At 72.8% G+C, this 111,747-nt stretch carries 101 protein-coding genes and 1 pseudogene (1 of these 102 only partly in view); 54 read left to right on the top strand and 48 right to left on the bottom strand.

All coding sequences use genetic code 11. The features are described from left to right. A protein-coding gene (locus ACFVZH_RS21925) for an RNA polymerase sigma factor SigF (RefSeq protein WP_384899337.1) crosses the window boundary here: on the bottom strand, positions 1 to 341 show its 5' portion. It extends 547 nt beyond the left edge of the window; the window shows 341 of its 888 coding nt (coding positions 1-341); its start codon is at positions 339 to 341; its stop codon lies beyond the left edge, outside the window. A gap of 222 nt (positions 342 to 563) precedes the next feature. On the opposite strand from ACFVZH_RS21925, the gene ACFVZH_RS21920 reads away from it, so the two are divergent. The 6 genes from ACFVZH_RS21920 to ACFVZH_RS21895 all read left to right on the top strand — a co-directional run bounded on the left by ACFVZH_RS21920 (position 564) and on the right by ACFVZH_RS21895 (position 5,705). Continuing rightward, entirely contained in the window at positions 564 to 935 is a 372-nt protein-coding gene (locus ACFVZH_RS21920) for an STAS domain-containing protein (RefSeq protein ID WP_384899335.1), read from the top strand. A 99-nt stretch (positions 936 to 1,034) separates the two neighbouring features. After that, positions 1,035 to 1,454, top strand: a complete 420-nt coding sequence (locus ACFVZH_RS21915) for an ATP-binding protein (protein ID WP_384899333.1) — start codon at positions 1,035 to 1,037, stop codon at positions 1,452 to 1,454. A 177-nt stretch (positions 1,455 to 1,631) separates the two neighbouring features. Then, the gene (locus tag ACFVZH_RS21910) at positions 1,632 to 2,324 is read left to right on the top strand and encodes a peptidase (protein ID WP_384899444.1); all 693 of its coding nucleotides are present in this window, start codon (positions 1,632 to 1,634) and stop codon (positions 2,322 to 2,324) included. After that, positions 2,324 to 3,148 carry a hypothetical protein gene (locus ACFVZH_RS21905; RefSeq protein WP_384899331.1) on the top strand — a complete coding sequence of 275 codons (825 nt, stop codon included), beginning with the start codon at positions 2,324 to 2,326 and terminating at the stop codon, positions 3,146 to 3,148. The genes ACFVZH_RS21910 and ACFVZH_RS21905 overlap by 1 nt, the downstream gene beginning before the upstream one ends. Continuing rightward, positions 3,145 to 4,221, top strand: coding sequence for a hypothetical protein (locus ACFVZH_RS21900; RefSeq protein ID WP_384899329.1), 1,077 nt, complete (start codon positions 3,145 to 3,147; stop codon positions 4,219 to 4,221). The genes ACFVZH_RS21905 and ACFVZH_RS21900 overlap by 4 nt, the downstream gene beginning before the upstream one ends. Before the next feature lie 14 nt (positions 4,222 to 4,235). After that, positions 4,236 to 5,705: a hypothetical protein gene (locus tag ACFVZH_RS21895; protein WP_384899327.1), complete on the top strand. Its 1,470-nt coding sequence runs from the start codon at positions 4,236 to 4,238 to the stop codon at positions 5,703 to 5,705. Between the two features lie 63 nt (positions 5,706 to 5,768). On the opposite strand, the gene ACFVZH_RS21890 is transcribed toward ACFVZH_RS21895, so the two are convergent. After that, positions 5,769 to 7,289, bottom strand: coding sequence for a peptide MFS transporter (locus ACFVZH_RS21890; protein WP_384899325.1), 1,521 nt, complete (start codon positions 7,287 to 7,289; stop codon positions 5,769 to 5,771). 426 nt (positions 7,290 to 7,715) lie between these two features. Between ACFVZH_RS21890 and ACFVZH_RS21885 the strand changes: the two genes are divergently transcribed. Next, the gene (locus tag ACFVZH_RS21885; protein WP_030690380.1) at positions 7,716 to 8,393 is read left to right on the top strand and encodes a response regulator transcription factor; all 678 of its coding nucleotides are present in this window, start codon (positions 7,716 to 7,718) and stop codon (positions 8,391 to 8,393) included. Between the two features lie 14 nt (positions 8,394 to 8,407). Further along, positions 8,408 to 9,679 carry an ATP-binding protein gene (locus tag ACFVZH_RS21880; protein WP_384899323.1) on the top strand — a complete coding sequence of 424 codons (1,272 nt, stop codon included), beginning with the start codon at positions 8,408 to 8,410 and terminating at the stop codon, positions 9,677 to 9,679. 18 nt (positions 9,680 to 9,697) lie between these two features. Here the strand turns inward: ACFVZH_RS21880 and ACFVZH_RS21875 are convergent, their stop codons facing one another. Continuing rightward, on the bottom strand, positions 9,698 to 10,213 hold the full coding sequence (locus ACFVZH_RS21875) for a GtrA family protein (RefSeq protein ID WP_384899322.1): 516 nt from the start codon (positions 10,211 to 10,213) through the stop codon (positions 9,698 to 9,700). 187 nt (positions 10,214 to 10,400) lie between these two features. Between ACFVZH_RS21875 and ACFVZH_RS21870 the strand changes: the two genes are divergently transcribed. The 4 genes from ACFVZH_RS21870 (at position 10,401) to ACFVZH_RS21855 (ending at position 14,302) form a co-directional block, all read left to right on the top strand. After that, on the top strand, positions 10,401 to 11,540 hold the full coding sequence (locus ACFVZH_RS21870; RefSeq protein WP_384899320.1) for a 5-(carboxyamino)imidazole ribonucleotide synthase: 1,140 nt from the start codon (positions 10,401 to 10,403) through the stop codon (positions 11,538 to 11,540). Positions 11,541 to 11,575: 35 nt separating this feature from the next. Continuing rightward, positions 11,576 to 12,073 (top strand): 5-(carboxyamino)imidazole ribonucleotide mutase, encoded by a 498-nt coding sequence (gene purE, locus ACFVZH_RS21865; RefSeq protein ID WP_384899442.1) that lies wholly within the window; start codon positions 11,576 to 11,578, stop codon positions 12,071 to 12,073. Then, complete coding sequence (locus ACFVZH_RS21860) at positions 12,070 to 13,266, top strand: dipeptidase (protein ID WP_384899319.1); 1,197 nt, start codon at positions 12,070 to 12,072, stop codon at positions 13,264 to 13,266. The genes purE and ACFVZH_RS21860 overlap by 4 nt, the downstream gene beginning before the upstream one ends. A 121-nt stretch (positions 13,267 to 13,387) precedes the next feature. Beyond that, on the top strand, positions 13,388 to 14,302 hold the full coding sequence (locus tag ACFVZH_RS21855) for a membrane dipeptidase (protein WP_384899317.1): 915 nt from the start codon (positions 13,388 to 13,390) through the stop codon (positions 14,300 to 14,302). Between the two features lie 112 nt (positions 14,303 to 14,414). On the opposite strand, the gene ACFVZH_RS21850 is transcribed toward ACFVZH_RS21855, so the two are convergent. Further along, positions 14,415 to 15,740 carry a UDP-glucose dehydrogenase family protein gene (locus tag ACFVZH_RS21850; protein ID WP_384899315.1) on the bottom strand — a complete coding sequence of 442 codons (1,326 nt, stop codon included), beginning with the start codon at positions 15,738 to 15,740 and terminating at the stop codon, positions 14,415 to 14,417. A gap of 126 nt (positions 15,741 to 15,866) precedes the next feature. On the opposite strand from ACFVZH_RS21850, the gene ACFVZH_RS21845 reads away from it, so the two are divergent. Genes ACFVZH_RS21845 through ACFVZH_RS21835 form a run of 3 tightly spaced genes read left to right on the top strand, consistent with a single transcriptional unit; the run spans position 15,867 to position 18,849 of the window. Beyond that, positions 15,867 to 17,039 (top strand): acyl-CoA dehydrogenase family protein, encoded by a 1,173-nt coding sequence (locus tag ACFVZH_RS21845; protein WP_384899313.1) that lies wholly within the window; start codon positions 15,867 to 15,869, stop codon positions 17,037 to 17,039. A gap of 28 nt (positions 17,040 to 17,067) precedes the next feature. Continuing rightward, positions 17,068 to 17,853 (top strand): electron transfer flavoprotein subunit beta/FixA family protein, encoded by a 786-nt coding sequence (locus ACFVZH_RS21840; RefSeq protein ID WP_384899311.1) that lies wholly within the window; start codon positions 17,068 to 17,070, stop codon positions 17,851 to 17,853. A gap of 39 nt (positions 17,854 to 17,892) precedes the next feature. Next, the gene (locus tag ACFVZH_RS21835; protein WP_384899309.1) at positions 17,893 to 18,849 is read left to right on the top strand and encodes an electron transfer flavoprotein subunit alpha/FixB family protein; all 957 of its coding nucleotides are present in this window, start codon (positions 17,893 to 17,895) and stop codon (positions 18,847 to 18,849) included. Between the two features lie 61 nt (positions 18,850 to 18,910). Here the strand turns inward: ACFVZH_RS21835 and ACFVZH_RS21830 are convergent, their stop codons facing one another. The 3 genes from ACFVZH_RS21830 to ACFVZH_RS21820 form a co-directional block, all read right to left on the bottom strand. Further along, positions 18,911 to 19,294, bottom strand: a complete 384-nt coding sequence (locus ACFVZH_RS21830) for a zinc ribbon domain-containing protein (protein WP_384899308.1) — start codon at positions 19,292 to 19,294, stop codon at positions 18,911 to 18,913. Positions 19,295 to 19,428: 134 nt separating this feature from the next. Then, a complete protein-coding gene (locus tag ACFVZH_RS21825) occupies positions 19,429 to 20,136 on the bottom strand; it encodes a TetR family transcriptional regulator (RefSeq protein ID WP_384899306.1) in 708 nt (235 codons plus the stop codon). Between the two features lie 88 nt (positions 20,137 to 20,224). Continuing rightward, on the bottom strand, positions 20,225 to 20,986 hold the full coding sequence (locus ACFVZH_RS21820) for an SDR family NAD(P)-dependent oxidoreductase (protein WP_384899304.1): 762 nt from the start codon (positions 20,984 to 20,986) through the stop codon (positions 20,225 to 20,227). A 281-nt stretch (positions 20,987 to 21,267) separates the two neighbouring features. Here ACFVZH_RS21820 and ACFVZH_RS21815 point away from each other — a divergent pair, with 281 nt between their 5' ends. Continuing rightward, the gene (locus ACFVZH_RS21815) at positions 21,268 to 21,879 is read left to right on the top strand and encodes a TetR/AcrR family transcriptional regulator (protein WP_384899302.1); all 612 of its coding nucleotides are present in this window, start codon (positions 21,268 to 21,270) and stop codon (positions 21,877 to 21,879) included. Between the two features lie 6 nt (positions 21,880 to 21,885). On the opposite strand, the gene cynS is transcribed toward ACFVZH_RS21815, so the two are convergent. Further along, entirely contained in the window at positions 21,886 to 22,356 is a 471-nt protein-coding gene (gene cynS, locus ACFVZH_RS21810; protein WP_384899440.1) for a cyanase, read from the bottom strand. A 72-nt stretch (positions 22,357 to 22,428) separates the two neighbouring features. Beyond that, a pseudogene (locus tag ACFVZH_RS21805) lies at positions 22,429 to 23,013 on the bottom strand (carbonic anhydrase); the annotation flags it as partial. Positions 23,014 to 23,107: 94 nt separating this feature from the next. Between ACFVZH_RS21805 and cynR the strand changes: the two are divergent. Together cynR and ACFVZH_RS21795 are read left to right on the top strand one after the other, a co-directional pair. Next, positions 23,108 to 24,016 carry a transcriptional regulator CynR gene (gene cynR, locus ACFVZH_RS21800; protein WP_384899300.1) on the top strand — a complete coding sequence of 303 codons (909 nt, stop codon included), beginning with the start codon at positions 23,108 to 23,110 and terminating at the stop codon, positions 24,014 to 24,016. Positions 24,017 to 24,167: 151 nt separating this feature from the next. Next, positions 24,168 to 24,731, top strand: a complete 564-nt coding sequence (locus ACFVZH_RS21795; protein ID WP_384899438.1) for a heme-binding protein — start codon at positions 24,168 to 24,170, stop codon at positions 24,729 to 24,731. A 131-nt stretch (positions 24,732 to 24,862) separates the two neighbouring features. Here ACFVZH_RS21795 and ACFVZH_RS21790 read toward each other — a convergent pair whose 3' ends face one another. After that, entirely contained in the window at positions 24,863 to 26,011 is a 1,149-nt protein-coding gene (locus tag ACFVZH_RS21790) for an acyl-CoA dehydrogenase family protein (RefSeq protein ID WP_384899298.1), read from the bottom strand. A 117-nt stretch (positions 26,012 to 26,128) separates the two neighbouring features. Here ACFVZH_RS21790 and ACFVZH_RS21785 point away from each other — a divergent pair, with 117 nt between their 5' ends. Together ACFVZH_RS21785 and ACFVZH_RS21780 are read left to right on the top strand one after the other, a co-directional pair. Then, positions 26,129 to 26,734, top strand: coding sequence for a TetR/AcrR family transcriptional regulator (locus ACFVZH_RS21785; protein WP_384899296.1), 606 nt, complete (start codon positions 26,129 to 26,131; stop codon positions 26,732 to 26,734). 158 nt (positions 26,735 to 26,892) lie between these two features. Then, positions 26,893 to 28,209, top strand: coding sequence for an ROK family protein (locus ACFVZH_RS21780; RefSeq protein ID WP_384899294.1), 1,317 nt, complete (start codon positions 26,893 to 26,895; stop codon positions 28,207 to 28,209). Between the two features lie 58 nt (positions 28,210 to 28,267). Here ACFVZH_RS21780 and ACFVZH_RS21775 read toward each other — a convergent pair whose 3' ends face one another. From ACFVZH_RS21775 to ACFVZH_RS21750, 6 genes are all read right to left on the bottom strand, one after another. After that, positions 28,268 to 30,481, bottom strand: a complete 2,214-nt coding sequence (locus tag ACFVZH_RS21775; RefSeq protein WP_384899292.1) for a discoidin domain-containing protein — start codon at positions 30,479 to 30,481, stop codon at positions 28,268 to 28,270. Positions 30,482 to 30,741: 260 nt separating this feature from the next. Beyond that, on the bottom strand, positions 30,742 to 31,878 hold the full coding sequence (locus ACFVZH_RS21770; protein WP_384899290.1) for an XdhC family protein: 1,137 nt from the start codon (positions 31,876 to 31,878) through the stop codon (positions 30,742 to 30,744). Positions 31,879 to 31,918: 40 nt separating this feature from the next. After that, positions 31,919 to 33,391: an NCS2 family permease gene (locus ACFVZH_RS21765; protein ID WP_384899288.1), complete on the bottom strand. Its 1,473-nt coding sequence runs from the start codon at positions 33,389 to 33,391 to the stop codon at positions 31,919 to 31,921. Between the two features lie 304 nt (positions 33,392 to 33,695). Continuing rightward, a complete protein-coding gene (locus ACFVZH_RS21760) occupies positions 33,696 to 36,083 on the bottom strand; it encodes a xanthine dehydrogenase family protein molybdopterin-binding subunit (RefSeq protein ID WP_384899287.1) in 2,388 nt (795 codons plus the stop codon). A gap of 2 nt (positions 36,084 to 36,085) precedes the next feature. After that, a complete protein-coding gene (locus ACFVZH_RS21755; RefSeq protein WP_384899285.1) occupies positions 36,086 to 36,673 on the bottom strand; it encodes a (2Fe-2S)-binding protein in 588 nt (195 codons plus the stop codon). 1 nt (position 36,674) lies between these two features. Next, positions 36,675 to 37,565, bottom strand: a complete 891-nt coding sequence (locus ACFVZH_RS21750) for an FAD binding domain-containing protein (RefSeq protein WP_384899283.1) — start codon at positions 37,563 to 37,565, stop codon at positions 36,675 to 36,677. Between the two features lie 303 nt (positions 37,566 to 37,868). Between ACFVZH_RS21750 and ACFVZH_RS21745 the strand changes: the two genes are divergently transcribed. Together ACFVZH_RS21745 and ACFVZH_RS21740 are read left to right on the top strand one after the other, a co-directional pair. Next, positions 37,869 to 39,566 carry a PucR family transcriptional regulator gene (locus tag ACFVZH_RS21745; RefSeq protein ID WP_384899282.1) on the top strand — a complete coding sequence of 566 codons (1,698 nt, stop codon included), beginning with the start codon at positions 37,869 to 37,871 and terminating at the stop codon, positions 39,564 to 39,566. A gap of 290 nt (positions 39,567 to 39,856) precedes the next feature. Continuing rightward, complete coding sequence (locus tag ACFVZH_RS21740; RefSeq protein WP_384899280.1) at positions 39,857 to 40,645, top strand: hypothetical protein; 789 nt, start codon at positions 39,857 to 39,859, stop codon at positions 40,643 to 40,645. 125 nt (positions 40,646 to 40,770) lie between these two features. Here the strand turns inward: ACFVZH_RS21740 and ACFVZH_RS21735 are convergent, their stop codons facing one another. From ACFVZH_RS21735 to ACFVZH_RS21725, 3 genes are all read right to left on the bottom strand, one after another. Continuing rightward, positions 40,771 to 42,444: a hypothetical protein gene (locus ACFVZH_RS21735; RefSeq protein ID WP_384899278.1), complete on the bottom strand. Its 1,674-nt coding sequence runs from the start codon at positions 42,442 to 42,444 to the stop codon at positions 40,771 to 40,773. A gap of 169 nt (positions 42,445 to 42,613) precedes the next feature. Continuing rightward, positions 42,614 to 42,994, bottom strand: a complete 381-nt coding sequence (locus ACFVZH_RS21730; RefSeq protein ID WP_384899276.1) for a cytochrome P450 — start codon at positions 42,992 to 42,994, stop codon at positions 42,614 to 42,616. Beyond that, positions 42,987 to 43,916 carry a GntR family transcriptional regulator gene (locus ACFVZH_RS21725; protein WP_384899275.1) on the bottom strand — a complete coding sequence of 310 codons (930 nt, stop codon included), beginning with the start codon at positions 43,914 to 43,916 and terminating at the stop codon, positions 42,987 to 42,989. The genes ACFVZH_RS21730 and ACFVZH_RS21725 overlap by 8 nt, the downstream gene beginning before the upstream one ends. A 192-nt stretch (positions 43,917 to 44,108) precedes the next feature. Between ACFVZH_RS21725 and ACFVZH_RS21720 the strand changes: the two genes are divergently transcribed. After that, positions 44,109 to 44,966, top strand: a complete 858-nt coding sequence (locus tag ACFVZH_RS21720; protein ID WP_384899273.1) for a (2Fe-2S)-binding protein — start codon at positions 44,109 to 44,111, stop codon at positions 44,964 to 44,966. Positions 44,967 to 45,170: 204 nt separating this feature from the next. Beyond that, positions 45,171 to 46,286, top strand: a complete 1,116-nt coding sequence (locus tag ACFVZH_RS21715) for a DUF2637 domain-containing protein (RefSeq protein ID WP_384899271.1) — start codon at positions 45,171 to 45,173, stop codon at positions 46,284 to 46,286. A gap of 42 nt (positions 46,287 to 46,328) precedes the next feature. Here the strand turns inward: ACFVZH_RS21715 and ACFVZH_RS21710 are convergent, their stop codons facing one another. The 4 genes from ACFVZH_RS21710 to ACFVZH_RS21695 form a co-directional block, all read right to left on the bottom strand. Then, positions 46,329 to 46,775, bottom strand: coding sequence for an ATP-binding protein (locus ACFVZH_RS21710; RefSeq protein WP_384899269.1), 447 nt, complete (start codon positions 46,773 to 46,775; stop codon positions 46,329 to 46,331). Between the two features lie 25 nt (positions 46,776 to 46,800). Beyond that, positions 46,801 to 48,543: a pyruvate dehydrogenase gene (locus ACFVZH_RS21705; RefSeq protein ID WP_384899268.1), complete on the bottom strand. Its 1,743-nt coding sequence runs from the start codon at positions 48,541 to 48,543 to the stop codon at positions 46,801 to 46,803. 27 nt (positions 48,544 to 48,570) lie between these two features. Beyond that, positions 48,571 to 50,007 carry a protein phosphatase 2C domain-containing protein gene (locus ACFVZH_RS21700; protein WP_384899266.1) on the bottom strand — a complete coding sequence of 479 codons (1,437 nt, stop codon included), beginning with the start codon at positions 50,005 to 50,007 and terminating at the stop codon, positions 48,571 to 48,573. A 123-nt stretch (positions 50,008 to 50,130) separates the two neighbouring features. Continuing rightward, the gene (locus ACFVZH_RS21695) at positions 50,131 to 53,901 is read right to left on the bottom strand and encodes a S8 family serine peptidase (protein ID WP_384899264.1); all 3,771 of its coding nucleotides are present in this window, start codon (positions 53,899 to 53,901) and stop codon (positions 50,131 to 50,133) included. 232 nt (positions 53,902 to 54,133) lie between these two features. On the opposite strand from ACFVZH_RS21695, the gene ACFVZH_RS21690 reads away from it, so the two are divergent. From ACFVZH_RS21690 to ACFVZH_RS21680, 3 genes are all read left to right on the top strand, one after another. Further along, the gene (locus tag ACFVZH_RS21690; RefSeq protein ID WP_384899262.1) at positions 54,134 to 55,117 is read left to right on the top strand and encodes a helix-turn-helix domain-containing protein; all 984 of its coding nucleotides are present in this window, start codon (positions 54,134 to 54,136) and stop codon (positions 55,115 to 55,117) included. An 88-nt stretch (positions 55,118 to 55,205) separates the two neighbouring features. Further along, entirely contained in the window at positions 55,206 to 55,640 is a 435-nt protein-coding gene (locus tag ACFVZH_RS21685; protein ID WP_384899260.1) for a hypothetical protein, read from the top strand. A gap of 78 nt (positions 55,641 to 55,718) precedes the next feature. Beyond that, a complete protein-coding gene (locus ACFVZH_RS21680) occupies positions 55,719 to 56,201 on the top strand; it encodes a DUF456 domain-containing protein (RefSeq protein ID WP_384899258.1) in 483 nt (160 codons plus the stop codon). Here the strand turns inward: ACFVZH_RS21680 and ACFVZH_RS21675 are convergent. Then, positions 56,188 to 56,952, bottom strand: coding sequence for a TetR/AcrR family transcriptional regulator (locus ACFVZH_RS21675; protein WP_384899256.1), 765 nt, complete (start codon positions 56,950 to 56,952; stop codon positions 56,188 to 56,190). The two genes, ACFVZH_RS21680 and ACFVZH_RS21675, sit on opposite strands and share 14 nt — an antisense overlap. A gap of 161 nt (positions 56,953 to 57,113) precedes the next feature. On the opposite strand from ACFVZH_RS21675, the gene ACFVZH_RS21670 reads away from it, so the two are divergent. Continuing rightward, positions 57,114 to 57,992 (top strand): carbon-nitrogen hydrolase family protein, encoded by an 879-nt coding sequence (locus tag ACFVZH_RS21670; RefSeq protein WP_384899255.1) that lies wholly within the window; start codon positions 57,114 to 57,116, stop codon positions 57,990 to 57,992. Then, entirely contained in the window at positions 57,989 to 59,401 is a 1,413-nt protein-coding gene (locus ACFVZH_RS21665; protein ID WP_384899253.1) for an APC family permease, read from the top strand. The genes ACFVZH_RS21670 and ACFVZH_RS21665 overlap by 4 nt, the downstream gene beginning before the upstream one ends. Here ACFVZH_RS21665 and ACFVZH_RS21660 read toward each other — a convergent pair. The 3 genes from ACFVZH_RS21660 to ACFVZH_RS21650 form a co-directional block, all read right to left on the bottom strand. After that, positions 59,323 to 60,741 carry a DNA-3-methyladenine glycosylase 2 family protein gene (locus ACFVZH_RS21660; protein ID WP_384899252.1) on the bottom strand — a complete coding sequence of 473 codons (1,419 nt, stop codon included), beginning with the start codon at positions 60,739 to 60,741 and terminating at the stop codon, positions 59,323 to 59,325. The two genes, ACFVZH_RS21665 and ACFVZH_RS21660, sit on opposite strands and share 79 nt — an antisense overlap. Before the next feature lie 68 nt (positions 60,742 to 60,809). After that, on the bottom strand, positions 60,810 to 61,922 hold the full coding sequence (gene rsgA, locus ACFVZH_RS21655; protein ID WP_384899250.1) for a ribosome small subunit-dependent GTPase A: 1,113 nt from the start codon (positions 61,920 to 61,922) through the stop codon (positions 60,810 to 60,812). A 240-nt stretch (positions 61,923 to 62,162) separates the two neighbouring features. Beyond that, positions 62,163 to 63,164, bottom strand: a complete 1,002-nt coding sequence (locus ACFVZH_RS21650) for a hypothetical protein (protein ID WP_384899248.1) — start codon at positions 63,162 to 63,164, stop codon at positions 62,163 to 62,165. Positions 63,165 to 63,313: 149 nt separating this feature from the next. On the opposite strand from ACFVZH_RS21650, the gene ACFVZH_RS21645 reads away from it, so the two are divergent. Continuing rightward, positions 63,314 to 63,736 carry a VOC family protein gene (locus ACFVZH_RS21645; RefSeq protein WP_384899247.1) on the top strand — a complete coding sequence of 141 codons (423 nt, stop codon included), beginning with the start codon at positions 63,314 to 63,316 and terminating at the stop codon, positions 63,734 to 63,736. On the opposite strand, the gene ACFVZH_RS21640 is transcribed toward ACFVZH_RS21645, so the two are convergent. Beyond that, positions 63,664 to 64,410, bottom strand: a complete 747-nt coding sequence (locus ACFVZH_RS21640; protein ID WP_384899245.1) for a helix-turn-helix domain-containing protein — start codon at positions 64,408 to 64,410, stop codon at positions 63,664 to 63,666. The genes ACFVZH_RS21645 and ACFVZH_RS21640 overlap by 73 nt on opposite strands. A gap of 59 nt (positions 64,411 to 64,469) precedes the next feature. After that, positions 64,470 to 65,594: a YihY/virulence factor BrkB family protein gene (locus ACFVZH_RS21635; protein ID WP_384899243.1), complete on the bottom strand. Its 1,125-nt coding sequence runs from the start codon at positions 65,592 to 65,594 to the stop codon at positions 64,470 to 64,472. A 17-nt stretch (positions 65,595 to 65,611) separates the two neighbouring features. Here ACFVZH_RS21635 and ACFVZH_RS21630 point away from each other — a divergent pair, with 17 nt between their 5' ends. From ACFVZH_RS21630 to ACFVZH_RS21565, 14 genes are all read left to right on the top strand, one after another. Then, a complete protein-coding gene (locus ACFVZH_RS21630) occupies positions 65,612 to 67,270 on the top strand; it encodes an acyl-CoA dehydrogenase family protein (RefSeq protein WP_384899241.1) in 1,659 nt (552 codons plus the stop codon). Between the two features lie 299 nt (positions 67,271 to 67,569). After that, positions 67,570 to 68,862 (top strand): GAF domain-containing protein, encoded by a 1,293-nt coding sequence (locus ACFVZH_RS21625; protein WP_384899239.1) that lies wholly within the window; start codon positions 67,570 to 67,572, stop codon positions 68,860 to 68,862. 302 nt (positions 68,863 to 69,164) lie between these two features. Beyond that, positions 69,165 to 69,734, top strand: a complete 570-nt coding sequence (locus ACFVZH_RS21620) for a GNAT family N-acetyltransferase (protein WP_384899237.1) — start codon at positions 69,165 to 69,167, stop codon at positions 69,732 to 69,734. Positions 69,735 to 69,888: 154 nt separating this feature from the next. Beyond that, complete coding sequence (locus ACFVZH_RS21615; protein WP_310591794.1) at positions 69,889 to 69,972, top strand: putative leader peptide; 84 nt, start codon at positions 69,889 to 69,891, stop codon at positions 69,970 to 69,972. A 136-nt stretch (positions 69,973 to 70,108) separates the two neighbouring features. After that, positions 70,109 to 71,806 (top strand): nitrite/sulfite reductase, encoded by a 1,698-nt coding sequence (locus ACFVZH_RS21610; RefSeq protein ID WP_384899236.1) that lies wholly within the window; start codon positions 70,109 to 70,111, stop codon positions 71,804 to 71,806. Continuing rightward, positions 71,803 to 71,982, top strand: coding sequence for a hypothetical protein (locus ACFVZH_RS21605; protein WP_366309831.1), 180 nt, complete (start codon positions 71,803 to 71,805; stop codon positions 71,980 to 71,982). The genes ACFVZH_RS21610 and ACFVZH_RS21605 overlap by 4 nt, the downstream gene beginning before the upstream one ends. After that, positions 71,979 to 72,686: a phosphoadenylyl-sulfate reductase gene (locus ACFVZH_RS21600; RefSeq protein WP_384899234.1), complete on the top strand. Its 708-nt coding sequence runs from the start codon at positions 71,979 to 71,981 to the stop codon at positions 72,684 to 72,686. The genes ACFVZH_RS21605 and ACFVZH_RS21600 overlap by 4 nt, the downstream gene beginning before the upstream one ends. Next, the gene (gene cysC, locus ACFVZH_RS21595) at positions 72,686 to 73,264 is read left to right on the top strand and encodes an adenylyl-sulfate kinase (protein WP_376481238.1); all 579 of its coding nucleotides are present in this window, start codon (positions 72,686 to 72,688) and stop codon (positions 73,262 to 73,264) included. The genes ACFVZH_RS21600 and cysC overlap by 1 nt, the downstream gene beginning before the upstream one ends. Continuing rightward, positions 73,261 to 74,196, top strand: coding sequence for a sulfate adenylyltransferase subunit CysD (gene cysD / locus ACFVZH_RS21590; protein ID WP_384899232.1), 936 nt, complete (start codon positions 73,261 to 73,263; stop codon positions 74,194 to 74,196). Before cysC ends, cysD begins: the two co-directional genes overlap by 4 nt. Beyond that, positions 74,196 to 75,536 (top strand): sulfate adenylyltransferase subunit 1, encoded by a 1,341-nt coding sequence (locus ACFVZH_RS21585; protein ID WP_384899230.1) that lies wholly within the window; start codon positions 74,196 to 74,198, stop codon positions 75,534 to 75,536. The genes cysD and ACFVZH_RS21585 overlap by 1 nt, the downstream gene beginning before the upstream one ends. A 205-nt stretch (positions 75,537 to 75,741) precedes the next feature. Continuing rightward, positions 75,742 to 76,851, top strand: coding sequence for an aliphatic sulfonate ABC transporter substrate-binding protein (locus ACFVZH_RS21580; RefSeq protein ID WP_384899228.1), 1,110 nt, complete (start codon positions 75,742 to 75,744; stop codon positions 76,849 to 76,851). 33 nt (positions 76,852 to 76,884) lie between these two features. Further along, a complete protein-coding gene (locus ACFVZH_RS21575) occupies positions 76,885 to 77,679 on the top strand; it encodes an ABC transporter ATP-binding protein (RefSeq protein WP_384899226.1) in 795 nt (264 codons plus the stop codon). Beyond that, positions 77,666 to 78,559: an ABC transporter permease gene (locus ACFVZH_RS21570; protein WP_384899224.1), complete on the top strand. Its 894-nt coding sequence runs from the start codon at positions 77,666 to 77,668 to the stop codon at positions 78,557 to 78,559. Before ACFVZH_RS21575 ends, ACFVZH_RS21570 begins: the two co-directional genes overlap by 14 nt. A gap of 8 nt (positions 78,560 to 78,567) precedes the next feature. Then, on the top strand, positions 78,568 to 79,311 hold the full coding sequence (locus ACFVZH_RS21565) for a sirohydrochlorin chelatase (RefSeq protein WP_384899222.1): 744 nt from the start codon (positions 78,568 to 78,570) through the stop codon (positions 79,309 to 79,311). A gap of 43 nt (positions 79,312 to 79,354) precedes the next feature. On the opposite strand, the gene ACFVZH_RS21560 is transcribed toward ACFVZH_RS21565, so the two are convergent. From ACFVZH_RS21560 to ACFVZH_RS21535, 6 genes are all read right to left on the bottom strand, one after another. Next, the gene (locus tag ACFVZH_RS21560) at positions 79,355 to 79,927 is read right to left on the bottom strand and encodes a TIGR03086 family metal-binding protein (protein WP_384899220.1); all 573 of its coding nucleotides are present in this window, start codon (positions 79,925 to 79,927) and stop codon (positions 79,355 to 79,357) included. Between the two features lie 64 nt (positions 79,928 to 79,991). After that, positions 79,992 to 80,618: a DsbA family protein gene (locus ACFVZH_RS21555; protein ID WP_384899218.1), complete on the bottom strand. Its 627-nt coding sequence runs from the start codon at positions 80,616 to 80,618 to the stop codon at positions 79,992 to 79,994. 74 nt (positions 80,619 to 80,692) lie between these two features. Continuing rightward, entirely contained in the window at positions 80,693 to 81,247 is a 555-nt protein-coding gene (locus ACFVZH_RS21550) for a DUF1697 domain-containing protein (RefSeq protein ID WP_384899216.1), read from the bottom strand. A gap of 140 nt (positions 81,248 to 81,387) precedes the next feature. Next, on the bottom strand, positions 81,388 to 82,680 hold the full coding sequence (locus tag ACFVZH_RS21545; RefSeq protein ID WP_384899436.1) for an ABC transporter substrate-binding protein: 1,293 nt from the start codon (positions 82,678 to 82,680) through the stop codon (positions 81,388 to 81,390). A gap of 50 nt (positions 82,681 to 82,730) precedes the next feature. After that, positions 82,731 to 83,573, bottom strand: a complete 843-nt coding sequence (locus ACFVZH_RS21540; protein WP_384899214.1) for a carbohydrate ABC transporter permease — start codon at positions 83,571 to 83,573, stop codon at positions 82,731 to 82,733. Then, positions 83,570 to 84,586, bottom strand: a complete 1,017-nt coding sequence (locus ACFVZH_RS21535) for a carbohydrate ABC transporter permease (RefSeq protein ID WP_384899212.1) — start codon at positions 84,584 to 84,586, stop codon at positions 83,570 to 83,572. Before ACFVZH_RS21535 ends, ACFVZH_RS21540 begins: the two co-directional genes overlap by 4 nt. 95 nt (positions 84,587 to 84,681) lie before the next feature. Here ACFVZH_RS21535 and ACFVZH_RS21530 point away from each other — a divergent pair, with 95 nt between their 5' ends. Together ACFVZH_RS21530 and ACFVZH_RS21525 are read left to right on the top strand one after the other, a co-directional pair. Further along, the gene (locus ACFVZH_RS21530; RefSeq protein WP_384899210.1) at positions 84,682 to 85,539 is read left to right on the top strand and encodes a phosphotransferase enzyme family protein; all 858 of its coding nucleotides are present in this window, start codon (positions 84,682 to 84,684) and stop codon (positions 85,537 to 85,539) included. A 48-nt stretch (positions 85,540 to 85,587) separates the two neighbouring features. After that, positions 85,588 to 86,418: an alpha/beta fold hydrolase gene (locus tag ACFVZH_RS21525; RefSeq protein WP_384899208.1), complete on the top strand. Its 831-nt coding sequence runs from the start codon at positions 85,588 to 85,590 to the stop codon at positions 86,416 to 86,418. Here the strand turns inward: ACFVZH_RS21525 and ACFVZH_RS21520 are convergent. The 4 genes from ACFVZH_RS21520 to ACFVZH_RS21505 all read right to left on the bottom strand — a co-directional run bounded on the left by ACFVZH_RS21520 (position 86,415) and on the right by ACFVZH_RS21505 (position 90,839). After that, on the bottom strand, positions 86,415 to 87,140 hold the full coding sequence (locus ACFVZH_RS21520; protein ID WP_384899206.1) for a 3'-5' exonuclease: 726 nt from the start codon (positions 87,138 to 87,140) through the stop codon (positions 86,415 to 86,417). The two genes, ACFVZH_RS21525 and ACFVZH_RS21520, sit on opposite strands and share 4 nt — an antisense overlap. Before the next feature lie 87 nt (positions 87,141 to 87,227). Then, positions 87,228 to 88,493, bottom strand: a complete 1,266-nt coding sequence (locus ACFVZH_RS21515; protein WP_384899204.1) for an SAV2148 family HEPN domain-containing protein — start codon at positions 88,491 to 88,493, stop codon at positions 87,228 to 87,230. Between the two features lie 110 nt (positions 88,494 to 88,603). Further along, positions 88,604 to 89,932: a copper amine oxidase gene (locus tag ACFVZH_RS21510; RefSeq protein ID WP_384899202.1), complete on the bottom strand. Its 1,329-nt coding sequence runs from the start codon at positions 89,930 to 89,932 to the stop codon at positions 88,604 to 88,606. 55 nt (positions 89,933 to 89,987) lie between these two features. Then, on the bottom strand, positions 89,988 to 90,839 hold the full coding sequence (locus tag ACFVZH_RS21505) for a Tat pathway signal sequence domain protein (RefSeq protein ID WP_384899201.1): 852 nt from the start codon (positions 90,837 to 90,839) through the stop codon (positions 89,988 to 89,990). Between the two features lie 138 nt (positions 90,840 to 90,977). Here ACFVZH_RS21505 and glgX point away from each other — a divergent pair, with 138 nt between their 5' ends. After that, positions 90,978 to 93,098, top strand: coding sequence for a glycogen debranching protein GlgX (gene glgX / locus ACFVZH_RS21500; protein WP_384899199.1), 2,121 nt, complete (start codon positions 90,978 to 90,980; stop codon positions 93,096 to 93,098). Here glgX and ACFVZH_RS21495 read toward each other — a convergent pair. Next, complete coding sequence (locus ACFVZH_RS21495; protein ID WP_384899434.1) at positions 93,067 to 94,311, bottom strand: MFS transporter; 1,245 nt, start codon at positions 94,309 to 94,311, stop codon at positions 93,067 to 93,069. The two genes, glgX and ACFVZH_RS21495, sit on opposite strands and share 32 nt — an antisense overlap. A gap of 90 nt (positions 94,312 to 94,401) precedes the next feature. Between ACFVZH_RS21495 and treY the strand changes: the two genes are divergently transcribed. Further along, complete coding sequence (treY, locus tag ACFVZH_RS21490) at positions 94,402 to 96,771, top strand: malto-oligosyltrehalose synthase (RefSeq protein WP_384899197.1); 2,370 nt, start codon at positions 94,402 to 94,404, stop codon at positions 96,769 to 96,771. 160 nt (positions 96,772 to 96,931) lie between these two features. On the opposite strand, the gene ACFVZH_RS21485 is transcribed toward treY, so the two are convergent. From ACFVZH_RS21485 to ACFVZH_RS21475, 3 genes are all read right to left on the bottom strand, one after another. Next, positions 96,932 to 97,426: a hypothetical protein gene (locus ACFVZH_RS21485; RefSeq protein ID WP_384899195.1), complete on the bottom strand. Its 495-nt coding sequence runs from the start codon at positions 97,424 to 97,426 to the stop codon at positions 96,932 to 96,934. Positions 97,427 to 97,551: 125 nt separating this feature from the next. Next, the gene (locus tag ACFVZH_RS21480) at positions 97,552 to 98,679 is read right to left on the bottom strand and encodes a cytochrome P450 (RefSeq protein ID WP_384899193.1); all 1,128 of its coding nucleotides are present in this window, start codon (positions 98,677 to 98,679) and stop codon (positions 97,552 to 97,554) included. A gap of 255 nt (positions 98,680 to 98,934) precedes the next feature. Continuing rightward, entirely contained in the window at positions 98,935 to 99,483 is a 549-nt protein-coding gene (locus tag ACFVZH_RS21475) for an FHA domain-containing protein (protein ID WP_384899191.1), read from the bottom strand. Between the two features lie 135 nt (positions 99,484 to 99,618). On the opposite strand from ACFVZH_RS21475, the gene ACFVZH_RS21470 reads away from it, so the two are divergent. Together ACFVZH_RS21470 and treZ are read left to right on the top strand one after the other, a co-directional pair. After that, positions 99,619 to 100,632 carry a GNAT family N-acetyltransferase gene (locus ACFVZH_RS21470; protein WP_384899189.1) on the top strand — a complete coding sequence of 338 codons (1,014 nt, stop codon included), beginning with the start codon at positions 99,619 to 99,621 and terminating at the stop codon, positions 100,630 to 100,632. A 61-nt stretch (positions 100,633 to 100,693) separates the two neighbouring features. After that, positions 100,694 to 102,445 carry a malto-oligosyltrehalose trehalohydrolase gene (gene treZ, locus ACFVZH_RS21465; RefSeq protein ID WP_384899187.1) on the top strand — a complete coding sequence of 584 codons (1,752 nt, stop codon included), beginning with the start codon at positions 100,694 to 100,696 and terminating at the stop codon, positions 102,443 to 102,445. Between the two features lie 432 nt (positions 102,446 to 102,877). On the opposite strand, the gene ACFVZH_RS21460 is transcribed toward treZ, so the two are convergent. The 4 genes from ACFVZH_RS21460 to ACFVZH_RS21445 all read right to left on the bottom strand — a co-directional run bounded on the left by ACFVZH_RS21460 (position 102,878) and on the right by ACFVZH_RS21445 (position 106,529). After that, entirely contained in the window at positions 102,878 to 104,020 is a 1,143-nt protein-coding gene (locus ACFVZH_RS21460) for an aminopeptidase P family protein (RefSeq protein WP_384899185.1), read from the bottom strand. A gap of 86 nt (positions 104,021 to 104,106) precedes the next feature. Beyond that, a complete protein-coding gene (locus ACFVZH_RS21455; RefSeq protein WP_384899183.1) occupies positions 104,107 to 105,066 on the bottom strand; it encodes a hypothetical protein in 960 nt (319 codons plus the stop codon). Positions 105,067 to 105,115: 49 nt separating this feature from the next. Next, positions 105,116 to 105,991, bottom strand: coding sequence for a LysR family transcriptional regulator (locus ACFVZH_RS21450; protein WP_384899181.1), 876 nt, complete (start codon positions 105,989 to 105,991; stop codon positions 105,116 to 105,118). Positions 105,992 to 106,004: 13 nt separating this feature from the next. Beyond that, a complete protein-coding gene (locus ACFVZH_RS21445) occupies positions 106,005 to 106,529 on the bottom strand; it encodes a tetratricopeptide repeat protein (RefSeq protein ID WP_384899179.1) in 525 nt (174 codons plus the stop codon). Between the two features lie 95 nt (positions 106,530 to 106,624). Here ACFVZH_RS21445 and ACFVZH_RS21440 point away from each other — a divergent pair, with 95 nt between their 5' ends. The 3 genes from ACFVZH_RS21440 to ACFVZH_RS21430 all read left to right on the top strand — a co-directional run bounded on the left by ACFVZH_RS21440 (position 106,625) and on the right by ACFVZH_RS21430 (position 109,628). After that, positions 106,625 to 107,506, top strand: a complete 882-nt coding sequence (locus ACFVZH_RS21440) for a hypothetical protein (RefSeq protein ID WP_384899178.1) — start codon at positions 106,625 to 106,627, stop codon at positions 107,504 to 107,506. Positions 107,507 to 107,617: 111 nt separating this feature from the next. Then, positions 107,618 to 108,847 carry a hypothetical protein gene (locus ACFVZH_RS21435; RefSeq protein ID WP_384899176.1) on the top strand — a complete coding sequence of 410 codons (1,230 nt, stop codon included), beginning with the start codon at positions 107,618 to 107,620 and terminating at the stop codon, positions 108,845 to 108,847. Further along, positions 108,831 to 109,628 carry an alpha-ketoglutarate-dependent dioxygenase AlkB gene (locus ACFVZH_RS21430; RefSeq protein WP_384899175.1) on the top strand — a complete coding sequence of 266 codons (798 nt, stop codon included), beginning with the start codon at positions 108,831 to 108,833 and terminating at the stop codon, positions 109,626 to 109,628. Before ACFVZH_RS21435 ends, ACFVZH_RS21430 begins: the two co-directional genes overlap by 17 nt. A gap of 106 nt (positions 109,629 to 109,734) precedes the next feature. Here the strand turns inward: ACFVZH_RS21430 and ACFVZH_RS21425 are convergent, their stop codons facing one another. Next, positions 109,735 to 110,745, bottom strand: coding sequence for a hypothetical protein (locus ACFVZH_RS21425; protein WP_384899432.1), 1,011 nt, complete (start codon positions 110,743 to 110,745; stop codon positions 109,735 to 109,737). A 116-nt stretch (positions 110,746 to 110,861) separates the two neighbouring features. Here ACFVZH_RS21425 and ACFVZH_RS21420 point away from each other — a divergent pair, with 116 nt between their 5' ends. After that, the gene (locus ACFVZH_RS21420) at positions 110,862 to 111,518 is read left to right on the top strand and encodes a TetR/AcrR family transcriptional regulator (protein WP_384899173.1); all 657 of its coding nucleotides are present in this window, start codon (positions 110,862 to 110,864) and stop codon (positions 111,516 to 111,518) included. Positions 111,519 to 111,747 lie beyond the last annotated feature (229 nt).

Raw genomic sequence — 111,747 nt, 5'->3', positions numbered from 1 at the left:
AGCTCGAAGCGGTCGATCGCCTTGATGAGGCCGATCGTGCCGACCTGGACGATGTCCTCCATCGGCTCGCTGCGGCTGCCGTAGCGGGCGGCGGCGAACCTGACCAGGGCCAGGTTGAGTTCGACGAGTGTGTTGCGGACGTACGCGTACGCGTGGGTGCCCTCTTCGAGCTCGGCGAGCCGGGCGAAGAGCTGCTTCGACAGGGCGCGCGCGTCGACCGGTCCGACCTGGTCGAGGGGCCGGTCGGCGGGCAGGTCGAGGGAGCGGGCGGTCGGGTGGCGGAGGGGGTGCGCCGCCGACGGCGCGTCGGGGGTACGCGGGGCGTCGAGCCGGGGTGACATGGGTCTCCTTCGTGGTTCTTCTGCTGCGGTTTGCGGCGCCTCCGAAGCCGGTCGTGTCGGGTGTTCTCTTCTAGCCCTACCTGCTCGACGGCGATCGTTGCAAGTACCAATAATCCGGTTCATCCGCTTATGTGGGGGCCCGTGTGTGCGCTGAGGGCCGCCCCGCTTGTAGGGTTCGACGCACGTCAGTCGGCATCCGCGAGAGCGAGAAGAGGCACGGCCATGGACCGCCAGCACATCGGCAGCGCGCAGCCCGCACGGCTGCGGGTCGAGGTCCGGACCGTGGACGGCGCCACCGAACTCCTCACGCCGGCGGGTGAGCTCGATCACCACACCGCCGAACTCCTGCGCGCCCCCCTGGACGACGCGCTCGACGCGGGCCGGTCGCGACTCGTCGTCGACTGCTCCGGCCTGGAGTTCTGCGACTCGACGGGGCTCAACGTGCTCCTCGGCGCCCGACTGAGGGCGGACGCCGCCGGCGGCGGCGTCCATCTGGTGGCGATGCGGCCCCCGGTGGCCCGGGTGTTCCACATCACGGGCGCGGAGGCCGTCTTCACCGTCCACGAGACGATCGCCACGGCGCTCCCCGGCTGAGACCCGCGCACCGCGTCACCCCGGCACCGCCCGTACGACCCGCCATCCGGTCAACCCGTCTGATCAATCTGTCTCGTCAATCGGTGAGGTGAAGCGCTGATGGACCACGATTCCGACGTCCGTACGCTCGCCCTCGGCGAGACCAGCGGCACCGTGCCGCTCGCCCGCGACTTCACGCGGACGGCGCTCCGGGAGTGGGGCTGGCTGCCCGCCGCCACCGCCGACCGCAGGGCCGCCGCCGAGGACGTCCTGCTGGTCGTCTCCGAACTCGTCACCAACGCCTGCCTGCACGCCGAGGGCCCCGAGCGGCTGCGCGTCCTGCGCCGGTCCGCCGTCCTGCGCCTCGAAGTCACCGACCGCGGCGCCGGGCAGCCCGCGCCGCGCACCCCGCACCGCTCCGGCCGGCCCGGCGGGCACGGCATGTTCATCGTGCAGCGGCTCTGCCTCGACTGGGGCATCGACCGCACCCCCGGCTCCCCCGGCAAGACGGTCTGGGCCGAACTCGCCGCACCCGCCTAGAGGTCGCCCTTCCGGGCGGCCGGGACGCCCCCGGGGGCCCGCTCCGGCCGGCTCCAGGACTTTCACCGTCTCTCTTCCTTCCTTCTTCTTCCCTCTGTGAGACCTCAGGCGTACCTTGACGCCCAATCTGAAAGACCGTCAGTTACTTTGCGGTGAGGGGTGCTCGGGGTGTCCAAGGTGCCGAACCGGAGGAGAACGGCCGCCGCGCTCACGGCGGCGGCCGCCATGACGGGCGCGGCCGTACTGGCCTCCGCCCCGGCCGCCCAGGCGGCCGTCGTCGACGTCAACTACGCGTGCGAGACGAAGATCGGCCCGAAGGGCGCCGTCTCGCCCGTCGACATCAAGGCCGTCAAGAGCGGCAGCGGATACACGATCACCATGTCGTTCGAGAAGGGCGTCTCCGACAGCCCGGTCGAACTCCCCAAGGGCGTCATGACGCCCCGGGCCGAACTCGTCCTCGGCGGCGCCGCCACCGGCACGGTCAAGGTCACCGGCACGCCGAACAAGGCCGCCATCCCGCCCGACACCCCGATCAGCATCGGCACGCTCACCGGCACCTTCACCCCGAAGAAGAACGGCAAGGTCACCTTCACCGCAGGCACGCTGATCGTGCACGCGCTCGGCATGGACGCCGCCACCTGCACCCCGAAGAACAACCCCAAGCCGTCACTCGAACTCGAGGTGACCGGGGTGTCCGGCGGCGACGACACCCCGCCGCCCGCCGACGACAGCGGCTCCGGCGGCTCCGGGGACGAACTGCCCAAGACCGGCCCGCTCGACTCCGCCATGGCCCTCGGCACCCTCGGCGGCACCGTCCTGCTGACCGGCGCCGCCGGAGTCCTCTGGCTCACGCGGCGCACGGCGCGCTGATGCGGGCGGCCCCGCGCTCCGGTCTCCTGGCCGCCGCGACCGCCCTCGTCGGCGTGGTCGCGGCGGCTCCCGCCGGAGCGCCCGGCTGGACGGCGGCGCCCGCCGCCGGACGGCCGTACGCCTATCTGGAGGGCCCCCCGGGCAGCGTCCTGCAGGACACCCTGTCGGTGACCAACCCCGGCGCGGGACCGCTCACCGTGCGCCTCACCGGGCAGGGCGCGCCCGTGGCCTTCGCCGCGCGGACCGTGACCGTGCCGGCCAGGACCCGGGCGGACGTGCCCTTCGCGGTGACCGTCACGGCCGACACCCCGCCCGGCGAACACCGCGGGACCGTACGCGCCACGGCCGCCGGACGGGAGGTCCGCGTGGACCTGCGGCTCCGGGTGAACGGCCCCCGGCTCGCCGCCCTCACCGTCGAGGACGTCCGCGTCGACACCACCACCGGCGACCTCCACTACACCCTGGTCAACCGCGGCAGCACGGTCCTCTCCCCGGCCCTCGCGGTCCGCGCCGAAGGTCTCCTCGGCACGGTCCTCGACCGGCCCGGCCACCCCCTGCCGCTCACCCTCAGGCCCGGCGAGCGGGCCGTGCGCACCGAACCCTGGCCCGACGCGCCCGCCCTCGACTCCGTCACCGTCCGGCTGACCGCCACCGCCCCCGGCGCCGCCCCCGCCACGGCCCGCGCCGAGGCGGCCTTCGCCTCGGGCCCCGCGCTCACCGCGGCGGCCGGGTCGCTGCTCGCGGCGGCCGGCGGCGGCGCGTGGGCACTACGGCGGCGCGGCCGGCCCCGTACCCAGCGAGCCCCGGCGGGAGCGACACCATGAGGACGATCCGTACGGCTGCCGCCCTCCTGGCGGCCCTCGCCCTCGCGCTGCTGCCCGCGGCCCCCGCGGCGGCGGCCCCCGGGCCCGCGGTCGAACTCTCGCGGGCAGAGGGCGGCAAGGGCGGCGAGATCACCGTCAGCGGCAGCGGCTGGAAACCGGGCGCGCTGCTCATGCTGCTGGTCTGCGGCCAGGCCGCCCCCGGCAGGGGCGTCATCGGCGGCACCAACTCCTGCGCCAACACGGAGGGCCGGGCCGCCACCGTCGACGCCAGGGGCGCGTTCAGCGCGAAACTCCCGGTCGCCGAACCGCCCAAGCCCTGCCCCTGCGTGGTGCACGTCGCCGGGGTGACCGGACAACAGGACGCCGTCGACCGCGAGTTCACGGTCGCCGGGCATCCGACCGCGCCGCTCCCGGAGGCGTCCGGCGACGGCCGGCTCGCCGTCCTCGCCGCCGTACGGCTCGACGGGTCGAGCGGCCTCCTCGTCTGGTTCGGGGCGCCGCCGCGGCGCGAGGTCGTCCTCACCGTCGGCAACCTCGGCTCCGCCCCCGTCCGTGATCCGGTCTTCGAGGTCGGCACGAGCCACGGCGTCTTCGCCCCGCAGTACGAGGAACGCCAGTGGCGCGGCACGATCGCGCCCGGCGGGAAGGCCGTCGTCCGCCTCCCGGCCGAACTCACGGCCGGCGCCCACGGCGATTACCAGGTCTCCGTGCGGTACGCGGGCAAGATCCTGGTCGAGCAGCCGTGGGGGGTCGGCCGGCCCTGGGGCGTGACGCTCTTCTGGGTCCTGCTCGCCGTCGTCGTGCCGGCGGCCCTGTTCCGGATCGGGATGGCCGTGGTGGACCGGGTCCGTCCGTCGGCCGGCGCCGCCCGGACGTCCCGGCCCGGCCGGACGTCCCGGTCCGCCCGTGCCGCCGCGGGGAGCCGCCGCGTCCGAGCCCGTACTTCCGTCCCCGCCGCCCCCGCACCGGGCGGCCCGGGAGACGGGGAACCGACCACGGTCCTCCCGTGGTTCAGCCCTGACTCCGCACCGTCAGCGCCAGAGAGCAGCCCGACGACGAAGGGACATGCGTGAGTACGCAACGGAGGATGAGCGCGGCCGGGGTCGCGCTGATGCTCGGCGGCGCGGGGATCCTGGTTTCCGCCGGCCCCGCACAGGCCGCCGAGGTCTCGTACACGACGGAGTGCATCCCGCCGTCCATCTCCGGGCTTCCGCCCGTGCAGGGCACCACGAAGGTGCTGATCACCGCACCGGCGGAGGCCAAGGTCGGCGACGAGGTCGAGATCGTCTGGAAGACGGTCCAGGCCGCGTCGAAGAACCCCGACGTGCTCGACCTCGGCAAGGACACGGTCAAGCCGACCGGCGTCCTCACCGTCGGCGGCGCGGCGTCCGGCACCGTCGCGATGGAGGGGCCGCGGCAGAACCCGCCGATCCCCAAGAACAGCCCGATGGTGCTGCCCGAGATGAAGGGCAGACTGAAGCTGGACAAGGCGGGCGACATCACCCTGACGCCCGGCAAGTACACGATCAACGTCTCCAAGCCGATCTCGACGGACACGAAGTGCGCGCCGAAGCAGGCCGTACCGGTCGGCGCGACGATCAAGGTCACGGACGGCGGCGGCTCGACGACGACCTCGGGCGGCACCACGACCTCGGGCGGGACGACGTCCGGCGGTACGACGACCTCGGGCGGGACGACGTCCGGCGGTACGACCACCACGTCGGGCGGCTCCACGTCCACCTCCGGCGGCACCACCGCCACGGGCGGCTCCACCACCTCCGGCGGTACGAGCACCACCGGCGGGGAGTCGAACAACACCGGCGGCTCCGCCGTCACCGCCGGCGGGGGCACGGGCGGCACCACGTCCACCTCCGGCGGAAGCTCCGGCGGGGGCGGCGGGCAGACCGACTTCCCCGGCAAGGAGGTGACCGTCGCCTTCGCCTGCCAGGCCCCCGGCCCGCCCTCCATCAAGTCCAAGGTGACGATCAGCGCCAAGAGGAACGGCGCCGTCTACGACCTCACGGTCAAGACCGCCAAGGGCGTCATGAACAGCCCGGCAGCGCTCCCCAAGGGCGCCCTCAAGCCGTCCATGGCGGTCAGGATCGGCGGCGCCGACAGCGGCACGGTGAAGGTCACCGGCGCGGCCAACCCGACCGACCTCGCGAAGGACGCCCCGGTCAGCCTGGAGGACATGAAGGGCACCTACCGTCCCGGCGCGACCGGGAAGTCCACGCTGAGTCCCGGCGCGCTCACCATCGCGGTCAGCCTCGGCACCGCGAAGCTGGAGATCGCCTGCCAGGTCCAGGGCACCGTGAAGACCTCCCTCGAACTGGACACCAGCAAGCAGGCCGGCGGCGCCTCGGGCGGCGACGGCGACACCGGCACCACCACGGCCTCCGGATCCGACGGCTCCGGCGGTTCCGACGGCGGGAACCTCGCCCAGACGGGCGCCGAGCACGACGGCGCCCTGCGGGCTCTCGCCCTGGTCGCCGGCACGGTCATCCTGCTCGGCGGCGCGGTGTTCACCTTCACCCCCTGGGCCCGGCTGAGGCGGTGACGAACGACGGAGGGCCCGTCGCACCGGTGCGGTGCGACGGGCCCTCCGTGCGGGCGGGTGACGTCAGTGGACGTCGCCCATGAGGCCCTGGACCTTCTTGCGGTACATGTAGATCGCGAAACCGGCCGCGACGGCCAGCGTCGCCTGCAGGGCGATGATCCCCGTCCCGTTGAGGTCGACGCCCGCGATGGAGAGCAGACCCGTGGTGCAGTCACCGGCGGTGACGGCGAGGAACCAGACACCCATCATCTGGGAGGCGTACTTCTGCGGCGCCATCTTCGTGGTGACGGAGAGGCCGACCGGGGAGAGGCACAGCTCGCCGATGGTCTGGATCATGTAGATCGTGACCAGCCACATCGGGGAGACCTTGGTGCCGTCGCCCGCCATGTTCATCGGGACGATGAAGACGAAGAACGAGGCGCCGACCAGGACGAGACCCATCGCGAACTTCACGATGGTGTTCGGCTCCTGGTTCTTGCGGGCCAGCCACAGCCACAGCCAGGCGAAGACCGGGGCCAGCGCCATGACGAACAGCGGGTTCAGCGACTGGTACCAGGTGGCGGGGAAGCCGAGGCCGAAGATGGTGTCGGCGGTCTTGTCGTCGGCGAACAGGGAGAGCGTCGAGCCGCCCTGGTCGTAGATCATCCAGAAGATGGCGGCGGCGACGAAGAACCAGATGTAGCCGGTCACCCGGGACTTCTCGCCCGAGGTCAGGTCCTTGTCGCGCTTGATGCGGGCCAGGACGGCGACCGGGATGATCAGACCGGCGAGGGTGATCGGGACCATCGCCCAGTTCAGGGTGTACATGCCGAGGGCGACGATCGCGCCGTAGAAGACGGCGACGACGACGGCGATGACGGCGGCCTTGGTGATGACGGCCTTGCGCTCCGCGGCGGACAGCGGGTTCGGGACCTCGCTGCTCTTCGGGTTCAGCGTCTTGCCGAAGGTCAGGAAGACGACGAGGCCCAGGGCCATGCCGACGGCGGCGAGGGCGAAGCCCAGGTGCCAGTTGACCTTCTCGCCGACGGTGCCGATCACCAGCGGGGCGAAGAACGCGCCCAGGTTGATGCCGATGTAGAAGAGCGTGAAGCCACCGTCACGGCGCGGGTCGTCCGCGCCCTTGTAGAGGTGGCCGACCATCGTCGAGATGTTGGCCTTCAGCAGGCCGGAGCCGACCGCGACGAGCGCGAGGCCGACGAAGAACATCGCCTGGCCGGGAAGGGCCAGCGAGACGTGACCGAGCATGATCACGGAGGCCGCGATCGCGACCGTCTTGCGGGCACCCCAGACGCGGTCGCCGAACCAGCCGCCGGGCATGGCCATGAGGTAGACCATCGAGACGTAGACGGAGTAGATCGCCGTCGCCGTCGCCGCGGTCATCGCGAGGCCGCCGCCCTGGCTGCCCACCGCGGCGTCCGTGCCGCCGGAGACCAGGTACAGGACGAGAAGGGCCCTCATGCCGTAGTAGGAGAAACGCTCCCACATCTCGGTCATGAAGAGAGTGGCCAGACCACGGGGGTGGCCGAGGAAGGTCTTCTCGTAGCCGAGGGGTTCGGCCGAGTCCTTCGTCAGGCTGGACGCCATGTCGATCCTTGCTCTGTCGGGACGCACGCCTTGTGAGCGTGATGCGCCCGGTGGGGGAGGCCGGCACCGGGCGAGTCGTGGGACTCCACCGGGATCCACGCCCCGGGAGACGCGTCTTCACGTCCCGGGACCCGGCCCACAGGTCATTCGCCGTCATCGAGGGTGGCCGTGACCACCTGACGCAGAAAGAGGACCTTGGCGCGCGAAGCTGGCCAAAGGTCCCCGAATACCGCTACTGACGTCTCGCCACCATACGACACGACAGTGCCGGATATGGAAGGACTTGAGAGATGGATCACAGGCGCGAATGCAACCACGAGACCTCATTCGAAGGTCATGAGCAAGATACCCACAAGATCCCCAGGGTTTCCCCGGGCCGGGTGGATCACGCCCCGGCCCGGTACCCGTGCGGACTACCATCACCCCATGACCCGTGTACTGCTCGCCGAGGACGACGCATCCATCTCGGAACCGCTGGCCCGCGCCCTGCGGAGAGAGGGGTACGAGGTCGAGGTCCGCGAGGACGGCCCGACCGCCCTCGACGCCGGACTCCAGGGCGGCGTCGACCTGGTCGTGCTCGACCTGGGACTGCCCGGCATGGACGGTCTCGAGGTCGCCCGCCGGCTGCGCGCCGAGGGGCACACGGTCCCGATCCTGGTCCTCACCGCGCGGGCCGACGAGGTCGACACCGTGGTCGGGCTCGACGCGGGCGCCGACGACTACGTCACCAAGCCCTTCCGGCTCGCCGAGCTCCTCGCCCGGGTCCGGGCCCTCCTCCGGCGCGGCTCCACCGAGCCCGCCGTCGCCCCCGCCACCCACGGCGTGCGGATCGACGTCGAGTCGCACCGCGCCTGGATGGGCGACGAGGAGCTCCAGCTCACGGCCAAGGAGTTCGACCTGCTCCGCGTCCTCGTCCGGGACGCCGGCCGGGTCGTCACCCGCGACCAGCTGATGCGCGAGGTCTGGGACACCACCTGGTGGTCCTCCACCAAGACCCTCGACATGCACATCTCCTGGCTCCGCAAGAAGCTCGGGGACGACGCGGCCAACCCCCGCTACATCGCCACCGTGCGCGGAGTCGGTTTCCGCTTCGAGAAGAGCTGAGCCACCCCCGAACCATGCGCCGCCGTCTGATCAACTCCACGCTCGCCGTGGTGCTCGTCGTCATCGCCGTGTTCGGCGTCTCCCTGGTCCTCGTCGAGACCCGCACCATCTCCGACAGCGCTCAGGAGAGCGTCGACTCGGAGGCGCTGCGGATCGTCTCCATCGTCGACAGCCGGCTCATCGGCGGCGAGCCGGTCAACCCGGACATCCTCGCCGAGCAGAGCGGCGCCAAGCGGTACGCGCAGATCCGCATCCCCGGGCGCGCCACGATCGAGATCGGCGACCGCCCCGACGGGGACGTCATCCGCGGCCTCGCCGAGGGGGAGCGCGGCGAGACCGTGATCGTCGAGGAGTCCCGCGCCACGGTCACCGCCGAGGTCGGCCGCACCCTCCTGATCATCGGCGCCGTCGCCCTGCTCGCCGTCGTCGCCGCCGTCCTCCTCGCCGTACGCCAGGCGAACAAGCTGGCGTCCCCGCTGACCGACCTCGCGGAGACCGCCGAACGCCTCGGCTCCGGCGACCCGCGGCCCCGCCACAAGCGGTACGGGGTCCCCGAGCTGGACCGCGTCGCGGACGTCCTCGACGCCTCCGCCGAACGCATCGCCCGGATGCTCACCGCCGAGCGCCGGCTCGCCGCCGACGCCTCCCACCAGCTCCGCACGCCCCTCACGGCCCTCTCCATGCGCCTGGAGGAGGTCGCGCTCGCCGACGACCTGGAGACGGTCAAGGAGGAGGCGACGATCGCGCTCACCCAGGTCGAGCGGCTCACCGACGTCGTCGAACGGCTGCTCACCAACGCCCGCGACCCCCGGACCGGCTCCGCCGTCGCCTTCGACCTCGACGAGGTCGTCAAGCAGCAGATCGAGGAGTGGCGGCCCGCCTACCGCAGCGCCGGGCGGGCCATCGTGCACTCCGGCAAGCAGGGGATGCGGGCCGTCGGCACCCCGGGCGCGGTCGCCCAGGTCCTCGCCGCCCTGATCGAGAACTCGCTCATGCACGGCGGCGGCACGGTCGCGCTGCGGACCCGGGTCACCGGCAACCAGTCGGTGATCGAGGTCACCGACGAGGGTCCGGGCGTCCCGGCCGACCTCGGTGCGCGGATCTTCGAGCGGGCGGTCAGCGGCCGCAGCTCCACCGGTATCGGCCTGGCCGTGGCCCGGGACCTCGCGGAGGCGGACGGCGGGCGTCTGGAGCTGCTCCAGCAGCAGCCGCCGGTCTTCGCGCTCTTCCTGAGCCGCGAGGTCAGAAGCGTCTCGGAGGAACCGCAGGACCGCCCCGTGCGGTGACGGGAGTCCTGGGGGTGGTCAGACGCGGTCGGGCTGGCGGCGCGCCGACTGCCGCGGCGCCTGCTCCAGGAACGACTCGGCGGTCTGCACCGCCTCCTTCGCCGGCAGCGCGCGGAACACCCAGGTGCGGTACGACCAGAAGCGGAACAGGGTCCCGATCCCGATCCCGAAGAACTTGAAGAAGTTGCTCGCCAGCGGACCGTCCCAGCCGAAGCCGTACGTCGCCGCGTAGAGCACGCCGTTCTCGATGACCATGCCGACCACGCTGAACAGCAGGAACAGGGACAGTTCCTTGGTGCGCCCCGACTTGTCCCGGTCGCGGTACGTGAAGTAACGGAAGCCCACGTAGTTGAAGGCGATCGCGACCACGGTGGCGATCAGGCTGGCCCGCACCACCGGGAGCTCCGTGGCGCCGCGCACCACGTTGAAGACGCCGAGGTTGACGAGGACGCCGAGACCGCCCACCACCCCGAACTTGGCGACCTCGCGGAAGAGCCCGTTGAGTCGCGTGCGCAGCGCGCCGGATTCACTCATGGTGATGGCTCTGTCCGTCCGTCCGGGTGACGTCCGGGCGACGTCAACCCAACCATGCTAACCAGCACCCCTCTCACCCGCCCGAGTACCTCGTAAACCATGGGGAAACCGGCTCGGGACCTGCGCTCCGCTTGTGCCAAACCACAGCCGGACGAGTGTTCACCGATGGTGCGGATACCCTAAGAGGGTGACGTTCCCCGTAGTAGGCATGGTCGGCGGCGGTCAGCTCGCGCGTATGACCCACGAGGCGGGCATCCCCCTCGGCATCCAGTTCAAGCTCCTCAGCGACACCCCGCAGGACTCCGCGGCCCAGGTCGTCGGCGACGTCGTCATCGGCGACTACCGCGACCTGGACACGCTGCGTGACTTCGCTCGCGGCTGTGACGTGATCACCTTCGATCACGAACACGTGCCCACCGAGCACCTGCGGGCCCTCGAAGCGGACGGCATCCCCGTCCGCCCCGGGCCCGACGCGCTGGTGCACGCCCAGGACAAGGGGGTGATGCGCGCGAAGCTCGACGAGATCGGCGCGCCCAGCCCCCGCCACCGCATCGTCGCGGACGCGGCGGACGCGGTGGCCTTCGCGGCCGAGGTCGGCGGTTTCCCGATCATCCTCAAGACCGTGCGCGGCGGCTACGACGGCAAGGGCGTCTGGTTCGTGCGCACGGAGGCGGACGCCCGCGACCCGTTCCTCGCGGGGGTCCCGGTCCTCGCCGAGGAGAAGGTCGACTTCGTCCGCGAGCTCGCGGCGAACATCGTCCGCTCCCCCCACGGCCAGGCCGTCGCCTACCCGGTCGTCGAGTCCCGTCAGGTCGACGGCGTCTGCGACACGGTGATCGCGCCCGCTCCGGACCTCGACGACACGCTCGCGGGCGAGGCGCAGGAACTGGCGCTCCGCATCGCCAAGGAGCTCGGCGTCGTCGGCCACCTCGCCGTGGAGCTGTTCCAGACCACGGACGGCCGCATCCTCGTCAACGAGCTGGCGATGCGCCCGCACAACTCCGGCCACTGGACGCAGGACGGGGCGATCACCTCGCAGTTCGCCAACCACGTCCGGGCGGTTCTCGACCTGCCCCTCGGCGATCCGCGCCCCCGCGCGCGGTGGACCGTGATGTCCAATGTCCTGGGCGGCGACTACCCGGACATGTACTCCGCGTACCTGCACTGCATGGCCAGGGACCCGCAGCTCAAGATCCACATGTATGGCAAGGACGTGAAGCCCGGCCGCAAGGTGGGGCACGTCAACACCTACGGCGACGACCTGGACGACGTGCTGGAGCGCGCCCGCCACGCCGCCGGCTACCTGCGAGGAACGATCACCGAGTGAGCAGCATCAGCACCTCCCCCGCCGTGGGCATCGCCATGGGATCCGACTCCGACTGGTCCGTCATGGAGGCCGCCGCGCAGGCCCTCGACGAGTTCGAGATCCCCTACGAGGTCAACGTCCTCTCCGCGCACCGGATGCCGCACGAGATGATCGCGTACGGCGAGGAGGCCGCCGGCCGCGGCCTCAAGGCGATCATCGCGGGCGCCGGTGGCGCCGCCCACCTGCCCGGCATGCTCGCCTCCGTCACCCCGCTGCCCGTCATCGGCGTCCCGGTGCCGCTGAAGTACCTCGACGGCATGGACTCGCTGCTCTCCATCGTGCAGATGCCGGCCGGTGTCCCGGTCGCCACGGTCTCCGTCGGCGGCGCCCGCAACGCGGGCCTGCTCGCGGCCCGCATCCTCGCCACGCACGACCCCGAACTGCTGGCCCGGATGGTCGAGTTCCAGCAGGAGCTGAAGGACCAGGCGACCGAGAAGGGCAAGCGCCTGCGGGCCAAGGTCGAGGGCGCGGAGTCGTTCGGCTTCGCCAAGTGAGCGCCGCCGAGCGCCTCGCGGAGGCCCGGGAACTCCTGGCCTCCGCGCCCGTCGTGGACGGTCACAACGACCTGCCGTGGGCGCTGCGCGAGCACGTGCGCTACGACCTGGACCGCCTGGACATCGGCGCGGACCAGACCGGCGCGCTCCACACCGACCTCCTCCGGATGCGGGCCGGCGGCGTCGGCGCCCAGTTCTGGTCCGTGTACGTGCCGTGCCGGCTGGCCGGCGACGACGCGGTCAGCGCCACCCTGGAGCAGATCGACATCGTCGACCAGCTCCTGGAGCGGTACGCCGCCGACCTGGCCCCCGCGCTGACGGCGGACGACATGGAGGCGGCCCGCGCGCAGGGCCGTATCGCCTCCCTCAAGGGCGCCGAGGGCGGCCACTCGATCAACAACTCCCTCGCCACCCTGCGCGCCCTGCACACCCTGGGCGTGCGGTACATGACGCTCACGCACAACGACAACAACGACTGGGCGGACTCGGCGACCGACGAGCCCGGCGTCGGCGGTCTCTCCGCCTTCGGCCGGCAGGTCGTCCGCGAGATGAACCGCTCCGGCATGCTCGTCGACCTCTCGCACGTCGCCGCCACCACCATGCGCGACGCGCTCGACACCTCGACCGCGCCGGTGATCTTCTCGCACTCCTCGGCCCGGGCGGTCTGCGACCACCCGCGCAACATCCCGGACGACGTCCTGGAGCGGCTGGCCGCCAACGGCGGCGTGGCGATGGCCACGTTCGTGCCCAAGTTCATCCTCCCCGCGGCCGTCGAGTGGACCGCGCGGGCGGACGACAACCTCCGGGCGCACGGCTTCGACCACCTCGACACCACGGCCGAGGCCATGAAGCTGCACCGCGCCTTCGAGGAGGCGAACCCCCGTCCGATCGCCACCGCCGCGACGGTCGCCGACCACCTCGACCACATGCGCGAGGCCGCCGGCATCGACCACATCGGCATCGGCGGCGACTACGACGGAACGGCCTTCACCCCGGCCGGTCTCGACGACGTCGCGGGCTACCCGAACCTGATCGCGGAGCTCCTGCACCGCGGCTGGTCCCGGCCGGACCTCGCCAAGCTGACCTGGTCCAACGCGGTCCGCGCCCTCCGCGACGCGGAAGCCGTCTCCCGCGACCTGAAGGGCCGCACGGCCCCGTCGAACGCCACCCTCGACGCGCTCGACACGCCGTAGCCGCCCTCACCCGGACGGCGTAGCCCGCCGAGCCCCCCGAGGGGGCCGGTGGCACGGTGGACGGTACTGCCCCGCCGCACTCGGCGGGGCGGTACTGCATCGCCGAGTTCGGAGTAAGACCATGGCGGAACTGCTAGACGACCATCCCACTCTCTCCACCGTCCCCGCGGCCGCCTGCGAGCCCGACCCACCCGGGCCACCCGACGAGACGGCACGCGCCCGGGCCATCCTGGCCGCCCAGCCCGTCACCGAGGGATACGCCGAACTCCCCGGCTCCCTCGACCCCGAGGACCTGCCGCCCGTCCGCGCCGCGGAGGCCGGGGCCCAGCTATGGTCGCTGCACGTGGAGGCCGACGAGGGCGTCATAGGGACCCTGCGCCGGATCGACGCCGTCCGGGCCGTCGTCGCCGCCTGCCCGGAGGAGCTGCGCCTCGCGTACACCACCTCCGAGATGGCCCACGCCCGCAACTGCGGCCGGGTCGCCGCGCTGCTCGGGCCGGTCGGCTGGACCGCGCTCGGCGGCTCGGCGGCCACCCTGCGGGCGTACCACGCGCTGGGCGTACGGGCCGTGAACCTCACCCGGTTCGACCGCTTCGCCCGTGAGGCCGTACGGGAGATGAACCGCATCGGCCTGGCCGTGGACCTCTCCGGAGCCGACCAGGACGCGGTCCGCCGCACCCTGGCGGTGACCCGCGCCCCGGCCCTGCTGACCCGGGCGGCCCCGGAGGGCCTGCCGGACGACGTGCTGCGCCTCCTCGGCGGGAACGGCGCCGTCTGCATGGTCACGGTGACCGACGACCCGGCCGCCGTCGCCGACGTCCTCGACCGGGTGCGGACGGAGGCGGGCGCGCGCTGCGCGGGCGTCTCGCACACCACCGACCCGGCCGTCGGCTACGTGCCGCTCTTCGCGGAGCTGCTCCGCCGGGAGTGGACCGCCCAGGAGCTGGTCGGGCTCGCGCACGCCAACGTCACCCGCGCGCTGCGGGAGACGGAGTTCCTGGCCCGGACGAACCGCATCCGCCCGGCCGCGGCCTGACCGCACGTACGCGGAAGGAGGGGGCGCACCACGTGCGCCCCCTCCTTCCGTATGCCCGTATGCCCGTATGCCCGTGGGCCCGGCCGTCCGTGTGCCCGGCCGTCCGCGGGTCTCAGGCGCGGGGGCGGCCCATCGCCCGGTACGTCCAGCCGGCCGCCCGCCAGCGCTCCGCGTCCAGCGCGTTGCGGCCGTCCAGGATCACCCGCGAGGTCGCCACCGCGCCGAGCTCCGCCGGGTCGAGCTCGCGGAACTCCCGCCACTCCGTCAGGTGCAGCACCACGTCCGCCCCGCGCACGGCCTCCAGGGCCGAGTCGGCGTATCCCAGGGTGGGGAAGACGCGGCGCGCGTTGTCCATGCCCTTGGGGTCGTAGACGGTGACCTGGCCGCCCTGGAGGTGTATCTGGCCGGCGACGTTGAGCGCGGGGGAGTCGCGGACGTCGTCCGAGTCGGGCTTGAAGGTGGCGCCGAGCACGGCCACCCGGCGGCCCAGGAAGGTGGACCCGCCGAGGGCCTCCCGCGCCATCTCCACCATCTGGCCGCGCCGCCGCATGTTGATCGAGTCGATCTCGCGGAGGAAGGTCAGCGCCTGGTCGGCGCCCAGCTCGCCGGCGCGGGCCATGAAGGCCCGGATGTCCTTGGGCAGGCAGCCGCCGCCGAAGCCGATGCCGGCGCGCAGGAACTTCGCGCCGATCCGGTCGTCGTGCCCGATGGCCTCGGCCAGCTTGGCGACGTCGGCGCCCGCGGCCTCGCACAGCTCGGCCATCGCGTTGATGAAGGAGATCTTCGTGGCGAGGAAGGAGTTCGCCGACGTCTTCACCAGCTCGGCCGTCGGGAAGTCGGTCACCACGAACGGCGAGCCCTCGGAGACCGGGACGGCGTACACCTCGCGCAGCACCTTCTCCGCCGCCTCGTCGTGGACGCCGACGACGATCCGGTCCGGGTGCAGGGTGTCCTGGACGGCGAAGCCCTCCCGCAGGAACTCCGGGTTCCAGGCCAGCTTCACGCCCTCCGGCAGTACCGCCGCGAGCCGTTCGGCCGAACCGACGGGCACGGTCGACTTCCCGACGACCAGGGCCCCTTCGCGGACGACCTCGGAGAGGGAGGCGAAGGCGGCGTCCACATAGCTCATGTCGCAGGCGTACTCGCCGTGCTTCTGCGGGGTGTTCACACAGACGAAGTGCACGTCGCCGAAGGCGCCCACCTCCTCCCAGGAGGTGGTGAAGCGCAGCCGCCCGCTCGATCCCTCGATGCCGGCCACGTGCTTCGCGAGGAGTTCCTCGAGGCCCGGCTCGTACATCGGGACGCGCCCGGCGGCCAGCATCTCGATCTTCTCGGGGACGACGTCGAGGCCGAGCACGTCGAAGCCCAGTTCCGCCATGGCCGCGGCGTGGGTGGCGCCGAGGTAGCCGGTGCCGATCACGGTGATCTTCAGGGCCATGCGGGTCTCCAGTGAACGTCGGGCGGAATGCCTGCCCGAGCATAGTCGTGCCCTGGTCCGGGGCCCCGGCACGCCCTACCATTTGGGTTACTTAACGGTAGTTAGCAAGCGTGGGAGTGAGTGAGCGTGTCAGGTTCTGCCGATTTCGACCTCTACCGGCCCTCCGAGGAGCACGAGATGCTCCGGGAGTCGGTCCGTGCTCTCGCGGAGGCGAAGATCGTTCCGTTCGCCGCGGCGGTGGACGAGGAGGGCCGCTTCCCCCAGGAGGCGCTGGACGCGCTGGTCGCCAACGACCTGCACGCCGTGCACGTCCCGGAGACCTACGGCGGCGCCGGCGCGGACGCGCTGGCCACGGTCATCGTGATCGAGGAGGTCGCCCGCGCGTGCGGCTCCTCCTCGCTGATCCCGGCCGTCAACAAGCTCGGCTCGCTCCCGGTGATCCTGTCGGGCTCCGAGGAGCTCAAGCACCGCTACCTCGGCCCGCTGGCCAAGGGCGACGCGATGTTCTCCTACGCCCTGTCCGAGCCCGACGCGGGCTCCGACGCGGCCGGGATGAAGACCCGCGCGGTGCGCGACGGGGACTTCTGGGTCCTCAACGGCGTCAAGCGGTGGATCACCAACGCCGGCGTCTCGGAGTACTACACGGTGATGGCCGTCACCGACCCCGACAAGCGCTCCAAGGGCATCAGCGCCTTCGTCGTGGAGAAGTCCGACGAGGGCGTCTCCTTCGGCGCCCCGGAGAAGAAGCTCGGCATCAAGGGCTCCCCCACCCGCGAGGTCTACCTCGACAACGTCCGCATCCCCGCCAGCCGCATGATCGGCGCCGAGGGCACCGGCTTCGCCACCGCCATGAAGACCCTCGACCACACCCGCGTCACCATCGCCGCCCAGGCCATCGGCATCGCCCAGGGCGCCCTCGACTACGCCAAGGGCTACGTCAAGGAACGCAAGCAGTTCGGCAAGCCCATCGCCGACTTCCAGGGCGTGCAGTTCATGCTCGCCGACATGGCCATGAAGCTCGAGGCCGCCCGCCAGCTCACCTACGCCGCCGCCGCCAAGTCCGAGCGCGTCTCCGCCGGCGGCGACAAGGAGGACCTCACCTTCTTCGGCGCCGCCGCCAAGTGCTTCGCCTCCGACGTCGCCATGGAGGTCACCATCGACGCCGTCCAGCTCCTCGGCGGCTACGGCTACACCCGCGACTACCCCGTCGAGCGCATGATGCGCGACGCCAAGATCACCCAGATCTACGAAGGCACCAACCAGGTCCAGCGCATCGTCATGGCCCGCAACCTCCCGTAACCACCAGCCCGTTGAAAGGAGACAGGCCGTGACCCTGAAGATCGCAGTCTGTGTGAAGTACGTCCCCGACGCGACCGGCGACCGCGGTTTCGCCGATGACCTGACGACCGACCGCGAGGCCGTCGACGGTCTGCTGTCGGAGCTGGACGAGTACGCCGTCGAGCAGGCGCTGCGCATCTCGGAGGAGGCCGACGACGCCGAGGTCACCGTCGTGACCGTGGGCCCGGACGACGCCAAGGACGCGCTGCGCAAGGCGCTCTCCATGGGCGCCGACAAGGCCGTCCACGTCAACGACGACGACATCCACGGCTCCGACGTCATCGCCACCTCCGCGATCCTGGCCAAGGCGCTGGAGAAGACCGGCTTCGACCTGGTCGTCTGCGGCATGGCCTCGACCGACGGCACGATGGGCGTGCTGCCGGCGCTGCTCGCCGAGCGGCTGAGCCTGCCGCAGGTCACCCTGCTCTCGGAGCTCTCCGTGGAGGACGGCCTGGTGAAGGGCCGCCGTGACGGCGACGCCGCCACCGAGCTCCTGGAGGCCCCGCTGCCGGCCGTCGTCTCGGTCACCGACCAGTCCGGCGAGGCCCGCTACCCCTCCTTCAAGGGGATCATGGCCGCCAAGAAGAAGCCGGTCGAGGAGCTGGACCTCGACGACCTGGACATCGACGCCGACGAGGTGGGCCTGGCCGGGGCGTGGACCCTGGTCGACTCCGCCACCGCCCGTCCGGCCCGTACCCAGGGCACGATCGTCACGGACGAGGGCGACGGCGGCAAGCAGCTCGCCGCCTTCCTCGCCACCCAGAAGTTCATCTGACCCGCCGCCGGTCACCCACCCACACAGGAGCTACGAATCATGGCTGAGATCCTGGTTCTCGTGGACCACGCCGACGGTGCGGTCCGCAAGCCGGCCCTCGAACTGCTGACCCTGGCCCGCCGCATCGGCGAGCCGTCGGCGGTCGTCCTCGGCGCCGGCGAGGCCGCCGCCGCCATCGCCGCCAAGGCCGGCGAGTACGGCGCGGCCACCGTGTACGTCGCGGATGGCGCGGAGTTCACCGAGCAGCTGGTCGTGCCGAAGGTCGACGCGCTCACCCAGCTCGCCCAGGAGAAGGGGGCGGCCGCCGTCCTGGTGACCTCCTCCGGCGAGGGCAAGGAGATCGCCGCCCGGGTCGCGCTGCGCCTCGGCTCCGGCCTGATCACCGACGCCGTGGAGCTGGAGGCCGGTGACAGCGGCCCGGTCGCCACGCAGTCGGTCTTCGCCGCGTCGTACCAGGTGAAGTCGACGGTCTCGCGCGGCGTTCCGGTCATCACCGTGAAGCCGAACTCCGCCGCCCCGGAGGCCGCCGCGGCCGCCGGTACGGTCGAGAACGTCACCGTCGCCTTCACCGGCAACGCCGCCAAGGTCGTCTCGCGCACCCCGCGCGTCTCCACCGGCCGCCCCGAGCTGACCGAGTCCGCGATCGTGGTCTCCGGCGGCCGCGGCGTCGGCGCGGCCGAGGGCTTCGCGGTCGTCGAGAAGCTGGCCGACTCGCTCGGCGCGGCCGTCGGCGCCTCCCGCGCCGCCGTGGACGCCGGCTGGTACCCGCACTCCAACCAGGTCGGCCAGACCGGCAAGCAGGTCTCGCCGCAGCTGTACGTCGCGGCGGGCATCTCCGGCGCGATCCAGCACCGGGCCGGCATGCAGACGTCGAAGACGATCGTCGCGGTCAACAAGGACCCCGAGGCCCCGATCTTCGACCTGGTCGACTACGGCGTGGTCGGCGACCTCTTCGAGGTGCTGCCGCAGCTGACGGACGAGATCGGCTCGCGCTGATCCCAGCGAGAAGGGGGCGGGTGGCACTCTGTGCCACCCGCCCCCTTCTTCGTGTCCGCGCTCAGTACCAGTTGTCGAGCGGGACCTCCTCGCAGAGCCGGACGACCGGCCGGCGCCCGGCGACGGTGCTGCCGGCGAGCTTGACCCGGACCCCGGGGCGTACCGCGTGCAGGGGTCCGTCGACACGGCAGCGGACCACGAAGCCCTCCGTCATGTGGACGGGCCAGAGGTCCGCGTCGGCGGCGGCGACCCCGCGCCGTACGGAGATCACGCCTTCGCCCTCGCTGAGTTCGGGCTCGAGCTCGGTCGACCCGCAGGTCGGACAGAGCAGGCGCTGGAACGCCGTGGTGTGGCACCAGCGGCAGCGCTGGAAGTAGAGCTCGGAGTCGGGGGCCGTTTCGTCGGCCTGGACCGTGGTCCCGCTCCTCAGTCCCGTGGTGAACACGATGCCTTCTCCTTGCACTCGGCGGCTCGACCGTGCATGGGAGCAAAGATATGGCACTGAGTGCCATGAAATAAAGACCTGAGTTCCCTCAATTCGAGATACTGAGAACCCCGTGACCGCGAGCGCCCCTCGGGTCAGCTCTCGCCGAGGCTCGACTCGACCTCGCGCACCACGCGCCACATGGGGGTGGACCGCTTGGTGATCACCACGACGATGTCCTCGGACTCCTCGGCCGGCGTCTCCGTCGCCGCGTCCGGGCTCCAGGTGGCGCGTACGAACTCCAGGGCGTGGTCGACCTCCGCCTGGGGGTCGCCCTCCCCGCCCGAGCGCAGCCAGTGCCGCAGGGCGTGGTTGTGGGCGGCGACCACGGCCGCCGCGGCCACGTTGGCGCGCAGGGTGCCGTCCCTGCGGTCGGCCCACCGGGTGCGCAGGTAGTCGCCGAGGGTCTTCTCGTACCGCCAGACGACCGAGAGCTCGTAGGTGCGCAGTCCGGCCACCTCCCGGGTGAGCCGGTAGCGCTGCACGGAGAAGGTGGGGTTCTCGGAGTACATCCGCATGACGAGCCGGGCGGCGTCGCAGACCCGGACGACCGGGTCGTCGGAGTCGGCGCTCGCCGCCAGGAACCGGGTCATGTCGGCGAGGCACTGTTCGTGGTCGGGGAAGACCACGTCCTCCTTCGACGGGAAGTACCGGAAGAAGGACCGCCGGCCGACGCCGGCGAGCGTGACGATGTCGTCGACCGTGGTCTGCTCGTAGCCCCGCTCGAGGAAGAGCTGGAAGGCCGCGGCGATGAGGGAGTCCCGCATCGCGGGCTTCGTGGAGTTCGTCGACGCTGTTCCCATGGCCCGAACCTAACACCCGGACCGATCCCCTGTGGCACTTGGTGCCGGATCAATCCGGCACCGAGTGCTCTCCAGGGGGTACGGAGGCTCAGCGGGGCGCCATGCGCAGGGCGCCGTCCATCCGGATCGTCTCGCCGTTCAGGTAGTCGTGCTCGGCGATCATCGTGACGAGCCGGGCGTACTCCTCCGGGCGGGCCAGGCGCTGCGGGAAGGTGACGCTCGCGGCGAGACCGGCCCTGACCTCCTCGCCGAAGCCGGCCATCATCGGGGTGTCGACGATGCCGGGGGCGATGGTGACGACCCGGATGCCGAACTGCGCCAGGTCACGGGCGGCGGTGACGGTCATGCCGGCGACGCCCGCCTTGGAGGCGGCGTACGCGATCTGGCCGACCTGGCCCTCGAAGGCGGCGATGGAGGCCGTGTTCACGACGAGGCCGCGCTGACCGTGCTCGTCGGGCTCGTGCCGGGCGATGGCCTCGGCGGCGAGCCGCATCACGTTGAACGTGCCGAGCAGGTTGACGTTGAGCACCGTACGGAACAGGTCGAGGTCGTGCGGTCCCTTGCGGCCCAGGATGCGGGCGGACGGGGCGATGCCGGCGCAGTTCACGGCGAGCCGGAGCTCGGCGCCGTCGGCGTCGAGCGCGGCGAGGGCCTCGCGGACCTGCCCCTCGTCGGTGACGTCGGCGGCGAGCAGCCGGACGCCCTCCGGGAGCGGCCCCGCGGCGGCCACCGCCTTGTCGAGGTCCAGGCCGTAGACGGTGGCGCCGCGGGCGGCGAGCGCGGCGGCGGTGGCGGCACCGAGACCGGAAGCGGCACCGGTGACGAGAGCGGCGGAGCCGGCGATGTCCATGGAACTCCTCGTTCGTGTCGTGCGGGTGCGACCCTGCCGCCGGGATGGCCGCCGGATCGGGCGCGTGCCCGCGGAGGACCGCGCGGTCCGCGCGATCTGCGCCGCCCACCATAGAACCGCCTGCCGCACCGCAGGAAGCGCAGGCCGCGCGCTCGCGAGGAGGGGAAGGCACCGCGGCGGGCGGGGGCACGCGCGCGCGAGGGGAGGGAGGAGGGGGCACGCGCGCGAGGGGGAGGTCACGCGTTCGCGAGGAGGTAGTCGACCGGTCGTAGACTCTCGCCATGGGGCGAACGAGCGACGCGCGGGAGCGCATCCTGACCGCCGCGGAGGCACTGCTGCTGTCGCGCGGCTACTCCGCCCTGGGCGTGGCCGAGATCTGCGCGGCGGCCGGCGTCCCGAAGGGGAGCTTCTACTACTTCTTCGCCTCGAAGGAGGAACTCGCCCTCGCCGTCGTCGACGAGCACTGGGCCGGCCGGCGTGCCGGGTGGGAGCGCGCGCTGGCCGCGGACGTCCCTCCGCTCGCGCGGCTGCGACGGCTGTACGCGTACGCCGAGGACGGCCTGCGCGCCGACCGGGAGACCTGCGGGGCGGTCACGGGCTGTCTGCTCGGCAATCTGGCGCTGGAGATGAGCACCCGGACGGAGAGCGTCCGGACGCGGCTGCGGGAGATCTTCGACGAGCAGGTCCTGCTGCTGGAGGGGGCCGTCGCGGACGCGCGCGGGCGCGGCGAGGTCAGGGTCGCCGACACCCGCGCGGCCGCCCGGGCCCTGGTCGCCCAGCTCGAAGGACAGGTCCTCTTCGCGAAGCTGTACGACGATCCGGGGCGCCTCGGCGTCCTGTGGGCGGACTCGCTGGCCCTGCTGGGCGCCGAGGCGGCTCCGGCCGCCGGGTGACCCTCGTCAGAAGGGCCTGGTCGGCAGGTACTTGCCGTCGAGGGTGATGACCGCGCGCTCGCCGCCCTCGGGGTCGGCGACCTTCTTCACGTCGAGCCTGAAGTTGATCGCGGAGATGATGCCGTCGCCGAACTCCTCGTGGACGAGGGCCTTGAGCGTGGTGCCGTAGACCTGGAGCATCTCGTAGAAGCGGTAGATCGTCGGGTCGGTGGGGACGGAGCCGTCGAGGGAGCCTCGGGTGGGGATGGCCTGGAGGAGCCGGACGGCGTCCTCGTCGAGGCCGAGGAGGTCGGCGACCGCCTTCGCGGACGCCTCCGGAAGGGCGTGCTGGCCGAGTACGGCGGCGGTGGTGTAGGCGACGGAGAGGCCGGCGGCGTCCGCGATCCGCTGCCAGGTCAGGTCCTTGACGATCTTGGCCTCGACGGCGGCGACGGCGAGTTCACGGCGGGCGGTGGGGTCGAACTGGGCGTGCACCATGAGAGGGACGTCCTTTCCTGTGGGTGGTGTGCTGCGGAGGAGGGGCGAGGCGAGGGTCAGGCCGCGAGCGGGGGGGCGCTGCGGGGCGGTGAGCTCCTCGACGGTGCCGTCGGCGATGTCGAAGACCCAGCCGTGCAGCCGTACGGCTCCCTCGGCGAGGGCGCGGGCCACCGAGGGGTGGGTGGCGAGGTTCGCGAGCTGGGCGGCGACGTTCTCCCGTACCAGGGCGGCCACGTCCCCCGGCCGGCCCGCCGCGGCCGTGCGGGCCAGGGAGGCGTCGGCGTGGCGGAGCCAGGTGGCGACGGTGGGCGCGCCGCTCAGGTCGCGGCCCTCGGCGAGCGCGGTCATCGCGCCGCAGGCGGAGTGCCCGCAGACGATGACGTCCTGGACGCCGAGGACGGTGACGGCGTACTCGACGGCCGCGGCCACCCCGTCGCCGCCCGGGGTGTGGGCGGGGACGAGGTTGCCCGCGGTGCGGACGACGAAGAGTTCCCCGGGGTCGGTCTGGGTGATCAGTTCGGGTACGACGCGGGCGTCCGAGCAGCCGATGAACAGCGTCCCGGGGCGGTGGTCGGTGGCCAGGCGGGCGAAGAGACCGGCCTTGGCAGGGAAGACCTCCCGCTGGAAGCGGGCGATTCCCTCGGCGAGATGAGGCATGTCCTCAGCCTGCACGACCAGCAGGTATAGCGTCCAAGACGCACTGTCGATGTCTGCTATAGATGCTATCTATGGTCCGCTCTACACTCGTTCCATGCAGCCGGAACTCCGCCATCTCCGCTATCTGCTCGCCGTCGCCGAGCACGCCAACTTCACGCGCGCCGCCGAAGAGCTCCGGATCGCCCAGCCGACGCTGTCCCAGCAGATCAAGCAGCTGGAGAAGGCCCTCGGGGTGCTGCTCCTGGACCGCACCGGCCGTACCGTGCGCCTCACCGACGCCGGGGAGGCGTACGCCGGGTACGCCCGGCGCGCACTCCAGGACCTGGCGGCCGGCGAACGGGCGGTCCACGACGTGCACGACCTGTCCAGGGGCCATCTACGACTCGCCGCCACCCCCACCTACACCGCCTACCTCACCGGCCCTCTCGTCGCCGCCTTCCACACCCGCCACCCGGGCATCACCGTGGAGGTACGGGAGTTGACCCAGGACCGCATCGAGGCCGAACTCCTCGCCGACCGCCTCGACCTCGGCATCGCCTTCGCGAGCGGCCACCCGCCGGGCATCGAGGCCACCGAGCTGTTCACCGAGACCCTCGGCCTGGTCGTGGGCCCCGGCCACCCCTTCGCCGGCCGGACGGAGCCCGTGCCGGCCGAGGAGCTGAACCACCATCACCTCGCCCTGCTCAGCCGGGACTTCGCCACCCGGCGGCACATCGACGCGTACGTCTCCGAGCACGGCCTCCGGCCCCGGATCGCGGTGGAGGCCAACGCGGTCGGCGCCCTCACCGAGATCGTCCGGCGCACCACCCTGGCCACCGTCCTGCCCGACGCCGTCACCCGGGACCACCCGCATCTGAGCCCCGTACCGCTCTCCCCCGCCCTGGCGACCCGCGGCGTCACCCTCCTGCGCCGCGCGGCCGACTACCGGAGCGCGGCCACGCGGGCGTTCACGGAACTGGCCACGGGCTGGGGCGAGGGCGAAGGGGGTCAACCGATCGGATGACCTCGGGGTCCGCCGTTGCGGGCGCCGGGTGCAGCCGGGACGACGACGGGCCGGGCGTGGGGGCGCCCCAAGGATGGAAGGGAAGCGGGCCACGCACTTCCGACGGCCCGCGAAGTCCACCGAGTCCACTGGAGCAGACCCCATGAAGCACGTGAAGAAGACCTCGCGCACCCGTGTCGTGACCGGTGGCGCGATCGTCGCCGCGCTCGCCCTCGGTGGTTTCGGCGCCTACTCGGCGAGCGCCACCGGCGAGAACACGACGGCCGCCCCCGCCGCGGCCGTCGCCAAGGCGGACGCGAAGAACAAGAACACGACGCGGTCGACGCACCTGACGATCGAGGCCGCGACGAAGGCCGCGCAGGCGACCCTGGACGCCGCGGAGAAGGAGAACCAGCGCGTCTCCGTCGCCGTCGTCGACCGCAACGGCAACACCATCGTCACCCTCCGCGGCGACGGCGCCGGCCCGCAGTCCTACGAGTCCGCCGTGAAGAAGGCGTACACCGCCGTCTCCTGGAACGCCCCCACCTCCGAACTCGCCAAGCGCCTCACCAACGCCCCCACGCTGAAGGACATCCCCGGCACCCTCTTCCTCGCCGGCGGCGCCCCCGTCACCGCCAAGGGCGCCCCCATCGCCGGCATCGGCGTCGCCGGCGCCCCCTCCGGCGACCTCGACGAGAAGTTCGCCCAGGCCGGCGTCGCCACCCTCGGCAAGTAACCCCCTGACACCGGCGGCACCCTCGGTCCCTGGCGCGCCCCAGGACGGCGCGTTCCGTCACTCCCCGGGGGTGGCGAGAGCCCCCTTCTCGGGTGAGAAGGGGGCTCTCGGGTGCTGCGGCGTCGTGGCTCCTACGCCTGCGCCAGCCCCCGGCTGATGACCAGGCGCTGGATCTGGTTGGTGCCCTCGAAGATCTGCATGATCTTCGCCTCGCGCATGTACCGCTCGACGGGGAAGTCGCGGGTGTAGCCGTAGCCGCCGAGGACCTGGACGGCGTCGGTGGTGACCTTCATGGCGGTGTCGGTGGCGATGAGCTTGGCCGCGCTGGCCTGGCGGCTGAAGGGTCGGCCGAGGTCGCGGCGGCGGGCCGCGTCCAGGTAGGTGGCGCGGGCCGCGTCGACGGCTGCGGCCATGTCGGCGAGGAGGAAGCCGAGGCCCTGGTGGTCGATGATCCGGCGGCCGAAGGTGGTGCGCTGGTTGGCGTAGTCGACGGCGGTGTCGAGGGCGGCCTGGGCGAGGCCGGTGGCGCAGGCGGCGATGCCGAGGCGGCCGCTGTCGAGGGCGCTGAAGGCGATCTGGAGGCCCTGGCCCTCGTCCCCGACGAGCCGGTCCGCCTCCAGGAGGGCGCCGTCCCAGTACGCGGAGGTGGTGGGTACCGCCTGGAGGCCCATCTTGCGCTCGGGAACCCCGAAGCTCAGGCCCTCGGTGGCGCCGGGGGCGAGGAAGCAGGAGATGCCGTGGCTGCCGGGCGCGGTGCGGGCGAAGAGCGCGTAGAAGCCGGCCTTGCCGCCGTGGGTGATCCACGCCTTGGTGCCGGTGACGCGGTAGCCGCTGCCGTCGTCCTGCCGCTCGGCCTTGCAGGCGAGGGCGGCGGCGTCGGAGCCGGCCTGCGGCTCGGAGAGGCTGTAGCCGCCGATGGTGCGGCCCTCCAGCATCGCGGGCAGCCAGCGTTCCTTCTGCTCGGGGGTGCCGAAGGTGTGCAGGGGGTGGCAGGCGAGGGTGTGGACGCTGGTGGCGACGGCGACGGCCGCCCAGCGTGCGGCGAGCTCCTCCAGGACCTGGAGGTAGACCTCGTAGGGCTGGCCTCCGCCGCCGTACTCCTCCGGGTACGGCAGGCCGAGGAGCCCGGTCTCGCCCAGGGTCGCGAAGAGCCCTTCGGGATAGGTCTCGGCAGCCTCGTGCTCGTCCACCCGCGGAGAGAGCTCCTTGTCGGCGATCTCCCGGGTGAGGGCGATGAGGTCCGCTGCCTCGGGGGTGGGAAGCAGGCGGTCGACATCCATGTGCGACTCCAGCGGCGCGCAAAGTGGTACTGGGGAAGGTACTGCAGTACCGATGAGAGTAGCGCAGAAGGGAACCGCCGTAACCCCCCGGGAACGCCGGCCTGGAATACTGACCTGGTGATCGAGACCTCAGCCGCCGACGCCCCGAAGCTGACGGGCCGCGGCGCGGCCCGCCGCTCCGCCCTCTTCGAGGAGCTCGTCGCCCTCCTCGTCGGCGAGGGTTTCGCCCGGCTGACGCTCGACGATCTCGCCGCGCGGCTCCGCTGCTCGAAGCGGACGCTGTACGGCCTGGCCAGCAGCAAGGAACAGCTGGTCCGGGCTGCCGTCGTGCACTTCTTCCGGCGGGCCACGGCCCGGGTCGAGGCGGTCCTCGCCGCCGCGACCGATCCGGCCGAGCGCCTCGCCGCCTATCTGCGGGCGGTCTCGGCCGAGCTGGCGCCGGTCTCTCCGCAGTTCTTCGACGACGTGGCGGCGTTCGAGCCGGCGGCGGAGGTGTACGAGCGCAACACGCGCGCGGCGGCCGGCCGGGTCCAGCAGCTGATCGAGGAGGGCGTGCGCGCGGGCGTCTTCCGCGAGGTGCACGTGACCTTCGCGGCCGACGTCATCTCCTCGGTGATGGTCCGCATCCAGCGGCGCCAGGTGGCCGCGGCCACCGGCCTCGCCGACGCCGAGGCGTACGAGCAGCTGGCCGAGCTGCTCCTGAGCGGCCTCCGCAGGGCCTGACCTCCCCGCGGCACCGGCGGTCCCCCCGGTGCCCGGGCGCACCTCGGGAAGGCGTCCCGCCCGCTTACTTCAGAGGGCGAGTTAATGCCAAAGACAAGAGGGGACGGCGAATCCGTCAGCGGTATGTTGAGCTGAGGACTACTCCACCAGGGGGCCCAGTGACCATGCGGAACGGCCGCACCGTGCGTGACCTGCGACGCGAGAACCGCACCGCAGTCCTCCAGCGCCTGTACTTCGACGGGCCGATGAGCCGTTTCGAGCTGGGCCCCGCGACCGGACTGAGTTCGGGTTCGGTCAGCAACGTGGTGGCGGAGCTCGTCTCCGAGGGTCTGGTGGAGGAGGCGGGCAGCGTCGACTCGGCCGGCGGGCGCCCCCGCATCCTGCTCAGGGTCACCCCGGGCAGCGGCTGCATGATCGGCGTGGACGTCGGCGAGACCCGGGTCCGGGTCGAGCTGTTCGATCTCACCCTCACCGAACTCGCGCGCACCGAACGCCCGCTGGCGGCCGACAGCCCCCACCCGCACGACCGGTACGAGGTCGGGGTCGTCGTGGAGCACATCCGCGAGGGCATCGCCGAGGTGCTGCGGACCGCGGACATACCCCCCGAGCGTCTCCTCGGCGTCGGGGTCGGCGTGCCGGGGATCGTGGCGCCGACCCCCGAGGACGGCGCCGTGGTGCACGGGCAGACGACCGGCTGGGACGCCGTCCCGCTGGAGCGGCTGCTGCGCGCGACCGGGGCCCTGCCCGCTTCGGTGCCGTACTGGATCGACAACGGCGCCAAGACCCTGGGCCAGGCGGAGATGTGGTTCGGCGCCGGGCGGGGCGCCCGCAGCGCCGTGGTCGTGCTCTTCGGTTCGGGCGTCGGCGCCTGTGTCGTGACGGATCCGATGGGGCCCGGCCGGGCTCTCGAATGGGGCCACCTGACGGTACGGGTCCGCGGCCGGCGGTGCCGCTGCGGCGCCCTGGGCTGCCTGGAGGCGTACGCGGGCGCCGAGGCGCTGCTCGAACGCTGGCGCGAGGCCGGCGGGCGGCCCCCGGCCGGCGCGGACGAGGAGACGGCCCTGACCTCGATGCTCGCCGCGGCCTACCCCGCCGATCCGGACAAGGAGCCCGACGCCGCGGCTCTGGGCGTCCTGGAGGAGACCGCCGAGTACCTCGGCGCCGGCTTCGCCGACCTGATCAACCTCTTCCAGCCCGAGCGCATCCTCGTCGGCGGCTGGGCCGGCCTCCAGCTCGGCGCCCGCTTCCTGGAGACGGTCAAGGGCCACGCGATGGAGTACGCCCTGGCGTACCCGGCGGCGCGGGTCGCCATCGGCATGGGGAAGCTGGGGCCGGACGCGGTCACGGTCGGTGCGGCGATCCTGCCGCTGGACGACTTCTTCTCCCGGGGCGGACGGCGCGCGGAGTCCGAGGCGGAGGCCCCCGGCGAGCAGCCGGCCTGGGCGTCGACCGTACGGGACCGGACGGCGCACTGAGAGGTGCGCCGCCCGGTCCGTCATACGGGGAGGACCGCGGGGCGGTCCGTGGTGCGGATCAGGGGTACGAGACCACGGTGGACGGCACGGTGGAGGTGCCCGAGGTCGGCGCCCCGACGTCGTTGATGACGTGCTCGTACTGCCCGTTGCCGCCGAGGGAGACCACGAGCAGGTCGTGGAACCTGACGCCGGGCTTCACCGGGGCCCGGAAGCCGTGGTCCTGACGGATCGTCGGGTCCACGTTGTAGTAGCAGTAGCTGCCGAGTCCCCAGCCCTCGTGGGTGGTGACGGAGTCGTCGACGCGGTAGGCGGCGTAGCCCTTGTGGGGCCCGTCCTGGACGGCCGCCTGGTTCGGCGCGTCGTACGCCTTCTCGTTCTGGAAGAAGATCGTGCGGCCGCGGTCGCCGAACCACTCGACGTCGTACTTGTTGAAGTGCTCGACGAACAGGCCGGTGGCCAGGACGTCGTCGCCGTACACCCGGACGCCGTAGTCGGCGCGGTTGGTCTCCCAGCCGACGCCCTCGCCGTGGTCGGCACGCCAGACCCAGGTGTGGTCGACGATCGTGTCGTCGCTGTGGACCGCCATGGCGACGGTGGCCTTGCCGGGACCGGCGCCGCCGACGCGGAGGTACACGTCCTGGACGGTCGTGGGGTTGGCGGCGTGGTCGGCGGCGGCGTTCTGCGTGCCGACCTCCAGCAGGACCGGGGAGTTGACCGGTCCGGCGTCGATCAGGAAGCCCGCGAGCCGGACGCCGTCGACGTCGGCGACCTTCATCGCGGCCACCCCGTTGTCGGGGATGATCGTGGCGAGGCCGAGGCCGAGGACGATCGTGTCGGCGCGGTCGACCTGGATCGGCTGGTCGACGTGGTAGACGCCGGGGGTGAACAGCAGGTGGAGTCCCTGGCGCAGGGCCGCGTTCATGGTGGCGGCGGTGGTGCCGGGCTTGACCACGTAGAACCGGCTCAGCGGGATCGACTGTCCCTGCGTGGTGCCCGAACCCCAGCTGGTGCCGCGGGCGTTGACGCGCTTGGCGGGGGCGAACACCTTGAACTCGCCGCCCTCCCAGTACAGGAAGGGCTTCTCGCGGGAGACGGGCGTGTTGTCGAGGGTGGTGTAGCGGGGCTCGGGGAAGCCCTGCGCCGGAGCGCCCTCGACGCCGGAGAAGACCTGGTTCCACACGCTGTTGGACCAGCCGCCGATGGCGCTGTCGCGGGTGTACCACTGCTGCTGCGAGTAGTTGCCGACCTGGCCGTCGATCTTCGAGTCGGCGATGTAGCCGCCGCTGGCCCAGCCGTAACCGTCGGGGGCGAGGTTCAGGCCGCCCTTGACGTGCATGCGGCGGAACGAGGACGCCTGTGAGACGGCCCACCGGTCGGTGCCGCTGACCGGGTTGAGGGCGAGGTTCTCGGCGGCGCGCCAGAAGTTCTGGGTGGCGTTGCCGTTGAACCAGCCCGCGTCGACGGTCACGTCGCCGTTGATGGTGGTGTCGTCGGGGCGCAGGCCGAGTCCGGCGATCTGGGTGTAGAAGCCGATCTGGGCGTTGAGGCCGTTGTAGGTGCCGGGCTTGAAGAGGAAGGCGTGCCGGCCGGTGCCGAACTGGGCCGACTCCTGCTGGGTGAAGACCTCGTCCAGCTTGGCCTGGATGCCGGGCGTGGACGGGTCGAAGACGTGCACGTTCGGGCCGAGGTCGCCGCCGCCGGGAAGGACCGGGCCGCTGTCGCCGGAGCCGTACACCTGGAACTCCCAGAGCGAGTAGCCGTATCCGGTGGCCCGGGCGGTGCCGTACACCCGGACGTAGCGGGCGGTGCCGGTGACGGGCAGGGACTCGTTGCCGCCGGGGCTGTTCGCCGTGCTGTACGCGCTCGTCCAGGTGCTGCCGTCGGTGGAGAGCTCGATGCGGTACGCCTTGCCGTACGCGGTCTCCCAGCGCAGGTCGACCCTGCTGAGCGCGGCGGGGGCGCCCAGGTCGACCTGGATCCACTGAGGGTCGGCGAACGCGCTGGACCAGCGGGTTCCGGGGTCGCCGTCGACGGCGGCGGTGGCCGGGGTGCCGCCGCTCTCCTGGCTGGAGGCGGTGGCGGGCCTGCCCTGCGAGAGGAGTACGGGGGCGGCCGCGGCGGGGGGCGCCGCGACGAGGGCGAGCAGGCCCGCGAGGAGGGCCGTGACCAGGGCGGCCGCGGTGGCCCGGCGGGTTCCGGGGCGGGGGACGGGGTGCGGCGCTGGGCCGGTCGGGGGTGGGGGTGGCGCGACGCGGGTGCCGGCTGCGGGCATGGGTCGATCTCCTCGGGGATGAGGGGGAGTTGGAGGAGGAGCGCGCTCTCCGCAGCAGATGGTTGCGGTTGTGGCGGGTGAGGGTCAAGGCATTCGACAAGACTTTTCTTTTGGCCTGCATTAAGTAGCGAGAAACAACGGGCGCCCCCGGACGACACTTCCCCCGGCTACGGCTCCGCCGACCCCGGGTACGACTCCGCCCCTCCCCCGTGACGCGCGACGGCGTCACCCGGGAAGGGGCGGGACGGGAAGGGAGGGGGTCAGGCGACGGAACCTATGCGGCCGTCGGGCTCGCGGGGGCCGTCGTGGTGGATCGGGGTGTGGGCACCGGTGAGGGAGAGGCCGCTGCCGCCGCGGCGGTTGGCGACGATCTCGGCGCCGATCGAGAGGGCGGTCTCCTCCGGCGTACGGGCACCGAGGTCGAGGCCGATCGGGGAGCGCAGCCGGGCGAGTTCGAGTTCGGTGACACCGACCTCGCGGAGCCGCTTGTTGCGGTCCTCGTGGGTGCGGCGTGAGCCCATCGCGCCGATGTACGCGACGGGAAGCTTGAGGGCGGCGTGCAGGAGGGGCACGTCGAACTTGGCGTCGTGGGTGAGGACGCACAGGACCGTGCGGCCGTCCACCGCCGTGGACGCCAGGTAGCGGTGGGGCCACTCGACGACGATCTCGTCGGCCTCGGGGAAGCGGGCCGGCGTCGCGAAGACGGGCCGCGCGTCGCAGACGGTGACGTGGTAGCCGAGGAACTTGCCGACCCGGACGAGGGCGGCGGCGAAGTCGATGGCGCCGAAGACGATCATGCGCGGGGCGGGGACCGAGGACTCGACCAGAAGGGTCAGCGGCTGCCCGCAGCGGCTGCCGTCCTCGCCGATCTCCACGGTGCCGGTGCGGCCCGCGTCGAGCATCGCGCGGGCCTCGCCCGCCGCGGTGCGGTCCAGCTCGGGGTGGCCGCCGAGCTTCCCCTCGTACGAGCCGTCGGGACGGACCAGGAGCGCCGCGCCCCTCAGTTCCTCGGGCCCGTCGACGATACGGGCCAGGGCCGCCGCCTCCCCCGTGGCGGCGGCCGCGACCGCGGCGGGGAAGACCCCGCCGCGGACCGGGGTGACGAGGATGTCGATGACGCCGCCGCAGGTCAGGCCGACCGCGAAGGCGTCCTCGTCGCTGTATCCGAACCGCTCGACGACGGTCCTGCCGTCTTCGAGGGCCTGGACGCAGAGGTCGTAGACCGCGCCCTCCACACACCCGCCGGAGACCGAGCCGATCGCCGTGCCCTCGCTGTCGACGGCGAGGGCGGCACCCGGCTGCCGGGGCGCGCTGCCGCCTACGGCCACCACGGTGGCGACGGCGAAGGCGCGTCCCTGCTCGACCCACCGGTGCAGCTCTTCGGCGATGTCCAGCATTTCGGTCTCCTTGGCTGTGTGTGGAGGACGGGGCCAGGCGTCAGCTGACGCCCAGCCAGCCCTCGATCGGGTGAAGGGCGAAGAACACGATGAATATCGCGGTCAGGCACCACATGAACGGGCCGACCTCGCGCGCCTTGCCCTGCGCCACCTTGATGACGGTGTAGGCGATGACGCCGGCCGCGACGCCCGGGGTGATGCTGTAGGTGAACGGCATCAGCACGACGGTCAGGAAGACCGGGATGGCGACGGAGCTGTCACCCCAGTTCACGTGCTTGGCGTTCATCATCATCATCGCGCCGATGACGACCAGGGCGGCGGAGCCGACCTCGCGGGGCACGATCTGGGTGATCGGCGTGAAGAAGAGGCAGGCCGCGAAGAACAGGCCGGTGATCACCGAGGAGAAGCCGGTCCGGGCGCCTTCGCCGACACCGGTGGCGGACTCCACGAAGACGGTCTGGCCGGAGGCGCCGGAGACGCCGCCGATCGCACCGCCCGCGCCGTCGATGAACAGCGCCTTGGACAGGCCGGGCATCCGGCCCTTGTCGTCGGCGAGGTTGGCCTCGGTGCCGACACCGATGATGGTGGCCATGGCGTCGAAGAAGCCGGCGAGCACCAGCGTGAAGACGATCACGCCGACCGTGATGTAGCCGACGTCGCCCCAGCCGCCGAAGTCGACGTCGCCCATGAGCGAGAAGTCGGGGCTGGAGACCGCGCTGCCCTTGAGCTCCGGGGCGCCGTTGGCCCAGGAGCCGGGGCCCTTGGCCGGGACGTCGGCGACCGCGTTGACGATCAGCGAGATGACGGTGCCGGCGACGATGCCGATGAGGATCGCGCCCGGCACCTTGCGGGCCTGGAGCGCGAAGATCGCGAGCAGGGTGACGGCGAAGATCAGTACGGGCCAGCCGACCAGCTCACCGCCGGCGCCGAGGGTGACGGGCGGACCGAACTGCGGGCCGGCGCCGACGAAGCCGGCCTTGTTGAAGCCGATCAGGGCGATGAAGAGGCCGATGCCGATGGTGATGCCGTGCTTGAGCGGCAGCGGAATGGCGTTCATGATCATCTCGCGGAGACCGGTGACCACCAGAAGGCAGATCACCACACCGTAGACGACACACATGGACATGGCCTGCGGCCATGTCATCTGGGGCACGACCTGGGTGGCGAGCACACCGGAGACGCTGAGTCCCGCAGCGAGGACGAGCGGCACCTTGCCGACAAAGCCCATCAGCAGGGTGGTCACCGCCGCCGCGAAGGCGGTCGCGGTGATGACGGCCGAGGACGCGAGGACGTGCTTCTCGACGTCCGGGCCTCCGAGGAGGATCGGGTTGAGCAGGAGAATGTACGCCATCGCCATGAAGGTGGTGACGCCGCCGCGGATCTCCGTCGCGACGGTGGATCCTCTCTCCGAGATGTGAAAGTACCGGTCGAGCCAAGAACGGCCGGCGGGGACGTTGGAGCCGGAGCCCGCATCCTCCGATGCGGTCTTGGGCTCCACAGACGACTGGGTCATGGGGCCTACTCCCAAGGTTCAAAGGGACACCCGCGTCAGATTTCGAAGGGCTTCTGATCTGGTGAAGCTGCGGGATTTGGGATGCTGCGTGGGCTGCACGACCCGGGGGACGGCCCGAGGCGAACGGAGTGAATCGGCACTGCGGTTACTTCGTTACTACGGGTACTGCGGGGGTACTTCGGGGTACTGCCGGTGGTGCGGCTCCCCCGGTGGTGCCGGTGGTACCGGCCTCGCGGGGGTTGCTCCGGGCGGTGCGAGCGGGGAAGTGTGACGTTCCTGGGAGGCACGCACCGCCCGGAGAGTCCTACAGCGTGCCGGTGAGCGCCTCGGGGCGGACCGGCGTCTTGTTGAGCTCCAGGCCCGTCGCCGCCCGGATCGCCGCGAGGACGGCCGGGGTGGACGACAGGGTCGGGGCCTCGCCGATGCCCCGCACGCCGTACGGCGCGTTGGGGTCGGCCAGTTCGAGGTAGTCGACCGGGATGGTCGGCGTGTCGAGGATCGTCGGGATCAGGTAGTCCGTGAAGGAGGGGTTGCGCACCTTCGCGGTCTTCGGGTCGACGATGATCTCCTCCATCACCGCGACGCCCAGGCCCTGGGTGGTGCCACCCTGGATCTGGCCGACCACGGAGAGCGGGTTGACCGCCTTGCCGACGTCCTGGGCACAGGCCAGTTCGATGACCTTGACCAGGCCCAGCTCGGTGTCGACCTCCACCACCGCGCGGTGGGCGGCGAAGGCGTACTGGACGTGGCCGTCGCCCTGGCCGGTGACGAGGTCGAATGCCTGGGTGGGGCGGTGCCGCCACTCCTCCTCGACCTCCACGGCCTGGTCCTCCAGGACGTCCGCGATGGTGGCGAGGGCCTCGCCGCCGTCGGTGACGACCTTGCCGCCTTCCAGGAGGAGTTCGGCGTTGGCCCACGCCGGGTGGTACGTGCCGAACTTGCGCCGGCCGATCTCCAGGACCTTCTCGCGGACGATCTCGCAGGAGTTCTTGATGGCGCCGCCGGTCATGTACGTCTGGCGGCCCGCGGAGGTCGAACCGGCCGAGCCCACCTGGGTGTCGGCGGGGTGGATGGTGACCTGCTGGACGCCGAGCTCGGTGCGGGCGATCTGCGCGTGGATGGTGACACCGCCCTGGCCGACCTCCGCCATGGCGGTGTGGACCAGCGCGACGGGCTCGCCGTTGATGACCTCGAGACGGATCTTGGCGGTCGAGTAGTCGTCGAAGCCCTCGGAGAAGCCGACGTTCTTGATGCCGACCGCGTAGCCGACGCCTCGCACGACGCCCTCGCCGTGCGAGGTGTTGGACAGGCCGCCCGGCAGCGCGCGGACGTCCGCGCCCTCGCCGGCGGTCTCCCACTGGCGCTCCGGCGGCATCGGGCGGGCCTTGACCATGCGGAGCAGCTCGGCGACCGGGGCCGGCGAGTCCACGACCTGGCCGGTCGGCATGATCGTGCCCTGCTCCATGGCGTTGAGCTGGCGCAGCTCCACCGGGTCCATGCCCAGCTTCGCCGCGAGCTTGTCCATCTGGGCCTCGTAGGCGAAGCACGCCTGGACCGCGCCGAAGCCGCGCATGGCGCCGCAGGGCGGGTTGTTGGTGTAGAGGCCGATCGCCTCGATCTCGACGTCGTCGATGACGTACGGGCCGACCGAGAGGGAGGAGGCGTTGCCGACGACCGACGCCGTGGACGAGGCGTAGGCGCCGCCGTCGAGCACGATCTTGCACTTCATGTGCGTGATCTTGCCGTCCTTGGTGGCACCGTGCTCGTAGTAGAGCTTCGCCGGGTGCCGGTGGACGTGCCCGAAGAAGGACTCGTACCGGTTGTAGACCATCTTGACGGGCTTGCCGGTGCGCAGGGCGAGCAGCGAGGCGAGGATCTGCATCGAGATGTCCTCGCGGCCGCCGAACGCTCCGCCGACGCCCGCCATGGTCATACGGATCTTCTCCTCGGGCAGGCCGAGGCAGGGGGCGATCTGCTTGAGGTCCGAGTGCAGCCACTGGGTGGCGACGTACAGGTCGACGCCGCCGTCCTCGGCCGGTACGGCGAGGCCGGACTCGGGGCCGAGGAATGCCTGGTCCTGCATGCCGAAGGTGTACTCGCCCTTGACGATGACGTCGGCCCGCTTGGCGGCCTCGTCGGCGTTGCCGCGGATGATCGGCTGGCGGTGCACGATGTTGGGGTGCGGGACGTGACCCGAGTGGTGGTCGTCGCGGCCCTCGTGGACCAGGATCGCGTCCGGGGCGGTGGCCGATGCCTCGTCCGTGACGACCGGGAGCTCCCGGTACTCGATCTTGATCTTGGCGGCGGCGCGGCGGGCGGTCTCCGGGTGGTCGGCGGCCACGAGGGCGACCGGCTCACCGTGGTGACGGACCTTGCCGTAGGCGAGGACCGGGGTGTCCTGGAACTCCATGCCGTAGTTCTTCGCGGCCGGCAGGTCCTCGTGCGTCATGACGGAGTAGACGCCGTCCATCGCGAGGGCCTCGGAGATGTCGATGGACACGATCTCGGCGTGCGCGAGGGTGGACCGCAGGACCTGGCCCCACAGCATGTCCTCGTGCCACATGTCCGAGGAGTAGGCGAACTCGCCGGTGACCTTGAGGGTGCCGTCGGGGCGGAGCGTGGACTCGCCGATGCCGCCCTTGACGTGGTTCTGGGTGACGTCGCGGGGGATGCCCGTGGTGGTGCCAGCCATGATCAGACCGCCTCTCCCTGACGGGCGGCCGCGAGGCGGACCGCGTCGAGGATCTTCTCGTAACCGGTGCAGCGGCAGAGGTTGCCGGAGAGCGCCTCGCGGATGTCCGCGTCCGTCGGGGACGGGTTGCGCTCCAGCATCTCGTCGGCCGCGACGAGCAGACCGGGGGTGCAGAAGCCGCACTGCACGGCGCCGGCGTCGATGAACGCCTGCTGGATGGGGGAGAGTTCGATGCCCTCTCCGGTCTGGGAGTCCTGACCGGGCTTGGCCTCCCACTTCTTGGCGGCGTCGATCGAGGTGCCGCACGCGCCGGTGGAGCAACTGGCGTGCTCCGCACGCTCCTTGGCGAAGTCGGCGAGGCCCTCGACCGTGACGACCTCGCGGCCCTCGACCTGGCCGGCGGCGACGAGACAGGAACAGACCGGCACACCGTCGAGGCGGACCGTGCAGGAACCGCACTCGCCCTGCTCGCAGGCGTTCTTGGAGCCGGGCAGGCCCAGGCGCTCACGCAGGACGTAGAGGAGGGACTCGCCCTCCCAGACGTCGTCGGCTTCCTGCGGACGACCGTTGACCGTGAAATTGACGCGCATGTTATGCAGCTCCCTCAAGCGAGCGGCCGGTGCCGCGGTACTGCTCCCAGGTCCAGCCCAGCTGGCGGCGGGCCATGATTCCGACGGCGTGGCGGCGGTACTTGGCGGTGCCGCGGACGTCGTCGATCGGGTTGGCGGCGCCCGAGCACAGGTCGGCGAACTGCTTCGCGATCGACGGGGTGATGATCTTGCCGTTGTCCCAGAAACCGCCCTCTTCCAGGGCCGCGTTGAGGAAGTCCTCGGCCGCCTTGGCGCGGATCGGGGTCGGTGCGGCGGAGCCGATGCCGGTGCGGACCGTGCGGGTCTCCGGGTGCAGGGCCAGGCCGAAGGCGCAGACCGCGATGACCATCGCGTTGCGGGTGCCGACCTTGGAGTACTGCTGGGGGCCGTCCGCCTTCTTGACGTGGACGGTCTTGATGAGTTCGTCGGGCTGCAGCGCGTTGCGCTTCACGCCCGTGTAGAACGCGTCGATCGGGATGAACCGGCTGCCGCGCACGGACTCGACCTCGACCTCGGCGCCCGCGGCGAGCAGGGCGGGGTGGGCGTCGCCGGCGGGCGAGGCGGTGCCGAGGTTGCCCCCGACGCCGCCGCGGTTGCGGATCTGCGGGGAGGCGACCGTGTGCGAGGCGAGCGCCAGACCCGGCAGCTCGGCCCGCAGGTTCTCCATGATCCGGGTGTACGGAACGGAGGCGCCGAGCCGGACGTTCTCCTCGCCGACCTCCCACTCGCTCAGCAGCTCGATACGGTTCAGGTCCAGGAGGTACTCGGGCCGCCGGTGGTCGAAATTGATCTCGACCATGATGTCGGTGCCACCCGCAATGGGCACGGCCGTGGGGTGCTCGGCCTTGGCGGCGAGCGCCTCCTCCCAGCTGGCGGGGCGAAGGAAGTCCATGGTGGCTCTCTTCTAGTGATTCCGGTTCGGGGGGCGAGCTAGCGGGTCCGGGAAGACGGCCGGCCCTCGTCATCGTGTTCATGTGCTGTTCACGCGGTGTGTGGCCTAGTACACAAGCCACGATCGCCCGGGTGCAGTCACCGAAAACATGAAGGAGTTGGCTGGTGCCCTTCGTCGTCTTGTAGATTCGAACGAAAGGCGGGGAACAGAAACCTCGCCGTTTCCCCCTGGAAACGGTGGCACCACCCCACCGTCGACAACGGGACACCCACCACCCACCCACGAAGGAACGGCGGCGACACGATGCGGCTGCGCGCACTGCTGGAGAACGACGCGCTCGGGCTGCGCCTGCTCGGCGGCGAGGACGAGCTGGACCGCACCGTCCGCGGCGTGATGACGACGGACCTCAAGGATCCCAGCCGGTACCTTTCCGGCGGCGAGCTGGTCCTCACCGGCCTCGCCTGGCTGCGGGAGCCCGCCGACGCCGAGCCCTTCGCCCGGATCCTGGCCTCGGCCGGGGTCGCCGCCCTGGCCGCGGGCGAGGCGGAGCTGGGCGACATCCCCGACGCCCTCGTAGCGGCGTGTTCACGCCATCGGCTGCCGCTCTTCGCGGTCAACGAGTCCGTTGCGTTCGCGACGATCACCGAGCATGTCGTTCGACAGGTCTCCGGCGAGCGGGCGGGCGACCTGGCCGCCGTCGTGGACCGGCACCGGCGCCTCATGACCTCGGGACCGGCGGGCGGCGGCCCCGAGGTCGTCCTCGACCTGCTCGGCTCCGACCTGGACCTGCGGGCCTGGGTCCTCTCCCCCACCGGCCGCCAGATCGCGGGCGCCGGCGAGCCCCTCGAAGGCGGCCTGGCCGCCACCCTGGCCGGTGAGCACCTGGCGGCGACCCGGACCGGCCGGCGCGGCCCGCACCGGCTGAACGCCGCCGGAGCGACGTACTCGCTCTTCCCGATCCGCAACACCGGCCGGGGCGCCGCCCCCGCCTCCCGGGACGTGCGCGAGACGGTCCTGTCGGACTGGCTGCTCGCCGTCGAGGCGGACGCCGGGGACTGGCCGGCCGCGCGGCTCGACCTGCTCCAGGGCGTCACGCAGCTGATCGCCGTCGAGCGGGACCGCCGCGACGCGGCCCGTACGGTACGCCGCAGGCTGGCGCAGGAGATCCTGGAGCTGGTGCAGACGGGCGCCGCGCCCGCCGAGATCGCGGCCCGCCTGCGGGTCGCCGCCCCGGTGCTGCTGCCCGGGCTCGGCACGACCCCGCACTGGCAGGTGGTCGTCGCCCGCGTGGAGTGGGAGCAGGAGGGCGGTCAGGGCTCCGCGGTGGACGGCGGGCCGGTCGCCCAGGCGCTCCTGGAGGAGATCCTCGTCGACCCGGCGACCGTGGGCGCCGAGTCCGCCGACCGGATCGCCGTCGCGCACAGCGGCGACGAGGCGATCGCGCTGGTCCCGCTGGCCGCGGGCCCGCTCCCGGACAGCGAGGACGAGGGCCCGGCGACCGCGCTCGGCCTGCACGCGGACGCCCTGCTCGCCGCCGTACGGGCCCCGCTCTCGGCGGGTCTCGCGGACGACGGGCGCCTCACGCTCGGTGTCAGCGCGGCCGTGCACTCGGCGGAGGGGCTCCGCGGGGCCCTGGAGGAGGCCCGGCACGCCCGCCGGGTCGCCGCCGCCCGTCCGGGCCGGGTGTGCGCCGCCGGCCACCACGAGCTGGCCTCGCACGTGCTGCTGCTGCCCTTCGTCCCGGACGACGTCCGCCGGGCGTTCACGGCCCGGCTGCTCGACCCGCTGCGCGACTACGACCGGCGTCACCGGGCGGAGCTCATCCCGACCCTGGAGGCGTTCCTCGACTGCGACGGTTCCTGGACGCGCTGTGCGACGCGGCTGCACCTCCACGTGAACACGCTGCGCTACCGGGTGGGCCGCATCGAGCAGCTCACCGGTCGTGATCTCTCCCGTCTGGAGGACAAGCTCGACTTCTTCCTGGCCCTGCGGATGAGCTGATTCCGCACGACTCGGATTCACCCTTTCGATGGAGTCCGAAGGAGTGACGTCCGGGCTGGTGGGGGCCCGTCGGCCGGGACCGCCGACGGGCCGCGCAGGGGCCCGATCCCGGGCCCGGCGGCGATCTGACGGCCTGTCGCCGAGGGTCCGGACGGCGGTGGTCACACCACCGGGACTCTTGTGAATTCTTTCACCTGACCCCTATGCCAGGTGCTGCCCATGTGCTGAGATGCGGGTCTACTCAACAGCTCAATGGCGCGCTCGGGGAGGGCAATGTGGCGGATACCGCCATGTCTGGTTCCGAATCAAGGGGTGGCGAACATCCGTCCCTCGCCTATGGCAAGGAGACACCTGTGGAGACCGCCATATGGCGTCTCCGCTCCCGCGGCTGCTGGACGGACGCGGCCGCGCTGCTCGTACCGCACGCGGCCGAACCCGCCGCCGCACTCGAACGGGCCGCGCTGCTCATCGAGCGCTGCCTCTACACCGAAGAGGGCTGGGCCGACGCCGAGGACGCGCTCAGGGCCGCCGAGGCGGTCGCCAGGACCGACGAGGAACGCGGGGCCGCCGCCTGCGAGCGCGGCTATCTCGCCTACGCCTCCACCCTGTTGGGGGTGCGCGACCGGGCCGACGAGGCGCGGATGGCGCTCGGCCGGGCGGCGGCGCTGATCGGCCCGGACGCCGAGGGCCGGCCGCTGCTCGACTTCCGGCGCGGGCTCATCGCGCAGAACCTCGGCGACTCCCCGCAGGCGGCCCGTGCCGCGTACAGCAGGGCGCACGCCGGGGCGACCGCGCTGGGCGACTCGCTCCTGCTGTCCTTCACCTGGCGCCATCTCGCCGGACTCGCCTTACGCGAGGGCGAGTTGGCGGAGGCGCGGCACGGCTTCACCGAGTCGCTGCGGATCCGGGAGGAGCTGGGCTACCTGGTCGGTACGGCCCCGGCGCTCACCGCCCTGGCCGATGCCGAGACCGAACCGGAGGCCGGCCGGCTGCGCGCGGAGGCCCGTCGCCTCTTCCACCTCCTCGGCGGGGTCCCGACCTGGCTGTCGGCCCAGCTGATGCCGAGGCCGGCGACCTGAAATCCCCTGCCCCGCAGCCCTGGTGACGATCCATCGGCCGCGAGGTGAACCGGGCGGCCCCGTGCCGCGGTCGGGCGCCGGATCCGACCGCGGTACGGGGCCGCCCCGTAACTCCCTTGCTTTTCCTACGACTTGGGGGCGAGACAGATCAGGCTCTCGTCGGTTCCGACGACCAGGGATCCCGCCCCCGTGACCGCGACGGCGCGGATCGGGGGGCCCGGGCGGAAGGAGAGCGTCGGGCCGCCCTCCGGCCGGTGCAGTTCGACCAGGCCGTCGGCCCAGGCCGCCGCGACGAGGGGCCCGTACGGGGTCTCCGTCGCGTGCAGGGAGACGACCGGGGACGGGCGCTCGGCGAGCGGTTCGGGGCGTGCGTCGCGGCCCGGGGTCCAGAGCCGCACCGTGCCGTCAGCGCCGCCGGAGCAGACGAACGGCGTCTCGGAGTCGACCGCTGAGACCGCCGTGACCCGTCCGCTGTGCGAGGCCGACTGGTACAGGCCGGTCAGACCGAAGGCGTGCACGGAGCCGAGCCGGTCCCCCACCACCACGGAGCCCGCGATCGCCGCGAGGGCCGTCCCCGGGTGCCGGGCCAGCGTCGCCGAGACGGCCTCGGTGAGCCGCTCCAGGTACGGGGCGCGGGGCGTCGTCCCCCGTACGGTGTGCAGCCTGCCCCGGTCGTCGAGGAGCAGCACCGTGCCGTCGGGCGCGGGCGCGAGCGCGGTGACCCGGCCGGGCACCGTGTGCGCCAGGCGTCCGCCCGGGCTCGCGTCGGCCTCGTGGAGCAGCCGTACGGTGCCGGTGCGGTCGCCGACGAGCAGCGTCCCCTCCAGCGGCCCGCCGGCCGAGCCGAGGACGGTGACCGGACCCGGCCAGGGCGGGGTGAGGTCGCCGCGGTGGCGGGCCCATCGGAGCCGCCAGGGCGTGCCCTCCGCGAGCTCGGCCAGGGCCGGGCGCAGGCGGGGGTCGGCCCCGTCGCCGAGGGCGGCGAGCAGCACCAGCGCCCGTTCCGCCGGGCGTTGCCCGCGGCACAGCGACTGTCCGGCCCGCATCCAGGCGGCGCGCAGCCCGCCGTGGTCGTCGGCGCCGCCCTCGCCGGGGAGGGCGGGGGCCTCGGGTCCGTCGAGGGTGCCGGGCACACCGGCGGGAGCGGCGCCGGTGACGTAGGCCGCGGTGACGAGGACCGGGTCGGCCACGCAGACCGCCACCGGATCGGAGAGGTCCGGCGCCGGCCGGGCCGGCGGCTCCGCGGGCACGCCGTCGCCGGGTACGGGGTCGCCCTCCAGCTCCACCAGCGCGACCCGGCGTTCGGCGCGCAGCACGCCCGGGGCCGGGGTGCCGCTCCGGGCCTCGACCACCAGGCGGACCCTGCCCACGCCCGCGAGCTCACCGATGAGCCGGGTGATCCCGGCCGGTTCGGCCGCCGCGTGGAGGTCCGTCAGGAGCAGCACGGCGCGGCCCGCGGGCCGTGCCTCGCTGATCGCGAGCGCGTCGACGAGGTCGCCGGGCGACCGCGCCACCACGCCGAGGCGGTCGGCGATCGTCCAGGCGGCACCGAGCACGCTCTGTCCCGCCAGGGGCACCAGTACCCGCGCGGTGCGGCGGCGCGGCCGCCCGGCCCTCGGGCCGTACGCGGCGAACCAGCCGAGGAGCGCCGTCTTGCCGCTGCCCGGCGGACCGGTCACGACGCAGAGCCGGGGCGCCTCGGGGTCGGTCAGCCAGCCGAGCAGCGCCGCGGCCTCGGCTTCCGTACCGGCGGCGGGCCGGCGTCCGTCCCACGCCGGGGACGGGGTCGCGGACGGCATGGGGCACCTCACGGGCGACACGGTACGGGCGGGCTGACGCCCCCGACTTTAGTCGCCCCGGCGGCCCGCGGTGCCTTGTCGATCAGGCCCGATCACGAAGATGCCCGGGGCCGCCGACGAGACCCCCGCGGTCCTGTCCCGAAAGCACCTCCGTCCGAGGAGGTGTCGGTCAGGACGGCCCCTCGGCGGAGCGCACGGCCGACGCGGTCGACGCGGTGCGCGGGCGCACCCGCATGCGCAGGTCGCGCAGCTCGAGCGTCACGGCCGCGACGAGGCGCCCCCGGTGGCCCGGCACGTGCTCCAGGCGCCAGCGGGCGGCGATGGTCGCGAGGGCGAGGGTGGCCTCGACCATGCTGAAGGAGTCGCCGATGCATGTGCGGGCGCCCGCGGCGAAGGGGAGGAAGGCGTGCCGGGGCGGCTGGGGGTGCGGGGAGGCCCGGCGATCGGGGTCGAAGGCTTCGGGATCGTGGTGAAAGGTCGGGCCGGTGGTGGAGGAGGCAGGGGCTGTAGGCGACGCTGGTGTCAGGTTGACGGCCGGCGGTCTAGCCATCCGATCCCGCGAAGTGCTCCCGTACGAGCGCCTGGACGACGGTGAGGTCCTGGGCGATGAGGGCGTCGAGGAGGGCGGTGTGTTCGGCGGCGTCGGCGACGAGGTCGCCGTGGCGCAGGACGGGCGCGCTGATGAGGGGCCACTGGGAGCGGCGGTGGAGGTCGTCGGCGACGGCGAGCAGCTGCTCGTTCCCGGCGAGGGAGAGGACGGCCCGGTGGAAGGCCCGGTCGGTCTCGGCGTAGTGGGCGCGGTCGCCGCGGGCGGCGGCGGCCGAGGTCGCCTCGGCCAGCGGCCGCAGCTCGGCCCAGCGGACGGCCGGCACGGTGCGGGCGAGCCGCAGCATCACGGGGACCTCGATGAGCGCGCGGACCTCGGCGAGCTCGGCGAGTTCGCGGGGGGTGCGCTCGGTGACGCGGAAGCCGCGGTTCGGCACGACCTCGACGGCGCCCTCGACGGCGAGCCGCTGCATGGCCTCGCGGACGGGCGTCGCCGAGACGCCGAAGCGTTCGGCGAGCGCGGGAGCGGAGTACACCTCGCCGGGCACGAGCTCGCCCCCGACGAGGGCGGTGCGCAGCGCGTCGAGGATCTGGCCGCGCACGGAGTGCCGCCGTACGACCCGGGGCGCGGGGGCCGCGGGCTCGTGGTGCGGGTCCTCGCCGTGGGTGTGCTCGCCCCGGGCGCCCGGGACGTCGCCCGTCCGCGTGACTCCCCGGGCGTACGCCGCCCCGCGGGTGTAGCGCTCGTCGCGGACGTACTCCGCCGCACGGGCGTACTCGCCGAGGTCCGCGCCGCGGGCCGGCCGATCCGTGCCGAACTCCCGGTCGGGGGCGGTTCCGCGGCCCTGTTCCGGTACCCGTGCGGAGTCGCCGAAGGGCGGGGACGGTCGGTCCGTCGCCCGCTCGCGCGCTGCGCCCTGCTCCACCCGGGTCCTCCTGGGGCCTCGTGCCGGGCCCGGCTCGCGTGGCCCGGGTCCTCTGTGCACCATAGGCGAACGGACCGGCCTCACGGGTGCCCGGGCCGCTCCGCGGGTGGGGTGGCCCGCCGGTGGTGAGAGGTGATCCCGAATCGGGTAAGGTAAGGCTAACCTGCCTACGATCGCGATTCGGTGGTCCGCATGACCGTCCCCGCCTTGTTGCCCGCTCCCCCCGCCTCGCCCGTCGCGGCCTCCTACGCGCGACTCACCGAGGCGTTCTCCGGCCTGCGGATAGAGGAACCGGCCCGGGGCGAGCGGCTGCCGCGAGGTGCGGGCTGGGTCGGCGCGGACGAGCTCGCGGCCGGAGGCCCGGCCCTCGACGCCTTCCTCGCCTGGGACAACGCGCAGGTGCTCCGCGACTACGGCGCCCAGGCCCGCCCCGACGTCGTCGCGAGCTTCGGACTGCACCGCTACGCCTGGCCGGCCTGCCTCCTCGTCACCGTGCCCTGGTTCCTGCACCGCCGGGTCCCCCGGCTGCCCGTCCGCAACGTCTCCTTCCAGCGCGCGCTCGGCCGGATGTCGGTCCGGGTGGACGAGTTCGCCTGCCTGCCCGGGGATCCGGCGGCCACCCTGCCCGGCGCCCGGGTCGTCGCCGACGAGGAGGCGCTGCGGGCCGAGGTCCGCGCCTCCCTCGCCGAGCACTTCGAGGCGGTCCTCGGCGGCTTCGGCCCCCGGATGAGGCGCGGCCGCCGCGCCCTGTGGGGCATGGCCACGGACGAGATCGTCGAGGGCCTCTGGTACATCGGCGCCCTGCTCGGCGAGGAGCGGCGGGCGATGGCCGAGCTCGACCTCCTCATGCCGGGCACCGCCAAGCCGTACGCCGGCGCCGCGGGCTTCCGCGAGCTGCCCGGCACCGAGGACGCCGACGGCGCCCCCCGCGCCACCCGCGACCGGGCCGCCTGCTGCTTCTTCTACACACTGCGCCCCGAGGACACCTGCCTCACCTGCCCGCGCACCTGCGACGCCGAGCGGGTCCGCCGGCTGACCGCGACCGCCTGAGGCGCCCAAGTGGTTACGCCACCCGCACGGGTGGCGTAAATCGAACTCGATTCCCCTTGCCTGTACGTGCGTTCGAGCAGATCGCACCTATTCGTATGCCCTGGGGCCCCGATGGCGTGCTCTTGCCCGGAAACCACTTGAGCGCCGCACGGGGTCGGCCAGTATGGGCCGCCAAACGCCCTACTGCGATGCAAGGGACACCGCATGAGACTGACCGACATATCGCTGGACTGGCTGCTTCCGGGCGGCGTGATGGTGGCCGGAGTCCTGACGGCGGTGGCGGTGCTCGCGCGCGGGAAGCGCGCCGGTGACCAGGCCGCGGCCGAGGACTCCTGGGAACGCAGCGAGGAGCGCCGCAGACGCAAGGAGGCGGTCTACGGCACCGCGTCCTACGGCCTCCTCTTCTGCTGTGCCGCGGTCGCCGCGGCGCTCTCCTTCCACGGGCTGGTCGGCTTCGGCCGACAGAACCTCAACCTCGTCGGGGGCTGGGAGTACCTCGTCCCCTTCGGGCTCGACGGCGCGGCCATGTTCTGCTCCGTCCTCGCGGTCCGCGAGGCCAGCCACGGTGACGCGGCCCTCGGTTCGCGCCTCCTGGTATGGCTGTTCGCCGGAGCGGCGGCCTGGTTCAACTGGGTCCACGCGCCACGCGGTCTGGGCCACGACGGCGCCCCGCAGTTCTTCGCGGGCATGTCCCTCTCGGCGGCGGTCCTCTTCGACCGGGCGCTGAAGCAGACGCGCCGGGCGGCGCTGCGCGAGCAGGGCCTGGTGCCCCGCCCGCTGCCGCAGATCCGGATCGTCCGGTGGCTGCGGGCTCCGCGGGAGACCTTCGCCGCCTGGTCGCTGATGCTCCTGGAGGGCGTGCGGACGCTCGACGAGGCGGTCGACGAGGTCCGGGAGGACCGGCGGGAGAAGGAGCAGAACCGGCTCCGCCGGCGCGACCAGGTCAAGCTCGACCGGGCGCGGCTCAAGGCGATCAACCGTCAGCACCGTGCCTTCGGGCGGGGCGGCGGCCGCCAGGTCGAGGTGGCGGCGCTCAACGCCGCCGCCGGTCCGGGCCCGGGTACGGGCTCCGGTTCGGGCTCCGCGACGGCCGCCGTGCAGGCCGCCGTCGCGGAGCCCGCCATAGCGGACCCCGGACAGCTGCCGCTTCGACCCCGGCCCTCCCTGCAAGCCGTGAGGGGCGCTGAGTCCCGTACGGCCGATTCCCGCTCGGTGGACTCCCGGACGGTGGACCTCACCGCCGAGGACGACACCCAGACGCTGCCCCGGCTCGACTCCCTGGAGCGCAAGCTCAAGGATCTGGAGCAGCAGTTCGGCTGAGCGCGGGTTCCGTGGAAACCGCGTGAACGGTGGGGCCGCCTCTCAGGCGGCCCCACCGTTCAGTTCGAACCACACGACCTTCCCCACGCCGTTGTCCTCGACCCCCCAGGAGTCGGCCAGGGCCTGGACGAGGACGAGTCCCCTGCCGTGCGTGCCGTCCTCGGCGGGCGGTGCGTGCGGCGTCTCCAGACCGGGCACGAAGTCCCGGACCTCCACCCTGAGCTGCTCGGGGACCACCGTCGCCGTGACGACGGCCCCGTGGTCGGTGTGGACCAGCGCGTTGGTCACCAGTTCGCTGGTGAGCAGCTCGGCCACGTCGGAGGCGCCCGGTCCGCCCCATTTCCGCAGCAGTTCACGCAAGGCATGCCGCACCTCCGGCACCGCGGTGAGATCCGCGCCTCCCACCTTCCTGAGCAGTTGAGTCGGCTGTCGCGCCTCCCCGGCCATATCCCCCACCAAGCGTCGTCGAACAGGCTCACGGGGATGCATGCCCCACCGGGGCGCCCGCATTCCCTCAGGGGCGGGGCACGTTCCGCAGGTTGGAGCGGGCCATCTGGAGCATCCGGCCCACGCCGCCGTCGAGGACGATCTTCCCGGCGGAGAGGGCGAAGCCGGTCACCATCTCGGCGCTGATCTTCGGCGGGATGGAGAGCGCGTTCGGGTCGGTGACGACGTCGACCAGGGCCGGGCCCTTGTGCCTGAAGGCGTCCTTGAGGGCGCTCGCGAGCTGCTTGGGCTTCTCGACCCGGACGCCGTACGCGCCCGCGGCGCGGGCGATGGCGGCGAAGTCGGGGTTCTTGTTCGTCGTGCCGTACGAGGGGAGTCCGGAGACCAGCATCTCCAGCTCCACCATGCCGAGCGAGGAGTTGTTGAACACGACCACCTTCACCGGCAGGTCGTACTGGACCAGGGTGAGGAAGTCGCCCATGAGCATGGAGAATCCACCGTCGCCGGAGAGCGAGACGACCTGGCGGTTCCGGTCGGTGAACTGGGCGCCGATGGCCTGCGGAAGCGCGTTCGCCATGGAGCCGTGGGTGAACGAACCGATGATCCTGCGCCGCCCGTTGGGCGAGAGGTAGCGGGCCGCCCAGACGTTGCACATGCCGGTGTCGACGGTGAACACGGCGTCGCCGTCGGCGAGTTCGTCGATGACGGAGGCGACGTACTCGGGGTGGACGGGGACGTGCTTCTCGACCTTGCGGGTGTACGCCCTGACGACGCCCTCCAGCGCGTCGGCGTGCTTCTTGAGCATCTTGTCGAGGAAGCGCCGGTCGGTCTTGGCGCGGACGCGCGGGATGACACAGCGCAGGGTCTCGCGCACGTCTCCCCAGACGGCGAGGTCGAGCCGGGAGCGGCGGCCGAGGCGCTCGGGCCGGACGTCCACCTGGACGATCTTGACGTCGTCGGGCAGGAAGGCGTTGTACGGGAAGTCGGTGCCGAGCAGGATCAGCAGGTCGCACTCGTGGGTGGCCTCGTAGGCGGCCCCGTACCCGAGCAGTCCGCTCATGCCGACGTCGTACGGATTGTCGTACTGGATCCACTCCTTGCCGCGCAGGGCGTGGCCGACGGGCGACTTGATCCGCTCGGCGAACTGCATCACCTCGGCGTGCGCCCCCGCCGTGCCGCTGCCGCAGAAGAGCGTCACGCGGTCGGACGCGTCGATCATCCGTACCAGGGCGTCGATCTCGTCGTCGCCGGGGCGGACGGTGGGCCGGGTGGTGACGAGCGCGGAGCCCGACACCTTCTCCGGGGCCGGCTGGGAGGCGATGTCGCCGGGGAGCGAGACGACGCTGACGCCGCCCCGGCCGACGGCGTGCTGGATCGCCGTGTGGAGCAGCCGGGGCATCTGCTGCGGGTTGGAGATGAGTTCGCTGTAGTGGCTGCACTCGCGGAACAGCTGGTCGGGGTGGGTCTCCTGGAAGTAGCCGAGGCCGATCTCGCCGGACGGGATGTGCGAGGCGAGGGCGAGGACCGGGGCCATGGAACGGTGGGCGTCGTACAGGCCGTTGATGAGGTGCAGGTTGCCCGGCCCGCAGGAGCCGGCGCAGGCGGCGAGTCCGCCGGTGATCTGGGCCTCGGCGCCGGCGGCGAAGGCCGCCACCTCCTCGTGCCGCACCTGGACCCAGTCGAGCTCGGGGGTGCGGCGGATGGCGTCGACGACCGGGTTCAGGCTGTCGCCGACCACTCCGTACAGACGGCGGACCCCCGCGCGCACGAGGATGTCGACGAACTGTTCCGCCACGTTCTGTTTGGCCATGGCTCCATCAACACACGGCCCGGCGCGTTACGCCTCCCAGACGGCCACCCCCGTGCGGTCGTCGGCGTAGCCGGTGACCCTCAGCTGGGTGTCGGCGAGGAAGGCGGCGAGGCCGGGCGGTTCCCCGGCCGCCCAGCGGTCCGCGAGCGCGTGCGCGAGGGCGGGTTCGCCGCGCATCGGTTCGGCGAGGCCCGGGGAGGCGAGGAGCAGCGTGTCGCCGGGGCGGGCCACGGAGGCGCGGAAGCGGAACGGCTCGGAGGGCGGCGGCACGGGATCCTCGACGAGGGGCCCGGGGGCGGTGGTGATGCCGAGGTCCATGGTGAGCCGGTCGCCCTCCTCGGTCGCCTCCGGAGCGGGCGGTGGCGGTGAGCCGAAGCCGAGGACGGGCGCGCCGACCGCGGCGGGTTCGGGGAGGAGCGGTTCGAGGTCCTGCCAGGAGCCGTCGCGGAGCCGGAAGAGACCGCCGCCGCCGATTCCGAAGAAGACCCGGGTGCGGCACTCGGGGTCGGCGGGGACGAGCAGGCAGCGGAGGGTCGCGGTGTACTCGTCGGGGGCGAGGCCCCGCTCGGCGGCGCGGGCCCTGAGCTTGCCGTAGGTGCGGTCGGTGAGCCGGTGCAGTCCGGACTTGAGGTCGCCGCGGCGGCCCGACCTGATGTCCTCGGAGAGCCGGGCGTGGCTGCGGCACACGGCCTCGGCGATCCAGTGGCAGGCGTCGGCGGCGGCCAGGTGGGCGTCCTCGGCGGCGCGGGAGCCGGCGGCCACGGCGACGAGGACGAGCGCGGCCTCGTCGTGGCCGAAGCGGGCGGTGAGCAGGGCGTCCCTGCGGGGTTCGCCCCGGTAGCGGGCGGAGTCGCCGCGCGTGGAGGCGGCCCGCAGGGTGCAGGTGCCGTAGCGGGCGCCGTCGAGGACGGTGTCGGCGACCAGTTCGGCGATCTCGCCGGGGCGGGCGACGGGCATCGCGGTGGGCTCGGCCTCGTAGGTGGGCGGTCTGCTCCCGACGAAGCCGGTGCGCGGCCGGGGCAGGTCCACGGGCACGGAGACCTCGACCGTGAGATCGGCGTCGGTGTCGGTGCGGCCGATGTCAGTGCGACCGGTGTCGATGCGGCCGGTGTCGATGCCGGTCCTGGGGTCCCCGGCGCTCTCGGTGCCGGTCCGGGGGTCCGGGCCCGCGTCGGGTTCCGGGGGCACCGGGATCCGGACGGTGGGTGCCTCGACCGGCGGGGCGGCCGGGGACGGTGGAGCCGGGAAGGTCCGGGGACCCGTCTCGGGCACCTCCCAGGGCGCTCGTCCGGGCCCGGCGGGCGTCACCGGGCCGGGCGGTGGCGCCGGGTCCGGTGGGACCGTCGTGGCGCGGGCCGCCGTGTCGAAGTGGTCGTCGAGCGTGTCACCCGTGACCGTCGGGGCCGTGTCCGGCGCCGCGTCGTCGTAGAGCTTGTCCCACCAGTTGTCCCCCTGCTGAGTCATGCCCTTATTGTCCACCGCGCACGGCGTCCGAAAACGGGACATCAGGAAAACCGTTGCTGCAAATGGGTGATCCGCCGGGCGGCCCCACCCCCCACGGGAAGGACGCCCGGCGGACCGGCGTGATCAGCGCACGTCGTAAGCGCGGACCACGGTCTGGGTGACGGAGTTGCCGTTGGCGTCCGTCAGTTCGGTCCTCAGCGTGACCTGCTTGCCGGTCACGCCCGCGTGGTTCACGGTCGCGGTCCAGCCGCCGCCCTGCTGGGAGACCCGCGCTTCGGTCCAGGTCGTTCCCCCGTCGTAGGAGTACGAGAGCCTGGCCGAGGTGAGCGCAGCGGGTGTGTAGCCCGCGTGACCCGTCGCGGTGAGGCCGATCTGCTGGCCGTCGGTCGCGGCGAGGGTCTTGAGTCCGTCCTCCGGAAGGTTGTACCGGGGGAAGAGAATCGGGATGCCCTGAGAATAGACGCTCTCGTCAAGCTTGGAGGTGAATTTCCACACCGAGTTGACGGAGGTGGAGCGCGCCCACACCTTGCTGCCGATCTTCATGGTGTTCTGTTCGAGCGTGTACGTCCCGGCTTCGGCCGGTACCTCGAAGACACCGAACGGCCATCCGCTCTCGCCGAGGACCTCACCGTCGCGGCTCAGCCTGACGTTGCCGATGTCGCCGAAGGAGCCGGGAACGGCGTAGTGGGTGCCGTCGCCCCACATGGCGTTCGCGAAGCCGATGAGGTTGCCCTGGCGCTCCGACACGAGGACGGGCCGGCCGGCCGTGTCGCGCGGGGCGGTGGGGGCGATGACGCCGTCGTACCAGTTCTCGGCGCGCTTCTCGCCGGCCTGGTAGGTGCGCGGGGTGGCGAGCATGATCTCGCCGAAGGGGAAGCTGCTGCCGACCATCGGCTCCCAGGCCGTGTCACCGGCCGAGTAGTACTCGGTACGGGTGCCGGGCGCGGGGACCGTCTCCAGCGAACCGAAGCCGATGCGGAGGCCGTTCGGGCGGCGCGCGCCCGGGAACTCCGGGAAGTCGGTGGCGATGCCCGCGGAGCCGTAGGTGGCGTCGGTGCGGCCGAGTTCGGTGTCGCGGACCCGGTAGGTCCGGTCGTCGCGGATCGCTCCGGTCTCGGGGAAGGCGAGGTTGTAGACGTACGGGCTCTTCGCGGTGGCCTTCCAGGCGAGGGTGACCTCGCCGGCCGCCAGCCTGCCTCGGAGGGCGGTCGCCTCGTCGGCCGGGACGGAGAGGACCGGCAGTCCGAGACCGGTGAAGCCTCCGCTCGGGTACCAGCGGCCGGGGGTCGAGTGGTACGCGACGACGGCGACGGCGCCGGCGGCCTTGGCGTTGCGGGCGAGGGTGCCCGCGCTGGTGGTGTCGTCCGCCAGCCGGACGAGGGCGATTCGGCCCTGGACCCCGGCGGCCGCGAGCTCCTCGGGGGTGCCGGTTCCGGCGTCGACGAGACGGGCGGAGCCGGTGCCGTCGAGGTTGTCGGAGGCGATGGAGGCGGTGAGCGGGTGCAGGGTCAGGCCGTCGGCGGTGCGCAGCGAGGTGATCTGCGGGGCGGCGGAGCGCCAGTAGCTGCCGAACTCGAAGTCGCCCTCGTCGGCCCTGCCTTCGACCGAGGCGTAGTAGCCGCGGATGGTGCGGGGGCCGGCGGCGGTGCCGGCGTGCAGCCAGAAGTCGTCCCAGGAGCGGGCGAACGCGAGGGTGGCGCCGCGGAGTTCGGACGTCTTGTCGGTCTTCACGGACAGCTTGTGGGCCTTGCGGGCGTCGAGGACGACCGTGGTGTCCTTCTTCAGCTCCAGCTGCGGGCGGCCGAGGTAGCTGAGCGAGTCGGTCAGCTTGGCGCCCTCGCCCGCGTCGGGCGTGGTGACGAAGGAGGAGAGGAAGTAGCTGCCCGGGCGCAGGCGGTAGACCTGGTCGGCGGCTCCCTCGTTGAAGCGGCGCTCGCCGCTGGCGTCGTCGGTGCCGATGACGTCGAGGGAGGAGGCGCCGGTGGCCGGGTTGCCCTGGCGGTCGACCAGCTTGACGCGGAGGGTGACCGTCTCGGGCTCGACGTAGAGCGAGAACGGGGTGGAGACGTGGACGCCGCCGGGGCCGGTGGCGAGGACGCGGCCGGTGACGTCGCCGTACTGGGCGCGCTCCAGGCGGGCGTCGGGGGCGATGTCCAGCGGGACCTGGACGGTGGCGCCGGCCGGGACGGTGACGGTGCGCGCGCCGAGGTGTGCGACGGCCGACCGGACGGCGGAGCCGTCGTTGCCGGTGACCTTCTCGACGGCGAGCTTCAGCGTGACGGGGGCGTCGGAGGTGTTGGTGTACGGGACGGAGACCGTGGTGCGGTCGCTCCTGTCCTGCGGCCAGGCGAAGGTGCCGCCCTGGACGGCGGGGGCGCCGAGGACCGTCTGGTCGATCGCGGCCTTGACGTCGAGGCGGCCGCCGCCGACCTCGCGGACGTCGCCGGGGAGGTCGCTCTCGGCGGAGGAGACGAGGGCGGCCTTGACCTGCTGGGCGGTCCAGTCGGGGTGGCGCTGCTTGACGATGGCGGCGGCGCCCGCGACGTGCGGGGTGGCCATCGACGTGCCGGACATGGACTGGTAGGCGTACACGCCGCGGCCGCCGGCCGCGGCGGCGGAGATGCCGACGCCGGGCGCGGCTATCTCGGGCTTGAGGGTGTGGTGGACGGTCGTCGGGCCGCGGCTGGAGAAGTACGCGGTGGAGTCGTCGCGGTCGGTGGCGCCGACGGTGAGCACGCTGGGCGCGCAGCCGGGCGAGGAGACCGTGTTGAGCGTCGGTCCGGAGTTGCCGGCGGCGATGACGAACAACGTGCCCTTGTTCCGGGCGAGTTCCTCGGCCGCGACGCTCATCGGGTCGGTGCAGTCGGTGGGGACGGTGCTGCCGAGGCTCATGGAGACGACGTCGGCGCCCTGGGCGACGGCCCACTCCATGCCGGCGATGATCCAGGAGGCGGCGCCGGAGCCGGAGTCGTTGAGGACCTTGCCGTTGAGGAGCTGCGCGCCGGGCGCGACGCCCTTCTTCCGGCCGCCGCTCGCCGCGCCGGAGCCGCCGACGGTGGAGATGGTGTGGGTGCCGTGGCCCTGGTGGTCGTCGGCGGTCTCGGAGTCGGTGAAGTTCTCCGAGGCGGCGATGCGGCCCTTGAGGTCGGGGTGTTCGGCGTCGGCGCCGGTGTCGAGGACGGCGACCTTGGTGCCGGTGCCGTCGTAGCCGGCGGCCCATGCCTCGGGGGCGTGGACCTGCTTGGTCGACTGCTCCAGGGTGGCCTGGACCTTGCGGTCGAGCCACAGCTTCCGGAGGCCGGAGGCGGAGCGGGCGGCGGGGGCGGAGACCTCGGCCCAGAACGTGGCGGCCTGCTTCTTCTCGGCCGTGAGGGCGACGCCGTCGACGGCCTTGAGGACCTGGCCGCGCCGGGCGCCGCGCGGGGCGGCGGGGACCGAGCGGGCGAGGTCGGAGCCGTAGACCGCGATGAGCGGGAGCGTGGTGGTGGACGCGTCGTCGTAGCCCTGGCGGACGAGCCCGGTGACGTTGAAGAGTTCCTCGTCGACGCGTCCGGCGGCGAGCGCGGCGGTGGCACCCTCGGGGTAGACGTACAGGTCCTGGCCGGAGCGGCGGGTCTGGACGAGTGGCACGGTGCCGTCCTCGCGCGGCAGGACCGTGGCCGCCGGGTCGCCCGCGGCGTCGCGGGTGACCAGGACGCGGTCGCCGGTGACCAGGGTCACCGTGGCGGCCCGGCCGGCCCCCTCCCCGGCGCGGGCCGAAGCCTCGCTGCCGACCAGCGGTCGCTTGGCGGTCGTGCTGTCCTGCGGCTCATTCGCCATGGACGGCGCGACCGCGGTGACGGCCAGGACGGCGGCGGTCGCCGCCCCCAGGGCCGTACGCGAAATCGGGCGCATCGCTCTCCCCATCTGAATCCGGAAAAAGGGCGCAAAAGGCCCTTCTCCGAAGGCTGTTGGTGCTGCGGTGGCGCCACATTGGCAGAGGTGAGGGCGGTACAGGGATGATGGGCGAGGCGGGAATGCGCCGTGGCCGTTTCCCGCCAGGTCACCAACGGAACGAATGCCTCCGGTGAACGTCCCGGGAAGATCCGGAGCGCCCACCGCAGGTACGGCGAGGGGTGGGGCATTCATGCTGGGAGCGATAGGACTCGACGAGCGCCAGGAGTCCGCGTACCGCGCGCTCGTCGCGCTGGGCGCGGCCGAGGTCACGGACCTCGCCCACCGGCTCGCACTGCCCGAGCAGGAGACCGAGCGGGCCCTGCGCCGTCTGGAGTCCCAGGGGCTCGCCGCCCAGTCCTCGGCCCGCACCGGGCGGTGGGTGGCGGCGCCGCCCGGGGTGGCGCTGGGCGCGCTGCTCACCCAGCAGCGCCACGAGCTGGAGCAGGCGGAGCTGGCGGCGGCGCTGCTCGCCGAGGAGTACCGGGCGGAGGCGGCCGCCGTCGCCGTGCACGACCTGGTGGAGGTGGTGACCGGCGCGAGCGCGGTCACCCACCGCTTCCTCCAGCTCCAGCTGGGCGCCACCGAAGAGGTCTGCGCGCTCGTCACGGGCAAGCCGATCGCGGTCACCGGCCTCGAGAACGACGCCGAGGAGCAGGCGGCCGGGCGCGGGGTGCGCTACCGGGTGGTGATCGAGCGCGAGGTGCTCACCCTCCCCTCCGGGTTGCTCGAACTCTCGGCCGCGCTCGGCCGCGAGGAGCTCATCCGGGTCGCCGACCGCGTCCCCACCAAGCTGGTGGTCGCCGACCGGTCCCTGGCGATGGTCCCGCTGACCGGGCGCGGCGCGGAGCCGGCGGCGATCGTCGTGCACGCGAGCGGGCTCCTCGAATCGCTGATGGGCCTCTTCGAGTCGGTGTGGCGCGAGGCGCTGCCGCTGCGGCTCGGGGCGGGCGCGCAGATCACCGAGGACGAGGCGCCGGGTCCGGACGTGATGGACCTGGAGATCCTCTCCTTGCTGCTGGCCGGGATGACCGACGCGAGCGTGGCCAAGCAGCTGGACCTGGGACTGCGGACCGTACAGCGCCGGGTGAAGGGGCTGATGGAGCTGAGCGGGGTGACGACCCGCCTCCAGCTCGGCTGGCACGCGTACGAGAAGGGGTGGGTGGCCCGCGGCTGACGCCGGGGCGTATGGGAAGGTGAGCGGCCGGTTCCGCATACACCCCCGGGACGCACCCCGTCCGGGATTCACCCCAGGAGCACCCCCCATGAACGGAAGGCGCCGCCGCGCCCTGCTCGCCACCGTCCACCCCCTCCTGGAGCCCGGCGAGCGGGTCGAGGTGACCTGCGTCGTGAACCTGAGCAGCGTCTCCGTGCGCCGGACGGCGGCGTTCGCGGTGGCCTCCGCGATCGCGTCCGGCGGCTCGATGGCGGTGATACCGACGCCCGTGCCGATGTACCTGACGATGACCGACCGGCGGATCCTCGTCCACCGGGCGGACCCGGTGTTCGCCAAGCCGGTGGAGCACATCCTGACCGTGGCGCGCGCGGGCCTCGTCCGCTCGGAGATCAAGGAGCGGTACGTCAACTCCTCCTTCGTCGTCTCCCCGGCCGGGGGCGGGGAGGGCCTGAGGCTCCTCTTCCCGCTGCTCGCCCGCAAGGAGCGGGACCTCGTGGCCGCCGCCCTGCCCGTCGCGCGCTGACGACCCCGGGCCCGGGTCCGTACCCCGTCCGCCCTGCGCGACCTGCGAGAATCCGCGCCGTCCCGCATCCTGGGCATCGTGGGTGTGTGGCAGCTCCTGATGATCGCGACGGTGATGCTGCTCGGTCTGTTCGGGGTCCTTGCCCCCGGCGTGCCGGGGACGTGGCTGGTGTGGGCGGCGGTGCTCTGGTGGTCGCTGCACGAGCGGACGGACCTCGCCTGGATCCTGCTCGTCTCCTCGACCGGCCTGCTGCTCCTCAGCCAGGTGGTGGTGTGGCAACTGCCGCCACGCCGGCTCCGGGGGGTCGGCATCACCCGGCGGATCGTGGCGTACGCGGGGGTGGGCGCGCTCCTCGGCTTCGTCCTGATCCCGGTCGTCGGCGCGATCCCCGGCTTCGTCGGCGGCATCTACCTCGCGGAACGGCTCCGCCTCGGCGGCCACGGCCAGGCCCGGGCGGCGACCCGCACGGTCATGCGGGCGGCCGGCACCAGCGTCCTCGTCGAGCTCTTCGCCTGTCTGCTGATCGTGGGCGCCTGGGCGGGCGCGGTCATCTGGGGCTGAGGCCCGCCGCCACCCGTTCGGCCGAGGCGAGGGCGGCTTCGACGGCCGTGTCATAGACCGCCTTCGGCGTGACGGCGCCCAGCTCCTCGGCGTGTGCCCGGGTGACCGGGTGGGCGTCCTCGGGCAGGTGGGCGTAGACCCGGACCCACGTCGTCTCGTCCTTCTCGCGCACCTCGGGGTCGAGTGAGCCCAGCGCGGCGGCGTGCGCGCAGAGCCCGAGGGTCGTGTCCACGAAGACGCGGTAGTGGAGCGCCGCCAGGGCCGGGGGCAGTCCGGAGCGCGCGAAGGCGGACAGCTGGAGCTCGACGAGGCGCTGCTCGGCCGGCCCTCCGGTGGTCCGCGCGAAGGTCAGCGACGTGATGGCCGGGCAGCGGGTCTGGACGTCCCAGGTGGACCGGGCGACCCGGCGCAGCGTGTCCTGCCACGCCTCTCCTTCCGGCACCTCCCCCACCTCGTCGACGATCGTCCGGATCGTCCGCTCGGCCACGGCGAGCAGCAGCTCGTCCTTGTCGCGGAAGAGCCGGTAGAGGACGGTCACGTCGACGTCGAGTTCCTGGCCGAGGCGGCGCATCGAGAGTCCGGCGAGGCCCTCCCGTTCGGCGAGCCGGAAGGCGGCGCCGACCGCGGCCTCCTGCCGCAGTTCCCTGCGCTCACGGCGTCCGAGCCGGGCGGTGGCGCCCTCGCCGGAGCGTGCGGTGCCCTCGTCGCCGGACCGTTCGGCGGCGGTGGCCGCCGCCGTCTTCTTCGCCATGGCTCTCCTCGCTCGGGCGGCTCCGCCGACCCTACCAACCGTCCGTTCACCATATTGCCAACACTGTTGACAACACTGTTGGCATCCGGTTCCCTCTGTCGCACCACGCCGTCCCTCCGGCCCCCGCCGTGGTGCCCCCTCCCCCAGCCGTCAGGAATCCCATGAGCCGCCCCCTGCGCCTCGCCCTCGTGCAGGCGCCCGCCGAATCCTTCGCGCAGTTCGCCGAAGGTCTCCGGCTGCGCATGAAGTCGCCCAACAGGGCGGAGCTCGTCGTCTACCCCGAGCTGCACCTCTGCTCCCAGGGAGCGGAGACGATGACCCTGGAGGAGTACTACGCGACGTACGCGGAACCCCTCGACGGTCCGCGCGGCACGGCGCTCGGAGCGCTCGCCCGCGAACTCGGCGTCTGGCTGATCCCCGGCACCGTCCTCGAACGCGACACGGACGGGAAGGTCTACAACACCGCCGTGGTCTACGGCCCGGACGGGGAGCTGGTCGCCCGCTACCGGAAGATCTTCACCTGGCGCCCCTACGAGCCCATGTGCGTCGGCCGGGAGTTCGTCGTCTTCGACATGCCCGGGACCGGCCGCATCGGCCTGTCGATCTGCTACGACGCCTGGTACCCCGAGGTCACCCGCCACCTCGCGTGGAGGGGCGCGGAGCTCGTCGTCAACCTCGTGCAGACGTCGACGTCCGGCCGCGCGCAGGAGATCCCGGTCAACACCGCGAACGCCATCGTGAACCAGATCTGGGTGGCGAGCGTCAACGGCGCGAGCCCCACCGCGCAGGGCCGGAGCCTGCTCGTCGATCCCGAGGGCCACGTCCAGGTGGCCGCCGTCGGCACCGAGGACACCACCCTGCTCGCCGTCGTCGACCTCGACCGGGTCGCGCTGGCACGGAAGCACGGCACGGGCGGCGACTCCTGGCCCTGGGACCACTTCACGGCCGACGACACCCCGCTGGAGCTGCCGCTGTACGGCGGCCGCATCGACCCGGCGACCTGGCGTCCGGCGGTCTTCGGCGCGGAGTCGGCCCGATGAGCCCGGCCCAGGAGGCGCGGAGCGCCCCGGCCGGCGCCCCGGCGGGCGCGGCGGGTGCTCCGGACGGCGCCCCGGATCGGCTCACCGGCAGCCTCTCCCTCACCTCCGTGGTGACCTTCGGGCTCGCGTACATGGCCCCGAGTCTGGTGATGGTGATCTTCGGGGTGATCGCTGCGGCGAGCGCGGGCACCGCGCCGACCGCGTTCCTGGTGGCCACCTCGGCGATGTTCCTGACCGCGCTGAGCTACGCGAAGATGGCCCGCCACATCCCCGCCGCCGGCAGCGCGTACTCGTACGCGAGGAGGCTGATCGGCTCCCCGGCCGGCTTCCTCGTCGGCTGGGCCGTCCTCCTCGACTACCTCTTCCTTCCGATGGTCGCCTGGCTCGTCCAGTCGCTGTACCTCCACGCGCAGTTCCCGGCCGTCCCGGTCTGGGCCTGGCTGCTGATCAACATCGGCCTCACCACGGCGGTCAACATCGTCGGACTCACGCTGACCGACCGCGTCAACAAGGTGCTGACCGGTCTCGCGGTCTTCCTGGTCCTGCTGTTCGTCGCGTACTGCCTCGTCCATCTCTCGGGGCACCCGCCGACGTCGTACACCGCACCGCTCTGGAACGCCGACAGCGCCCTCGGCGGGGTCTCGGCCGCGGCCGCGATCGCCGCGTACTCCTACCTCGGCTTCGACGCGGTGACCACGCTGTCCGAGGAGGCCCGGGACGCGCGGCGGACCATCCCGCGCGCCGTCGTGCTCGTCATCTCGATCGGCGGCCTGCTCTTCGCCGCCGTCGCGTACGTCATGCAACTGGTCCACCCCGGCGGGGTCTTCGACGACCCGCAGATCGTCTCGTACACGATGTCCGTCGAGGTCGGCGGCCAGACCTTCGCCGACTGGACGAACATCGCCGCGATCGCCGGCGGCTTCGCCTCGGGGCTCGCCGTCCAGCTCAGCTCCAGCCGGCTGCTCCACATCATGGGCCGCGACGGCGTCCTGCCGAAGCGCGTCTTCGGCGCGCTGAACACGAGGACCGGAACCCCCGTCCTGTGCCTGGTCCTCACGGGGGCCGTCGGCCTGGTCGGCCTGGACCTGTCCCTGGAGACGGCGACGTCGTTCATCAACTTCGGCGCGTTCCTCGGCTTCACCGCCGTCAACGCGTGCGTCGTCGTGTACTACGTGCGCCACCGGGCCGCCGGCCTCGGGTCCGGTCCCGCGACGCTGTTCGGCTACGTCGTCGTCCCGCTGCTCGGCGCGGGCGTCACCGTGTACCTGACGACACGGCTCAGCCCGGTCGCCCTGACCATCGGCTGCTGCTGGCTCGCCGCCGGGTTCGCCTACCTGCTGTGGCTCACCCGCGGCTTCCGCCGCCCGACGCCCTCGCTCGCGGCGGACGCGGCCGCGGACTTGGCCTGACCCGCCGGCCGGGCGTACAGGCGGGCGTACGAGCGCCAGGGGCGCCACTCCTCGGCGTCCGGGCCGCCGGCCGGCGGCACGTCCGGGTCGCCGAGGGCCCGGGTCCGGATCAGCGCGGCGGCCTCGGCGGTCACGCCGGGGAGCGCGAGCAGCGCGCGGGCGGCCTCCTCGCGGTCGGCGCCGGGGTCGAGGCGGAGTGCCCCCTCGCAGAGCGCGCGGGCCAGCGGTCCGGCGACCGGGTGCGCCGTCAGCGCCCCGGGAGCCGGGAAGACATGGGTGAGGGTCCCGCACGGGGTCTCCAGCGGGGTGCCGTGCGCCTCCACGAGCCGGGCCGTCTCCTCCGGGCCGAGGACGGCCCGCAGCGCGTACTCCTCGGGATCGGCGGCGCCCGGGGACCGCACGCCCGGCCGGGCGGCCACCTCGCCGGCGAGCCCGGGGGCGGCCCCGAGGCGTTCGGCGACCGCGTACGGGTCGGCGTCCAGGTCGAAGAGGCAGCGCAGCCGGTGGACGGCGGTGGTCAGGTCGCGCAGCTCGGTGAGGTGGATGCGGGCGTCGAGCCACCGCCCGGCGGAGCGCTCGTCGACGGAGACGACGCCGGTGCCGTACGGGAGGCGCAGCGTGCGGCGGAAGGTTCGCCCGCCCCGGGCCCCGACGACCTCCTCGACGCGGGGCACGGCCTCGGCGGCCAGCAGGTCGAAGACCTCCCCGGCCGCGTACGGCCCCCGGTGGGCGAGCCGCAGCGGCACCCCGGCGGCGAGCGCGGTACGGGCTCCCGCACCGGTGCCCGCCTCGGCGCGCAGCGCGGTCGGGGTGCGGGCGTAGACGGCGCGGATCGTCTCGTTGAACTGGCGGACGCTGGCGAAGCCGGCCGCGAAGGCGATCTCGGTGACCGGCAGGGACGTGGTCTGGAGCAGCAGCCGTGCGGTGTGCGCCCGCTGGGCCCGGGCCAGGGCGACGGGCCCGGCGCCGAGCTCGGCGGTGAGCTGGCGCTGCACCTGCCGGGTGCTGTAGCCGAGGCGTCCGGCGAGGCCGGGCACGCCCTCGCGGTCGACGACGCCGTCGCCGATCATCCGCATGGCGCGCCCGACGACATCGGCCCGGACGTTCCACTCGGCGGAGCCCGGCACGGCGTCCGGCCGGCAGCGGCGGCAGGCGCGGAAGCCGTGGCCCTGGGCGGCGGCGGCCGTCGGGAAGAACGAGACGTTCTTCCGCTTGGGGGTGACGGCGGGGCAGCTGGGACGGCAGTAGATCCCGGTGGTCCGGACGGCGAAGAAGAACTCTCCGTCGAACCGCGCGTCCCTGCTGCTGACCGCCTCGTAGCGGGTGTCGTCGTCCCTCATGCCTCCCAGTCTGCGGCCCCCCGCCGCCCCGGGCTCGCGGGTTTCGGACACGACGCTCCCGGGGCCGGCTACCGGCCCCCGCGCTTCAGCTCCATCGCGGCGCGCCCCTCCCGGCCGATGCGCTTCCAGTCCTTGAGCCGCTCGGCGCGCAGCCGGGCGTCGGTCTTGGCCACGATCCGCTGGTTCTCGCGGATCAGCTTGCGGTAGCTCTCCAGACGACGCACGGGCAGCGAGCCGTCCTCGATCGCCGCGGCCACCGCGCAGCCCGGCTCCGACTCGTGGGCGCAGTCGTGGAAGCGGCACTCCCCCGCGAGTTCCTCGATCTCGGCGAAGACCTGGCCGACGCCGGTCTCGGCGTCCCAGAGCCCGACGCCGCGCAGTCCGGGGGTGTCGATGAGGACGCCTCCGCCCGGCAGGACGAAGAGGTTGCGGGTGGTGGTGGTGTGGCGGCCCTTGCCGTCGATGTCGCGGGCGGCCTGGACGTTCATGACGTCCTCGCCGACCAGCGCGTTGGCCAGGGTCGACTTCCCGGCGCCGGAGACGCCGAGGAGCACGGTCGTGCCGCCCGCGACGGTCGCGGCGAGCACGTCGAGGCCCTCGCCGGTCTCCGAACTGAGCGGCAGCACCTGGACGCCGGGGGCGACCGTCTCCACGTCCTCGACGAGGTAGGAGAGCCCGACGGGGTCGGGCACGAGGTCCGCCTTGCTGAGCACGACGGTCGGCTGGGCGCCGGACTCCCAGGCCAGGGCCAGGAAGCGTTCGATCCGGCCGAGGTCGAGCTCGACGGCGAGCGACACGGTGATGACCGCGTGGTCGACGTTGGCGGCGAGGATCTGTCCCTCGGACCGCTTGGAGGAGGTGGAGCGGGCGAAGGCCGTACGGCGCGGCAGGCACGCCCGCACGTACCGGGGGTCGCTCGCCCCCGCGGGGTCGACGGCGGCCCAGTCGCCGGTGCAGACGACCCGCAGCGGGTCGTGCGGGGTCACGAACGCCGTGTCGGCGCGGATGACGCCCTCGGCGGTGGCGATGTCGCACTGACCGCGGTCGACGCGGACGACCCGTCCGGGGACGAGTCCCTGGGCGGCGTAGGGCGCGAAGGCGGTGGCCCAGCCGGAGTCCCAGCCGTGGGCGTCGAGCAGGGAGGAAGCGGAGGAGGAACCAAGGGAAAGCGAGAAAGACAAGGGGGACCCTTCACAGGGGCGGCCCCGGCGCTGCTGAGCAGAAGAGTGAGGTCAGCCGGTGGCCGCGGAGGTGGTGTGGATGAACATCCGCGTGTGGGCGAAGCCCTTCGTGACGACAGCCATCGGTCACACCTCCTGTGTCTTTTCGCGATCTTGTACGGGATTCACCGTAGCCGGTGCGGTCCGGCGCCCGCCATGGGTTTTTTCCGGCCGGTTCCCTCGGCACTTTCCGGCCGGTTCTCACATCGCGGCGAGGAGGGTCAGCAGCGCCGCCGTGAGGAGTCCGGTGAGCAGCAGGACGAGGGTGCCCGGGGGCGGGGTCCAGAGGTGCCGGGCGGGGAACGGGTCCTCGGTACGGGCGGCGGCGCGGGCCCTGGCCAGTTCGGCGGCGGGCGGATGCTGCGGCAGGTCGACCAGCCAGGGGCGGCGCGGGTCGTGCCGGACCAGGGCGGCCCGGTGGACGCGGACGTCCTGGAGGTCGAGGGGGTGCTCGACCTCGATCCGGTAGGGAGAGCCCCGCTCGGGCCGCACGGTCAGGTCGAAGACGAAGGAGGTGCCGCGCGTGGTGAGGGCGTTCAGCAGGGCGGGCGCGTGGGTCGCCGACTCGTCGGCGTCGGGGCCGCGGGCCACGCCCGGGCGGTGGCCGAGCCGCGCCGCGCCGAGCACGACGAGCAGGGCGACGGTGCCGTTCAGGCCGAGCATCATGATCCAGCGCGGCCCGTCCAGGGCCCCGTGCAGGAGCGCGGTGGCGGCGACGGTCCCGGGGACGGCCGCGAGGAGCGTGGCCGGTGCCACCAGCAGGCGCAGCAGGGCCCCGGCGGCCGGGCGCCCCCGCGGGCGCGGGGCTTCGTCCTCCACCGGTGCCCGGCGGCGCAGGGACCGCGCCGCCCCGGCGGTGACGAGGACGGCGCCGAGCACGACGAGGCCGTACGCGACGACGACCGCGTCGTCGTCCTCCCTGCCCAGGAGAAGTCCGAAGGCGGCCAGGAACGCGACGACTCCGGCGCCCGCGCGGCCCAGGAACGGGGCCGCGAACACGGCCGCGCCCACCGCCGAGGGCACGGCGAGGAAGAGCGCCCCGCCCGCGAGCTGGTTCGTGGCGCAGCCCTCGGAGTCGCAGTCCCAGCGCACCGCCGTGTACTCGGTCGCGAACACATGGAAGAGGAACCACGTCTGCCAGAACAGCAGAACGGCCGCGGCCGCCCAGGGCCACGACCTCCGTCCGTACGCGTGCGTACTCATGGGCCGACCGTAGTGCGCGGGTCCGGCCGTGCGACCGCCGGGGGCCGGGACCTCCGGTCGCCCGGCGGGGGCGCTCGCCTCCGCGGCCGCCGGGTCCCGTGTCCGTTTCGTACAAGACGGGGCGCCGCGGGCCGCCTAGCGTGCGGGGCATGGACACAGCACCCCGGATCACCCCCCGTCTCGACCTCGTCGGCCTCGTCGTCTCGGACATGGCCGCCTCGCTCGCCTTCTACCGCCGTCTCGGCCTGGACGTCCCGGCCGGGGCCGAGTCGGCCCCGCACGTGGAGGCGGAGCTGCCCGGCGGGCTGCGGATCGCCTGGGACACGGAGGACGTCGTCCGCTCGTTCGACCCGGGCTGGACCCGGCCGACGGGCGGGCACCGGATCGAGCTCGCCTTCCGGTGCGGGGCGCCGGCGGAGGTGGACGCGGTGTACGAGGAGCTGGTCGCCGCCGGGTACCGGGGGCACCTGAAGCCCTGGGACGCCGTGTGGGGCCAGCGTTACGCGGTGGTGCTCGACCCGGACGGCTGCGGGGTCTCGCTGTTCGCGGACGCGGCGGCCGCGCGCGCGTAGGCGCCGAGGGTGGTGCCGGCCAGGGCCCTGGTCTCGCGGGCGAGATGGGCCTGGTCGGCGCAGCCCGAGCGGAGCGCCGCCTCCGCGTACGGCACACCGGCCCGGACCAGGGCGAGGGCGCGCTGGAGGCGCAGCACGCGCGCGAGGGTCTTGGGGCCGTAGCCGAAGGCGTCCAGGGAGCGCCGGTGCAGCTGCCGGGCACCGAGCCCGACCGCGTCGGCGGTCTCGGCGACCGCGTGGCCGGCGGCGAGGCGGGCGACGACGGCCCGGAGGAGTGGATCGGGCGCCGGGGCCGCGGTGGCCCGGCGCAGGACGAGCGCGTCCAGGGCGGCCGCCGGGTCGGACGCCTCCGTGACGCGTTCGCCGAGCCGCCGTGCCTCGGCCGCGCCCCACAGCGCGCCGAGGTCGACCCGGCGGTCGCGGAGCTCGTGGGCCGGGACGCCGAGGAATCCGGGCGCGTCCCCGGGGGCGAAGCGGATCCCGGCGTACCGCGCGGCGGTCTCCCCCGGTACGTACGCGCGTGTGTCGGGTCCGGCGACGAGCAGGCTCCCGTCGGCCCAGATCAGGTCCATGCAGCCGTCGGGCAGGACGGGCCGGACCTCCGCCCCGGCGGACCCTGCGGTCCGGGTCCACAGGACGGCTCCGTCGAGCAGGGCGGGGCGCTCCTCGTACATCCTTCGAGGCTACGGCCGCGGCGGGGCGGCGGGCTTTCCGGGGCGGCCGCCGACGGGTGTCAGTCCTTCTCCCAGCCCGAGTGGAGGCGGGACTTCACGTCGTCCGGGGGCAGGAACTTGGACCAGCGCTCGGGGAACTCGGAGGGCATGTCGGGGTCGTCCTCGTCGACGTCCTCCGCCTCGGCGCGGACGCGGGCGACGAGCTCGGCGGCCTGGATGGCGCGGGCGCGTTCGTTGGCCTCGCGGGCGGCGGCGGTGGCGACGGAGGGCCAGACCCGGTCGATGGCGGCGTTCACGGCGGCGCCGACGAGCACGGCGAAGGCCGAGATGCCGATCCAGAGGAGGACGGCGATGGGGGCCGCGAGGGAGCCGTAGATGGTGGGGCCCTCGACCTGGCTGGTGAGGTAGATGCGCAGCAGGAAGCTGCCCAGGGTCCACATCCCGAGCGCGACGAGGGCGCCGGGGATGTCCTCGATCCACGGCGATCTGACGGGCACGGACACGTGGTAGAGCGTGGTGAGGAAGGCGACGGAGAGCAGGATGACGGCCGGCCAGTACAGGAGGGAGACGACCTCCGTGCCCCAGGGGACGAGTTCGACGACCCGGTCGGGGCCGACGACGGCGAGGGGCAGCACGACGGCGCCGATGAGCAGCGCCACGATGTAAAGGAGCAGGGCGAGGAGCCGGGTCTTGACGATGCCTCGGTGCCCGTCGAGTCCGTACATGACGGTGATGGTGTCGATGAAGACGTTCACCGCACGCGAGCCGGACCAGAGGGCGATGGCGAAGCCCAGGGAGATCAGGTCGGGCCGTTTGCCCTGGGTGATGTCGTCGAGGAGGGGTTCGGCGATCTCGTGGACGCCCCGGTCGGACAGGACCGTGCCGGCCGCGTGGAGGATGTTCTCCCGGATGCTGGCGACCGTGTCGGTGTTGGTCCAGTCGTCGGCGTAGCCGAGGACGGCGATCAGGCCGAGGAGCAGGGGTGGCAGGGACAGCAGGGTGAAGAACGCGGCCTCGGCGGCCAGGCCGAGGATCCGGTACTCGATGCACGAGTCGACGGTGTCCTTGAGGAGCAGCCAGACCATCTTCCGCTTCGAGACGTTGCGGTAGAGGACGCGCGCGCGGTGGAGCCTGCTCCAGGGCCGCCGCTCGGGCCGTTCGGGTGTTTCGCTTGCTGCCTGCACCTGCTTACCGTAGCGGCATGGCACGGAGCACCCACACAGTGACCAACCAGGCTCCGCCCCTGGTCGGATACGACGTCTTCACGAGCGATCGGGCACTGGCGGAGGCCGTCGAGCGGCACCTCGCGCCGGGGCTGCTGGCGGAGGCGCGAGAGGAGCTGACGCTGCTGGGCCGGGCCGCCGGTTCGGCGCAGGTGCGGGAGTGGGGGGAGCTGGCCGACGCGTTCCCGCCGCGGCTGCGGACCCACGACCGGTACGGGAACCGGATCGACGAGGTCGACTTCCATCCGGCCTGGCACCGGCTCCTCGGCCGGGCGGTGGGCGCCGGGCTGACGGACGCGTGGGGCCGTCCGGGTGGTCATGTACGGCGGGCCGCCGGGTTCCTGGTGACGTCGCAGGCGGAGGCGGGCCACGGCTGCCCGGTGTCGATGACGCACGCGGCGGTGCCCGCGCTGCGGGTCGAGCCGGAGCTGGCGGCGGTCTGGGAGCCGGCGGCCACGTCGCACGTGTACGAGCGGGAGCTCGCTCCGGTCGCGGAGAAGCCGGGCGTGCTGCTCGGCATGGCGATGACGGAGAAGCAGGGCGGCAGCGACGTACGGGCGAACACGACCGCGGCCGAGCCGCTGACGGCCGACGGGGAGTACGCGCTGACGGGGCACAAGTGGTTCTGCTCGGCGCCCATGTCGGACGCCTTCCTGGTCCTCGCGCAGGCTCCGGCGGGGCTGACGTGCTTCCTGGTGCCGCGGGTGCTCGCGGACGGCTCGCGCAACGCGTTCGCGATCCAGCGGCTGAAGAACAAGCTGGGCAACCGGTCGAACGCCTCCGCGGAGGTGGAGTTCGACGGGACGACCTGGGCGCGCCGGGTCGGCGAGGAGGGGCGCGGGGTCCACACGATCATGGACATGGTGGCGGCGACCCGGCTGGACTGCGTCCTCGGCTCGGCGGCGCTGATGCGGCAGGCGGTGGCACAGGCCGTGCACCACTGCACGTACCGCGAGGCGTTCGGCGGGCCGCTGGCGGACAAGCCCCTGATGCGCAACGTGCTGGCCGATCTGGCCCTGGAGTCGGAGGCGGCGACGGTCCTCGGCCTGCGCCTCGCGGCGGCCTGCGACACCGTCGGCACGGACGGCGGCAGCGCCGCCGAACAGGAGCGGGCCCTGCTCCGTATCGCCGTGCCGGTGGCGAAGTACTGGGTGACGAAGCGGTGTACGCCGGTCGTGGCGGAGGCGCTCGAATGCCTGGGCGGCAACGGGTACGTGGAGGAGTCCGGGATGCCGCGGCTGCTGCGCGAGTCGCCGCTCAACTCGGTCTGGGAGGGCTCGGGGAACGTCCAGGCGCTCGACGTGGTGCGGGCGCTGCGGACCGCGCCCGAGACGCTCGACGCCTTCCTCCGGGAGGTCGGGGCGGCCCGGGGCGCGGACCACCGGCTCGACCGGGCGATCCGGGGGCTCCTGGTGGAGCTCGCGGATCTGGAGGGCATCGAGGCGCGGGCCCGCCGGCTGGTGGAGCGGATGGCGCTGGTGCTCCAGGGCTCGCTGCTGGTGCGGTGGGCGCCGCCGGAGGTCGCGGACGCGTTCTGCGCGGCGCGGCTGGGTGGTGACGGCGGGTCGGCGTTCGGGACGCTGCCGCACACGCTGGACCTGCGGGCGCTGGTGGAGCGGGCGCGGGCGGTGGTCTGAGGCTCCGTCCGGACCTGGGGATTCCTGGGCCGGGAACGTTGAGCCGCGCGCGCCAGGGGTGGACCCGAGGGGTCGGCACGCGCGGAAAAGCGGGGGTGGTGCTGCGCCGACACGGCACCACCCGCCGCTCACACCACCTTCGCCCAGGGGGCCGGGCGGTCGCCAGAGTTGCAAAGGGTTGCAGGATTACCCGAACCGGGCCTCGCGGAAGGGCCCAGGACGGCACGATGGGCACCGACACTCCGGACATCTGCCCTGTGCAGAACCGATACAGCACCCCGGGTGGCTGGGAGAGACCGATGAAGAACACGCAGCTCGACATGCGGCGGCTGGCCTCCATGGACGCCGCCCAGGCCACCAGACTGCTGCACCGGGTACGCGAGGAGACCCTGGCGGGCCGTACTCCCCCGATCGCCCCCCGCGCCGTGATCGACGCGTCCTGGCAGCGGATGGCCCGACTCGGCCTCGACCCCGACCAGGGCACGCGCACCGTCCTCCTCCAGCGGGACGAGCTGGAGGAGCGGCGCAGGACGACGCTGCTCTCCGAGGTCATGCAGACGCTCAGCGGCGGGCTCGCCGGCATCGCCGACACCTCCCTCCAGATCATGGTGGTCACCGACGAGCACGGCCGGGTGCTGTGGCGCCAGGGGAACTCCGCGGTGCTGCGGCGGGCGAACGGCATCTGCCTGGAGGAGGGCGCGGCCTGGACCGAGCACACCACCGGCACGAACGCGGTCGGCACGGCGCTCGCCATGGGCCGGGCGGTGCAGGTGCACTCCGCCGAGCACTATGTCCAGGCGCTGCACAACTGGACCTGCGCCGCCGCGCCGGTGCACGACCCGCGCGACCAGCGGCTCCTGGGCATCCTCGACGTCAGCGGTCCGGCGTCCAGCTTCCATCCGGCGATGCTGGCGCTGGTCGGCTCGGTGGCGCAGCTCGCCGAGGCCGAGATGCGGGAGCGGCACCGGGGGTCGGTCGAGCGGCTGCGGGCGGTGGCCGCGCCGATCCTGTGCCGGGTGGGCGGCCGGGCGGTCGCGGTGGACGTCCACGGCTGGACGGCGGCGGTGACCGGGCTCGCGCCGGTGGACCGGATCGCGCTCCCCAAGTCGTTCCGGGCCGGCCGGGTGTGGCTGCCCTCGCTCGGGGTGTGCGCGGTGGAGCCGCTGCCGGGCGGCTGGCTGCTACGGGTCGAGGAGGAGACCCGGGGGGCGGAGCCGGGCGCCGAGGTGGCGAGCCGGGTGGTCCTCGACCTGAGCCGGCCGCGCCGCTGGACGGTGGCCGTCTCGGGGGTGGCGGGCAGCTGGCAGCAGGAGCTCAGCCCCCGGCACGCGGAGCTCCTCTATGTCCTGGCCCTCCACCGCGACGGGCGCACGGCGGCGGAGCTGGCGGACGACGTCTTCGGGGACCGCACGCGGACGGTGACCGTACGGGCCGAGATGTCCCGGGTACGCCGGAACCTCGCCGGGGTCCTGGCCCACCGCCCGTACCGCTTCCGCGAGGAGGTGGCGGTCGAGGTCCTCCGTCCGCAGCGCCCGGCGGACCTCCTGCCCCACTCGACGGCCCCGGCGGTCCGGGCGGGGAGGCCGGGGTAGTACGGCCCCGGACCGGGCGTCCGGGGAAGGCCGGCCCCGGACCGGGCGTCCAGGGAAGGCCGGGCCGAGCACGTCGATGGGGGCAGACCGGGCCGAGCACGTCGATGGGGGCAGACCGCGCCGGGCACGTCGGGCCGGGGTGGCCGCCCGGCCGTGTCCACCATATGGACGGCCGTCTTCCGGGAGGTTCCGGAGCCCTCGGGGTCCTCCGGGAGCCCCGGCCGGGCCTCGGGCGGGCCCCGGGCGGGCCCCCGGGGCAGATCACATTGGGAATCCGGTGCTCCACATGATGCGATGACCCTATGAGCATCTCCCTCACCACCTGGTCCCTCGAACAGACCTCCCCGTCCGACCTGCGCCCGGCGACCCCGCCGGAGGGCGAGGACGTCACCATCCGGCGGGCCGAGGTGCCGTCGGCGGAGTACAGCCGCTTCCTCTACACCGCGGTCGGCGGCGACATCCGCTGGTCCGACCGGCTGTCGCTGACGTACAAGCAGTGGCAGGAGATCGTCGAGAAGCCGGGTGCCGAGATCTGGGTGGCGTACGAGAAGGGGACGCCGGCCGGCTACGTGGAGCTGGACCCGCAGGACGACGGCGTGGTGGAGATCGTCTACTTCGGACTGATCCCGGCCTTCCGCGGCCGCCGGATCGGCGGGCACCTCCTGTCGTACGGAGTGGAGCGGGCCTGGGACCTGGCCGACCGCTGGCCGGACCGCGAGGCGACCCGGCGGGTCTGGCTGCACACCTGCTCACTGGACGGCCCGCACGCCATGGCCAACTACGAGCGGCGCGGCTTCCGGCTCTTCGACACCAAGGTCGAGGAGGCCGAGGAGGCGGAGACCCCGGGCCCGTGGCCCGGCGCGCACGCCTGAGCCACCCGGAGGAACCGCCGAAGCACAGTGAAGGGGCCCTGATCAGGGCCCCTTTCGCGTGACCCAGAACACACCATCTCGCCCACCGAGACGACTATGTCCAAATCCTGGACGATGCTGGACTGGGTCCAAAGTCCCGTGACACGCTTCCGTCATGTCTGGAACTGGAATTGCCTTGGTGAGTCGGCGGCACGTCGACCTCGGCCGCATGTCCAGCGCCATCTGTCCGGCGCGCTGAGAGAACCAGCACCGCCGCGATTTCCTTTCAGCCCGACTCTGCCCCACCCTGCTGCGCACTGACGCGCCACCCTCTGACCTGAGCGTGAGTGTGCAGGTCAGAGCCGCCCTCTCGCAGTCCCGAAGGACAAGACGCCATGGCCGCCACCCCGGAAAACCCCACTCCCGCCGCCGCCCGCCGCAAGACCGGGCGCCACCGTGGCGAGGGTCAGTGGGCCGTGGGGCACTTCACCCCCCTGAACGGCAATGAGCAGTTCAAGAAGGACGACGACGGTCTCAATGTGCGGACACGCATTGAGACGGTCTACTCGAAGCGCGGCTTCGACTCCATCGACCCCAACGACCTGCGCGGACGCATGCGCTGGTGGGGCCTCTACACCCAGCGCAAGCAGGGCCTGGACGGCACCAAGACGGGCGTGCTGGAGCCGGAGGAGCTGGACGACGAGTACTTCATGCTCCGCGTCCGCATCGACGGCGGCCGGCTGACCACCGAGCAGCTGCGGGTCATCGGCGAGATCTCCGAGGAGTTCGCCCGGGGCACGGCCGACATCACGGACCGGCAGAACGTCCAGTACCACTGGATCCGCATCGAGGACGTCCCCGAGATCTGGAACCGCCTGGAGGCGGTCGGCCTGTCCACCACCGAGGCGTGCGGCGACACCCCGCGTGTCATCCTCGGCTCCCCGGTGGCCGGCATCGCCGCCGACGAGATCATCGACGGCACGCCCGCCATCGACGAGATCCACCGGCGGATCGTCGGCAACAAGGACTTCTCCAACCTGCCCCGCAAGTTCAAGTCCGCGGTCTCCGGCTCGCCGCTGCTCGACGTGGCGCACGAGATCAACGACATCGCCTTCGTCGGCGTGCACCACCCCGAGCACGGCCCCGGCTTCGACGTCTGGGTCGGCGGCGGCCTCTCCACCAACCCCAAGCTCGGCGTCCGCCTCGGCACCTGGGTCTCCCTCGACGAGGTCCCGGACGTCTACGAGGGCGTCATCTCGATCTTCCGCGACTACGGCTACCGCCGGCTGCGCAACCGCGCCCGCCTGAAGTTCCTCGTCGCCGACTGGGGCCCGGAGAAGTTCCGCCAGGTCCTGCAGGACGAGTACCTGAAGCGCGAGCTGACGGACGGCCCCGCCCCCGAGCAGCCCGCCGGCCAGTGGCGCGACCACGTCGGTGTCCACCGCCAGAAGGACGGCCGCTTCTACGTCGGCTTCGCGCCGCGCGTCGGCCGCGTCGACGGACCCACCCTGACGAAGATCGCCGCCATCGCCGAGACGTACGGCTCCGGCCGCCTGCGCACCACCGCCGAGCAGAAGATGCTCGTCCTCGACATCGAGGAGGCGCAGGTCGAGGGCATCGTCTCCGCGCTGGAGGCGCTGGACCTGCGGGTCACCCCCTCGCCGTTCCGGCGCGGCACGATGGCCTGCACCGGCATCGAGTTCTGCAAGCTCGCGATCGTCGAGACGAAGGGCCGCGGCTCCTCGCTCATCGACGAACTGGAGCGCCGCCTGCCGGAGTTCGACGAGCCGCTGACGATCAACATCAACGGCTGCCCGAACGCCTGCGCCCGCATCCAGGTGGCGGACATCGGCCTCAAGGGCCAGCTGGTCCTGGACGACGACGGCAACCGCGTCGAGGGCTACCAGGTGCACCTGGGCGGCGCCCTCGGCCTGGAGGCCGGCTTCGGCCGCAAGGTCCGCGGCCTCAAGGTCACCGCGGCCGAGCTCCCCGACTACGTGGAGCGGGTCCTCACGCGCTTCCAGGCGGAGCGCGAGGACGGCGAGCGTTTCGCGACCTGGACGGCCCGCGCCTCCGAGGAGTCGCTGTCATGAGCGAGCGAGCCGCCCCGTTCTTCTGCCCCTACTGCGGCGACGAGGACCTGCGTCCCAACGAGCAGGGTCACGGCGCCTGGGAATGCGCCGCGTGCAGCCGGGCCTTCCAGTTGAAGTTCCTGGGGCTGCTCGCCCCGGCGACTTCGAGCGGTACCACTGGAGGGGAAGACATATGACGATCACTCAGGAAGCCACCGCGGCCGACCTCAAGGCACTCGCCGAGCAGGCCGGCCGTGATCTGGAGGACGCCCCCGCGCTGGAGATCCTCCGGTGGGCCGTGGACACCTTCGGCGACCGGTTCTGCGTCACCTCCTCCATGGAGGACGCGGTCGTCGCCCACCTGGCCTCCCGGGTCCGGCCCGGCGTCGACGTCGTCTTCCTCGACACGGGCTACCACTTCGAGGAGACCATCGGCACCCGCGACGCCGTGGACGCCGTCATGGACGTCAACGTCATCACGCTGACCCCGCGTCGGACCGTGGCCGAGCAGGACGCCGAGTACGGCCCCAGGCTGCACGACCGCAACCCCGACCTGTGCTGCGCGCTGCGCAAGGTCAAGCCGCTGGAGGAGGGCCTGACCGCGTACCGCGCGTGGGCCACCGGCCTGCGCCGCGACGAGTCCCCCACCCGGGCGAACACCCCGGTCGTCGGCTGGGACGAGAAGCGGCAGAAGGTCAAGATCTCCCCCATCGCCCGCTGGACGCAGGACGACGTCGACGCCTACGTCATGGAGCACGGTGTCCTCACCAACCCGCTCCTGATGGACGGTTACGCCTCCGTCGGCTGCGCCCCCTGCACCCGCCGCGTCGTGGAGGGCGAGGACGCCCGCGCCGGACGCTGGGCGGGCCGCGCCAAGACCGAATGCGGGATCCACGGCTGATGACCACCACCCCTCAGACCTCCCAGACCTCCCAGGAGAACCACGTGACCGGTGCCACCATCTGGCTCACCGGCCTGCCGAGCGCCGGTAAGACGACCATCGCGTACGAGCTGGCCGGCCGGCTCCGCGACGAGGGCCACCGCGTCGAGATCCTCGACGGCGACGAGATCCGCGAGTTCCTCTCGGCCGGCCTCGGCTTCACCCGCGAGGACCGGCACACCAACGTGCAGCGCATCGGCTTCGTCGCCGAGCTGCTCGCCTCGCACGGCGTGAAGGTCCTGGTCCCGGTCATCGCCCCGTACGCCGACAGCCGCGAGGCGGTCCGCAAGCGCCACCAGGCCGAGGGCACCGCCTTCGTCGAGGTGCACGTGGCCACCCCGGTGGACGTCTGCTCGGTCCGCGACGTGAAGGGCCTCTACGCCAAGCAGGCCGCGGGCGAGATCTCCGGCCTCACCGGAGTCGACGACCCGTACGAGGCGCCCGAGACCCCCGATCTGCGGATCGAGTCCCAGAACCAGACCGTGCAGGAGTCCGCGGCGCAGCTCCACGCGCTGCTCACCGAGAGGGGTCTGCTGTGACCACCGTCGTCAACGTCCACGAGGCGACCGGCAGCCCGTTCGCGCTGTCGCACCTCGACTCCCTGGAGTCCGAGGCCGTCCACATCTTCCGTGAGGTGGCGGGCGAGTTCGAGCGGCCGGTGATCCTCTTCTCCGGCGGCAAGGACTCGATCGTCATGCTGCACCTGGCGCTGAAGGCGTTCGCGCCGGCGCCGGTGCCCTTCACGCTGCTGCACGTCGACACCGGGCACAACTTCCCCGAGGTCCTCGCCTACCGCGACCGCGTGGTGGCCGAGCACGGGCTCCGCCTGCACGTCGCCTCCGTCCAGGAGTACATCGACGCGGGCAAGCTGCGCGAGCGCCCCGACGGCACCCGCAACCCGCTGCAGACCGTCCCGCTGACCGAGGCGATCCAGCAGCACCGCTTCGACGCGGTCTTCGGCGGCGGCCGCCGCGACGAGGAGAAGGCCCGCGCCAAGGAGCGGGTGTTCTCGCTGCGCGACGAGTTCTCGCAGTGGGACCCGCGCCGCCAGCGCCCCGAGCTGTGGCAGCTCTACAACGGCCGCCACGCCCCCGGCGAGCACGTGCGCGTCTTCCCCCTCTCCAACTGGACCGAGCTGGACGTCTGGCAGTACATCGCCCGCGAGGGCATCGAACTGCCGGAGATCTACTTCGCCCACGAGCGCGAGGTCTTCGCCCGCAGCGGCATGTGGCTGACGGCCGGCGAGTGGGGCGGGCCCAAGGAGACCGAGACGGTCGAGAAGCGGCTCATCCGCTACCGCACGGTCGGCGACATGTCCTGCACCGGCGCCGTCGACTCCGACGCCACCACGCTCGACGCCGTCATCGCCGAGATCGCCGCCTCCCGCCTCACCGAGCGGGGCGCGACCCGCGCCGACGACAAGATGTCCGAGGCCGCGATGGAAGACCGCAAGCGCGAAGGGTACTTCTAATGAGCACGTCCACCGAGCAGTTCGCCGACGTCTCGGCCACCACCCTGCTGCGTTTCGCCACCGCCGGTTCCGTCGACGACGGCAAGTCCACCCTGGTGGGCCGGCTCCTGCACGACTCCAAGTCGGTCCTCACCGACCAGCTGGAGGCCGTGGAGGCCGCGTCCCTCAAGCGCGGCCAGGAGGCGCCCGACCTGGCGCTGCTCACCGACGGCCTGCGGGCCGAACGCGAGCAGGGCATCACCATCGACGTGGCCTACCGCTACTTCGCCACCGCCCGCCGCCGGTTCATCCTCGCCGACACCCCCGGGCACGTGCAGTACACCCGCAACATGGTCACCGGCGCCTCCACGGCCGAACTGGCCGTCGTCCTCGTCGACGCCCGCAACGGCGTCGTCGAACAGACCCGCCGCCACGCCGCCGTCGCCGCCCTCCTGCGCGTCCCGCACGTCGTCCTCGCCGTCAACAAGATGGACCTCGTCGACTACGCCGAGCCCGTCTTCGCCGCCATCGCCGAGGAGTTCACCACCTACGCCTCCGAGCTGGGCGTCCCGGAGATCACCGCGATCCCGATCTCGGCGCTCGCCGGCGACAACGTGGTGGAGCCGTCCGCGCACATGGACTGGTACGGCGGCCCGACGGTCCTGGAGCACCTGGAGACGGTCCCGGTCAGCCACGACCTGACGGCCTGCCACGCACGCTTCCCGGTCCAGTACGTGATCCGCCCGCAGACCGCCGAACACCCCGACTACCGGGGCTACGCCGGTCAGATCGCGGCCGGCGCCTTCCGCGTCGGCGAGGAGATCACGGTCCTGCCGTCGGGGAAGACGTCCACGATCACCGGGATCGACGCGCTCGGCGAGTCGGTGGACATCGCCTGGGCCCCGCAGTCGGTCACCATCCGGCTCGCCGACGACATCGACATCTCGCGCGGCGACCTGCTCGCCCCGGTCGGTGACGCCCCGGCCACCAGCCAGGACGTCGAGGCGACGGTCTGCCACGTGGCCGACCACCCGCTCGCCGTGGGCCAGCGGGTCCTGCTCAAGCACACGACCCGCACGGTCAAGGCGATCGTCAAGGAGATCCCGTCGCGGCTGACCCTCGACGACCTGTCCCAGCACCCGAACCCCGGGCAGCTGGTCGCCAACGACATCGGCCGGGTCGTCGTCCGCACGGCCGAGCCGCTCGCGCTCGACGCGTACGCGGACTCCCGGCGCACCGGTTCGTTCCTGCTGATCGATCCGGCCGACGGCACCACACTCGCGGCGGGCATGGCGGGCGAGTCCTTCGCCACGACCAGGACCGTCACCGCGGTGAACGAGGAAGAAGGGTGGGACTTCTGACATGAACCAGGACTTCTACGCCACCTTTGCGAAGGAGGGCGGCCGGGTGGGCTCCGGCGCCCTCGGCGCGGGCCGGGGAGGTGTCGCGCGATGTGCGTGCTGACCTCGATGCACCGCGTGAGCGGTGCGACACGGCTCCACCCGCTCCACCCCGAACGACATAAACGCAGACTTCGCAGAAGCTGAATCGAGGGGAACACTTCCCGTGCCTGCCACCACCCGTACCACCCTGCGCCGCGGCCTGGCCGCCGCCGCCGCCCTGCCGCTGCTGATCGGCGCACTCGCCTCCTGCGGCTACGGCTCCGAGGCCAAGAACGACGAGAAGAAGGTGGCCGCCGAGGGCGAGAAGCTCTCCGCCGACACCGTACGGCTCGGGTACTTCCCCAATCTGACGCACGCCACCGCGCTCGTCGGTGACCAGGAGGGCATCCTCCAGAAGGAGCTGGGCGGCACCAAGCTGGTGTCCACCACCTTCAACGCGGGTCCGTCCGAGATCGAGGCGCTCAACGCCGACTCGATCGACATCGGCTTCATCGGCCCCTCGCCGTCCATCAACGGCTACGTCAAGACCAAGGGTTCCAACCTCCGCATCGTCGGCGGCTCCGCCTCCGGTGGCGTGAAGCTCGTGGTGAACCCGGCGAAGATCAAGACCCTGGACGACCTCAAGGGCAAGAGGATCGCCACCCCGCAGCTCGGCAACACGCAGGACGTGGCCTTCCTCAACTGGATCTCCGAGAAGGGCTGGAAGGTCGACGCCCAGAGCGGCAAGGGCGACGTCTCCGTGGTCCGCACGGACAACAAGGTCACCCCGAACGCCTACGCCTCCGGCGCGATCGACGGCGCCTGGGTGCCCGAGCCGACCGCGTCGAAGCTGGTCAGCGATGGCGCGAAGGTCCTGATCAACGAGTCCGACCTGTGGCCGGACAAGAAGTTCGTGATCACGAACATCATCGTGTCGCAGAAGTTCCTGAAGGCGCACCCGGACGTCGTCGAGGCGTTCCTGCGCGGCGCGGTGAAGACCAACGAGTGGATCAACGCCAACCCGGACAAGGCCAAGGCGTCGGCCAACGCCAAGCTCAAGGGCCTCTCGGGCAAGGCGCTGGGTGACAAGGTGATCGACGCCGCCTGGCCGTCCATCCAGTTCACCAACGACCCGCTGGCGGCCACCCTGCAGGCCCAGGCCGACCACGCGGTGAAGGCGGGTCTCCTGGAGAAGCCCGAGCTGTCCGGCATCTACGACCTGAAGCCGCTCAACAAGGTCCTGAAGGCCGCGGGCCAGCCCGAGGTCTCCGACGCCGGTCTCGGCGCGAAGTAACAGCCCGCAGCTCATTCCCAGGAGGTGACGACCATGGCCACGACCGCGACGCTCGCCAAGGCCGAGGACCGTGCGGCGGTGACTCATGCCGCCCGTATCGAGCATGTCTCCAAGTCCTTCGGCGGACCCGCCGGCGGGCAGCTCGTCCTCGACGACATCACACTCGATGTCGCCCCCGGCGAGTTCGTCACCCTCCTGGGCGCCTCGGGCTGCGGTAAGTCCACGCTGCTCAACCTGGTCGCCGGGCTCGACCGGCCGTCCGCGGGGTCCATCGAGACCCCCGGCGGCCGGCCGGCCCTGATGTTCCAGGAGCACGCCCTCTTCCCGTGGCTGACCGCGGGCAAGAACATCGAACTGGCCCTGCGGCTGCGCGGGGTGGCCAAGGCCGACCGCCGTACCGAGGCCGAGCGGCTGCTCGACCTGGTGCGGCTCGGCGGCTCGTACGACAAGCGGGTCCACGAGCTGTCCGGCGGCATGCGCCAGCGCGTCGCGCTGGCCCGCGCGCTCGCCCAGGACAGCGACCTGCTGCTGATGGACGAGCCGTTCGCGGCGCTCGACGCCATCACCCGGGACGTGCTGCACGACGAGCTGACCCGGATCTGGCGGGAGACGAAGCTGTCGGTGCTCTTCGTCACCCACAACGTGCGCGAGGCCGTGCGGCTGGCCGAGCGTGTCGTCCTCCTCTCCTCGCGGCCCGGCCGGATCGCGCACGAGTGGACCATCGACATTCCTCAGCCGCGCCGCATCGAGGACTCCGACGTCGCGGAGCTGTCCCTCGAGATCACCGAGCAACTGCGTGGGGAGATCCGCCGCCATGGCCAGCACTGAAGCCACTCCGAAGGCTCAGAAGACCGACGACCTCGCCGGCCTCGAAGCCGGCCTGGACGCGCTCGACAGTGTGCAGATCCGGCGGACCCCGGTCCGTGAGGTGCTGCTCAAGAAGGTCCTCCCGCCGATCGTCGCCGTCGCGCTCGTCCTGGTCGTGTGGCAGCTGCTGGTCACGCTGAAGGTGACGGACGAGTACAAGCTGCCCGCCCCGTCCGCGGTGTGGGACAGCCTGACCGCGATGTGGAAGGAGGGGACGCTCCTCAGCGTCCTGTGGACCAGCGTGTCCCGGGCGCTGTACGGATTCGTCCTGGCGCTCGCGATCGGCACCCCGCTGGGGCTGCTGGTCTCCCGGGTGAAGTTCGTGCGGGCGGCGATCGGGCCGATCCTCGCGGGTCTCCAGTCGCTCCCGTCGGTCGCCTGGGTGGCACCCGCCGTCCTGTGGCTCGGCCTCAACGACAGCATGATGTACGCGGTGATCCTGCTGGGCGCCGTCCCGTCCATCGCCAACGGTCTGGTCGCCGGCGTCGACCAGGTCCCGCCGTTGTTCCTGCGGGCCGGCCAGACGCTCGGCGCGACGGGCCTCAGGGGCGCCTGGTACATCGTGATGCCGGCCGCGCTCCCCGGCTACCTGGCCGGTCTCAAGCAGGGCTGGGCGTTCTCGTGGCGTTCGCTGATGGCCGCGGAGATCATCGCGTCCTCCCCGGACCTGGGCCTCGGCCTCGGCCAGCTCCTGGAGAACGGCCGGAACAACATCGACATGGCCGGCATCTTCCTGGCGATCATCCTGATCCTGATCGTCGGCATCGCCATCGACCTGCTGATCTTCAGTCCGCTGGAGCGCGCGGTGCTGCGCCGCCGCGGTCTGCTGACGAAGAGCTGAGCCGTCCTGTGAACCGCCCCGTCCTTCTCGTCGTCGCCCACGGCAGCCGCGATCCGCGGCACGCGGCGACCGTCCAGGCGCTGGTGCGCCGGGCCGGTGCGCTGCGGCCGGGGCTGCGCGTGGAGACCGCGTTCCTGGAGTTCAACCTGCCCTCGGTGACGGGGGTGCTCGAACGGCTCGCCGCCGACGGGGTGCGGGACGTGGTGGCGCTGCCGCTGCTGCTGACCCGCGCCTTCCACGCGAAGGCGGACATCCCCGCCGTCCTGCGGCAGGCCCCGCCCTCGCTGCGGATCCGCCAGGCGGAGGTCCTCGGGCCCTCGCCGCTGCTGATCGCGGCGGTGGAACGGCGGCTGTACGAGGCCGGGCTCACGCCCGGCGACAAGAGCGCGACCGGGGTCGTCCTGGCCTCGGCGGGCTCCACAGACCCGGAGGCGATCGCGGTGATCGCAGAAACGGCGCGGGAGCTGCGGCGCACCGGTTGGTGCTCCGTGCGGCCCGCGTTCGCCTCCGCATCCCTTCCCCGTACGGAGGAGGCCGTCCGGGCCCTGCGCTCGGAGGCCGGTGTCCGTCGGGTGGCGGTCGCGCCGTACGTGATCGCCCCGGGACGTCTTCCGGACCGCATCGCGGCCGGCGCCGCCGACGCGGACGTCCTCGCGGACGTCCTGGGCCCCTCCCCCGAACTGGCCTCGCTGCTCGTGGAGCGGTACGAGGAGGCGGCCCGGGCGGACGCCCGCGTGGCCGTCGCCGGCTGACCCCCACCCACCGCGGCCGCGCCGGCGTGGCCGCGTACCTCCGTCAGCCCTTCGGGTTCCGGCCGCCGGCCGCCAGGGCCCGGGTGAAGGGCGGGGCGTCGTCGGGGACGTCGACGGCGGCGGCGAAGCCCTCGTACTGCCGGTAGATCTCCGCGTGTTCCTCGACGACGCCGAGGACGAAGACCGCCGTCGCCTCGGGGAGGTGGAAGTCCTGCCCCGTGGAGCGGGCCAGGTCCCAGCCGTGCAGGGCGAGTTCCTTGACGAGCAGCGAGGCGATCGTGGTGGCCGGCATGGCCGCGGAGCCGAGGTCGACCTCTCCTTCCCACGCTTCGGGCCGTTCCCAGGCGGCGAGGGCGCGGTCGAGCCGGTCCGCGTACGCCTCGGCCCAGTCGGCCTCGGCGGTGAAGTCCCGCTGGACGGTCTCCTCGGGGAGCTGCGTGCGCAGGGCCCGGTGTTCGAGGCCGTGGGCGGAGTAGAGGACGAGGTGGTTGGCGAGCTCGCGGACCGTCCAGTCGGCGCAGACGGACGGGGTGGCGAGCTGCTCGGCGGTGACGGCGCGGGCGACCCGGCGCGCCTCGGTGGCGCAGACGGTGAGGTGGGTGTGGATCTCGTTCATGCCGTCGACGCTACGGAGCGGTCGGCCGCGCGGTCTTGAAGTTTCGCGACAGTCGGGGCGGGCCTCAGCCGAAGTCGAGGCCGCCGGTGCGGGTCCGCTTGAGTTCGAAGAGGTCGGGGTGGCCGGCCAGGACGCGGAAGCTGTCGAAGAGTTCGGCGGCCCGTTCGCCGCGCGGGACGGCGCGCAGGACCGGGCCGAACCAGACGGTGCCGTCGACGTGGATCGTGGGCGTGCCGACGTACGCCTCGGCGTCGGGGTCCTTGCCGGCGTCGTGGCTGCGGCGGACGGTCTCGTCGTACGCCGGGTCGTGGGCGGCGTCGGCGAGCGCGGCGGGGAGGCCGAGTTCGGCGAGCGACTCGGCGATCACCGCGTCGAAGTCCCTCCGCTTCTGCTCGTGGATGCGCGTGCCGTACGCGGTGTAGAGCGGGCGCAGGATCTGCTCGCCGTGCTGCTCGGCGGCGGCCGCGGCCACCCGGACCGGCCCGATCGAGGCGTCGACGAGCTCGCGGTACCAGTCGGGCAGGGTGTTGCCCTCGTTGTGGAAGTACAGGCTCATGACCTTGAAGCGGAGGTCGATGTCCCGTCGTTGCTCGACCTCCAGGATCCAGCGGGAGGTGATCCACGCGAAGGGGCAGGCGGGGTCGAAGTAGAAGTCGACGGTGGGCCGGGGCACGGTCTCGGTGGTCGTCATAGGTCGAATCTAGCCACCGGGTGGCCTGCTGCTCTGGTCCAATCACGGGCTGTCGCAGTGGGCCACTTCGTGGGTCAGTCCTCGTGGGTCATCTCGATGAGCTTGCGGACGGTGTTCCAGTTCCGGGCGGTGGCGACGAGCCCCTTCACGACGGCCGGGCGGCCGACGACTTCGGCCAGCCTGGACCGTCCGAGGCCGTCGGGGGCGTAGAGGTAGAGCACCCGGTCGCCGAGGGCGAAGTCCTCGGGGAGGTAGGCGTCGCGGTCGATCGAGGCGAAGCGCTCCGGGTCGGCGGGCCCGGAGTAGTAGACGGCGTGGAGCTGCTTGCCCTCCAGCTCCGCGGCCGGGAACGGGCAGGCCGCGGCGACGGCGGCCAGGTACGCGCCGTCGCGGACGAGGCAGTCGACGCGGAAGCCGAAGCGGCTCTCGATCGCGTCCTCCAGCTCGGTGGTGAGCGCGGCCTCGGAGGCATCCGAGTCGGTGGTGAAGGCCGCGTTCCCGCTCTGGAGGTAGGTGCGGACGTCCCGGTGCCCGAGCTCCTCGAGGACGGACCGGAGCTCCGCCATGGGGACCTTCCGGTGTCCACTCACATTGATCCCGCGGAGCAGGGCCGCGTATGTCGTCGCCATGGACCCAATCTAGGTGGCCACCGCGCCGCGTGGGGGGCGGCACGGTGGCCGGTTCGAACACTGTCCGATGGAGGGGATCAGGGAGAAGACCCTTCACCCATCTGTGACTTATTCAACAAGGTTTCGTAATGACGAATCCATCATTTGCGCTGATAGCGGGCGAGGACCCGGTTGCCGTCCGTCACCAGTCTTCTGCGCAGCTCGTCCGCGTCGATGGCGCCGCTGTAGTACTCCTGGAAGGCCGGGGTCGCCACCTTGTCCTTCCATTCCGGATAGCCGCGCACCGACTGCGCGGGCGCCGGGCGCAGCCGCTCGGCGACCGCGGCCCCGGTGGCCCAGCCGTCCCGCTCGGTGTGCAGGGAGGGGTCGGCGAGCGCGGCCGTGCCGGTGGGCAGCATCCAGTCGCCGCGGGCGAGCCGCACCATGTTCTCCGGCCGCAGGAGGAAGTCGAGGAAGCGGGCCGCCTCCTTCTTGTACGGGGTGGCCTCGGCGATCGACAGGGTCTGCGGGGAGACGCCCTGGGTGAGCCCGGCGGCGCCGGCGGGGGCCGGCAGCACCGTCCACTCGAATCCCGCGGGGGCCTGCTGCGCGATCTGCTGCCGGTAGGCGAAGCCCAGCGGCACCATGGCGTACTTGGCGGCGAAGAACCCGGGCAGGGTGTCGGAACCGCCGCTGCCGAGCGTCGTGCGCGGGGCGGTGCGATCGGTGACCACCTGGTCGTGGATGGTGCCGGGGACGACGGTGTCGGCCTCGGTCAGCCGGAGGGTCACCCGGCCGTCCCCGTCGCGGTGGAAGAGCCGGCCGCCCGCGGAGAGCCCCAGGTTGAGACTGACGGAGACGGGTTCCTTGAGCGGCCAGGCGACGGCGTACCGGCCGGGGCCCATGGTCCGGGTGAGGTCCTGGGTGATCCGGCGGAACTCGGGCCAGGTCCAGGGGTGGTCCGGCGTGGGGACACGGACACCGGAGGACTCCAGGATCTTCCGGTTGGCGATGATCACGCGCGGTTCCTGGAGGAAGGGCACGCCGTACACGCCCTCGCCGAAGGTGGTGGTCTCCCAGCTGCGGGCGGGGATGTCGGCGCGCAGCCGCTCGGACAGCAGCGGGCGCAGGTCGGCGAGGTCGCCGCCGTAGGCGAAGTCGGCCAGGTCGTCGGAGGCGTCGTGGATGATGTCGGGCGCCTCGCCGCCCTCGAAGGAGGTGAGGAGCTGGTCGTGGACGGAGTCCCAGCTGCCCTGGACGTACTCGACCTGGATGTCGGGGTGGGCGGCGTTCCACTCCTTCACCAGCCGCTTGTTGGCGTCGACGGACTCCTGCTGCCAGGCGAGCGACTGGAAGCGGAGCCGTACGACGCCGTCGTCGGGACCGTCGGCCCCGGCGGTGCAGCCGGTGAGGAGCAGCGCGAGCGCGGCGGCGCAGGCCGCTCCCCTCCGCAGGACGCCGGCCCGTCCCGTTACCCCGGCCCGTCCCGGTACCCCGGCCCGGCTCACGACTTCACCGCCCCGGTCAGCATGCCGCCGGTGATCCGCCGCTGGAGGACGGCGAAGACGAGGAGGGACGGGAGGGTGGCGAGGAAGGCCGCGGCCGCCAGCGGGCCGAGGTCGGCGACGCCCTCGGCGCCGAGGAAGTGGGTGAGGACGACCGGCAGGGTCTGCTTCTCCGCGCTCTTGAGGAGGACGAGCGCGAAGAAGAACTCGTTCCACGCGGTGACGAAGGCGAAGAGCGCGGTGGCGACGATGCCGGGCCCGAGGAGCGGGGCGGTGACCGAGACGAGGGTACGGAGCCGGCCGGCGCCGTCGACGGCGGCGGCCTCCTCCAGTTCGGCCGGGACCGCGCTGACGTATCCCCTCAGCATCCAGAGGGCGAAGGGCAGCGACCAGACCACGTAGACCATGACGAGTCCGGCGACGCTGTCGATCAGGTGCAGGTTCTTGAGGACCAGGAAGAGCGGGATGATCACCAGGACGAAGGGGAACGCCTGGCTGATCACCACCCAGCCGGTCGCGGCCGTGGCGAGCCGGCCCCGTCGGCGGGCCGTCACATAGGCGAGGGGGGTGGCGACCGCCACCGCGATCACGGCCGCGGCGACCGCGGCGACCAGGCTGTTCGCGGCGGCCCTGAGCAGCGGCTGTTCGTCGAACGCCTGGCGGAAGTTGGCGAGCGTGGGGTCCTTCGGGATCCAGGTGGGGTGCAGTGAGGCCAGCTCGGGGGCGGGCTTGAAGGCGGTGGAGACCAGCCAGAGGAAGGGGAAGGCGAGGAAGACCAGGTACGCGAGGAGGGCGAGGTACTGCCCGATCCGCGCGGGTCCGCTCGCCTTGAGGGCGCTCACCGGTCCTGGTCCCCTTTCAGCCGTCGTACGAGGGAGAGGGCGATGAGCACCGAGACGGCGGCGATCATCACGCACCCCATCGCGGCGGCGTAGCCGAACTGTCCGTAGCGGAACGCCTCCTCATAGGCGAAGAGCATCGGGAGCCGGGTGCGGCCGCCGGGCCCGCCGTTGGTCAGCACGTAGACCAGGGCGAAGGAGTTGAAGTTCCAGATGAGGTTGAGGGCGGTGATGGCGAGGGCGACCGGTCGCAGCGCGGGCCAGGTGACGGCGCGGAAGCGGCGCCAGGCCCCGGCGCCGTCGAGGGCGGCTGCCTCGTGGAGTTCGCGCGGGGTGTTCTGGAGTCCGGCGAGGAGGGCGACGGTGGTCTGCGGCATACCGGCCCACACGCCGACGACGATCACCGCCGGGAGGGCGGTGGCGAGCCCGGAGAGCCAGTCGTGCCCCGCGCCGAGGCCGAGGTCCCGGAGGGTCTCGTTGAGGATGCCCGCGTCCGGGTTGTAGACGAGCCGCCACATGATGCCGACGACGACCTCCGGCATCGCCCAGGGGACGATGGCGAGCGCCCGCGCCAACCAGCGGAAGCGGGGTTCCTGGTCGAGCAGGAGGGCGAGGCCGAGGCCGAGCAGGAACTGGGGCACCGTGACCCCGACGGCCCAGAGCAGGCCGATGCGGAACGACTCCCAGAAGAGGGTGTCGTGCAGCAGGTCCTGGAAGTTGAGGGTGCCCACCCACCGGGTGGCCTGGGTGCGGCCGGACTGGGCGTCGGTGAAGGCGAGCGCGACGCCGTAGAGGAGCGGTCCGACGCTGAGGACGAGGATCGGCAGGAGCGCCGGGAGCACCAGGAACCAGGCGCCGACGTCGGGGCGGCGCGGGCGCTCGTCCCGGGCGGCACGCGGTGGGCGCGTCCTGCCCGGCCGCTTCGCCGCGGTCGTCGAGCTCACCGATACGACCCCCGTCCGTCCGCCCCCGGGCTCGGCCGGGGGCTCCCGTCGTCGCCGTGGGAACCCCGTCATGGTCCTGACGGCCCGTCGGCCCGTCAAGGTGACCTGCGCGGTGAGCTGCGCGGATGCGAGACTTTGGCGCAAAGGCACGGGTAAGGGAGAGGTCGATGGACGAGGCGCGGGCACGGGAGATCCTGGCGGCGGCGGGGCTGCCGGTCGCGGAGGCGCGGCTGCTCGCCCTGGGGGAGAACGCGGTCTTCGCCGTGGGCGAGCTCGTGGTGAAGGTCGGCCGGGACGCGGAACTGCTGGAGCGGGCCGAGCGGGAGCTCGCGCTGGCCTCCTGGCTGGAGGCGGCGGGGGTGCCGGCCGTCCGGGCGGCCGAGGAGAAGCCCAGGCTCGTCGAGGGGCATCCGGTGACGTCGTGGCACCGGCTGCCGGAGGCGGTGCGGCCCACCGAGCCCCGCGATCTGGCGCCGCTGCTCCGCGCGGTGCACGCGCTGCCGGAGCCGGTGGATCTCGCGCTCCCCCGCCGTGACCTGCTCGGCGGGGTCGAGCGGTGGCTGCGGCTCGCGGGCGACGCGATCGACCCGGCGGACGCGGCGTTCCTGCGGGAGCGGCGTGATGCCTTCGCTCCGGCGGCCGCCGCCCTGACCCCGCACCTGGATCCGGGGCCGATCCACGGTGACGCCCTGCCCCGGAACGTCCACGTCGGTCCGGACGGCCCGGTCCTGGTGGACCTGGAGACCTTCTCGTCCGATCTGCGGGAGCACGACCTCGTGGTGCTCGCCCTCTCGCGGGACCGGTACGGCCTCGACCCGGCCGCCTACGACGCCTTCACGGTGGCGTACGGCTGGGACGTCCGGGAGTGGGAGGGGTGCGCGGTGCTGCGCGGGGCGCGGGAGACCGCGAGCTGCGCCTGGGTGGCGCAGCACGCGCCGGCGAACCCGAAGGCGCTGGCCGAATTCGAGCGGCGGGTGGCCTCGCTGCGGGACGGCGACCCCGAGGTCCGCTGGTACGCGTTCTGACATCATGACCCCCGGCGCGAACAGGACTGCTACGAACGGGGTGTTGAGATGCGGGTACAGCTGTCCGAGGTGTCGCTCGACGTCGAGGTGAGCGGTGAGGGGCCGGCCGTGCTGCTCGTGCACGGCTTCCCCGACAGCCATCACCTCTGGCGCCACCAGGTCGCGGCCCTCACGGCGGCCGGCTTCCGGTGCGTCACGCCGACCCTGCGGGGTTTCGGCACGTCGGACCGTCCCGAGGGCGGCACCGAGGCGTACCACCCGGCGAAGCACGTCGGCGACCTGCTCGAACTCCTCGCCCGGCTGGACCTCGACCGGGTCCATCTGGTGGGCCACGACTGGGGTTCGGGCATCGCCCAGGGCCTCGCCGGGGTGGTGCCGGACCGGGTGCGGAGCCTGAGCCTGCTGTCGGTGGGGCATCTGGGCGCCATCCGGGCCGCCGGCTGGGAGCAGAGGCAGCGGTCCTGGTACATGGTGCTGTTCCAGCTGGCCGGGGTGGCCGAGGACTGGCTGGCGCGGGACGACTTCGCCAACCTGCGCGAGATGCTGGGCGAGCACCCGGACGCGGAGGCCGTGATCGCGCCGCTGCGCGCGCCGGGCGCGCTGACGGCCGCGCTGAACATCTACCGCGCGGGCCTGCCGCCGGAGGTCCAGTTCGGCGCCGCCGTGCCGCTGTCGCCGCTGCCGGAGACGCTGCCGGTGCTGGGGCTCTGGTCCACCGGCGACCGGTTCCTGACCGAGCGCTCGATGGCGGGCACGGCCGAGTACGTCAGCGGGTCCTGGCGCTACGAGCGGGTCGAGGAGGCGGGCCACTGGCTCCAGCTCGACCAGCCGGAGCGGGTGAACGAGCTGCTGCTCTCCTTCCTCAAGGAGAACGGCTAACCCGCCACCGTCACCGCCTCGCGCAGGGGCCACGTGGGGTCGACGACCGCCTCCGCGTCGCCCTTGCCGCGCAGGAACGCCTGGAAGTTCTCGGCCCAGGCGCGGTACCAGTCGATCTGCCGCTCGTGGAGCTCCGCCGGGTCCAGCTCGGCCACCTGCCGGTGCCGCCGGGCTATCGCGACGGCGACCCGGACGGCGGCGAGCGCGTCGGCGGCCGCCTGGTGGGCGGCTTCGAGGACCACGCCGTACTCCCCGCAGACCGCTTCCAGGGTGCGCTTGCCGCGCCGGTAGCGGTCGACGGCCCGGTCGATGGTGTAGGGGTCGACGACCGGGCCGATGCCCGCCCCGCCGAGCCGCTCGGCCAGCGAGGGCAGTCCGTGGCGGCGCAGTTCCGCGGCGAGGAGCGTGAGGTCGAAGGAGGCGTTGTACGCCACGACCGGGACGCCGTCCTCCCAGTACTGGGCGAGGGCCGCCGCGATCTCGTCGGCGACCTCGCGCACCGGGCGGCCCTCGGCCGCCGCGCGCTCGGTGCTGATGCCGTGGATCGCGGACGCCTGCTCCGGGATGCGGATGCCCGGGTCGGCGAGCCAGTCCCGCCGGCGTGTGACCCGCCCCCCGCCGTCGACCTCGACGATCGAGGCCGTGACGATCCGGGCCTCCAGCGGTTCCGTGCCGGTCGTCTCCAGGTCGAAGCCGACCAGCGTGTCGCCGTGCCAAGCCATCGGGTCCTCCTTACGTGATCTCCCCCGTGGTGCTGACCACCCTCGCACGCGCCACTGACAACGCCCCCGGAACCCCCCGGCGAGGGCTCAGGAGACGGGCCGGGAGTCGAGCCAGACGGACTCGAACTCCTCCCGGTAGGTCTCGAAGAGTCCGTGATCGCCGTCACGTGCCTGGCCGTGGCGCACCACGTTCCGCCCGCCGCCGCGCAGGACGAGGACCGGCGCCTCCATGCCCCGGGCCCGGCGCAGGTAGGACTGGACGACGCCGACGCCGTCCGGGCCGTCGCCGTCGACCAGGTAGGCGGTGAAGCGGGGGGTCTCGTCGAAGACGTGGATCTGGAAGGCGCCCGGGTCGCGCAGCTTCGAGCGGACCCGGCGCATGTGCAGGATGTTCATCTCGACGGAGCGGCTCAGTTCGCCCTTCTTGAGGCCGAGCTCGCGTTCGCGCCGCTTGACGGCGCTGCTCGCGGGGTTGAGGAAGAGGAGCCGGGTGCGGCAGCCGGACTCGGCGAGCCGGACCATGCGGCGGCCGGAGAAGTTCTGCACGAGCAGATTGAGACCTATGCCGGTGGCGTCGAGGCGGCGGGCCCCGCCGAAGAGGTCCTCGGCGGGCAGCTGCCGCTGGAGCCGGACCCGGTCGGGGTGGACGGAGACCACGTCCGCGTACCGGTCGCCGACGAGGTCCTCGACCGCGTCGACGGGCAGCCGGTCGGCGGACGGCACCCCGGCGCCGCTGCCGAGGATCTCCAGGATGCGGGCGGAGGCCCGCTCCGACTGGGCGAGGACGGTGAGCGAGAGGGCCCGGTTGCGGGAGACCACGTTGCGCGTGACCTCCAGCTCGTCGAGGGCGAGTTCGACCTCGCGCCGGTCGTCGAAGTAGGGCTCGAAGCAGGGCCAGTGCTGCACCATCAGCTCGCGCAGCTGCGGCAGCGTGAGGAAGCTGAGGACGTTGTCGTCGGCCGGGTCGAGGAGGTAGCCCTTGCGCCGGGAGACCTCGCGGACGGCGACCGCCCGCTGCACCCATTCCTGTCCGGCGGGTCCGGCCGCGGCCACCACCCACTCCTCGCCGTGCACGGGCTCGTACACGGGGCGCAGGACGGCGGCGACCACGGCCCGCAGCCGCTGCTCGACGAGGTTCAGCCAGATGTAGGCGCGGCCGGCCCGCTGGGCGCGGGTGCGGACCTCGCTCCACGCCTCGGCGCCCCAGTCGATTTCCGCCCCGATCTCCACCGGCCGGGCGACGGTGACCGCGCCGGGCGGTGCGACCGTGCCGGCCTGCGCCTCGGCTGGGTCGGCCGGACCCCCTTCGTGACCCGCGTCACCTGGGGGCAGCTCCAGACCTCCCGAGCTCACCCGCGCACCGCCTTCTGCTCCTGGAAGCCCGTTTCGACCACTCCGACAACGATCAAGGAAGGGTACTCCGCGAGCGGGAGGCGGTGCAGCAGGATCGTCAGGCTCCTTGCTCAACTGCCCAGATCGGGCTGCCCGTTCTGGGAGGCGAGATCGGGCGGAGTGAGCGGATTCATAGCGGTTACGTCCCTGGGTGCGAGCTGGAAGCCCTGCCAGTGGACCGGCATCGGCTGCTGGTCCTCGTCCCGGGCGATGTGGTGGAACCCGATGTTGACCCAGACGGTCGGTTTGGTCAGAGCCTCCCCGTTGACCCATTTGTCCACGCTGTCACCGGCGCCGGCCGCGCAGTTGCCGATGTTGTTGCTCGCGTACTGCTCACAGGCGCGGGCCTGGGTGAAGTACACGTCGTGCTTGGTGAAGCCGCGTCCGGCGTGGGTGTCGGTGTGGCCGGGCACGATCTCGTAGGAGCGGGCGTGGCCGTCGGCGTTCTTGCCGGTGCCGCTGACCACGCGCCACCAGCGCATGTTCCTGGCGTCCCCGGCGAGTTCCTTGCCGACGACGGTGCGCTGGGTCTTCACGGTCGGGCCGCCGCCGCCGGCCGCCGGGGCGGTGACGGTGGAGTCGTACTGCTCGATGCGGTCCTTGGTGGAGCCGTCCAGGCCGAAGTCGAGCTTCCAGAAGACGTTGTGGGCATGGCTGGTGGCGTAGCCGCGGGCGCCCTTGCCGAGGGGCCAGCCGCGGCCGTCGGTGGCGTTGTAGTCGACCGGCGAAAGGCTGCCGGTGGCACCGACGTTGGCGCCGATGGTGCCGTCGGCGGAGAAGCGCCACTCGGAGATGTACTCGTACCAGCCGACCTTGTTCACCGTGTAGAGGAGGAAGTCCTTGGCCTGGGCCTGGTAGACCTTGGCGCCGTTGTCGCTGGCCATGCGGTACGCGTGGCCGCGGGCCCGGGTGGTGGTGCACAGGCCCTTGACCTGGCCGACCTCGGGCACCTTGACCGTGGTCAGGGTGCCGCCGGGGCATTCGGCCGGCTTGAGGTTCTGCAGGCCCCAGCCGAAGCCGGCGCCGGTGAGGTCGTCGTACTCGGCCCCGCCGTCGTCGTAGGGCACGTGGATCTGGGCGAGTCGGGCGCTGCCGAGGACCCGGATGGGGGCGGCGGCGCCGGGCGGCTGGTAGGTGACCCCGTCGAGGACGAGCCCGGCGTCGGTGCTGTAGCGCCAGCACATGCGCCAGACGGCGCCGCCGTCCAGCTTCTGCGTGATGTGGTACGCGGCGGAGCAGCCGGGCTGGGCGGGGCTCGCGGTGCGGGTCGGGGCGGGCGGGTTGGGTGCGGCGGTGGCGCCGGTGGCGGGCCCCGCGGCGGCGGTGGCGGTGCCGAGGAGGGCGGCCGCGGTCAGGACGGCGCCCCGGCGGCGGGTGCGCCGGATTCGCTGGGTGGACATGGGAACGTACTCCCTCGTACGGAGGAACGGCAGGTGAGGACCGGGGCGGCGGTGGTCAGCCGACGCGGGTGACGGTCCTGGCGGAGAGGTCGACGATCAGGTTGCGGGTGTCGATCCAGGCCCCGTTGAGGACCTTGGTGACGAGCCGGACGCAGCGGTGCTCGCCGCAACGGGCGAGCTGCGGGGGCACGTTCGCCTCGCGATAGGGGCGGTAGACGTCACCGTTGAACCACAGCTGCGCGGTGGAGGTGAGCTCCTTGCCGGTGGCGTCCTCGAAGTCCTCCTTGACGCCCTTGCCGAGCGGGCTCGCGAGGATCAGCTCCAGGGCCTCGCGCAGCTCCTCGGGGTGGGCGGAGGGCTGGACCCCGCGCTGTGTCCCGGACTTCTCGACCTTCCCGGTGTCGAGGTTGACGGTCCGGGTGACGAGCTCGTCCCGGGCGTAGTCGTAGAACCGCACGTCGGCGCGGCGCGTGGTGTCCCCCGGCACCGGGTCGGCGAGTTCGGTGCCCAGGTGCTGCGGGCCCCGGCCGCCCTCGACGTTCTGCTGGGCGGCGGCCGCGGGCGGCGTCAGCGCCAGCGCCTCGGCCCGGGCGAGCTCGTCGTCGGTGAGCGGGTCGCTGCCCACGCCCTTGGCCCCCTCGGCCGCCGGGGGCGCCACGGTCGCGGGCGCGGGCGCGGAGCCCTGCCCCTGCGCTCCGGGCTTCCCCTCGCCGTTGCCGCCCGCTTCCCCGCTTCCTCCGCCACCGCCGGTCGCTCCGTCGAGCGTGGTGCCACCCACGGTCCCGGGCGGGGCCGCCCCCACGGAAACCCCCGGCAGGGTGATCGCGACCGCGACGGCGGTTCCCGTCACCGCCATGGCCGCTCCGGCCACCACCTTCCCCAGGTGGCGACGCGCTATTTCGTACACACTTCCCCCTCTTTCCCCCTCTTGGTCTGCGGTCACCCGGTAGGACGGGGTGAAGTCCTAGGAGGTTGCCCCAGTTTCGGGCAGGATCTGGCCGAGGAACACCCACAAAACCCGGACAGAAGAGGAAGAGTCGAATCCATGCAAGTCTGGCCGGGACAGGCGTACCCCCTGGGCGCCACCTATGACGGAGCGGGAACCAATTTCGCGGTCTTCTCGGAGGCCGCCCACCGGATCGAGCTGTGCCTGCTCCACGACGACGGTTCGGAGACGGCGGTGGAGCTGCGCGAGACGGACGCGTTCGTCCGGCACGCCTATCTGCCGGGTGTGATGCCCGGTCAGCGGTACGGGTTCCGGGTGCACGGCCCGTACGCGCCGGAGCAGGGGCTGCGCTGCAACGCGGCGAAGCTGCTCCTCGACCCGTACGCGCGCGCGGTGTCGGGGCAGGTGAAGTGGGGCGAGGCGGTGTACGGCTACCCGTTCGGGCGGCCGGACGCGCGCAACGACCTCGACTCGGGCCCGCACACGATGACCTCGGTCGTGGTCAATCCGTACTTCGACTGGGGCGACGACCGGCGCCCGCGCACCGAGTACCACCACACGGTGATCTACGAGGCCCATGTGAAGGGCCTGACGATGCTCCACCCGGACCTTCCGGAGGAGCTGCGCGGCACGTACGCGGGGCTCGCGCACCCCTCGGTCATCGGCCACCTGAAGGAACTGGGCGTCACGGCCCTCGAACTGATGCCCGTCCACCAGTTCGTCAACGACCACCGGCTGGTGGACGCGGGGCTGTCCAACTACTGGGGCTACAACACGATCGGCTTCTTCGCCCCGCACAACGCGTACGCGTCCTGGGGCGACCGGGGCCAGCAGGTCCTGGAGTTCAAGTCGGCGGTGCGGGCGCTGCACCAGGCGGGCATCGAGGTCATCCTCGACGTCGTCTACAACCACACCGCCGAGGGCAACCACCTCGGCCCGACCCTCTCCATGCGGGGCCTGGACAACCCCTCGTACTACCGGCTGTCGAACGACCCCCGCTACTACATGGACACCACCGGCACCGGGAACTCGCTGCTCATGCGGTCCCCGCACGTCCTCCAGATGATCATGGACAGCCTGCGGTACTGGGTGACCGAGATGCACGTGGACGGCTTCCGCTTCGACCTGGCGGCCACCCTGGCCCGGCAGTTCCACGAGGTGGACCGGCTGTCGTCGTTCTTCGACCTGGTGCAGCAGGACCCGGTGGTGAGCCAGGTGAAGCTGATCGCCGAGCCCTGGGACGTCGGCGAGGGCGGCTACCAGGTGGGCAACTTCCCGCCGCTGTGGACCGAGTGGAACGGCAAGTACCGGGACTGCGTACGGGATCTGTGGCGGGGCGAGCCCCGGACGCTCGCCGAGTTCGCCTCCCGGCTGACCGGCTCCTCCGACCTCTACCAGGACGACGGCCGACGCCCGCTCGCCTCGGTCAACTTCGTGACCTGCCACGACGGTTTCACCCTGCGCGACCTCGTCTCGTACAACGACAAGCACAACGAGGCGAACGGCGAGGGCAACCGGGACGGCGAGAGCCACAACCGGTCCTGGAACTGCGGTGTGGAGGGCGAGTCCGAGGACGTCGGGATCGCCGAGCTGCGCGCCCGCCAGACGCGCAACTTCCTCGCCACCCTGATGCTGTCGCAGGGCGTGCCGATGCTCAGCCACGGCGACGAGTTCGGCCGGACGCAGGGCGGCAACAACAACGCGTACTGCCAGGACAACGAGGTGTCCTGGGTGCGGTGGCCGAAGGAGAACAGCGAGGCGGAGGCCACGCTGCTCCGGTTCACCCGGGCGATGGTCCGGCTGCGGCGGGACCATCCGGTCTTCCGGCGCCGCCGCTTCTTCCACGGCCGGCCGGTGGAGGGCACCCACGACGAGCTCACCGACATCGCCTGGTTCACGCCCGAGGGCGAGGAGATGACGTCCCGCGACTGGCAGGCGGCGCACGCCCAGGCGCTGACCGTCTTCCTCAACGGGAACGCCATCTCGGAGCCGGGCACCCAGGGCGAGCGGATCGCCGACGACTCCTTCCTGCTGATGTTCAACGCCTCCGCCGAGGAGCTGGAGTTCGCGGTCCCCGACAGCCACGGACGCTGCTGGCGGATGGTCGTGGACACCTCCGACCCGGAGGGCATGCCGCCGCACGAGGGCCCGGAGCTCGCGGGGGGCGAGCGGGTGACGCTGGCGCCGCTCAGCCTGACCGTTCTGCGCCGGCCGGCCTGAGGACGGCGCCCTCCGGCGTACGCGGCCGCGGCACCGGGATCCGCGCCGACCAGGACAGCACCGCGCAGGCCGCGGCCGCCCCCACCGCCACCGCGAAGGCGGCGGGGGCGCCGCGGCCCTCGGCGAGCCGCCCGGAGAGCGCCAGGGCGAGGGCCTGGCCGCCGACGATCCCGCTGGTGAGGAAAGCCATGGACTCGGCGAGCCGGGCGGCCGGCACGGTCCGCTCGGTGAGTCCGAAGACGGTGATCAGGTGCGGGGCGTAGGCGGCGCCGAGGACGACGACGACCGCGTACAGCGCGCCGAGGGAGCCGACGAACAGCAGCGGCACGGAGAGCACGACGAGCCCCGCGGTCGCGGCCCGCCAGCGGGTCGTCAGTCCGACGCGGGCGGGCACGGCCGCCATCGACAGGCCGACGGCGGCGCTCATCACCCCCATCGCCGCGTAGACGAGTCCGGCCTGGGCGGGCGCCCCGAGCTCCTCGGTGAGCGCGGTGATCCCGGCCTGCGAGGCGCCGAACATGGCGCCCTGGAGGACCATCGTGCCGCGCAGGGCGTACGCCGAGCCCGGCAGCCGCGTCCGTTCGGCGGCACTCTTCCGGGTGGAAGCGGACCGCTCGGGGGCGGTCGCCCGGGCCGTGGGATGCAGGGCGAAGGCGGAGCCGCAGACGACGAGCAGGAGCGCCGCCGCGAGGAGCGCCGCGGCCGGGTGGGCCAGGGCCGCGGCGAGACCGACGAAGGCCGGGCCGAGGACGAAGGACACCTCGTCGAGGGTGCCCTCGAAGGAGAGCACCGCGCCGACGAGCCGGTCGTCCGCCCCGGAGCGGCGCGCGAGGGCCACCGACCGGGTCCGGGCGAGCGGTCCGACCTGGGGGACGGTGGCGCCGGCGAGCACGCCGAGCGCCATGAGCCCGCCGGTGGGCGCCTGGGCGAGCGCGGCGAGGACCAGGGCGGCGACGGCGACCGCGTTCGCGAGGGAGGCGGCGAGGACCACCCCGCGCTGGCCGTGCCGGTCGGCGAGGCGGCCGACGAGCGGTCCGGCGACGGTCTGTCCGGCGGCGAGCGCGCCGCCCGTGAGGCCCGCCGTGGCGAGGGAACCGCTCGTCTCGGCGACCAGGAGCAGGCTGCCGAGCTGGCACATGGCGGTGGGAAGCCGGCCGAGGAAGGAGACGACCGGCAGGACCGGTCCGAGCAGGGACAGCGTGTCGCGATACATCCGGAGCATCACGCGAACGTAACGCGATGCACACGAACGGGTGCATGGGGCGATGACACAGAAGCCCTCCGGCGGGGTACGTACGTTCGCATGACCTCCTTCCCGGTCCCGACCACCCGGTCCGCCCCGTCCGCCCCCGCCCCCGTCCCCACCGCGACCTACCGGCTCCAGCTCCAGCCGGAGTTCCCCTTCGCGGCCGCCGAGCGGGCCGTGCCGTACCTCGCCGGGCTCGGGGTCTCGCACCTCCATCTCTCGCCGGTCCTGGAGGCGGTGCCCGGCTCGACCCACGGCTACGACGTGACCGACCACCGCTCCGTACGGGCCGAGCTGGGCGGCGAGGACGGGCTGCGGGCCCTCGCCGCGACCGCCCGGGCGCACGGACTCGGACTGGTCGTAGACCTGGTGCCCAACCACATGGCGGCCGACCCCCGGCACAACCACGCGCTGCGCGCCGTGCTGCGCGAGGGCCCCGACTCGCCGCACGCCCGCTGGTTCGACATCGACTGGCGGGCCGGGGACGGCCGGCTGCTGCTTCCCGTGCTGCCCGCGCGGCTCCCGGAGGTGCGGGACCGACTGCGGGTCTCCGGCGGGTCCCTGCACCTGGACGGCCAGGAGTTCCCGCTGCGCCCGGGCACCGAGGGCCTGCCGCTCGACGAGCTGCTCGACGCCCAGTGGTACCGCCTCGGATGGTGGCGGCTGGCCCGCACCGAGCTCGACTACCGGCGCTTCTTCACCGTCTCCGAGCTGATCGGGGTGCGGGTGGAGGACCCCGAGGTGTTCACGGCGACCCACGCGAAGATCGTGGAACTCGTCGCGGACGGGGTGGTGGAGGGCCTGCGCATCGACCACCCGGACGGACTCGCCGACCCGCAGGGGTACCTGGAGAATCTGGCGGCGGCGACCGGCGGGCGATGCTGGACGGTGGTGGAGAAGATCCTCACCGGCCCCGAGACGCTGCCCGACGCCTGGCCCGTCGCCGGCACCACCGGGTACGACGCGCTCCGGCAGCTCGACGGCGTGTTCACCGATCCGGCAGGCGCCGACGAACTCGCGGATCTGTACCGGGAGTTCGTCGGCAAGGCGGCGGACCGGGGCGGCCACTGGGAGGCGACCGCGCGGCGCGCCGCGTACGAGGTGGTCACCCACGACCTGGCGTCCGAGACGGCCGCGCTGACCCGGATCGCGGGCCGGATCTGCGCCGCCGACCCCGCGCTCCGGGACCACGCCCCCTGGGCGCTCGCCACCGCGATCCGCGAACTCCTCGTCCGGGTGCCGGTCTACCGCCCCTACCGGACCGGCGGCGAGGAGGTGCTGACCCCGGAGGCGGCTCGGGGCGCGAAGGCCGCGTTCGCGGTGCCGGAGGAGGCGACGGCGGTCGACGCCGTACGGGACCTGGCGCTCGGCGCACTTGGCGACGGACCCGAACACCGTTCGTTCCGGGCCCGGTTCGCACAGACCTCGTCCGCCCTGCGGGCCAAGTCCGTGGAGGACACCGCCTTCTACCGGTACGCCCCGCTGCTCTCCGCGAACGAGGTGGGCGGCGACGCGGGGCGCCCGGCCGTGCCGGTCGAGGAGTTCCACGCGTACTGCGCGCGGATCGCCCGGGACTGGCCGGCCGCCGGCACCGTGCTCTCCACGCACGACACCAAGCGCAGCGCGGACGTGCGGGCGGCCATCGCGGTGCTCGCCCAGTGCCCGCGGGTGTGGGCGGACCTCCTCGCGGAGACGGCGGGGGTGCCCGCTCCCGATCCGCACGTGGCGTGGACGGCCTGGCAGACGGCCTTCGGCTTCGGCGTCCCGGACGCGGAGCGGCTCGTGCCCGCGATCCTCAAGTCCGTACGCGAGGCGGGGCTGCGGACCAGCTGGACCGAGCCGGACCCCGGATACGAGCGGGCCGTCGCCGACTTCGCCGCGGCCGGGCCCGGCCGGCTCCCGCTGCGGGCCGCCTCGGAGGCGGCCTTCGCCCTGGAACCTCACATCCGGGCGCACACGCTGGGGGCGGCCCTGGCGCAGCTGACGATGCCGGGGGTGCCGGAGCTCTACCAGAACACGGAGCGGGAGTACCGCGCCCTCGTCGACCCGGACAACCGGGCCCCGTTCGCGCCCGGCCCGGAGGACGACCGCACGGCTCTGGTCCGGGCCGCGCTGGGGCTGCGCCGCGCCCGCCCGGAGGTGTTCGGCCCCGGCGGCTCGTACGAACCGCTGGCGGCGAACGGCCCTGGGGCCGCCCACTGCCTGGCCTTCGCCCGCGCGGGCACGGTGGTGACGGCCGTCACCCGGCTCTCGCTCCGACTGGCGGAGGCGGGCGGCTGGCAGGACACGGAGCTGGTCCTGCCGGTGGGCCGATGGGCCGATGTCCTCGACGGTGTACGGGAGTTCGCCGGCGGCCCGGCGGCCGGACCCAAGCTCGCGGAGCTGTTCGCCGACCGCCCGGTGGCCCTGCTGACGCGGGTGGAGTGAGGAGACCGCCACTCGGCACGCCCGGGTGTTCGCCCTCGTCGGCGTTGGACGCCTCCGCCGCAGCCGTCGGGAGCGTCGCCGGGATCCTTCCCGGCGCGCTCCCGGCCTCGGTCCCGCGGTCGGGCCGCCCGGGACCGGCCGCGTCCGCGGTCTGACGCGGTCAGGAGCGGGAGGCTCGCGAGACCTCGCACTTGGTGTACTCGGAGCCGTCGCCGGAGCCGGGGTACGGGGTGGTCAGCTCGGCGTGCTCGGAGGCGCCCGCGGCGACCGCGATGGCGGTCTTGGTCGCGGTCGCCGGGACCGCGGTGCCGCCCGCGGCGCCGGTGAACTTCATCGTGACGCTGTAGTCGTAGTCGAGCACGCCGTCGTTCTTGACGGTGACCCGGGCGACGAGGTTCTTGGTCGCCGCGTCGTACGTGCACTCGTCGATGGTCACGTCCCGCGCGGCCTTGTTGCCGCTGCTGGAGCCGCCGGTCACGGAGCCGCCGGAGCTGCTGCCCGAGCCGCCGTCGTTGTCGCTGTGGTTGCTGCCGCCGCTGCTGGAGCTGCTGCCGGAGCTGCCGCCGCAGCTGCCGCCGTGCGAGCCGCGGGCACCGGTCAGGGCGACCACCGCGATGCCGAACACAGCGATGGCACGGACATGACGCATCTTCATGTTTGAATCCCCGTTGAAAGTGGTAAAACAGACGCCCGTTGACGAGCGCACGTCACCCTAACAGCGGTCGCGGGGCCCTCGCCCCGGGCCCGGGGCCCGGCCCGGCTCCCGACCCGGGGCCCGACTCAGCCGCCCGGCCGGACGATCAGGCTCCGCGGGGCGCGGGTGATCAGGCCCGTGTAGGTGGGGCGGAAGCCGTCGGCGAGACGGAGCCGGGGCATGGCCGCGAACAGGGCCCGCAGGGCGAACTCGGCTTCGAGACCGGCGAGGAGGACCGCCGGGCAGCGGCCGCTGCCGTAGGTGAGCTGGTCGGCGTCGTCACGGAACGGGTCGAAGCGGTCGGGCTCCCGGAAGCGTTCCGGGTCCCGGCCCGCCGAGCCGATGAGCAGGGCCACCGACGCGCCGGCCGGGACGGTGCCGCCGCTCACCGCGACCTCCGCGCGGGTACGGCGCACGGCGATCTGCACCGGCGGGTCACGCCGCAGCGACTCGGTCCAGGCACGGGCCACCAGCCCCGCGGGGGCGTCACGCAGCGCGGCCACCAGGTCGGGGTCGGTGAGGACGTTGGCGAGGAAGGACGCGAGCGCCTTCTCCCGTACGGCGATCTGGCCGCCGCACTCCCCCGCCAGGGCTCCGGCCGCCCGGCCGCGCACCAGCCTCATCATGTCGCGGTACGGCACGCCGACGGCGGCGGCGACGGTCCCGGCGGGCAGCCAGTGGCAGAAGTCGGCGACCAGGTCGACCTGCTGCCGCTCGGCGATCCGGCGGGCGAGGACGTACGCGGTGCGTTCCGCGACCGCGCTCAGCGCCGCGACCCCGATGTCGACGTGCGCCTCGTCGCACGGCGGGTCGCCGGGCCGGTGCCCGTGCGTGAAGCGGCTGTCGGTGAGGGCCCCGGCGACATCCGCGTACCGGCTCAGGACCCAGGCCCGCAGCAGCGGGTCGTACGTGAGCGGGAACTCCTCGCGCAGGGTCCGGTGGATGCGGTGCGGGTCGCGCGAGGCGCCCGGGTCGAGCGGGCTCGGGGCGACGGTCCGGCCGGTCGGCCCGACGGGTCCCGCGGCGGCCGGGTCGGCCACCGTCCGCACCCGGCCCGGCCCGGCGGCGGGGGTACGGGGAGGGGCATCGGCCCGGTGCCCGGCCGGGGTCGCCGCCGACGGCGCCGCCGGCGCCATGGACGGGATCCGGGTCCATGGGTCGCCCGTCGGTTCGGGCCGGTCGTTCCCTATGCCGCGGTTCGGCTCGTCGCTCATCGCGTCCCCTGTCGATCGGCGGTGGGTGCCGCGGCCGGACATCGTGGCGCGCGTCCCCCCAGCCCACCACCGGGCGGGCCCCGCCGCCCGCCGCGTACCGCCGAACGGGTGAACGACCTCGGGGTGCGCCGAGGGTCGGCCGCAGCAGGCGAAGGCCGGCCGCGAGGGGCGGGGTCGGGCGTGGGAGGCGAAGGCCGGTCGCGAGGGACGAGGTCGGGCGTAGGAGGCGAGAGCCGGCCGCGAGGAACCGGGGGGTCAGTCGTGGGAGAGGCGGAACGACATCTGGCCGAAGCCGACCACATCGCCCGGCCGCACGACCACGGCGCCGGTGACCCGGCGCCCGTTGACGGTGGTCCCGTTCGTGGAGCCGAGGTCGCGCAGCACCCACATCCCGCCCTGGAGGGAGAGTTCGGCGTGCAGCCGGGAGGCCGTCTCGTGGCTGAGCCGCAGCCCGTTGACCGGGTCGCGCCCGATCCGCAGCGGATGCGGGCCGGGGCGGGGCATCAGCAGTTTCGGCAGCCGCTCCGCGTGCCAGGCCCGCCCCAGGCGCGCCGTGAACGCGGACATCCGCTCGACCGCGCCCACCACCCGGCGGGTCCAGGTCCCCTCGGTCCGCAGGTCGGCGGTGAGCAGGTCGAGTTCGTCCGGCCGGCGGGCCTCGAGCGCGCGCTCCATCCGGAAGAGGAAGGTGTCGTGCGAGAGGCGGCCCTGAGCGGCGCCCTCACGGAGCAGCACCAGCGCACGGTCCCGCTCGACGTCGGTCAGCCGAGGAGAGTTCGCCGGAAGCTCGAAAGGGGTCGTCACACAGTCGATTGTCGGCCCGTCGGGCCCGCAGTGTCCAGAAGCGCCCCTGGCCTGGGAATTCGATATCGACCGCCCGGGGATCGCTGCTACGGTCTGCCGTCTCCGCATCCAGGATCCCCAGGGGGAAAACCCGACGTGACCACGTCTTCCGACGCTTCCGCTCCGACCGCTTCCACCCCGGCCGCGCACGACCTCGTCGTCCGTCCGCTGACCGGGCCCGAGGAACTCGACCTGTTCCTCCGCCTCAGCTACTCGCTCGACCACGAACTCGCCGACGACCTCGCCACCGGCCGCCGTCTGCCGGAGTGGATGTGGGTCGCGCTCGACGGCGACCGGCTCCTCGGCCGCCTCTCCTGGTGGACGAAGGCCGCCGGCCGGGAGCCGCAGGCACTCGACTTCCTCGACCTCGCCCCGGAACTGTCGCCGGAGGAGCGCGCCGAGGTCGGCACGCGGCTCCTGGAGACCGCCGCGGCCGCGGTGATCCCGGCGGGCGGGCGGCGCCCCGAGTTCGAGCGGTACATGCCGGCGGACTGGCGTGAGGTGCCCGAGACCCGGTCCCTCCTGGAGTCCGTCTTCGGCGTCCTGGAGCGCGCGGGGGCGCGTCCGCTGGTCGAGCGGCTCCGTCTGGAGTGGCGCCCCGGCACCCCCGTACCGGAGCCGAAGGGGCGTCTGGAGTTCCGCCCCGTGCGGGACCGCGAGGACCTGGTGGCCCTGATGACGCCCGTGATGGAGGGCACCCTCGACGCGCACGGGCAGGCCGACCTGGCGTCCGGCCTGTCGGCCCGGGAGGCGGCCGAGCTGCACTTCGACGAGGAGTTCGCGCACTACTCCTCGCCCCGTGAGTGGTGGCGGGTCGCCCAGCTGCCGGAGAGCGGCGAGCCCGTCGGTTTCGTCGTCCCGGCGCGGAACAACTACCACCACACGATCGCGTACATCGGCGTCCTTCCGGCGCACCGCGGACAGGGCCACATCGACGAGATCCTGGCGGAGGGGACCCGCGTCCTGGCCACCGCCGACGTGCCCCGGATCCGGGCCGCGACGGACCTCGGGAACGTGCCGATGGCGGCGGCGTTCGCCCGTGCGGGGTACGTCAACTTCGAGCGCGCGATCAACTACGTGTGGGACGTGCCGGGCGAGTCGGGGTCCTGACTGCCAGGATGGTCGGGGTAGTCCGTGGTGGAGTGACTGGGCCGTCGACGAGGGGATTCCCGTGCTCTTCGAGGTATGGGCGCCGAGCGCCCGCGACCGGGTGATGCTGGCGCTGAACGGCGTCGATCACCCCCTGGAAAGGGACGCCGAACGGGACGGCTGGTGGACCGGTGTCGTCCCCGCCGAGGACGGCGACCGCTACGGCTTCGCCCTCGACCACCACGCCCTCCTGCCCGACCCGCGCTCACGCCGGCTGCCCGACGGGCCCGACGGCCTGAGCGCGGTCGTCGACCACTCCGCGTACACCTGGCGCCACGAGTCCCCGCGGCTGCGGCTGCGCGGCACCGTCCTGTACGAGCTGCACATCGGCACCTTCACCCCGGAGGGGACCCTGGACGCGGCGGCCGCCCGCCTCGGGGAGCTGGCGGGCCTCGGCATCACCCATGTGGAGCTGATGCCGCTGTGCCCGTTCCCCGGGGTGCGGGGCTGGGGATACGACGGGGTGGCGCCGTGGGCCGTCCACGAGCCGTACGGCGGCCCCGAGGCGCTGAAGCGGTTCGTGGACACGGCGCACGGGCTCGGCATGGGCGTGGTCCTGGACGTCGTCCACAACCATCTGGGCCCGTCCGGGAACCATCTCCCCTTCTTCGGGCCGTACTTCACGGAGACCCACCACACGCCGTGGGGCGCCGCCGTGAACCTGGACGCGCCGGGCTCGGACGAGGTCCGCGCGTACTTCATCGGCAGCGCGCTCGCCTGGCTGCGGGACTACCGGATCGACGGGCTGCGGCTCGACGCGGTGCACGCGCTCGCCGACACCCGGGCACTGAACTTCCTGGAGGAACTCTCCGCCGCCGTGGACGAGTTGGCGAAGGAACAGGGGCGCCAGCACTTCCTCGTCGCCGAGTCCGACCTCGGGGACCCGCACACGACGACGCCGCGCACACTCGGCGGCCTCGGCGTCCACGCGCAGTGGAACGACGACTTCCACCACGCCCTGCACGCCGCCCTGACCGGCGAGTCCCAGGGGTACTACGGGGACTTCGCGCGCGCCCCGATGGCGGCGGTCGCCAAGACGCTCACCCACGTCTTCTTCCACGACGGCATCTACTCGACCTTCCGGGGCCGGCACCACGGCCGGCCGGTGGACCGGGAGCGCACCCCCGCCCACCGCTTCCTCGGCTACTCCCAGACCCACGACCAGATCGGCAACCGGGCCCTGGGCGACCGCCTCTCGGCCTCCCTCTCCCCCGGGCTGCTGGCCTGCGCGGCGACCCTCGTCCTCACCGGCCCCTCCGTGCCGATGCTGTTCATGGGCGAGGAGTGGGGCGCCACGACACCCTGGCAGTACTTCACCGACCACACCGATCCGGAACTCGCCGAGGCCGTACGGCGGGGCAGGCGGCGGGAGTTCGCGGCGCACGGCTGGTCCGAGAACGACGTTCCCGACCCTCAGGACCCGGCCACCCGCGACCACTCCGTCCTCGACCGCACCGAACGCGAACGCGACCCCCACAAGCGTCTGCTCGCCTGGTATCGCCAGCTCATCGCCCTCCGCCGCACCCTCCCGGACCTCACGGACCCGGACCTCGCGGGGGTCAAGGTCGCCTTCGACGAGGAGGCCCGCTGGCTGGTCTTCCGCCGCGGCGACCTCCGCGTCGCGGTCAACCTCGGCCGGGAGACCGCGGTCATCCCCCTCGGCTCCAACGGCCGCGACCGGGTCCTCGCGGCCTGGGACCCCATCGAGGCACCGGGCGCCGACGGGCTGCTGCACCTGCCCGGCGAGTCGGCGATCGTCCTCACGGACGGCTGACCCGACGGCCGGTCCGGCTCGTCGCGCGCGGGGGATACTTGCCCCCATGGCCTCCATCTACCGCGACCCGGCGGGCCGGGAGCACATACGCCGCTGGTGCCTGGAGCGGCTCGACGGCTGGGGCATGCCGCACGAGCGGGTCGAGCTGACCGCCCGGGGGGCGCGGACTCACGTGGTGACGGCCGGGGACCGGGAGGCGGCGACGACGGTCGTCTTCGTCCCCGGGACCAACTTCAACGCCGCCGCCTCCCTGCCCCTGGCCTCGGCGCTGCTGGCGGCCGGCCGTACGGGCCCGGCTCGGTGCCGCACTCGGAGTCGTACCGGACGCGGGTCACCTGGTGGTGGAGGAGTTCCCGGAGCGGATCGCCGCTCTGGTGGCCCCCGTCCGATAGGCGCGGCCCGGCGGTCGCGCCGCGTTCCCCGCCGGTGGCGCTACTCGACGATCGCCATCTCGTGCGGGGTGTTGTTGAAGCGGTGGCCCGCGCCGTCCTCGGTCGCCGTCACGATGTCCTCGATGCGGACGCCGAAGCGGCCCGGGAGGTAGACGCCGGGTTCGATGGAGAAGCACATGCCGGGGACGATCGGGAGCTCCTCGCCCTCGATCATGTACGGGGGTTCGTGGGTGGTGACGCCGATGCCGTGGCCGGTGCGGTGGATGAAGTACTCGCCGAAGCCGGCGTCGGTGATGACCTTGCGGGCCGCCCGGTCGACGTCCTGGCAGGCGACGCCGGGGCGGACCGCCTCGAAGCCGGCCTGCTGGGCCTCCCGGACGAGGTCGTGGACGCGCCGCTCCTCGTCGGTGGGCTCGCCGACGTGGACGGTCCGGGTGGTGTCGGAGCCGTAGCCGTGCTTGAGGCCGCCGAAGTCGAGGACGACCATGTCGCCGCGCTCGATGACCCGGTCGCCGGCCTCGTGGTGCGGGTTGGCGCCGTTGGGGCCCGAGCCGACGACGGTGAAGTCGACCTGGGAGTGGCCGAAGCGCATGAGGAGCGCGGCGAGGTCGGCGGCGACTTCGGTCTCCCGGCGGCCCGCGAAGCGGACCTTGAGGATCTCGCCGTACGCCTGGTCGGCGGCGGCCCCGGCGGCGGCGATCCGGGCCAGTTCGTGGGCGTCCTTGACGCCGCGGAGCATCGGCAGGGCCTCGGTGAGCGAGACGTACGAGGTGCCGGGCAGGGCCTGCTGGAGGCCGAGGAGGTGCATGGCCCAGGCGTTGTCGCTGACGCCGAAGCGGCCGTCGGCGTCGAGGAGGGGCGCGGCGACGGCGTACGGGTCCTTGCCGTCGGTCCAGTCGCGCAGGGTGAGCGCGGCGGCGCCGGTGGCCCGCTCGGCGTCGGGCGCCTCCAGGGTCGGCACGACGAGGACCGGTTCCCGGCCGGCGGCGAGGACGAGGACGGTGAGCCGCTCGGTGATCGCCGTGGGCTGGTAGCCGGTGAGGTAGACCAGGTCGGGTCCGGGGGCGACGAGCACCCCGGCGAGCCCGGCGTCGGCGGCGGACTCGGCGGCGCGGGCCATCCGGGCCCGGTAGTCGTCCGCGGTGAAGGGCACGACCTCTTCGAAGGCTTCGGTGCTCGGCATGGGTGCTTCTCCTCGGCTTCCGCTGCGTCCTGCGACGTACTCGTCGTACAGCATCCTGCCGGGAGGTGCCGTGGGCCGCGACCGGATCAGCGGCGGTCCGGGCCCTGCGCGATGAGCCGCTCCAGGAGGTCCTGGAAGTCGTCGCCGACCACGATCCGCAGGTCGCCCCGCTCCTCGTCGTGCTCGCTGAGCTGTGTGAGCGTGCCGCCGCGCCACCAGAAGACGTACGGGCTGATGGCTCCCGGCACGTCCTCGTACCCGGAGGCGGCGAAGGAGGCCATCGCGCCGAGGGCCGGGATGATCGAGGTGTCGCGGATGGGGTGGAAGGCGAGCTGGTGCCGGAAGGGCAGGGCGACGAGGGCGCCGTGCTCGCCGAGCGGCAGACCGGTGACACGCCGGACCACCTCGTCGAGGTCGAGGACGCGGCTCGCCGTGTAGAAGGAGTCGCCGAGGATGATCTCGAAGCACATGCCGTCGGCGTCCCGGACGGTCTCGTGCTCCTCCACGGGCAGCCCGCGCAGGTTCCGCAGCGCCCGGTCGCGGAGCTGGGCGTGGTCGCCGAGCCGTTCGAGCGCCTCGTCGGTGAGCATCATGACGCTCTCCGGCAGGTCGAGGGCGAGGATCTCGTACAGTCCGGGCGCGACGGTCCTGGCGTAGCCGAACGCGGCGGCGTCGATGCCGTCGGCGCTGACGACCCGCGGGTAGAGCTGGGCGCGGATCTGCTCGGGCGGCAGGGTGTCGAGGGCGGACGGCCCGTCCATGGCGCGGACGACCAGGCCGATGTGCCGCTGGATCGTCCCGGGCCAGACGCGCGGACCGCGGCGGTCCTGGTGGCAGACGGCGGCGAGGTTCCCCAGACCGAACCGCCGCCCCTTGTCGTCGATGACGTGGCCTGCGTAGACCGTGACCTCCAGGCCGAGTTCGGCGAAGGTCTCACGCACCCGGCCGCGGAAGACCGCGGCCTCGCGCTCGGAGAAGTACGCGAACTCGGGGTCCCTCGGTGCGTCGTCGCCGTCCCGCCTGGGTCCTCGCCGCAGCCACCCCACGCCCGCCCGCCTTCCGTCGCCGTTGCGCACAGGGTAGCGACTGCGGGTGTCAGCTCTTGAGCCGTCGGGTGAACTCGGCCACCGGCCCTGCGCCTTCACTCCGCGCACCGGCCGCGAGCAGGAGTTCGGTGCGGTGGACGAGCCGGGGCGCCACGAGGGGGACGGCGACGGGCACCCCGCCCGCCACGGGGAGCGGCAGCAGGACCAGTCCGTGGCCCGCGGCGGCCAGGGCCGTCAGGGCGCGGCTGTCGGTGCCCTCGTAGCGCAAGGCGGCTCGGAAGCCCCGGCCCGCGGGTCCGCCGTGGACGGCCCGCAGCCGGTCGAGCGGCACACCGGCGGCCGGGGCGTCGAGCCAGCGGGCGTCGACGAGGTCGTCGAGACGGAGCCCCGTACGCCCGGCCAGCGGATGGTCCCGGGGCAGGACGACGGCGAGCGGCTCCTCGGTGACACCCGTCGCGGCGAGCGGCGCGACATCCGGCAGCCGCAGCGGGTCGCTGGGGGCCGCGATGCCGTCCACGAGCCCGGCGTCGGCCTCTCCGGTGGCCACGGCGGCGGGCACCCGCTCCCGTGGCATCGCCCGCAGCGTGACACCCGTGGCGGGGAGCGCGGCGAGGGTACGGGGATGCAGGGCGAGCGGCGACGCGGCCACGCTCAGCGTCGCGCGGGGCGCGGCCGCGAACCTTCCGAGGTCGGCCCGCGCCGCGTCGAGGCGCAGCAGCAGCGCCCCGGCGTGTTCGAGGAGCCGCTCGCCGGCCGGCGTCGGCGCGACGGGCCGCCGGGTCAGCAGCGGCAGCCCGAGGTCGGTCTCCAGGGCGGCGATGTGCTGGGAGACCGCGGACTGCGTGTACCCCAGCTCCCGCGCCGCCTCCGAGAAGGAGGCGAGCCGGGTGACCGTGACATACGTGCGGAGCAGGTGCGGGTCCATGCCGGGCGCCGGCTCAGGACCCGTCGGGGGCGGTGAGCAGGGCGCGGGCGTAGTACGCCAGCGAGCGGTTGTAGCGGGGCAGCAGCGGGGCGAGGGCGCCGAGGGCGAGCGACGCGGCCTCCCGGTCCCGACCCGTGTCGGCGAGAGCGAGCGCGAGAAAGGCGTCGACGGCCCCGGCGAGGGCCGCCTCGTCCGCGTCGAGCCGCTCGGCCGGGATGTCCCTTTCGACGGTGAGGAGTTCGACGCTGCGGTCCGGCCGACCGAGGTTGCGCAGACTGCTGGCGAGCTGGATGACGGCCCGTCGGCGGCGCAGCCCGGTCAGTCCGCCGTCCAGGGCACGCCGGTAGAGCGCGACGGCCTCCTCCGGCATCCCGGTGGAGTCGTGCGCCGCCCCCTGCTCGAACAGCGCCGCGGCGTCGTCGGCGGGCCGCTCGGCGGCGAGCTCGGCGACCCGGGCCCGGAAGTCGGCGGGCTCGTGCTCGTCGAGCCGCTCCCAGAGCGCGGCGACGCGGCGCTCCCAGTCCTGATCGTTCGTCATGCGCCCACCCTAGCCGGGCGAGCATAAGCGTCCCTGATGGACAGTGCAGTAATCATCGTTGGACGTGAACACCACCCGCCTTCCAGCATGGTGGCATGCACCCCACCGCACACCCCCACTCCACTGACCCCACGGATCCCATGCACCCCACCGATCCCAGGCACCCCATCGATCCCGCGCACCTCCCGCACCCCGGCGGCGCCCTCCGCACCCCCCGTACGCCCCGCGCCCCCCACACCCCCCGGATCGCCCTGATCGGGGACCGCTCCCCGCACGTCCGCTCACACGTCCGCGTCCCCGTCCTCCTCGACGCCCTCGCCGAACGCGACAACCTCACCCTCGACGCCTACTGGATCCCCACCCCCGACGCGGCCGCGCCGGGCGCGGTCCGAGGCTTCGACGCGGTCTGGGTCCTCCCCGGCAGCCCGTACGCGAGCGAGGCGGGAGCACTCGCCGCGATCCGCACCGCCCGCGAGGACGGCATCCCCTTCCTCGGCACCTGCGGCGGCTTCCAGCACGCCCTCATCGAGTACGCCCGGAACGTCTGCGGCCTCGAACGCGCCGCCCACGCCGAGAACGACCCGACCGCCGACGAGCACGACCTCCTGATCGCCCCCCTCGCCTGCTCCCTCGTCGGCCACGAGGGCCCCGTACGCGTCACTCCCGGCTCCCTCGCCGAACGAGCCCTCGGCGCCGCGCGCACCACCGAGCGCTACCACTGCGACTACGGCCCCGACACCCGCCACCTCGACACCCTCCGCGCCCACGGCCTCCGCTTCACCGGCGCCGACGACCACGGGTCCCCCCGCATCGCCGAACTCCCCTCCCACCCCTTCTTCCTCGCCACCCTCTTCCAACCCGAACTCTCCGACACCCAGCCTCACCCCCACCCCCTCATCCGCGCCCTCGCCCTGGCCGCAACCGAACACGCCGCCCCCAAGCCCCACCCGACTCTCCCGTCCCACCGCCCCGCCTGACGGACCACGCTCCGGCCCGCACACCGCCCCGTACCAGCAGAACCCGTTGTCCGCTGTCGAGCCCCGTGAGAGCATTTCCCGTCCCAGAGTGCGAATGGCGGGTTCGGTTCGATGTACACAACGGAGCTGACAGAAGCCCGCGTCGAGGATGCGGGCAATATCCTGATCGCGCCTTCCACGTTGCAGGACGACGACGCGATCGGGGAATTCTTCGGGTCCACGATCACGCCGGAGGACCTTGCCTCCGGTGCGCCCGACCTCGCGCAGAAGACCGTCTACCTGGGTGGCGACGTATCCGGGATCAGCGTCAGCCAACTACGCTCGGCGGCAAGGGTGTTCGTCATCCGGGAGCTGTCACACGGTTACCGCGAGGACGTCGACGGCCCTTGGCCCCTCGTCGGCCTCGGCCGGGTTCCCCTCCGCGTACACGGCGCCGGCGTGTACTACCGCCGCTTCTTCGACCTCGACGCCGATCACTTCGGAGGAATCCGCGCGGAGCACGCGTTCCAGTCCCTGACGGAGTCCACCAAACCCGGATCAGCCCATCGCAGCGGAATCTATCTGACACCCGTCACACGCAATGGCGACGAACTGCATTTCCGCCTGCTCCGGTGCTCCACGAATCTCTCCGGGCCGACCGATAACTTCCGCCCGACCGACACGCGCATCGTCGAGGCCCTGAACCACGAGGCCGCCACCGTCTTCCGGGACCATGCACCGCTGAACCACGTCCTGGCGCAGATCTACCACAACACCCTTGCCACGGCCGAGCGCAAGCAGTCCAAGGCCAAGATCTCGGCCCATGCCGACAAGACCAAGGACATGCCCGTCAACGGGATCATGGCCTTCTGCACCTTCTACGACCGGCTCGACCCTCTGCGGCCCCTGGCCGAAGACGCCTTCGACTACGGCGTGAAGGGTGCCAGCGGGCTGACCAGACTCCACTTCCGCCTCAAGGAACCGACCGCAGAACGCGACGGAGCCGCGCTCCCCCCGCAGTTCAGCCTGACCCTCTATCCCGGTTCCGTCTTCTTCATGCCGCTGTCCACCAACCGCCTGTACACGCACGAGATCCGGCCCTCAGCCCTGGACGCCGAGTTGCTCCCGACCCGCCTGGGATACGTGGTGCGCTGTTCGAGCACCGAAGCCGTCCACAAGAACGGCCGGACGTTCCTCAAAGCGGCCGGCGATCCGGTGAGACTGGAGCCACCCACACCGGACGGCCTGGACGACCTGCGCAGGCTGTACGCCGAGGAGAACCGGACCTCCTCCTTCATCGACTACGGCGATCGATTCCTCTTCAGCATGAACACGGGAGACTACGTTGCCCCCCGGCTCTAGGATCTCGGACGGGATCCACTCGTACCTCTTGCCGACCGAGGAGAATCCCTTCGCGGAGCTGTCCGCGTCGGCTCGCTGGGAAGACGTGGGAAAAGGCCGTCGCGGCGCCGTACTCACCAAGACCGACGAGACCCACGGGGTACCCCTCGTACGCACCACCACCCGATACGACAACCCCACCCAGCGATTCCGTGCGGTGCACGAACGGCTGGCGCACCGGATCCAAGAACACGCGGCGCTCCCGGTCGGCTTCAACAACGCCCTCATCGAGACCTACACGAACGCCTACACCACCATGGGCAGCCATTCCGACCAAGCCCTCGATCTGGCCGACGAGTCGTTCATCGCCGTCTACTCCTGCTACCGGCATCCCGAAGCAGACCCGCCGAGGAAGCTCCTCTTCGAATCGAAGAGTCCCGGCGGCGAGAAGTTCGAGATCCCCCTCGCCCACAACAGCGTCGTCGCGTTCTCCGTCGACTCGAACCGGCGACTCAAGCACAAGATCGTCCTCGACCTGCCCGCCCACACGGCAGACAACCAATGGCTGGGCGTCACCTTCCGCACATCGAAAACCCTCCTTCGGTTTCACGACGGACACGCCTGTCTCCCGCACGGCGCCCGCCTCGTCTCGGCCGACGACGAGCAAAGTCGCGAGTTCTACCGACTCCGCCGCCGCGAGAACAACGAAACGGACTTCGTCTACCCCCGACTGACGTACACCATCAGCGAGAGCGATCTCCTGCCGCCCATCGGGAACCCGCTGCGGGGCATACAGGAGTGACGGTTCCACCCGTCCGGCACGTTCGACGAATACCGTTTCCCTCTGCTCGGGATCTGCACTGCGGCGCAGCGCAGATCCCGAGCAGAGGTCACCGTGCGCGGGCCTCTCACCCCCGATACCGCTGCCCCACTGCCGCGAAGGCGGCCTTGGGTTCCCATTCCATGTCGGGGTAGGTCTGCCCCCGGCGCCCTTCGAGGAGTTTGACGATGCCCAGGCCGGCCCGGTCCAAGTCGTCCCTGGGGTCGCCGTCCGGGCGGTGCGGGTAGCCGCTCAAGGCGAACAGGAACACGAACGCGCTGTCCACGCCCTCGGTCTCGAAGATCTCCAGCAGTTCGCTCAGATACGCGGCCTGGCCGGCCTCGTCACGCTCGTATACGCCGTTCAGCCGTACTGGGGCCTTGGTCTGCGGGTCGTACTCGACCACCTCCAGCACCCGCCCACCACGGTCTCCCGCGCCGCGGTAGGCCGCGGTGCCGAATCCGGTGATGGCGAGCGGCTTCGGGCCTTGGGCCAGGGTGCGCACCGCGTCCCGGAACCGGTCGGCGACCTCGGCGGAGCGGATCAGCTCGAACGTCACCATGTCGAAGGGAGTCCAGTCGACCTGCTCGAACTGGATGGATGCGTAAGTGAGTTTGCCCTGGAAGCGCTCGCGGACCGCGGCCGCGGCGTCGCCGAGGAATGCGTTGATGCGCACGCCGAGCTCACGCATCGCTTCGGCCCGCCGCTCGGGTTGGCCCATCAGCTGCTCGACCCGCTCCTCCGGGCTCTCTCCGGGCAGGAACCCGCGGTTCATCACGCTCAGCTCGACCCCTGCGACGAACACGACCGTGGCCCCCTGCCGCCGGAGCCGTTCCGCTCGCTCGGCACAGTCACGGAAGAGCGCGAGGATCTGCTCCGGATCCAGCTCCAGCGGATAGGGCGAGAACCAGACCTCCAGGCCGAGCTCGGCGGCGGCACCGGCGGCCGACTCCAGTCGGTCCGGGTCGCCGCCGATGATCTGGACCGCGTTGCAGTGCAGGTCGTCGCGGATGATGGCGAGCTCGCGCCGGACCACCGCAGGGTCGAAGTGCTCTCGGGACATCTGGCCGTGCACGACGAATCCGGTGTCGTAGGTCATTCCTCTTGCACGCATGGTGACGTCCCCTCTGTCGGCCTCGGTCGAATCGAGGCTGACAGGAAAACTGCGTGCACGCAAGTTTGCGTGCACGCATCCTTGTGTGGAACGCTGGCATCGTGACGACACCACCACCAGGGCTGCGGGAGCGGAAGAAGCAGGCCACGCGCGAGGCGCTACGCGAGGCGGCCCTGCGCCTGGCCGTTGAGCGCGGACCGGACCAGGTGCGCGTCGAAGACATCGCCGAGGCGGCCGGGGTCTCGCCACGCACCTACAACAACTACTTCGCCAGCCGCGAGCAGGCGATCGTCTCCGCCGTCACCGCGGACCGGGAGGCGCGGATCGCGGCGGCGGTCGCGGCCCAGCCCACAGGAGTGCGCCTGGCTGACGCCGTCACAGAAGCAGTGGTCGAGCAGTACACGACCACCGGTGAGCACGAACACCGGGCACTGCTGTTGATCACCACCCGGACCGCGCTGCGCGACGCGTTCCTCGATACCACCGCCGGTATCGAGCCCCCTCTCGCGACGGCGCTCGCCGAACGCCTGGATGACGCCGGAACGCACACAGCCCGCGTTCTCGCGGCAGGCGTGGCCGCGGCGGTGCGCATCGCGCTGGAAGGCTGGCTCCAGCCGACCGGGAACGCGGAGCCCGCCGGGAGCTTCGGCGCCGGAGGGCTGGTCGTGCCCTCGGGCTCACTGTCCGACGAGCTCCGTGCGGCGCTGGCCCCGCTCGCGCCCGCGTTCGACGCGGCCGAGCGACGCACCCAGCCCTGAAGTCGCCCCCACTGGGGCATCCGCTGGACGGACAGTGGACCCGGAACATGCCGATGCACCCGGCCGTCATCATCCTCGTCAGCCGATTCGACGTAGGTGGCGCGGTGTCAGGTCGCGATCTGCGACTGGAGTACTAGTACTCCAGCAGGATTTTACTGTCTGACCTGCGGGTTTCGCTGGGCGGCTGGAGTGTAGCGGGGCTTCGATCGTGCGGGGGCGGTCTCACGGA

Origin of the sequence: Streptomyces sp. NPDC059534 (genome assembly GCF_042743475.1) — a bacterium.
Classification (GTDB): Bacteria; Actinomycetota; Actinomycetes; order Streptomycetales; family Streptomycetaceae; genus Streptomyces.
This window is presented reverse-complemented; position numbering and strand designations above follow the sequence as displayed.

Coding starts and splice junctions, on each gene's coding strand:
- cysC (WP_376481238.1), top strand. CDS start 72,686: ATGACCACCACCCCTCAGACCTCCCAGACCTCCCAGGAGAACCACGTG.
- ACFVZH_RS21525 (WP_384899208.1), top strand. CDS start 85,588: ATGCGGGTACAGCTGTCCGAGGTGTCGCTCGACGTCGAGGTGAGCGGT.
- ACFVZH_RS21425 (WP_384899432.1), bottom strand. CDS start 110,745: ATGACCTACGACACCGGATTCGTCGTGCACGGCCAGATGTCCCGAGAG.
- ACFVZH_RS21440 (WP_384899178.1), top strand. CDS start 106,625: ATGCACCCCACCGCACACCCCCACTCCACTGACCCCACGGATCCCATG.
- ACFVZH_RS21605 (WP_366309831.1), top strand. CDS start 71,803: ATGAGCGAGCGAGCCGCCCCGTTCTTCTGCCCCTACTGCGGCGACGAG.
- ACFVZH_RS21675 (WP_384899256.1), bottom strand. CDS start 56,952: ATGGCGAAGAAGACGGCGGCGGCCACCGCCGCCGAACGGTCCGGCGAC.
- ACFVZH_RS21480 (WP_384899193.1), bottom strand. CDS start 98,679: ATGAGCGACGAGCCGAACCGCGGCATAGGGAACGACCGGCCCGAACCG.
- ACFVZH_RS21665 (WP_384899253.1), top strand. CDS start 57,989: ATGAGCCCGGCCCAGGAGGCGCGGAGCGCCCCGGCCGGCGCCCCGGCG.
- ACFVZH_RS21895 (WP_384899327.1), top strand. CDS start 4,236: ATGAGCGCGGCCGGGGTCGCGCTGATGCTCGGCGGCGCGGGGATCCTG.
- ACFVZH_RS21890 (WP_384899325.1), bottom strand. CDS start 7,289: ATGGCGTCCAGCCTGACGAAGGACTCGGCCGAACCCCTCGGCTACGAG.
- ACFVZH_RS21645 (WP_384899247.1), top strand. CDS start 63,314: ATGGACACAGCACCCCGGATCACCCCCCGTCTCGACCTCGTCGGCCTC.
- ACFVZH_RS21690 (WP_384899262.1), top strand. CDS start 54,134: ATGCTGGGAGCGATAGGACTCGACGAGCGCCAGGAGTCCGCGTACCGC.
- ACFVZH_RS21850 (WP_384899315.1), bottom strand. CDS start 15,740: ATGGCCCTGAAGATCACCGTGATCGGCACCGGCTACCTCGGCGCCACC.
- ACFVZH_RS21735 (WP_384899278.1), bottom strand. CDS start 42,444: ATGCCGTCCGCGACCCCGTCCCCGGCGTGGGACGGACGCCGGCCCGCC.
- ACFVZH_RS21750 (WP_384899283.1), bottom strand. CDS start 37,565: ATGGACTTCCTTCGCCCCGCCAGCTGGGAGGAGGCGCTCGCCGCCAAG.
- ACFVZH_RS21485 (WP_384899195.1), bottom strand. CDS start 97,426: ATGAAGATGCGTCATGTCCGTGCCATCGCTGTGTTCGGCATCGCGGTG.
- ACFVZH_RS21555 (WP_384899218.1), bottom strand. CDS start 80,618: ATGACGACCACCGAGACCGTGCCCCGGCCCACCGTCGACTTCTACTTC.
- ACFVZH_RS21585 (WP_384899230.1), top strand. CDS start 74,196: ATGAGCACGTCCACCGAGCAGTTCGCCGACGTCTCGGCCACCACCCTG.
- ACFVZH_RS21640 (WP_384899245.1), bottom strand. CDS start 64,410: ATGTACGAGGAGCGCCCCGCCCTGCTCGACGGAGCCGTCCTGTGGACC.
- ACFVZH_RS21530 (WP_384899210.1), top strand. CDS start 84,682: ATGGACGAGGCGCGGGCACGGGAGATCCTGGCGGCGGCGGGGCTGCCG.
- ACFVZH_RS21695 (WP_384899264.1), bottom strand. CDS start 53,901: ATGCGCCCGATTTCGCGTACGGCCCTGGGGGCGGCGACCGCCGCCGTC.
- ACFVZH_RS21770 (WP_384899290.1), bottom strand. CDS start 31,878: ATGCTGGACATCGCCGAAGAGCTGCACCGGTGGGTCGAGCAGGGACGC.
- ACFVZH_RS21630 (WP_384899241.1), top strand. CDS start 65,612: ATGGCACGGAGCACCCACACAGTGACCAACCAGGCTCCGCCCCTGGTC.
- ACFVZH_RS21855 (WP_384899317.1), top strand. CDS start 13,388: ATGGCGGAACTGCTAGACGACCATCCCACTCTCTCCACCGTCCCCGCG.
- ACFVZH_RS21790 (WP_384899298.1), bottom strand. CDS start 26,011: ATGGATGTCGACCGCCTGCTTCCCACCCCCGAGGCAGCGGACCTCATC.
- ACFVZH_RS21670 (WP_384899255.1), top strand. CDS start 57,114: ATGAGCCGCCCCCTGCGCCTCGCCCTCGTGCAGGCGCCCGCCGAATCC.
- cynS (WP_384899440.1), bottom strand. CDS start 22,356: ATGGTGCACGCCCAGTTCGACCCCACCGCCCGCCGTGAACTCGCCGTC.
- ACFVZH_RS21905 (WP_384899331.1), top strand. CDS start 2,324: ATGCGGGCGGCCCCGCGCTCCGGTCTCCTGGCCGCCGCGACCGCCCTC.
- ACFVZH_RS21625 (WP_384899239.1), top strand. CDS start 67,570: ATGAAGAACACGCAGCTCGACATGCGGCGGCTGGCCTCCATGGACGCC.
- ACFVZH_RS21560 (WP_384899220.1), bottom strand. CDS start 79,927: ATGAACGAGATCCACACCCACCTCACCGTCTGCGCCACCGAGGCGCGC.
- ACFVZH_RS21745 (WP_384899282.1), top strand. CDS start 37,869: ATGCGGCTGCGCGCACTGCTGGAGAACGACGCGCTCGGGCTGCGCCTG.
- ACFVZH_RS21900 (WP_384899329.1), top strand. CDS start 3,145: ATGAGGACGATCCGTACGGCTGCCGCCCTCCTGGCGGCCCTCGCCCTC.
- ACFVZH_RS21660 (WP_384899252.1), bottom strand. CDS start 60,741: ATGAGGGACGACGACACCCGCTACGAGGCGGTCAGCAGCAGGGACGCG.
- ACFVZH_RS21600 (WP_384899234.1), top strand. CDS start 71,979: ATGACGATCACTCAGGAAGCCACCGCGGCCGACCTCAAGGCACTCGCC.
- ACFVZH_RS21920 (WP_384899335.1), top strand. CDS start 564: ATGGACCGCCAGCACATCGGCAGCGCGCAGCCCGCACGGCTGCGGGTC.
- ACFVZH_RS21755 (WP_384899285.1), bottom strand. CDS start 36,673: ATGCGCGTCAATTTCACGGTCAACGGTCGTCCGCAGGAAGCCGACGAC.
- ACFVZH_RS21460 (WP_384899185.1), bottom strand. CDS start 104,020: ATGCCGAGCACCGAAGCCTTCGAAGAGGTCGTGCCCTTCACCGCGGAC.
- ACFVZH_RS21885 (WP_030690380.1), top strand. CDS start 7,716: ATGACCCGTGTACTGCTCGCCGAGGACGACGCATCCATCTCGGAACCG.
- ACFVZH_RS21445 (WP_384899179.1), bottom strand. CDS start 106,529: ATGACGAACGATCAGGACTGGGAGCGCCGCGTCGCCGCGCTCTGGGAG.
- ACFVZH_RS21550 (WP_384899216.1), bottom strand. CDS start 81,247: ATGGCGACGACATACGCGGCCCTGCTCCGCGGGATCAATGTGAGTGGA.
- cynR (WP_384899300.1), top strand. CDS start 23,108: ATGCAGCCGGAACTCCGCCATCTCCGCTATCTGCTCGCCGTCGCCGAG.
- ACFVZH_RS21495 (WP_384899434.1), bottom strand. CDS start 94,311: ATGTATCGCGACACGCTGTCCCTGCTCGGACCGGTCCTGCCGGTCGTC.
- glgX (WP_384899199.1), top strand. CDS start 90,978: ATGCAAGTCTGGCCGGGACAGGCGTACCCCCTGGGCGCCACCTATGAC.
- ACFVZH_RS21710 (WP_384899269.1), bottom strand. CDS start 46,775: ATGCATCCCCGTGAGCCTGTTCGACGACGCTTGGTGGGGGATATGGCC.
- ACFVZH_RS21825 (WP_384899306.1), bottom strand. CDS start 20,136: ATGGGAACAGCGTCGACGAACTCCACGAAGCCCGCGATGCGGGACTCC.
- ACFVZH_RS21775 (WP_384899292.1), bottom strand. CDS start 30,481: ATGCCCGCAGCCGGCACCCGCGTCGCGCCACCCCCACCCCCGACCGGC.
- ACFVZH_RS21730 (WP_384899276.1), bottom strand. CDS start 42,994: ATGGCTAGACCGCCGGCCGTCAACCTGACACCAGCGTCGCCTACAGCC.
- ACFVZH_RS21615 (WP_310591794.1), top strand. CDS start 69,889: ATGTCTGGAACTGGAATTGCCTTGGTGAGTCGGCGGCACGTCGACCTC.
- ACFVZH_RS21720 (WP_384899273.1), top strand. CDS start 44,109: ATGACCGTCCCCGCCTTGTTGCCCGCTCCCCCCGCCTCGCCCGTCGCG.
- ACFVZH_RS21610 (WP_384899236.1), top strand. CDS start 70,109: ATGGCCGCCACCCCGGAAAACCCCACTCCCGCCGCCGCCCGCCGCAAG.
- ACFVZH_RS21740 (WP_384899280.1), top strand. CDS start 39,857: ATGTCTGGTTCCGAATCAAGGGGTGGCGAACATCCGTCCCTCGCCTAT.
- ACFVZH_RS21450 (WP_384899181.1), bottom strand. CDS start 105,991: ATGGACCCGCACCTGCTCCGCACGTATGTCACGGTCACCCGGCTCGCC.
- ACFVZH_RS21765 (WP_384899288.1), bottom strand. CDS start 33,391: ATGACCCAGTCGTCTGTGGAGCCCAAGACCGCATCGGAGGATGCGGGC.
- ACFVZH_RS21875 (WP_384899322.1), bottom strand. CDS start 10,213: ATGAGTGAATCCGGCGCGCTGCGCACGCGACTCAACGGGCTCTTCCGC.
- ACFVZH_RS21535 (WP_384899212.1), bottom strand. CDS start 84,586: ATGACGGGGTTCCCACGGCGACGACGGGAGCCCCCGGCCGAGCCCGGG.
- ACFVZH_RS21880 (WP_384899323.1), top strand. CDS start 8,408: ATGCGCCGCCGTCTGATCAACTCCACGCTCGCCGTGGTGCTCGTCGTC.
- ACFVZH_RS21815 (WP_384899302.1), top strand. CDS start 21,268: ATGGGGCGAACGAGCGACGCGCGGGAGCGCATCCTGACCGCCGCGGAG.
- ACFVZH_RS21760 (WP_384899287.1), bottom strand. CDS start 36,083: ATGGCTGGCACCACCACGGGCATCCCCCGCGACGTCACCCAGAACCAC.
- treY (WP_384899197.1), top strand. CDS start 94,402: ATGACCTCCTTCCCGGTCCCGACCACCCGGTCCGCCCCGTCCGCCCCC.
- ACFVZH_RS21570 (WP_384899224.1), top strand. CDS start 77,666: ATGGCCAGCACTGAAGCCACTCCGAAGGCTCAGAAGACCGACGACCTC.
- ACFVZH_RS21820 (WP_384899304.1), bottom strand. CDS start 20,986: ATGGACATCGCCGGCTCCGCCGCTCTCGTCACCGGTGCCGCTTCCGGT.
- ACFVZH_RS21685 (WP_384899260.1), top strand. CDS start 55,206: ATGAACGGAAGGCGCCGCCGCGCCCTGCTCGCCACCGTCCACCCCCTC.
- ACFVZH_RS21620 (WP_384899237.1), top strand. CDS start 69,165: ATGAGCATCTCCCTCACCACCTGGTCCCTCGAACAGACCTCCCCGTCC.
- ACFVZH_RS21575 (WP_384899226.1), top strand. CDS start 76,885: ATGGCCACGACCGCGACGCTCGCCAAGGCCGAGGACCGTGCGGCGGTG.
- ACFVZH_RS21700 (WP_384899266.1), bottom strand. CDS start 50,007: ATGACTCAGCAGGGGGACAACTGGTGGGACAAGCTCTACGACGACGCG.
- ACFVZH_RS21510 (WP_384899202.1), bottom strand. CDS start 89,932: ATGTCCACCCAGCGAATCCGGCGCACCCGCCGCCGGGGCGCCGTCCTG.
- ACFVZH_RS21705 (WP_384899268.1), bottom strand. CDS start 48,543: ATGGCCAAACAGAACGTGGCGGAACAGTTCGTCGACATCCTCGTGCGC.
- ACFVZH_RS21715 (WP_384899271.1), top strand. CDS start 45,171: ATGAGACTGACCGACATATCGCTGGACTGGCTGCTTCCGGGCGGCGTG.
- purE (WP_384899442.1), top strand. CDS start 11,576: ATGGGATCCGACTCCGACTGGTCCGTCATGGAGGCCGCCGCGCAGGCC.
- ACFVZH_RS21835 (WP_384899309.1), top strand. CDS start 17,893: ATGGCTGAGATCCTGGTTCTCGTGGACCACGCCGACGGTGCGGTCCGC.
- ACFVZH_RS21520 (WP_384899206.1), bottom strand. CDS start 87,140: ATGGCTTGGCACGGCGACACGCTGGTCGGCTTCGACCTGGAGACGACC.
- ACFVZH_RS21915 (WP_384899333.1), top strand. CDS start 1,035: ATGGACCACGATTCCGACGTCCGTACGCTCGCCCTCGGCGAGACCAGC.
- ACFVZH_RS21435 (WP_384899176.1), top strand. CDS start 107,618: ATGTACACAACGGAGCTGACAGAAGCCCGCGTCGAGGATGCGGGCAAT.
- ACFVZH_RS21650 (WP_384899248.1), bottom strand. CDS start 63,164: ATGAGTACGCACGCGTACGGACGGAGGTCGTGGCCCTGGGCGGCCGCG.